The organism is Domibacillus mangrovi (assembly GCF_001906925.1).
Lineage (GTDB): Bacteria > Bacillota > Bacilli > Bacillales > Domibacillaceae > Domibacillus > Domibacillus mangrovi.
This window is the reverse complement of record NZ_MRWQ01000006.1, coordinates 345,164-451,514: the sequence shown is the minus strand read 5'-3', so window position 1 is coordinate 451,514 and position 106,351 is coordinate 345,164. Positions and strand designations below refer to the sequence as shown.

Sequence of the window (106,351 nt, the reverse complement as noted above, 5' to 3'; positions counted from 1 at the left end):
TGAGAAAGCAAATCGCAATAAAAAACTACACCTATTCAAGTGTAAAAATTGCCAATAGCAATCAATCTATGACGGTATTGGTGCTATGAATCTACACCGAAAAGGAATTGAACACATTGGTGTAGTTGCCACAGGAGCATGACTCTTGCGGCAGGGGCGAAGTCAACCGTCCTTATGTTCCACCACACTGAGGTAGGAGAGCCTTGCTCGTTAGCACTACTGGGTAGGAATAAGCGTAATTGCTAATCTATGAGGGTAGATGCACTGTCGAACTCTGACAGACGCAAGCCCCCACTTCAATCAGACCGAAGGTCGATAAGTGGCGGGTTGTTGACATAAAACTTATAATCAGAAAGTTCAACGAAGAAGGGTTTACCTTTTTGATTGTTGATAAAAAACGAGAAAGCAATGGGGTGTTTAAAGCAAATAAAAGGATCGCGCAAGTTGAAGAATGTCGTACGAAATGATCAAATTTTCTTATAAAAGAATCATTGGATTAAATATTATAAAAGCATGTTTTGATCAAACTTCTTTCAAAACATGCTCTTTCTATATGTTTATTTATCAAAGGGAAATCGCTTTATTTTGATCAAACTTTATTCTAAAGCTACTCATCATCAGGCTCATGCGTATCCATCCCCATTATATAACTTACAACAAAACACTCTGTTGCTTCTTTTTATTAATCTGTCGACCTTTTCCATGCGGAATACACATCGGAGTGCCAAATAAAGGGTCTTCTGTGATGTCGCAATTCATTTGAAATACATCTCTTACCATATCCGTGTTTACGATATCTTCTGGTTTCCCTTGTGCGTATATTTTTTTATCACGAATTGCCACAATATGATGCGCATATCGACAAGCCAGATTTAAATCATGCAAAACCATAACAACCGTGCGATTTTCCTGTTCATTCAGATCAAACAAAAGGTCCAAAATCTCTATTTGATGGGTCATGTCTAAATATGTGGTCGGTTCATCCAGCAAAATAATATTGGTTTTCTGTGCCAGTGTCATCGCAATCCATGCTCTTTGTCTTTGTCCACCAGATAATGAGTCAACCGCTCTTTCTGGAAATTCCTGCATACGTGTCGCTTCAAGGGCTTGTTGAACAATTTTTTCATCCTCTTTCGACCATTGTTTTAACCAGCTTTGATGGGGATATCTTCCTTGCTTAATTAGCTGCAAAACGGTAAGACCCTCTGGTGCGATCGGGCCTTGAGGAAGAATGGCAAGACGTTTTGCGACCTCTTTGGTTGATAGACTACCTACCAGGTCACCCTCCAATAAAATACCCCCTGACTTTGGCTTTAAAAGACGGGCGAGTGATCGCAATAAAGTTGATTTTCCGCAGCCGTTCGCCCCGACTAAAACCGTTATTTTCCCTTCAGGTATTTTCAGGTCAAGATTCTCGATAATATAATGTTCTCCATAACTCAGAGTTAAAGACTGTGCTTCTAACACACTCATTGTCTCAGTCCTTTCTTTACAATCTTATGTCATTTCTTCACTTATATCGGTTTCTGTACAACAAATAAATAAAAAATGGCGCCCCTATCCCCGCTGTAAAAACACCTGCTGGGATATCGAGTGGTAGAAAGGCTGTCCTCGCTGCCATATCAGCCAGCATGACAATGCTTCCACCTATTAGGGCAGATATAGGGACTAATCCGCCAAACGAACGCCCGGCAATCATTCTCCCAATGTGAGGTGCGATTAACCCGACAAACTCGATTCCACCTGCAAATGCTACCGCAGACCCGGCCAGCACAACACTGATAAAAAGAAGCAAAAGACGCTGCAATTCCACTTTTACACCAAGCCCCATAGCTACATTGTCACCTAATTCGGCTGCATTAACAGTCCTCGAAAATAAAAGTGTAATAGGAATAAAGAGAAGAAACCATGGCAGCATCGAATAAACATCTATCCAATTCGCCCCATACAAGCTGCCTGTCAACCAAAGATAAGATTTAGTCGTTACAGCTGCTTCACTTAATACAAGCATCATCGTGACAAAAGCTTTCATGATGGCGGCGATGCCAATTCCCATCAGTACAAGGCGGATCGGCGTGACGCCTTTTTTCCATGACAGCCCATAAATAACGATGGCTGAAATAGCTGCCCCTCCGATTGCGGCTGCAGGAAGCCAGGTCAGGCTTACTGCCCCCATTAAATAAACAATAAAGACGATGGCGCCAACGGACGCCCCGCTTGTAATCCCGATAATATCCGGGGAAGCGAGGGGGTTTCTGATCACTCCCTGCAAAATTAATCCGGATACGGCAAGCGCCGCTCCAACCATAAAAGCAAGCAACACTCTAGGCAGCCTCAATGTATTCAAGACAAAATCATACTCTCCATTCCCATAGCCGAGTATCTGTTTGATCACCGCGTTGGGAGCGATAAAACTGCTTCCAACTGATAAACTGAGCATGAAAATCCCCAATGATAATAAAATGAGAAGCAGAATGATCCTCCATGTTTTTTTATACGTTTGGAATGAAAGTGAGCCCGATTTTGTTCGTACCGTGAGAAAATTAGTCATTTTTCGATAACCCCCTGCGTGCAATATAAACAAAAAATGGAGCCCCTATTACAGCAGTCATCACGCCAATGGGCATTTCCTGTGGCATAATCACAAACCTTGCTGCTATATCAGCTAATAACAATAGAATGGCTCCAATTAAAGCACTAAAAGGAATGACCCATCGGTAATCAGGACCTACGAGACCCCGAACCATATGCGGTACAATTAAGCCAATAAATCCGATTGAGCCAGCTACAGCTACTGAGCCGCCAGCTAGCAACACAACAATGACCCCAATCATGACCTTCACGAAAACCGTCCGCTGCCCAAGGCCTTTTGCTACGTCATCCCCAGACATCAAAATGTTAATAGGCCGTCCTAAAAAAAAGGTAAGAAAACTAGCACCCAGCATAAATGGTAATACAGGTAGCAACATATCCATACTGCGTCCCGCAACCGATCCTGCTAGCCAAAATAAAATACTTTGTATGGCCTGCTCATCAATCACTAGTAAGCCTTGCGTAAACGAAACAAAAAGAGCCGTTATCGCCGACCCAGCCAATACGATTTTAATAGGGGTTAATCCATCTCTTCCGACGGAACCAAGGAAGAAAACGAGTACTCCAGCAACGGCTGCTCCTAAAAAAGCGATCCACATATAACTAACTAATGAGTTAATGGAAAAAAAAGTGGCAGAAAAAACGATAAAAAAGAGTGCACCGGCATTAATGCCAAAAATATCAGGAGCTGCCAATGGATTTTTCGTTAACGCTTGCATAAGAGCACCTGCTATGGCAAGGTTGGCACCAATGACAGACGCTATAATGGCTCTCGTTGTTCGCGATGTTGTAATAATAATATGTTCCGTGTTCGACTCGTCATAGTTGAATAAGGCATCGAAGGTTGTCTGTAGTGGAATCGTTGTCTGGCCAAGCGCTATGCTCAGCATAAAGGAGACAACAAATAAAGAAACGCAAACAAATAATCCTCCTATTTTCAAAGATGGACGAGAAAGTAAATGCTCCATATGAATCCTTCTTTCAATCTTTGTGTGATCTCATACTCTTTATAAAACGAACATAAAAAAGGTAGACAAAAATAGGAGAAAGAATATTCTCCTCCTATCCGTGTGCTTACATGATTATTTTTCTAATTCAAATCTGTCATAAATATCATCCAGCATTAAGTTAGCCGATCTGATTCCGCCGCCCATATTCCAAATGATTTCATCCACTGTATACACTTGATTAGCTTTTACAGCATCGAGATTTTTCCATAATGGATGGTTCGTCCATTCATCATGTGTTTTCTTCACAGCTTCATTGTCTTCCATAAACATATAAAAAACGTCTGCGTTCATTTGAGTAATGCTTTCTTTGTCCGTCAGCTTCACAACATCCAGACTTTTATCCGTAATATTTTTAGGGCCGGCAAAACCAAGTTCACTTAAAATAGAACCGGCAAAACCTGTCACATAAATGCGGGCATGGTCTTCTCTAAAGTTGAGAACAGATACGTGAAGAGGCCACTGGTCGCCCATTTTTTCTTCGATTTTCCCTTGAAAGTCAGCAACGCGGCTGTCCCATGCAGAAAGAAGCTCATTTGCTTTTTCTTCCTGGTTCATCGCTTCGCCCATCATTTCAACGGTTCCTTTAAAATCAAATACCGTTTCATGTACAACAGTCGGCGCAATTTGAGACAATTGCTCGTAAATTTCTTCGTGCCGTAATTTAGACGCAATAATTAAATCCGGCTTCAACTTTGCGATTTCTTCTAAATTTGGCTGTGTTTCCTGTCCCACAATTTGGACGCCCTCTAAATCTTCTTTCAGGTAGTTATAAATCGGCTGCTCCAGCCATGATTCAACGACACCTACGGGCTTAAAGCCCATTTCCACAGCGGCATCTGTTGCTCCTTGATATAAAGTAACAATGTTCTTTGGCGTTCCTTCAATGGTTGTCGTTCCCATCGCATGGGTGATTTCCCGGGAACTTTCTGTTTCTGCTTCTTCGCCACCCTCATTTGATGTTCCTTTTGATGACTGGCTTCCACAGCCAGCTAAAAACATCAACATGGATAACATAAGTACTAGTAAAGAAAATGAAGATTTTTTTGCAAATGAATACGTAAGTACAGACATATTGATCCTCCTTTTTTTAAACGATAATGATAATCGTTATCATTTGTTATTATATTCTATTAATTAACTTATATCAATACTTAAATCACTTTTAAATTAGACTTTATAATGTCTTATAAGATTTGCATCAAAATACTTATCGTTGTAAATCCGCATTTTCCCGATGCTATCCCGTAGTTAAATATCAACGGTTATTTATTACTATGGTTCAATAACATCAATTTCAGTGCTTTATCTGTACATTTATCCCGCATTAACGGGCAGTAAGACCCCCGCTTCAAGACGTCGAAAAGAAAAGAAGGATAAGCGAGGGATCAACTATCCGTAAAAGCCCGATTGGTTCGGGCCGGCTGAACCCAGTCACTCACGTATTGTCGCAGGACGCGGTGCTCTTTACCTGAGTTCTTTTTTATTTAATAGGAGATAGCGAACACAGATTAAGATCGTCACGTCCTGTGACAACGTCTGCATGATTCACATTCTGTGAACCTAGCCCCCAATGAATGAAGTTTCACTTTATATGCTAAGAGCTGCTGAAAGCGTTCGCATTTTGCGAGATTGAAAGAAAAGGACAGATGACGACAAATACAGGAATGAAGCATTCCGACAATATGGAATTGGAGATGAAGAAAGGGATAAAGGGGTCTTATTCGTTTTAGCTACGGAAGATCGAAAGGTTCGTATTGAAGTGGGCTATGGCTTAGAAGGACAAATTCCAGATGGAGTAGCAGGACGGATTCTCGACGACCATACTATTCCAGCTTTAAAAGCAGATGAGCCAAATAAAGCGGTAATGGATACATTTGAAGTATTGATTCAAACTGTGAAAGGCGAATATGAAGGGCTAGATGCGGCAACGGATGAAGAGTGGGGTTGGCTTGATTGGGTGATTCTCCTTATCTTTTTAGGAGTGGGACTACTCATCATTCTATTTATTATTTTAGTCATTATGGGAATATTTAAAGGTAGCGATAATTCATCTCAAGGTGGAGGAACCTTTAATACTAATGATGACTACTCAAGCAGTGATAGTTATTCGAACAGCGACGATTATTCTTCCGGTGGCGGCGGCTCGTCTGGAGGTGGTGGTGCAGATAGAGATTGGTAGCTCAATTTTTAAAAGAGTCAATCTTATTTTTAGCAAATATGGACCTTCATGGGTAGATATTAAAAACTATTATTACTAAAGATCAAAGAAATAGATAAAGAAGTACATTATAATTCGACTGTAAACAAATAAAATACACTATAAAACCGAAAATTGTAACACCTCATTTAGATATAAAGCGGTGAACTGTATCATAAATAACTTTAAACTAAAACAAAAAATCTCACTGGAGGAATAACGAATCCAGCGAGATTTTTTGTTGCTTTCTTTAGAGGGTAATCGAATTTATACATAACGCACATCACAATTTTTGCCTTCTCATCCATTGTGTTGCAACCCACTTTTCACCAGCTATAACAGGTGCTCCACTATGTAAAGTTAGGTCGTTTACGTTTTTATCGTTATAGAAATATTCGAAATACACCGCCATTCCCTTTTGTGGAGATACTGAAAAATTTAGTTTAGGAAAAAAGGTTTCTCCACCTTGTTCTACATCATTTAAGTACATGACGAGTGTACTAATTCTATTATTTTTTGCTGATTTACTTGTTGGTGAAAAAAAATCAACATGAGCTTTATACTCCTGACCAGGAGTATATTTAAGAATTTGAATACCATCCCCATGTTCAATGGGTATATTCATAATAGATGATACTCTTTTTTCAACTTTGATAATGATATCGTTTTCATTTTTTTGAAAAAACATACCACTACTTGTTCTTATTTCATTTACTTCGTGTTCAGCTCCAACTTTTGAACGCTGCATTTTGTCTTTTGACAATGTAATGAGCTCATCACATTCTTCGTCACTCAAAACATTTCCTAAAATGACTATTAGTGGTTCTTCTAATCGAGCGATGATATTAATTTTTCTATCTTCAGTTTGAAAATTATTTCCTATATGACCAAAAATAGTTTGTTCTTTAACAGTTGATTGTTTACTATCCATTATCAACTTTCACCAGCCCCTTAAAAGATTTAATTTTCTGAATAATTAATTTGTTTTATTTATGTAAGCGGCTATCTACGATAATTATATCATAGATTTAGTTCAAGTTTTCAAATTGTTGTTACATGAATAAAAACTAATACTCCCTTGTTAAAGGGGGGCATATAAGTGCCCAACCCACACAGCTATAAAATGATGCCGCATTTTCAAGTTGCCGTTTGGTATATGCAAGTATTGGTGCGATAATGAAGCAACTTATACCGGTTGCCCTTTTGATGTTCAATGAAATGTTATATGAGAATAAAGTTAGTTCATTTTAAATCGTCATTAGTCAGCTACATAATTTTTTAGTTGCCGAAGGATATGATTGATCTAATTCAACCGTAACGAGTAAGTAAAAAGCTGTATCAGTGAGTATATCTTTACTATGTAAATAAGTGTTTTGGGGGAGTTTTGATACTTTAAATTAAGGCTCTATTAGCAGATAGTATTCATTTCCTTAAATAATGGAACATTTAATTTAAAACTCTTTTGTTGAACTTGAACTAGCTAAAAATGCAGTATCCATTAACTTTATTATCGACTTTCAGGCAAGAAGACCCCCATCTCCAAATATGCGAAAGGCGTAGCCCAGTAGTAAGTGGGGGATGAATTGCCTTCGGACAAGGGTTCGCTTTAGCGGTCTCGATTGTCCGACTGTTCGAGCATTATTTGCAATAGATGAAAAATAGCTTGTGTGCGAGTACCAAAACCCTTTTGTTCTTTGTATGTGTCCACTCTATTTAAAAGAGTTTTGGGGAATCGTAGCACCACTGATTGTTTTTCCATGTATTCACTCCTACAATGAATATCGAATATGGTGTAATATGTATAAATTAACACATAAGGAGGTGAACGTCATGGTCACCAACAAAGCATATAAATTTCGTATCTATCCAAACAAAGAACAAGAAATTCTTATTGCCAAAACTATTGGATGCAGCCGTTTTGTATTCAACCATTTTCTTGCAAAATGGCATGAAGCCTACAAAGAGACAGGGAAGGGGCTGACCTATGCGTCATGTTCAGCCAAACTCCCGTCTCTTAAAAAAGAACTCGTGTGGCTGAAAGAAGTGGACAGTATTGCCATTCAGTCATCCGTGAAACATCTTGCCGACGCGTATGAGCGTTTCTTCAAGAAACAGAACAAAGCGCCACGATTCAAATCGAAAAATAATCAAGTGCAGTCTTACACAACGAAGCAAACAAACGGCAATATCACTGTTTTCGATAAGCAGATGAAATTACCCAAACTTGGACTTGTCCGTTTTGCAAAAAGCAAAGAAGTAGAAGGGCGTATCTTAAACGCTACGGTGAGACGAAATCCAAGTGGGAAATATTTTGTGTCCATTCTTGTTGAAACAGACGTACAGTCCTTAGAAAAAACAGGTTCTTCCGGAGGCGTTGACGTTGGATTAAAAGATTTCGCTAATTTATCAAATGGAACCGTGTATACGAATCCGAAGTTTTTCCGTTCACTTGAAAAGAAATTGGCAAAAGAGCAACGTATTCTTTCAAGAAGAAAAGAAATCGCCATCAGACAAACGCGTAAACTGTCCGAATCAAAAAATTATCAAAAACAGCGCATAAAAGTCGCTCGTCTTCACGAACGTATAGCAAATGCACGTACCGACTACCTGCATAAAGTTTCAACCGACATCATCAAAAACCACGATGTGATCGGGATGGAAGATTTGCAGGTAACGAATATGTTGAAAAATCATAAATTAGCGAAGTAAGTTGGACGCAATTCCGCTCTATGCTTGAATATAAAGCAAAATGGTATGGTAAGCAGGTCATTGTGGTGGCGAAAAACTTCCCTTCCAGCCAGCTTTGCTCTTGTTGTGGCTATAAAAACAAAGACGTTAAAAATCTCGCATTACGTGAATGGGCATGTCCAGAATGTCACACTCATCATGATTGAGATATAAACGCAGGACAAAATCTTAAAAACGAAGCGATCCGACTTCTAACCGCAGGGACTGCGGGGTTAGCCTACTAAATAACTGGCGGTTACGCTGGTGATCTTAGGAATCCCCCACTTCAAGCAACTCATCAGAGTGTTAATTGGTGGGTAGTTCAATATGTTACATAGTATCGATAAAAAAATGGATACTAAATATGAAAGCTAAAAGGAGTGATACTTATGGCAATGTGTCCGCTATGTAACTCATTAAAAGTATTCGAAATGTATTGTCCAAAATGTACTTCTCGATTAGATGATTCAGGTAAGGTATCGGATTTTTTAGACCCTTATGGTCATTATGATGATGAAGAGACTGTAAAAATGGGTGATGGGTATCCCAATACAGCTAAAAATCAAATTTGCCCTCATTTAATGGTCTGTAATAATTGTGGATATGATGTGGTGAAGTTCGTACAAGAAGAATAGCTGATTAAAATTACTGGCATCAACCAATACGTAAGTATTTATGCCTTCTCGATAGAAGTAAAATAATTTTTCTGCAACTAACGGAGACATAAGTTAAAAAAAGTAAAAAAAGACGAGTGATATCGTCTTTTTTCACCTTTATAGCTGTCTAGCTCTTTTATTTAAGCGTCCTACGAGTGGTACTACAATTATACCGGCTATTACGACTTGCAAAACGTTTCCGGGGATAGAGCCGATTGGCTGTATCCAGTTACCGTAAAGGATAGATTCGGCAAAATAGTAGCCTACGATTTTTATAATCAGTGCAACGGCCACTGCCAGTGTGTTTACAAATATTCTTTTGCCAGGTACTTTTTCGGATATGAGGCCGGCTAAAAAGCCCATTGTACCTACAATGATGAATGTAAACGGTGCCCATATAGCCCAACCAGAGATAAGATCGAACAAGCCCATCCCGAAGGCGCCTGCTATGGCTCCTGTTTTTTTGCCATAAATGAAGGCTGCTATAAAAAGAGGCACGTTACCTAGATGGATTAGGCCTCCGTTACCCATTATTGGGAGTTTTATGTTGATGAACATTGTGGCTACAACAGTTAACGCGATGAAAAGGGCATTGATGACTAGAGCTTTTGTTTTAGTTGTTTCTGTCGATAATAATGTTGAATGCATATGATAACCTCTTTCTTTTTTTAGAATATTATCTTACTACTAATTGGATAAATAATAAATACGTACTTAATTTATCCCGCATTAACGGGCAGTAAGACCCCCGCTTCAAGCCATCGAAAAGAAAAAAGGAGGATCAGCGGGGGATCAACTGCCCGTAAAAGCCCGATTGGTTCGGGCCGGCTGAAACCGGTCACTCAGGTATTGCCGCAGGATGCGGTGCTCTTTACCTGAGTTCCTTTTTATTCAGTGGGGCTAAGAGGAAGGCAGACTAAGATCGTCACGTCCTGTGACAACGTCTGCCTGATTCACATCCTGTGAACCTAACCCCCACTGAATGAAGTTTCACTTTATTTAGACCTCGTTTTTTATAACATCCCCAATCTGCTGCATTTCCTTCAGTTACTCCCTGGGTACTTGTTTCATTTACCTGAAGAAAAAGAAGGCTGCTCTGGTTGTGTAGGAGGGATAGGCGCTTCTACTGGTTGTTCCTTAATAACCTCTTTCTTTGATTGGTTTTCAATTGTTTTCTTTGTTTCTTCTTGATTAGGCATATCATTTTCAGAAGAAGCAGGAACTTCCTCAATTTCCAGCGAATCGGACTGTTTGAACCAATCGGCTACATACCCATCCTGATTTTCGTCAGTCTCGTTTTTTTCTTCAGATTCTATTTCACTTTCTTTTTGAGTTTGACTGGCCGGCTTTTTTGCTTCCTCAGGTACGGCTTCTTTCTGTTCTGTGGTAACTGGTTGTTTTACTTCCGTAGGGACAGGGCCCTTTGTCAAAAATTGATTTAGAAGGACTGTGAAGAAGATAATGGCTAAAAGGAGCGATGCGGTGAGGTAGATAGTAACCGCATTATGTTTTTTTATCATCAGTCATACCTCGCATTTCAAATTTAATAAAAATAAATACACGCCGCAGGATGTTAATAAAATCAGAAAGACGTTTCATTACATTTTCCTGCAACAAAAGATTTAATCCAACCATTTTCCATCTTAATATGTTAGTTACTTACTAGTTCACTAACATCAGAAGATCATTGGATAAAATCTCCTCAAGGTCTTCTAAATATTGTTTAAACAGTAATAGGTCATAATAAGTGAAGGAATCCCTATTTAAATTTTAGCATGATAAGTAAGGAGTAGAATACAATTGTATTCTTCCAAACAGAGAAAATGGTAACAGTCGTTTCTTTGAATAAGTATGTTTCTATTTATGAACAAATATGCTGTAATAGTGATAGAACAATATTTCATCCCGTTCTAAGTAGTCAAAGAAGTGAGGAATTGATCGTGAAACAGTTTAAGAAATTTTATTTAGAGATTACAAGTGTATGTAATCTCGCATGCAGCTTTTGTCCGCCAACAGAACGGCAGAAGCAATTCATTTCTGTGGAGGATTTTTCTAAGAGATTAGACCAAATTAAACCTCACACAGACTACATTTATTTACATGTAAAAGGTGAGCCACTGCTCCATCCTAAAATAGACCAGTTGTTAGACTTAAGTCATGAAAAAGGGTTTAAAGTTAATATTACAACCAATGGAACATTAATTAATAAAAACAAGCACAAATTATTAAATAAACCTGCACTAAGACAAATGAATTTTTCACTTCATAGCTTTGATGGCCATGTTGGCTCGAAAGATAAGGAAGGATATGTGAAGAGTATACTTTCTTTTATTAAAGAGGCAACGAGCCAATCAGAAATGATTGTTTCGCTAAGACTATGGAATCTCACACAAGACAATGCGACGAATCTTGAAAGAGAACGAAACAGACAATTACTAGAAATTATTGAGAAAGAGTTTGGTTTAAAGTACAAAATTGAAGAGAAGGTCGTACCAGGAAGTGGCGTGAAAATTGCGGACCGCATCTTCATCAATCAAGATTACGAGTTTCAGTGGCCTGCGTTACATGAAGAAGAGGACGATGGGAAAGGCTTCTGCCATGGCCTTCGAAATCAAGCAGGTATTTTAGCAAACGGAACTGTTATCCCTTGTTGTCTAGATGGTGAGGGAGTTATCAACCTTGGAAATATTAATGATGCGTCATTTTCTGATATTATTGAGATGGATCGAGCAAAAAACCTTGTAGATGGTTTTTCACGAAGAGTGGCGGTAGAGGAACTATGCAGAAAATGCGGATATCGCAAAAGGTTTGGGAAATAGATAGGCAAATGGCCAGTAGTGAGTAAGTTAGATTCTTTCCAGCCCACTATCACATTTAGATATAACACGGTGAACCTTACCATAAATAACTTTAAACTAAAACAAAAATGAGCTGCATCCCAATTGTTAGACACAATCTAATAATAGGGGTGCAGTTTATCTATGCTTACATTCACTTTAGAAGACAAGCTAGAGGCTATTACTACATATTTATAGGGGCATAAAAGTTTTACCACAATAGCGAATGAGCTCAATATATGCACATCTGTCGTAAGAAACTGGATGAAATAATATGAACATCATGGTATAAAGGCTTTTGTTTAATTTGTTACAAATATTTCATACTTATTTCACAACTCTTTTATACAATGAAACTATTAAAGTTTTGGGGGATGAATGATGATGAAAAAATTACTATTTGGTGCTATTCCATTATTTCTGATGCTCACAGCTTGTGGCAGTACAGAAGAAGAGGGGACTGGAAAGGTAGAAGAAACAGAAAACGTACAACCTGATGAAAAAACGATGTCTACAGAAGTTACAGCGAATGCTGAACGTGAATGGATAGTAGATGAACGCCTGCAAGAGCCAACGGAAGATACGATTTGTGAAATGTGTAACATGAAAGTATATATGAAAGATGACAAAATGGGTGTCTTTTCAGCACAAGCTGTGAAAGCAGATGGCTCGATTGCGTTTTATGACGATATTGGTTGTTTATTAAATGCAGAGTTTGCGCATGAAGAAGTAAATGAAAAATTTGTACGTGATTATCATACATTAAATTGGTTCAATGTAGACGATGCCTATATTGTTAAAACGGCATTAAAGTCACCAATGAATTGGGGATATATTTTCTTTAAATATGAAGAAGATGCAACGACTTATGTTACTGAAAACGAAGGTGCAAAATTAACACCATTACATGATATTCGTAAGGAAGCCCTTGAGCGCCGTAAGAAAAAAATGGCACAACGTGAAGCTGAACAAGGCGAGAATTCGCATCATGAAGAACAACATGAAGAAGGTCATGGCCACGGCATGTAAATAAAAAATTCAAACGAGCTGCTCTAAACTTTAGAGCAGCTTTCTGTAATGAGGCGTAATATGAAACGATTCCTATACTTGAGTTGCTTTTTGTTATTTTTAGGATTTGGTCAAACAGCATTTGCATCGAATGATCTGCAATCATTAATTGATGAAAGTCCAGCGGGGGCAACAATTTATTTAGAAAATAAAAGTTACGATGGTCCTATCATGATCACAAAGCCAATCACGCTAATTGGTAAGGAGAAAACGTCGATTCAATCTGAATCAATAGGGGTTCAGGTTGTAGAAGCAGCTAACGTACACTTACAATCGTTGCAATTTGATGTGTTGAAAACGGCAATTGAACTAAAAAATGTGAAAAAGAGTACAATCACTAATGTTGCCATTGATAATTCAAATGAAGGCATCCGTATGTTTAACGCAGAAAATATACACGTGAATGGGATTATGATTAAGGGAAAAAGCGGCCATTTTGCTACTAAAAAAAATGGGATTGGCGTCTATGATTCGCGTGATATTGAAATTACTGGTACCAACATTGAAAATGTACAAGACGGACTTTATATTGAAAATACAATGGATATATTTGCACAAAAAAACATCATTAAAAGCGGCCGTTATGGTATTCATTTAATGTACTCTGATGACATCACGTTGACTGAAAATGAGATTTCAAAAAATGTCACAGGGTTGATGGTTATGATGGTAGATGGAATAACGATTACACATAATCAGATTCAAAAACAAAATGAACTTAACAGTAACGGTCTTTTTCTATATGATGTGAAAAATGCGACCGTTGCTAAAAATGAGTTAGCAGAAAATACGGTGGCAAGTATTTTACAAAATGTACAAATATCGAAAATAACGAACAATCTTTTTTGTATCAACGGTACCGCCATTCAAGCGACGAAAGCATCGGAAGTGGTCGTAACGAATAATACATTTATGGGGAATATTTTAACAGCTCGTTCGGACTCAACTGGATTTCACCTAACGGGCAATTCGTATGATGATTATGACGGTAAAGATTATGATGGCGATGGTATAGGCGATACACCGTATACGGCCGTAAAAAGTTTTGGGCAGTGGATGGTTAGAAAGCCCGTTTATCAATATTTTATTGAGTCACCTAGTGTTGTTATGTTGAATTTAATGGATCAGCAAGGGAATAATTCAGCACCAGTAGTACTTGTGGATACGAAACCAAAATTATTTCAAAGCAGTATTAAATTAAAGTTCAAATTACATGTGCCACAGCTTATTTTAGGGCTAATCTGCCTTATCTTCATTGTAGTTGTAGGGAGGAAATTATCGTGAAAAATAAAATATTAGCACTCGTGACACTCGCTATTGTACTTGTTGGTTGCAGCGAACAATCGTATGAGCCAAAAGAGATAAATCCAGAAACCGCCATTTGCAAAATTTGCAATATGAGCATTACGGAGATGGACTTTGCGGGACAAATCATATTTAAAAACGGTGATCATGATGTATATGATGATTTAGGTTGTTTAGTGGAATATATTCTTGAAAGTGGAGAAGACAAAATTGGAGCAGCTTATATTAAAGATGCTCAAGACCACACATGGATTGATGTGAAAGAGGCAACGTATGTGTATGCATCTGATATTTGGACACCGATGAATTACGGTGTGCTTGCATTTGCTTCAAAGGAGCAGGCCAATCAATACTTGGCTGACCAGGGCACAGGAAAGTTACTAGCATATGAAGATTTATTAACATTTGAATGGGGAATCCACACGCACTAATGGATAAGCAAATGATACGTTTAGAATGCAAACAGCTTGTACGCAGTAAATGGGTACAAATCGTAACGGTACTATTTGTCGTTATTTTTATCTCTATATTAATGATTCAACACCTTGCTATGCCAGATGTGACTGGATTTACAAGACAATCCGCATCACTGCTAAATATTTTATTATTTTTATTACCACTATTTATGTTGACGATAGGCAGTATGAATATCGCAAGTGACGTCGAAACGGGCTGGTTCGGCTTGTTGAAAACTTATCCACTAAAGGTGCGGCATTATACAATGACGAAGTATATAGCATTATGCAGTGTGTTTTCAGGTATTGTTATCCTTGCGATCAGTATGGCTTTATTAATCGGCGGTTTTCTAGGGGGCATTCGTCTACCTCTTTATTTTGTGTTACTTACGGTCATGATGATTATGATTTTTAATGCGATTAGCTTATTAATAGGGAGTTTAGCAAAAAATAGATTACACGCATTAGCAATCGGACTGGGTATATGGTCACTATTCACATTGCTCTATTCATATATTGTGATGGCGATTGGCACCGTCGTGGCGGAGCATATTCTTCGAAAATTAGTCATGGTCTTGATGCATCTGAATCCACTGGAGTGGATTCGATTTAGTTATTTCCTATGGTCGAAACAAACAGCTGTACTCGGACCAGCATTTTATGACATCTCAACATTTTATCAAACGCTAGTTGGAATTGGCGTCTATATGCTTGTGACGGCGGTATGGATTGTGTTACCGCTTAGTATGACATCGATTGTATTAAAGAATAGGGGACAAAAATAATGGTCGTCCAAGTAAATAATGTAACGAAACGATATAAGCAGAATCGTGGTGTCAATCAGGCAAGCTTCACATTACATAATGGTGAAATTATTGCATTGGTTGGCGCAAATGGAGCAGGGAAAAGTACGTTAATACAGCTTTTGATTAAACAAATTAAACCAGATACTGGTGAAATCGTATGGCAAGATAACGAAGAACTACGCTATATGCCAGATGATTTGGCATTCCCAGAAGCGCTAACGGCTGAAGAAATCCTCCATTTACTAGGGAATTTAAAAAAAGTAAGTAAAGAACGACAGCACATCATATTAAAAGAAGTTGGTCTATTTGAAGCAAAGGAATTAAAAGTTGGACAATTTTCAAAAGGGATGCGACAACGTCTAAATTTAGCGCAAAGCATGATGGGTGAAGGTTCTCTTTTTATCTTAGATGAACCAACAAATGGGTTGGATCCGTATTGGATTGCGCAGTTAAAGAAGGTACTTTTACATGAAAAACAAAACGGGCAAATTGTACTTTTTTCAACACATTTATTAAGTTTAGCAGAGGAAATCGCAGATAGTGTTATTCTATTAAATGACGGTGAAATACTCGCAACAGGTACAATTTCATCCTTATTAGAACGAGAAAACTGTACGAATTTAGAACAAGTTTGGTTGAAGTTAACGAAGAAGGAGGGGCTCTGATGAAACGTTTTGTCGGACTAGTTGTTGTCTGTATTCTTCTAGGGTTTTTAGGAAAGGAAATATATACAAGCTCTCAACAACACGTAAATAAAGAAGAGCTTGTTGTGAATGAGGATAATAAAAAGGTCATGCAAGCAACCAATTTTGAATTACCGACGATTGATGGGCAAATGATGGATTTACACAGTCAGCGAGGGAAAGTAGTCATTTTAAATTTTTGGGCAACATGGTGTCAGCCTTGCCAAAAAGAAGTACCACATCTACAAGCTTTTTATGAGAATTTTAAGGATAAAGATGTCGAAATATTAGCTGTTAACTTATCACATAAAGATAATAGGGTAAAGGTAATCCAATCATTTGCAAAGAAATACAATGTTACTTTTCCTATTCTGTTAGACAAAAAAGGTGAAGTGAGTACGATGTATGGCGTGTTTACAGTTCCTACAACGATTATTTTAAATCGTGAAGGTGAAATTTTGCATGAAATTGCAGGACCGCTTGATGAAAATATGCTAGAAGAACTGATTCAACCGGCATTATAAGTAAATTACAGATAGATTTCTTGTGATTCAATCGGTCCTTGCCAGCTTATCATACCTTCTGACACAGGACGACGTTTTTTCATGGTTCTCTCACTTACTGAAGAATTACACCGCTTTCTATCTCCAACGATTCTACAAGAAACTGCCAGACAAGTTGGTTTTGTGCAGTCGATTAGAAGCTACTACTGAAGTACTGATGAGCCCTGAAGGATTGAATCAATGCTTTAATCCTTCAGCTGTCGCATTTCTTCGACAAGTCTTTCCCTCTCTTCTCAAGCAAAAACTATGTTCAAATCAATCGCTTTCTGCACACATGCTTTCTACTTTCAATCGTATTCGTATTTTAGATGTGACAGTGTTTCAACTACCTGATCATTTCGCTTGTAAAGCAGGTCATACGGTCATTCGCAGAACACAATAAGGAAAGAAAAGATGTAATGATTATTTACCTTATTAATAATGCAGGTGTGGAGAACAGCAAATAATATATGGAATATGATATAGAGAAGGAGGCTAATAGAAATGAATAAACATATTAAATATGATCCTAATTCATTTAAATAGTAACGGTTTAAATTTTAAAAAATTCCAAATATTATGTTGTAAAAGAGTAGCAGAGAAATCAATTGAATTTCAATTGATTAAAGAGGGGGGATGATTGATGGACTTAACACAATTGCCAGTTGAATTGTGGGTACAAGGGGTTTTTTGCGTGTTGTTTGTATGGCTGTTACGCATTCAAATGGCTGAGTCAAAAGAACGTGAAAATAAATTGATGGCGCAGATCGAGCGACAGAATGAAACGCAAGATAAAATTGTTTGTTCATTAGAAAGATTAGAAAAAGACATTAATGAAATTAAAAATAACGAGCGAGAGTGAGTTATATGCAAGGCATTAAAAGTATTGATACAGGGACCATTGTTCGCGCAGTGGTTCTTTTTGTTGCGCTTATTAATCAGGGACTTGCCTCCTTTAGATACAGCTCGATGCCGTTTAATAATGAACAGGTTGAATTCGCTTTTTTAAAACAACAACTATCATTTATTCAGATATTCTCATATGACCAATGGCAACTAGCTGTTCATATTTGGTTAATTTGCCCGTCAGTTTTTGCCCTTGGTTTGTCATCTGCTCGCTTGTATATACATCATTCAAAAAGAAATTATTTTCAAAAAAAGGGACGTTCATTTCGGTGGCTACTGACGCCACTTATCTTGTCGTCTTGCTATCGAGATAAAAAAGCCCATATTCTTTACGCAGCTGTAGAAGAAACATGATATTCCTCCAAATTAAAGGTTATCCCCCCTGATTATTGAAATGATGATCACTTTCGTTTATCCCGCATTAACGGGCAGTAAGACCCTCGCTTCAAGACGTCGAAAAGACAAGAAGGATAAGCGGGGGATCAACTGCCCGTAAAAGCCCGATTGGTTCGGGCCGGCTGAAGCCGGTCACTCAAGTATTGCCGCAGGACGCGGTGCTCTTTACTTGAGTTCCTGTTTCATTTTTCATTCAGTAGGGGATAGTGGAACGCAGACTAAGATCGTCACGTCCTGTGACAACGTCTGCATGATTCACAATCTGTGAACCTAACCCCCCCTGAATGAAGTTTCACTTTATAAAGTAGGGACGACCATATGTATATAAAAATGTTATTGATATTTTCTCAAAGTAACGGGTGCGATGCTTAAATAAGGTATGGCCTTTTTGGTTTGATTAACGTAGAATATTGTGAAGTATTGTACTTAAAGTAACGGGTGCGTTAATATAAGAAAGTTCGGTAGAAAATTTTTTCCGTTTGATTGTGAAAAAAGAACATCTTTAATGATTTAAAATTAGACAGCAAAAAACCTTAAGGAGAAAAGATAATGTTAAATTCTGATTTGGATATACGCTTAGAACCGCGCATTAAAGAATTATATCAATTGCATAAGGAACGTTCTGCAAATGTTGACTGGAGCTATCACGAATTTATTCCATGGGACAAGGCTATGTCCTTTAAACGAGTTCCTTGGGATGAGAGTCAAGTAACTCTTCCAGAAGGTATCATTGTAGCGATAGAAACAGCACTACTTACAGAAGTAAATTTACCTTGGTATACTTCGCATTTGGATTATACATTTAAAAATTCAATGGAAGTAATAAATGATTTCGTACGCACTTGGACGGCTGAAGAAGACCAGCACTCTAACTTACTTGAAACGTATTTATTGGTGACACGAAACGTAAATCCTACAAGGTTGCATGAGTTAAGAAGACGAGTAGTTGAAAGCGGTTGGTTTCCAGACTTCACGAACCCTCTAGCAACAATGGCCTATACTTCATTGCAAGAGTTAGCCACACTCGTTTTTTATAATAATATAGCTAAAATAGCGAGTCCACACGACAAAGAGTTAGCAACATTACTTCGACGTTTAGCGAAAGACGAAGCACTTCATTATGCATTTTATCGTGACACAGTGAAAGCACATCTTGAACTTGATCCGAATTTCATTGTTTATTTTGAAAATGTAATTATTAATTTCTCTATGCCGGGCGCCGTTATGCCAGACTTTAACGATAGAATGAAAACCATTGCAATAGATGCGAATTATGGCCCACTACAATACTTTGACCAAGTATTAGATGTAATTGTGACTTATTGGGATATTGCTAACTTACAACCTACTAGCGAAGATGCCAAACAATCACAAGCGAATATATTGAAATATCATGGTCGTTTAAAAAGAATTAGGGATCGCCACCTAGTAAAAAAATAAAAGGTAGGTGTAAGAAAGGATTTTTTACAATGAACACAACTTGTGAATTATGTGAAAAAGAAACGAAAGATAAAGTAAGTTATTTAGAACTTGAAACGTGGGAATTTGATTTTCTAAAGAAAGAGAAAAAAGATTTTTACTCTATGTGTTTCGATTGTTTTGATAAACATACCAATCATTTTATTGACAAAGAAATAGATCTTGAATTAAGAAAAAAACGTTCTCTTTCGGTAAATAGAGAGATCCAAGAAGAAATCGAGGCTATTCTTGAAATCGAAAGTTAATTCTAGTTGACAATTACTGAACTTGGAAAAATATGAAATAATAATTGGACTGGTTTCCAAGGAGGAAATTGTTTTTTGTCCTCTAAGAGTAAGTATACAAAGAGCTAGACCAATTATAATTCAGTTCTTCATTTTTCATAACTTGCCATGGATTAACCGGTGAATACCGTGGTTACTTAACTCCATTTCAGCAGCTATCTGGATTCCATAGCACAATAACAAAAAGCCAGTTTTTCTAGTTTACGGAAAGCTGGCTTTTTATTTATTATTTATTGAACTAATCGTTTGTGAGGAAATGTATTTAAACTAACGGGGGCGTTAGTTCAAGAAGACCTGTAAAAAAGAGCGATTTGTTTCGGTCTTTTTTCTTTGGTTAAAAATTAACAGAGCCTGTTTATTAAATGTACATATTTAAGCTATGCTATAAACCCATATTAGGCTGTTCTGCCTATTTACAAATAATGGCATACAAAAGCGGGTATTTTAGAAGCTTAAAGGGGAGCGGATTCGATTCAAGTAATGGCGAATTTCTAGTGAAACTTCATGATGGGACGGAAAAACAATTAAACGTATTCTAACCAGAGTTTAAATAGATTGATTTTTAAGACAAAGATGATGAAGCGGGTAGACTATGGCGAATAAGCATTCAGAAGCGCGTGTAGCCTATGTTATGAATTAGAAGATGAAAAGTAGAAAAACGCTTATAGAGGAGACAAGCTGCCGCCAGATGATCACTTTGTTTTATAAAGCAGGGACGATCATATGTATATAAAGACTGGTGTTGATTTTCTTATTGAGCTAACGGAGCAGGTTAGTTGAACAAGTATAAATTGAAAAGTTTAAAGTTATAGAGCATTTCTTTGTAATGAGGAATGCTTTTTTATCTTTGTCTAAAATTTAAAGAATATTTATATAACAATAATAATATAATTAAAAATAACAAATTTTTATTGTAAAACGATAAATTTTGTTTTAAAATCAAGTTGAAAATAATGAAGTGAGGTGCTTTTTATGAAACAAGGAACAACACTCTTTTTAAAGATAGCTGTTATTATTATTGGAATTCCTGTTCTTGCTTTATGCATATTTTTGGTGCCTGAGATAGCGAATTATGCAACAAAATTGTATCCAGATATTACTTACTTGAAATATCTCGTTTTAATCGGTTTGTATGCAGCCGCGATCCCTTTTTACTTCGCTTTGTATCAGGCTTTTAAACTTTTAAGCTATATTGACAAGGACAAAGCTTTCTCGGAATTATCTGTAAGAGCTTTAAGAAATATAAAATACTGTGCAAGCACAATCAGTATCTTGTATGTGATAGACATGCCACTCTTATATCTCATAGCAGAGAAAGACGATGCTCCAGGTATCATATTAATCGGATTGGTCATAATCTTTGCTTCAATGGTGATTGCAGTCTTTGCTGCTGTTCTTCAACAGCTATTAAAAAATGCCATAGACATAAAAACAGAAAATGATTTAACGGTCTAAGGTGAATAACATGGCAATTTCAAGTAAGGTGCTTTTTATGAAACATACACAAGGTTCAACCATTTTCTTGAAAGTAGTTGTTTCTCTTATTAGAATTACGGCATTTGCTTTGTGTATATTTTGGTTACCTGGGATAGCCAGTAGAGATGCAGAAGTGAATCCAGAGACTACTTACTTGCGATATCCCTTTTTAGTATGTACGTATGTACTGTCTATTCCATTTTTTGTTGCGCTGTATTAAACATTTAAATTTTTAAGCTACATAGAGAGGAGCAAGGCTTTCTCCGAATTATCTGTTAGGGCTTTGAGGCATATAAAGTACTGTGTAATCACAATCAGCATCTTAATTGTATTAGGAACAATATTCGTAGGTATATTTATTGAAGGTGACAGAGCAGGTGTTACAAGTCTGGGATTAATGTGCACTTTTGCTTCAAGCGTAATTGCATCCTTTATGGCTCTTCTTCAAAGGCTTTTAAAAGAGGCGATTGATATAAAATCAGAGAACGATATAACCGTGTGAGGTGAAAACAATGGCAATTATAATCAATATTGATGTGATGCTGGCTAAAAGGAAAATGAGCGTAACAGAACTTTCGGAAAGGGTTGGAATAACAATGGCTAACCTTTCTATATTGAAAAATGGAAAGGCAAAAGCAATTAGGCTTTCAACTTTAGAGGCAATTTGTAAAGCATTAGCATGTCAACCCGGAGATATTTTAGAATACCAAAGTGATGAAGACACCCAAGATTAATAAAGTGGGGATATTTAACATTGAAAGGAGGAGAAGGATTTCTATTCCTTTCAATGAATCAAATTCATAAAAGGGAAGTTGCTCATGAATTTAATCATTCAAAATGATTCCAGGTTTTCTTCCTTTATTCTAATCAGTAAAGCTTTTAGGTTATATTGAGAGTAAAAATGCATTTTCAGACCTATCTGTTCATTCGTTGAATCAAATTCAACGCTATGCTCTATCTATTGTTATCTTATACATAATAGGAATGTTTTTGCTTCTAGCCTTTTAAAATAAAAGAAATTATTCGACGATGAACTTATGTACATAACCCTAAATCTATTTAGTTACTATATTAAGCAGGGCTTACATAGATTCAGAAAAAACCTTTGGAGGCACAAATCATGAGAGCACTAAAACAACTCGTTCGTTTTGGTTGGGAGCAGGCCCTATCATGTTTGTTTCCTGTCGTTATTTTTGTCTCTTTGGCATTTACACAAATCATGTCACTTCCCTTCCTACCACGGTATGACGGGCTGCTCATCATCTGTCTTCTGATGCAGTGGTGGATGGTGCGTTCTGGGCTTGAAACACGGGATGAGTTAAAGGTTATCACATTGTTCCACCTTATTGGACTTGCTCTTGAACTTTTCAAGGTACATATGGGCTCCTGGTCTTATCCAGAGGAAGGATATTTCAAAATTTTTGGAGTGCCTTTGTATAGCGGATTCATGTACGCAAGTGTAGCGAGTTATCTTTGCCAGGCGTGGAGGAGGCTTAAGGTTGAACTGGTTAAGTGGCCACCGTTTTTGGTAGTTGTACCTCTTGCAGCTGCGATTTATTTGAATTTTTTCACTCACCATTATTGGATTGATGTCCGCTTTTGGTTATCTGGACTTGTCATTATCGTCTTTTGGCAATCATGGGTCACATACGAGGTTGATGGTACTCGTTATCGTATGCCACTTGCACTTTCTTTTGTGCTCATCGGATTTTTTATATGGATAGCCGAAAATATCGCAACGTTCTTTGGAGCCTGGGAATATCCAAATCAAACTGAGGCATGGAGTCTCGTTCATCTAGGAAAGGTGAGTTCATGGCTCTTATTAGTGATTGTTAGCTTTCTTATAGTAGCGACGTTAAAGCAGGTTAAGGGAAAAAGTTCTACTAGGATAGATACTAGTCAATTATTATAACTGTTAAGAACTATCTCAAAAAGGATTATATGTAAATGAAGACTATTGTTGATTTTCTTTAGGATGAAAGGTGATTTTATTTAAAAAAAGTCTACACCAATGTAGGCTTTTTTTTATACTATATTTTGGGGGTGAAAAAATGCCAAGAGTAAGTTACCGAAGTTCGGACGTTGACTTAATGGCGAGGATGATGAGAGCAGAAGCAGAAGGTGAAGGAAAACAGGGGATGTTATATGTTGGGAATGTAATTGTTAATCGTCTTAAAGCAAATTGTTTAGACTTTAACAATTTAAGAACAATTCCCCATGTTATTTATCAAATACAAGGCAGTAATTATGCCTTTGAAGCTGTTCAAAAAGGTACTTTATTTTATCAGAGAGCGAGAACTGCTGAAAAAAGATTAGCAAAACAGAATTTGGATTATTGGAGACAACAACCAGCTAAATATTCTCTTTGGTACTTTAATCCATATGCGCCATGCCCTCCAACATGGTACGATCAACCTTTTGCTGGTCAATTTAAAAATCATTGTTTTTATGAACCAAAAGCCGGAACATGTGATAATGTTTATACTTATTGAATTAACAGGTGCGTTAGTTCAATAAGACCTATAAAAAAGACCGATTTTTTCGGTCTTTTTTCTTTGATTAAAATTTAACAAAGCGTTTTTATTAAACATACTTATTTGAGTTAAGTCATAAATTCTTGTTTGGCTGTTTCGCTTATTTACATATAAACACATACAAAAGCAGGTACTATAGAAGCCAAGATAGGAACGCGTTCAAGCAAAGGCGAAGTTCCAGCGAAATTTCATGATGTGACTGAAAAACAATTAAACGTATTTTAACCAGAGTTTAAATAGATTGGTTTTTACGATAAAGATAATGAAACGGATAGACTAGGATAAGAAAGCCTTTAGAAGCACCTATAGCTTATTTTCTGAAAGAAGACAGTGTTAGAAGAGATGAAAAGTAGAAAAACGTCTGTAGTGAGCACAAGAGGTCCCCAGATGATCTCTTTGTTTTATAAAGCAGGGACGATCATATGTACATAAAGACTGGTGTTGATTTTCTTATTGAGCTAACGGGGCAGGTTAGTTTAACAAGTATAAATTGAAAAGTTTAAAGTTATAGAGCATTTCTTTGTAATGAGGAATGCTTTTTATCTTTGTCTAAAATTAAAAGAATATTTATATAACAATAAAAATATAATTAAAATCAATAATAATTTATTGTAAAACAATAAATTATGTGTTAAAGTCATTTTATTATTAAATCAGTGAGGTGCTTTAAATGAATGTTAAACAACGTTCAACCACTTTCTTAAAGGTAATTATTTTTCTGATTGGAATTGCGATGCTTGTTTTATGTATCCATTGGTTGCCTGAGATAGCCATTAAAGATGCAAAGGTACATCCAGATACGGCTTATTTCCTAATCCCCTTTTTAGTATGTGCATATGGATTCTGTATTACGTTTTCTGTTGCGTTGTATCAAGCATTTAAACTACTAACCTATATCGAAAAAAACAATGCTTTCTCTGAATTATCCCTTAAGTCTTTGAAGGTTATAAAAAAATGTGCTTTTACAGTTATTTTCCTCATTCTGTTAGGAATAGTAAGCTTAAAGGTGCTTGCTAAAATCACAGGAGATGACCCAGCAGGTCCTATATCACTAAGTCTAATGGGTATTTTAGCAACAAGTATCATCGCAGCCATTGTGGATGCACTTCAAAAGCCATTAAATAATGTCCCAGATATTAAGTCAAAAAATGATTAACGGTTTGAGAAAATTTAATTAACGAGGTACTTTTTATGAAACAAGTTACGACACTCTTTTTAAAGCTAGCTGTTATTTTTATAGGAATCTCAGTTCTTGCATTGTGCATATTTTTAGTGCCCCATATGGCGAATTTCGCAGCAAAATTGTATCCAAATATTGCCCCAATGAAATATCTCGTTTTCATCGTGATGTATGGAGCGGCTGTGCCTTTTTACTTTGCTCTCTATCAGGCTTTCAATCTTTTACAGTATATTGACGAGAACACAGCGTTCTCGGAATTATCTGTAAAGGCGTTAAAGAACATAAAGTGCTGTGCGATTACAATCAGTGGTTTGTATGTATTAGGTTTGCCACTCTTTCATTTTATAGCGAAGAAAGTTGACCCTCCTATTGTATTAATGGGACTCATCATCATTTTTGCTTCGTTGGTTATCGCCGTTTTTGCTGCTATCCTCCAACGGCTTCTACAAGAAGCGATTAACATAAAATCAGAAAATGATTTAACGGTCTGAGGTGGAGGATATGGCAATTATTATTAATATTGATGTGATGTTAGCAAAACGAAAAATGAGCGTAACGGAGCTTTCTGAGAGGGTTGGAATTACTATGGCGAATCTTTCCATTCTGAAAAATGGGAAAGCAAAAGCGGTTCGTTTTTCAACATTAGAAGCGATATGTAAGACTTTGGATTGTCAGCCGGGTGATGTTTTGGAGTACAAAAGGGATGAGGACACTTAATAAAAACAGACAACAAATTTATTTAACTAACGGGAGTCGATAGAGAATTTAAGGGATAGCCATTAAGCTATCCCTTCTTTACGTTTATTGATGTTATTTACTTAGAGAATTTCATTGATATTAGTGACAAAAAACATGATGTGATTTGCAATATATGCACCTCAAAAGGGAACCCGTTACGAATATAGATGTCCCTTTCATTTATTTTAATTCTCCTACTTACTCATGGTGTTATACATCGTACTATGAATAATTTCAATCGTCCGCTTGCTGTAGCGGGCATATTGCTAGTATGTCCGGTCTTGTTGATGACGACGGCTTTTCAGATCGGGAGGTCTTTCAGCCGTTTGAAGAGATTAAGAGAGAAACATACCATGCCTTATTGGAAATGTAATAAGAAAGGGGGAAGGGCATGACACCAATCACAGACTACGAGCATTTAACAGACGCTGAAGGGGATCACAAGCATTTATCGTCACTACAGAGTAGTGATGATCGTGACCAGTACCGTTTGGGAAATGTTGTTGAAGTGAAGTCCAATCCGCAGTTGATGTGTATTGTATCAAAGGCCAACAGCGGCAATATGCAGCGAAAGGAGTGCAGTATTGATAAGTGATATTGAACATCTTTATTATTTCGAAAATGTGCATAAAGATATTATTCTGTCGTATAAATGATTAGAGTGGCGAATATTGTCGAGATTAAAGTAGCAACAAATAGAAAGGAAGAGGGTAAAATGAAATCTTTTACGATGTATATTGAAAAGCCCATGAGTTATCACGAACGGGTATTTCACACAGAAGGATATACAACGGACGACATTGACGCACTGGTGACACAGATGGTCAATAAGGGCTTTATTGAAGCGGATAATCCATATGCAAGGGAAATAGCGTGTGTGGCTGAAATGGCGAAAGCAAGGGCACGGTAGTACACAAGAGTGGGGGATAAAGTGGAATGAAAGTGAAAAAACAGCAGTGGGGGAAGACGATCAATGTCGATCTTGTGAAGGAGTTTGAAAAAAACGAATCAAGATAGATGAAGTGAGTGATATACCGGAAATGGCAGCACATGGTTCGTAATTGGAATGTGAAGAAAATATATGTGTACGGCGTTCTTTATGACAGCAAATCCGAAGCCGGTTACTACATGCGTCTTCTAGCAGATCAGACGGTTGAAAAAGTAGAAGTGCAACCGGTATTCGAAGTAATTCCTTCATACCCAGTTAAGTGCTATCGCTGTAACGGATCAGGCAAGCAGACAAGTCCGAAAACGGGCGGGCTATCAATTGTACTCTATGCTTCTGAAAAGGATTAAAAACGAAGGCAATGAAATACATAGCCGATTTTAAAGTGTATTACAAGGATAGTCTGCTAGAAATTGTTGATGTCAAAGGCAGACCTATTTCGCAGGATTTTTCAATGCAGCGTAAGTTATTAGAAAAGGCAATCGGACAGGAAGTAGCAGTCATGGAATATAGTCACGGTGAGTGGAGAGAAAACGCTGAAATCGTTCTTTAACTAAAAAGAAGCCGTAAAAAACGGCTTCCCAATAAAATTAATAGAATAGAAACTGTCCAGGCATCACTTGCAGAGTAGCATAGTTATACCCTCTAGGCATCATTTGCGGAGCAGCATAGTTATATCCTCTAGGCATCGTTTGTGGAGCGTTGTTCTCTCTTCTAGGCATTGTTTGTGGAGCGTTGTTCTCTCTTCTAGGCATCGTTTGTGGAGTGTTGTTTTCTCTCCTAGGCATCATTTGTGGAGCATTGTTCTCTTTTTCAGGCATCGTTTTGGGGGCACTGTTATGCCCTTCAAGCATCATGTAATGTTGTTCAAGCTTCGTTACGTAATAAAAGTGCTGTTGATAATAATGCATGTGCTTTTGAGGATCCACGTATTCGTATTTTTTTGCCAGCAGTCCATATAAGTTTGCTTTTGCTAAAAGGTCTTTTAACGTTTGATCCAATTTCATTAAAAATCCCCCTTTTTAAAGTTAATTCAATGAAGTATATGTTGCAAAGCTTATATGGTGCCGGGATGCGTCAAAAGCTCGGGGTGATAAAGAATATTGCGTCATTGCTCGAGGATCTGGTAGCTATGTAGATTACTATCCTAATCCGAAACTAGAAGGATTACTCAGTGCATTGGTTTGAGAATGTTCGACATGCTGAAAATTTACAGGCTACCGAATCGGGGAAATCGAAACGAAAGGCAGGAGAAAACCTCAGCAAACAGTAAATTGGAGAGAGGAGCCCCTTATCTATTTTCAGAATATGCGACAAAGATTCTGTGGCGTAATACACAGCCAATTTTAAAGTTTATTACAAGGGTGGCCGAACAGATATCTTAATAATGGAGTCGTTTTTCAGAAATCTTCATTCCGCTAAAGAACCTATTAGCACAATAAGAAAGATTCAATCGTATATCACATTTCTTTTCAAAATAGAGATTATCTTAATCCCTTTAAGAAAGATGTTTCAAAGCTTCTCGCTTGCTAAGCGGTTTTAATTGGTGTTGAGAGACAAAAGATTTTACGTTCACAGGGCGAGTTTTTGCATATTCACGTAATACCCAACCGATTGCCTTTTGGACAAAGAATTCATCGCTATTCGCTCTTTTTAAGATGTATCGGAATAGGCGTTCTTCATCTGTTTCATCTTTGTAATAAAGTTGATACAATATCGCGGCTCGTTGTAACCAAATATTCTCATCATCTATCCACTGTTCGGAATATTGAGGAATGAGTTTAGGGTACGTGGAAAACATATACCCCATGACATGAGGGGAGAGTACATCTACTGTATCCCACCATGACTTATTTATAATCAAATTGCCTAACCAAGGCATATCATCAGGACCAAGTTGCTTTTTTGTCTTTTCGAGAATGTCAAGTGCTGCTTTTTGGTATTCCCGTTCTGGGAGATCCCAAAGAATAAGAATGACATCTTTAAGTTTATCTTTTGGCGGTAATCCCTGATCTTTCAGAAACTGTTTAGTTAATGATCGTCGAATCGGAGTTCGTATACCCAAAAAATCAAATTGGTTTCTCAAATAATTTTTAGACCACTCAGCATATTTTATATCAGTGTGTTGGAGATACAGGTTAATTAGTTCTTGAATATAAAAATTCATAAAGTTCCTCCATAAATAAAGTAATAGGTGCTTTAACATGATAAGTAAATAAGCAACATCGTACTTTAAAGATGGCCAGGGATATGAGGGAGATCACAGTCATGGAATGGGATGGAGGCGACAGCAGGAAAATAGAAATGGGATTCTGATAGTGGGATAAAAAGGAAAAACACAATAGGTATTGCCAATTAAAAACTCGATGCGCTATTGTCATTATAATACAGAGATGAGTTGATTCAAAATTGGAAAAAGAGTAGGAAGCATTTGAAGTATAAATAGGACGATCAATATAAGAATAATTAAGCCTAAACAACCACAACCATATTCTGGGATAATGAAAAATAAAATTGCTAGAAGTATGAGACTAATAATTAAGTACAGCACAATGGATACTCCTTTTGAATTTCAAAGTGGATAGAATTAAATACGGTCGGTTTCCTTGTTTGGATACAAAAGTGGGAAGAGAAAAGATAGTTAGGGAAACCGACTTATAAACAAAGTCTAACCAATTCAGAAAAATATATACAAAAAAGCTGAGATTACTTCCAGCTATTTAGATGTATGAAATAAGGAGTATGAATCAAAAAAAGACTGAAAGTGCGAAAGGTAGGAATACCTGCTTTAATTGATTTACAAAAGAAAATCCCATTTAAGGAATTCGTACCAATCTATTAAGACTTTTGATTGTAAAATTCCATTAATTCATGAATAGAACTTACTATTCCTTCGAATTGAAATGTAAACAATGACAAAGTGGATAAAGAGAAAAAAATAACAGGAATTAGACGAAACCAATGCATTTTAGCCCCTCCGTTTCTAGGTGATGATAAAAATATAAACCTAAATTAGATGCTTATCAAGTTTAAAGCTAGCGACATCCAGTCTAGAAATTAATTTTAATTAACAGTCGACACAAACTGTTTATGGGGAATTGAAAATTAAAACATTATCTCACCAGTAAGCAGACCAAAGAAAAAGAATGCTGAAACAAAAGCTAAGAAAGAAAGTAATAGTTTGTTTCTTAATCGGATTGACTCTAGGCGGTTTTTAAGTTTATCCATCCAGCCAAAAGCTGACATAGCGAGCAAAATAGTTATTAACGTTTTAAGTATGCCGATAAGGCTAAACGGTTTATGAATGGATTCATCAAAGTAAAAATTGAGAGCAATAAGTGCATTGAATAATAGAAATTGATAAGCAAAAAACTTCAGGTAACGCATGTATAAATTACTCCTATTCTACAGATATCTTGTGTTTAAATTATAGTTTTTCTTGAAAAATAGCAAGTAGCTTATTGGTCAACAGTACGACAATGTTGAATATCAAAGGTTTTGTGTCTTTTCTTTGAGATGATGGTAAAATAAAAAAGATTGAAGTAACGAAAAAGATTTGTTGAAAAGGGATTAATAGCGGTACTGTTAAAAACCAATCCTAACATGGTAAAATGTATATAAATACCTTTGGAGGTGACTCAAATGAAATGGGAAGATGTATGCCAAGCGTTCCCAGAGCAATGGGTGTTGATTGAAGCTGTACAAGCTTATACGAATGAGAAAAGTGAACGCATTTTAGAAGAAATTACTCCTTTAAAGAAATTTTCCAATTCTCCCGATGCAATGAAAGCTTATCAAGAACTTCATCGTGGAAATCCCACTCGTGAACTATATGTTCTTCATACCAATCGTAAGAACCCCAATATCATTGAGAAAAAATGGGTAGGTGTAAGGCGGTAGTGAAAAGGTTAATAATTGAAGCTGGGCTATTACTTACTGATATGGAATTAACATTTAGAGGACAATCATTAGGGCTTAAGCGTGTTTTGGTTGACACAGGTTCAGGAGGCACAATTATTTCAACAGATTTAGCTGAATCGATAGGGATTATTGCTGAAGAAGATGACATGATATATCGCATTAGTGGAGTTGGAGGTTCAGAATTTGTCTTTTCTAAAAGGGTTGATTCAATCAAAATTGGAGAAACAGAGACAAAAGATTTTCCGTTAGAAGTTGGGGCAATGAATTATGGTTTTGATTTAGACGGGATTATTGGACTGGATTTTTTACAGCAAACGAAAGCAATAATTAACATAGACAAACTAACAATAGAATTCAATTGAAAGACAAGTATAGATGATTATTCTGTACTTGTCTTTTATTTTACATGTGCCCACTAACTTAAATGGTAACTAAGTGGAGTTAATATCCTTTTCTGAACACGACCAATTCTGAAAGGAAAAGGATGTTTGCTACTTTTTGCGTTATTTTGCACCATAGAAAGAGGCTCATGTTGATCTCGTCGATCATCACAAGCCTCTTTCTTGTTTATTTATTGTACAATAGTTGACCGAAACTGTTAGGGGGTGAAAAAGATGTAGGTTGTTTGAAAAAATGTAAACAATGAATATTGGCCGTTTGAAAAAGAAAAAACCGTTCGGAATTTCCGTACGGTAAGAAAAAACGATGGATTGATAGTAAACTCAAAAAATTCAAAGTGCTGTTTTCACGCCAAAACCTACTAAAATTATGCTAGTTAACTTTTGAAAAGCCTTAAGGAATTCAGAATTTTGTAACCACTTTTTTGCATAATCTATTAAATAAATAAGGATTAGAAACCAGCTTACTGCGAGTATGGTAGCAATTAATCCTAATACAATCAGTTGCTGATTTACATTTCCGTTTAAATCGATAAATTGAGGCATTATAGTGATATAAACCAAACCAGCCTTCGGATTAAGAATATTATTAAATAACGCTTGCATAAAGGAATCTTTATTATACTGATTTGAAGATTTCGTTAAGGAAGGAGGTGTATTTGCTTGAATTTGCTCTAAAGAAAGCACACTTTTAGCAAAAAAACCTCTTACACCTAAATAAATCAAGTATGCGGCTCCCAAATATTTGATTGTACTGAAAAGAACCGCTGATTGTGCGATGACAATTGATAATCCAAGAAGAGAAATAAGTGTCCAAAAAGAAAGTCCTACTGCCATACCGAGTATCGTATAACGTCCAGCTGTTGTTCCGTGAGCAAGAGTATTCTTCACAAGAAGTATTGTATCTGCTCCAGGCAAGAGAGCCATCATCATGATTATTGTAATGTATGCACCAAGGTTATCCATAATATTACTTCCTTTAAAAATGACTTTATTGTATTAGTCTATACTGTTTTAGTCAAAATTGGAATGCCTAATTGATACGCAGTACGACAATAATGCTGAAGATGGTGATTTGATTACAGATTTAATAGGTACAATGTTCCCAAGGAAAGCCTTTTTGATTATAGTAGATATTTTAATCTATCAATAATTGTGATATACTTATCAATAATTGTGATATACTTATAAAAAGTTTGATACACTTATAAATAATTTGGTACACTGAGATAAGGTTATAGTACATTAAGATAAGTTTATAATTGATACAGAAAAGGTGTGTTCCTAGGTCGCGTCTTGGCTTGGTGTGATGCCTAAGCAGGAGCGCCTACATCCTCTTTCTGCAAATTCTACGGTATAAGGATGGTAAATATGAGCAACAGAGAAACTAAAACAGACGTCATCTTAATTGGTGCCGGAATCATGAGTGCGACTTTAGGGACACTTCTGAAAGAATTAGTACCGGACTGGAATATTACAGTATTGGAGAAGCTCTCAAACGCAGGAGAGGAAAGCTCTAACGAATGGAATAATGCGGGCACGGGGCATGCGGCACTGTGCGAGCTGAACTATACGGTCGAAAAACCGGATGGATCGGTAGACATTAGTAAAGCGATCAATATTAATGAACAGTTTCAGATTTCAATGCAATTTTGGTCTTATCTTGTAAACAACAAGCTGATACACAATCCACAAGACTTTATCATGCCGTTGCCTCATATGAGTTTAGTAGAAGGGGAACAAAATGTAACGTTTTTAAAGAAACGTTTTGAAGCACTGTCAAACAATCCCCTATTCCAAGGGATGGAATTTTCCGGTGATCCAAAAAAATTGATGGAATGGATGCCGCTTATTATGCAAGGCCGCACATCGAATGAACCGATAGCAGCAACAAAAATCGACTCTGGAACGGATGTCAATTTTGGCGCTTTAACGCGCATGTTGTTTGACCACTTAGAGAACCAAAATGTCGATATAAACTACAACCATAGTGTTAATGATATTAAACGTACTAGCGACGGCTTGTGGGAATTGAAAGTGCGGAATCTCGATAGCGGCACTGTCGAACGCCATACTGCAAAATTCGTCTTTATCGGGGGCGGGGGAGGAAGCCTGCATTTACTGCAAAAATCCGGTATACCTGAAGGGAAACATATTGGCGGATTCCCGGTAAGTGGAATATTTATGGTGTGTAATAATCCGGATGTTGTAGCGCAGCATCATGCAAAAGTATACGGAAAAGCAAAGGTTGGTGCTCCTCCAATGTCTGTTCCGCATCTTGACACACGATTTATCGACAATAAAAAATCGTTGCTATTTGGACCGTTTGCAGGCTTCTCACCAAAGTTTTTAAAAACTGGTTCAATGTTTGATTTGGTCACGTCCGTAAAACCAGATAATCTCTTAACGATGTTGTCGGCAGGTGCAAAAAACATGTCATTGACAGACTACTTGGTCCGACAAGTGATGCTATCAAAAGAACAGCGCATGGAAGAGTTACGAGAGTTTATCCCGAACGCCAAAGCTGAGGATTGGGATTTTGTCGTAGCGGGCCAACGTGTGCAAGTGATCAAAGATACTGAAGCTGGCGGTAAAGGAACGCTTCAATTTGGTACGGAAGTTGTTAGTGCCGCTGATGGCTCCATTGCAGCATTACTAGGTGCTTCTCCAGGTGCTTCTACTGCTGTTCATGTTATGCTTGAGGTACTTGAAAAATGCTTCCCGCAACATATGAAAGAGTGGGAGCCGAAAATTAAAGAAATGATTCCTTCTAATGGCATGTCACTAATGGAAAATCCAGAGCTTCTGTACGAAATTCATACATCAACAGCAGAGACGCTTTGTCTAAGCGAAAAAGAGCTAGTTTATAGTTAATTCTTTGGATATAGAAACAAAGGTATTTAATGAAAAAGTTTAAGCAACATTTTTTAACAATGGACAATCGTTTCTATCATGAAGAGGTTGGGAATAATAGGATGTCATGAAAAATGAAACATAGAATCTTTGATCTATCTATAGATTGAAGGTTCTTTTTTTGGGGAAATTTTCATTTAAAGAGGCTGCGGAGAACCTTATTATCGGAGAGCATTAAAGAAAAAATCAGAGCAATAAAAGGGCCGCTGCTCAAGTGTAACAAAAAGAGCTAGACGGTGAACCTTTAGAATAGGTATAATTAGTGGATAAATAATCTGAAAAAGGCAAACTTCTCCGAAAGGGAAGGACGCAAAGCCGTGAGCCTAACCGCTGTTTAAAGCGCATGGTTGTCAGGTTGCCAGGTGCTTGTTCTGTGCGCCATGGCTTACAGAATGGGGGGACTTTGTAGAATGAGAAATTTGTTGATGACGGTCATTTTGCTTATCACATTTGTTTCAGGGGAGGCCGATTTTAAGGTGGAAGCATCTACAACTCAAGATCGGGCAACGTGGCTTTGGAATCCATGGATGATTGTCAGTGACGAAGCGGGTACGATAGATTTTCTTGAAAGCAAACAATTAAACAAGGTATACGTACAGATTGATTACGACATTTCTTTAAATGTGTATCGGAGCTTTATTGAGAAAGCTTCTGTAAGAGGAATAGAAGTTTATGCTTTGGATGGTGCGCCTGACTGGGTAGCGCCAAAAGGATATAAGAGCCAGAATCAATTGATGAACTGGCTGTATAACTATCAAAAGGGATCGACAGTTATACAAAAGTTTGCCGGTGTGCATTTGGACATAGAACCCTATTTATATAGCGGATGGAAAACGAAGCAAGCAGAAACGATCAAATCCTATCAAGCACTGTTAGTCAAAGCAAAAAACAGTACAACTGCTTTAAATCTTTCGCTTGAGGTAGACTTGCCATTTTGGTTTGATGAAATCTCATTTAAAAATACTTATGGCAATGGTCTACTTGCTGAGTGGGTGATTGCGAAAACAAACAGTGTAACCATTATGGCGTACCGAGATTCTGCATCAATGATTATTGATCTTGTCAGAGAGGAAGTAGCTTGGGCTGGGCAATATGGGAAGTCGCTAGTGGTTGGGGTAGAAACAGGACAGACAAGTGAAGGAAATAGCATCTCCTTTTTTGAAGAAGGCGAGTCTTACATGAATCAGCAGCTTACAACCTTACAGACATACTATGCTAATACTCCAGGATTTAATGGGACGGCGGTTCACCATGTCGGAAGCTGGATGACATTGAAACCTTAAAAAGAGAATAAATTTTCTAGCAGTAATGACCATATTATTGGGATCTACTGCTATTTTATATGTTTTTTTGTCGTTTAATTCAAATGATTACAGGTTTACCGTAAAAAGGGAATACTTTATTTTTAACGCAGATAGCCCTTAAGTATTCTTTTTTGCTTATTATCAAGCAAATATCTGGAAAAATTGATTTTTGTAAAAAAATACTTAATACAAGAGCTCCCTCGATTGAAAGTTGATTAACTGTAAACAACCTTCAATCGAGGGAGCTTTGTTCTCATAGTTCATGCCTATTAATAAAGTAGTTTTGTCTGAAGAATATCTAGAGCGCGGTCAATATCCTCTAAATCTTCTTTTGAAGCATTTTGTATTCGGTTTAGGAAGCGACATTCTATAGAGGAAAAGGCTTCGTTCATCATGGTTTCACCTTCTTTGGAGAGACGAATATATTGTTTTCGTCGATCTTCGGTATCATTTAATTTTTCGATTAAATTTTTTTCACTTAATTTTTTTAACTCACGACTCGTATTCGGCATAGATATATGCTGACAATCACTAATTTCACTAGGGGTAACAGGCTGACTAACGGTTATATACTCCAGAATGCTATATTGAACTGGCGTTATCGAATCTGATTTGACGTTTTGTGTTAATTCGTGTGTCGTACGATGTACAGATGTTGTAAATGACACAAATTTATCAAAAAGAGCTTTTTTGTCCATAACTCTCACCTCTTAGTGACAAGATAACAAAATTATTATCAGAATACAATTATCATTTGACAATAAAAAGCCGGGAGTGCTATTGTTTACTTATCAAATGATAAGTAATGGGGTGCGTTATGAAAATGCTAGTTATTTACACATATCCTAATCACAAAAGTTTAAGTTATGCATTTTTACAAAAAGTGATCAAAGGAAGTAAGGAAAATCCTAACATAAAGGAGTTACAGGTCTTAGATTTATATGGTGAAGACTTTAATCCACTCCTAGTGTTTAATGAGCATAAACGAAGACGTGATATGCATCAAGATCCTCACTTTGAAAAATATAGAAAACAAATCACTTGGGCTGACAAGATTGTTTTTGTCTATCCAATCTGGTGGGGAAGACCTCCCGCAATGCTTATGGGATACATTGATCAATTATTTGCTGCAAATTTTGCCTATAGGGATAACAAGGGACTTCTACCAGAAGGGCTTTTGAAAGGAAAGTCTGTTGTATGTGTGTCCACCATGAAAGGGCCTACAAATTATCCTCTTCTCTGGTTGAATAATGCGCATAAAATATTGATGAAAAGAGCCTTATTTCATTTTGTAGGAATCAAAAAAGTGAAGTTTTTTGAATTTGGTAATATGGAAAGTCCAAAGGGAAAACAAATAAAAAAATTAGAAAAAGTTTATCGTTATTTCAAAAAAGTAGACCGTTAAGAAAAACATTTTCATCTTATTCAGATTAAACTTTGGGTTTCTTCTCTATTTTAGGTCAAGTGTACGTAACCTTAGTTTTTCTGTCTATATAAGTGTAGAAGGTCTAGGGATAAGTTCCATAAATATTAATTGAAGTAAAACTATAAAATATATCATCAAAGTGTTAAAGTATTAAATTAATGGGCATTTGCTTAAAAAAGGCTGGTTTGTTGTATTGCTGGAGATACGATTGTAAGGACTATTCTCGGTGATACTGTTATATTTAACATTAAGGATTGAAATTTGAAGGGCTTTAGAGAATGTACTTTGACTGCTATGCAAATCGTCAATATTTTAGGAGGTTTCACGATGAGTATGAGTAATGATGATGTATTAATCAGATTAAGATATGCTTTGGATATAAAAAATACAGATATGGTAGAGATATTTAAACTTGGTGGCATTGAAGTAACAAAAGAAGAAGTGCTCAAGATGCTTACAAAATCAAAAAACAGTTACGGAAATGAAGCGGATAATGATAGTGATTTAGCAGAAAATGAAGATGAAGTAAAATGTAGCAAGACGATGTTAGAGTCGTTTTTAAATGGCTTTATTACGTTTAAAAGAGGGAAACAAGAGCCAAAACCAGGGCAGCTTGATAAACAACCAATGGCTTCAAAGAGTCAAGAAAGTGTAAATAACCTCATTTTAAAGAAATTAAAAATAGCATTAGCGTTAACAAGTGAGGATATGCTTGATATATTGGAAGAAGTAGGAGTCATTGTAACAAAAGGTGAATTAAGTGCGTTATTAAGAAAAGAAGGCCATAAAAATTACAAAGAGTGCGGGGATAGATACGCAAGGAATTTCTTAAAAGGGTTAGCTGTAAAATATAGAGGATAAAAGATTATTAACTACCCATATATATGGATTATAAATGGTGAAATATGCCGAGCAAACTTTGTCATTTCTAGTTTTGAAACAATGTATTTTTTCTTAGCCAAACATTATGTATAGTCGTAATGCAAAAATAACATTAACGGATACTCTAGGTGATTAAATGATACATACATACTCAGGCGAGACAATTAGTTTTAATATAAATTACAAAAAGCGGACATCCATAGGCATTTATATAGATCTTTATGGCCATGTTGAAGTCCAGGCTCCTAAAGGGACACCTGTTGAATGCATGCTTCCATTATTAGAGGAAAAATGGGAATGGATTCAGCAAAACTCAAAAGAAATGAAAGATAGAATGCTCGGGCCAAAGGAAAAGGTCTATGATCATGGTGAAAGCTTTCTTTATTTAGGAGATGAATATCCTATACAGATTTCTCAAGATATAAATATCAAGAAAGATCATGTCGTGTTTGAAGGGGATAAGTTGCATATATACGTGAAACAATTTGAGGATGAAAAAATAAAAAAAGCCTTAAAACGATTTTATTCTCGGCAGTGTAAAGCGTTAGTAGAGAAGCGAATTCAGATCTATCAAAGCAACTTTAAAATAAAACCACGGTCTATCCGTATTTCTGATAGTAACCGTACCTGGGGAACCTGTGATTCAAATCTGCAGTTAACATTTAATTGGAAGTTGGCAATGGCCCCACTGAAGGTGATCGACTACGTAGTCGTTCATGAAATGTGTCATATGGTCCATCTAAATCACGATCGCTCTTTTTGGCGCCTTGTTGGAAAAATAATGCCCGATTATAAGGAACTGGAAAACTGGTTAGCATTATCAAGTTGGAAAATGACTGTTTAACAGTTGGCATCATTGTAAACATTGCTATTGCACTACATAAGTAAGCTTAAATCTTTATTAAATTAAAATGACATTGTAAAGGCTCAATACCGACGCCTGCGCCCCCTATATTAGGAAGCCGAATAGAGGGCTTTAACAAGATTGTGAAGAAAGAGTGTTGAGTTATAGAAAAGAGCTCGTACCTGCTAAAAGCTCATGCATAGTATGCTATAATTCAGTTGGATGAAAACCAATTAAAAACTTTTTGGTGCTGACTAAAGCAGGTGGACACATGATGAAGAAATATATTAGGACATATTGTTGTCCGGTAACTTTGACGAATAAGGCGAGGGACAAAATGCGGGAGCTCGGGCTGGATGAGCGCTCGTTTTTTTCGTTGGAGAAATCGTTTCACGTTTATATAGAAAAGTATCCGCAGGCGGCGGATCGCCTTCTTTCGGTCGCATTATTCTTTGACAATAAGGCGAATGCGCACATGGCCGATAAGTACAATGGGCTTGTGATCGTTATGCATTGTGTGGTGGAGAAGGACCGGTTCATTGCAACGAATGTGACGACGAGAGTGGCGCATACATCAGTGCAGACGAATTGGCGCCGTCCGGTGGATCTAACGTTTGATTTGAACGTAAAGCGGGGGATGCCGGTCCCGCTTGATGTACTGAGCTTGATTCACGAAATGCCGGTTGCGCAGGAAAGTTCAGTGTATGTGAAAAAGCGTATTGCGAGCTGGGAAGGCTATTTGAAAATCCAGGAGCGGCATGCGGATATTCCAGACATGGCGTCGCGCTATTCGGGGCTTACATTCAATGGTGATTTCAGCCGGGTGACGATTACGGGCTGCCAGCTAGGTGAAAAGGAATGGAAGTCACTCAAAGATTTGAGCGTCAAACTCAAGGGGATTGATAAAGATATCGGGAAGGTACTGAAAGCGAATCGTTCCGCTCGCACGGTTGAAGTGGAACTCCACGGTTATATGGAGGAAGAGGCCAGGCAGCAGCGGCTCCATATGAATCAAAAAGAAGTCGTCTTCAGCAATTTTGCGACAGTGAGCCAGGTGAAAAGACTGCGGCAAGGGTTTAAGCATTTAGAAAACGGCCTGGCTGCGAATCCGGAGCTTGAACGCCTTTTATTTGAAAACAAGCCGCCGGTCCGAGCGCCAAAAAGGCAAGCTAGATTACAATTTCACAATCACTTGAACGAGTTCCAGCAGGAAGCGGTCATAGGTGCTATGTCTGCGGAAGACTTATACGTCATTCAAGGACCGCCTGGAACTGGAAAAACAACGGTCATTTCTGAAATTTGCCTGCAAAATGCGAAGGTGGGGCTGCGTACATTGGTCGCTTCGCAGTCGAATTTGGCGGTCGACAATGCCCTTGGACGATTGTTAGCGAATAAAGACATTCGCATTCTTCGGGTAGGGCGCACAGAAAGCATTGAAGAAGAAGGCAAGAAATTCATTGAAGAAAATGTGGGACAGTATTGGAAAGACCAGACGCAGCAAGAAGTCTTTGCTCAGTTTGAAGCGTGCAAAAAACGGAAAACAGAACTGGAAGCAGAATGGGCTTTGAATGAAAAAGAGCAGGAGCAACTTCAGCCAGTGCTTGCTCAAGCAGAAAGGGCACTGGAAGTTAAAAAAGTAGCGCAAAAAGAGTTTGATGAAGGCCAATCGTTTATTGAGGAACAGAAAAAGGATGTGCCGGTAGCTGAACAGAAACAGAGGGCTGCTAGGCAACAAGTACAGGAAGCAGAGCAGGCGCTTCGCTCACTGGAAACGTCTATTGAACAGGATGAAACGTTTCTTCGTGATGAGTCGGATAAAGGGGCTCTGCAAAAAGAATGGGAGTCTGCCCAGCAATTGATGCAACGGCTGCACCGTGTGATAGCCTGCGATGAACTTCAAGAAGAAATCAATCGAAAAAAACAAAACATCGATCAAGCGGCGGGCGAATGTGAGAAGCGGGCTACTGAGATCAATCAGACGGACGTTGCTTCTGCAAAAATAGCGGCTGTTAAACGAATCGACGGCCTGAAATGGATCTTGCTTGAACATTATATAGAACGATCTCTACGAGCCGAGCAGCTGCTGGCTGAGCTGGACTGCATTCGCGGAGAATTGAATCAGTTCACGAAATTAAAAGCGTATAATGACCAATTAAACCGCGCAATTTCATACGTCGAGCAGCTTTTCATTCGGCAACGTGTATCAATTGATCAGTTGAAGCAGCGTGCCGGGAATGGGGCGTCATCTTATAGGGCTGATGAAATCGATCATTTTTTGGATGAATTGAGGAAGGCAGTAAAGCAAAATCCCAATATAGATGTGAGGACGCTAGGGGACTATCTTGAAGGGTTATACCGCCGGCGGCACTTCGTGTGGCAGAAGGCGAAAAGGTTAAAATCGTATGATCATTATAAAGAAACCGCGATTGAAACATTTCGCTTGCTGAAGCAGGAAATGATTCACCTGCTGCAGCAAAAGCAGCAGATGAATAAAGTGTCATGCCAAAAATTCTTGCAAGTGCTGGAAGAGCAGCGTGCTGAGCTCCGTTCGCTTCAAAGTAAGCATCAGCAGATGGCGGCGTTACAGGAATGGATCGCTAACGCAAAAGAGGCTCTCCAGCAAAACGAGAAAAAAGCTCTTCATTTGCAAAAAAAGAAAGAACAGTACGAACAAGTGGAGCGGCGCATTGAAACAAATCGTATTGAACGATTAGAAAAAGCTGCTCAGCTGAAGGGGGCTGAACAAAAGCTTGCTCAATTGGAGACTCATCTAAAGGAACTGCGTGACACAATAAGCCGAAAAGAAGAAGAACTGGCACCTTTACATGTAATCCTCTCTACACAAGCGGAACGAGAACATGAAAGGGTGTTAAAGCACCTGGCGAGTCTATCCTTTACACGGGAGTCGTTAAAGCAGGAAAAGCAGAAACTCCCACTGTTCCAGTCGGTTCAAGAAAAGTGGCTGTCACTGCTGGAAAAAGCAAGTGATCACGACTTGGATGAAATCCGAAAATTATATGTGAAGCATGCGAATGTGATCGGAACGACGTGCGTGGCATCTGCGCGAAAAGATTTTCTCGACAATTATCCTGTTTTTGATGTGGTGATCATCGATGAAGTGTCAAAAGCGACCCCACCGGAGCTGCTTTTGCCGATGTTGAAAGGGAAAAAAATCATTTTAGTCGGCGACCACCACCAGCTGCCGCCTCTTATAGGAAATGATACGCTGGAAGAGACGCTGCAGGAAATGGCGGACGAAAGTGAAGACTTTGAAGGAAAAGTGGAATTAAAGAAGCTGTTAAAAGAATCGCTGTTTGAACGGTTGTTTAAAAACTTGCCGAAAAGCAATAAAACGATGCTTGCGATCCAGTATCGGATGCATGAAAACATTATGGCAGCCATTACGCCGTTTTATGAGCAGGAAAGTGACCGACTCCAATGCGGCTTGACCGATTCTGATTTGGAACGGGATCACTTGCTGGAATCACCGCTCATACAGCGGGACAATCATCTATTATGGGTGGATATGCCGAACGAGCCCGCGTTTTTCGAAGAAAGAATGAAAGGTGGAAAAAGCCTGTATAACCCGGCTGAATTGAGGAGGACGGGTGCTTTGCTGAAGGAATTGGATGAAGCGGCCGCACAGGCGAAGCAAGCTGGAAGAATGAAAGCTGATGAGAAAAAAAGCATTGGTGTAATCAGTTTTTACGGGGAACAAGTGAAAAGGATTGACCGCTTGATTCATCAGGAGCTTCGCTTGCGTCACTTGACTATTCGCACCGGGACAGTGGACCGGTTTCAAGGTATGGAAATGGATGTCATTCTGTTAAGCATGGTGCGCAATCACCATAATAAACAGGATGACATCGGCTTCGCCAAAGACTACCGCCGGCTGAATGTCGCCCTATCGAGAGCGAGAGAGCTACTCGTTTTAATCGGCAGTACAAAGATGTTTACTGAGCGGACGAAACAAGCGGACACAAGAAACATGTATACGCACGTATTAGAAGCAGCCAAAAAACAACATGGGCTGCGAACGCTTGAAGAGGTGACGCAGCATGAATAAGTTGAAAAAACGTTTACGTGCCACTTTGCTTGAGAACCCAGCTGTCCAAATCAAGGAGTCAGTTATGTGGAATTTGCCAGTCGTGACATTTGATGTGGCATTCAAGCGGGTAAAGCGGTCTAAAATGGATATTCTCATGAAAATGTTGCTGCTCGCTTTTGAGCAGGCCAATATCCGGCGGGCGGCCAATTTGTCCGAAATGCTGCTAGTAGAGGAGCTGTTCATTGTAGATTTAATCGAAAAAATGCAGCGAATGGGCTTAATCCATCTGGAGAAAGAAGGATATAAGTTAACGCAGAAAGGACATGAGCAGCTGAAGACAGGCATCATTGACGAAGAAATGGAAGAAGAGTGGACAGTGCTTTTTTACAGCCCAAGTCATGATAAATTTTGGCCGGCGATGACCGAACCTGTGCCCGTAACGGAAGAAGAACTGTCGCTTTATCGGTATGTGAATAATCAGGATCTTATCAATGTGGATCGAATGTTAAAGATTCTTGCTGAGAGAGAAAATCGGATGGAGGAAAACGGCTTTCAAACGGTAGTGGATGATGTAAAGAGCTTCAATCAACGGATGGTCCAACATGCTCCATGTTTGGAGTTTCGAATGTACAACAAAGAACAGGACATTTTCTACGCGCGCGTCTGGAATACGTGGCTCGAACGCTGGGATGATGCGCTCGAAAAACAAATAGAAGAGCAAGAACGGTTGGAATGGCGAGAAAAATGGACGGCAACAGCCGAATTTTCTGAGTAAATATGCAAGGTTCATTCTTTGATTTGCGGCTCGCCTTTTTTTATCCCGCATTAACGGGCAGTAAGACCCCCGCTTCAAGCCGTCGAAAAGAAAAGGAGGACAAGCGGGGGATCAACTGCCCGTAAAAGCCCGATTGGTTCAACTAACATTCAGTGGGGGATGAAGAAAACCCCCACTGAATGAAGTTTCACTTTATCGAAAATAGGCGAGAATCCCCCATCTTCAAATACGAGAAGGCTGTAGCCCAGTAGTAAGTGGGGGATGAATCGTCTTCGAACAAAGGATCGCTTTAGCGGTCTCGATTGTCCGACTGTTCGAGCGCATAATGAATAAGGTAGTGAATCCCTTCTTTTCTTTAAACTCATCAATCCATTTCAATTTAATAAACTTAAAGGTCAAGTTGAATACGTTGACTCAATCATTAATGGTGGTGCTTTATTGTTTCACATCCGGACAATAATGCGCCGCTGCATACGCAGGTCTCTTTTTTCTACAAAAAATCCGAAAGCAACCCAATACAAACACGTCATACACATCCGTTTTAGGCGGCAGCATATCAGCTGTCGCTTATTTTGTCGGGGAGTGAACCATTTGATTAAGGTGTTTGCAATCATGATGATGAGATTGGCTTTCGTGAGCTGATGAAAAAACAGCGATCATTTTTGCCGTCGTCGTGACCGTGCAGCTGGACAATATAAGCGGTACAGGTGGCCAGTTTATGTGTAACATAATGATTATGTTTTTAATCGGAGGGCATACATTTATAGAAAACGTTGGCCACCTCGGCTTGAAAGTACTGAAGCAACTTAGTTCTTTTTTTATGCAATAGAAAGAGGAGAATGAAATAAAAGTAGAACCAGTCCTGAAGGTCACGAAGGAAACTAAAATTAAGCAGAAAGTGGACGGTGAAGAGAAGTGAGCTGGATACCAACTTATCATGAGCGTAATCTTAATCATCTAAAAGATTTAGGACCGAATACAAAAGTAAAAGCGAACCAGTGGTATCAGTGGTGCATTGATAATAAAGTGGATGTATTAATTTATGAAACAATTCGCACGGTTGCGACTCAAAAAACAAATGTGGATCAAGGCATCAGTCAAACAATGAAGTCTTATCACCTTGTTGGACAAGCACTCGATTTCGTGCCGATCGTGAACGGAAAAGCAGACTGGAACGGCTACAAAAAACATCCATTTCTGACGGCGATTGAGCAGGCTGAACAGCTCGGATTTGAAAGTGGACACAGATGGGGATGGGATAGTCCGCATCTTCAATATAACTATAAAGGTTACGGAACGGACAAAACGCTTGATGCTATACAAGCAAAAATAAATGTCGTGAGTACACCGAAAAACTATCTTGAAAAAGACGACAGTGGCACGTCTGTAAAAGAGCTACAAGTATTGTTGCGATCAGCAGGATATAACATTATGGCAGACGGTGATTTTGGACCGGCAACGGAGGCAGCGGTTAAGTCATATCAAAAAGCAAATGGACTTACTGTGGACGGCATTGCCGGAACAAAGACGTTAACAAAATTAAAATCTGAAGAATCAAAAAAGGGGGAAGCAGAATTGAATGCAGACTATAAAAAGGATGCAGCACCTTCACCGCGATTCGCGGAAGCGCAGAAGTGGGTGAAAGAAAACGGTATTAGCGATGGAACATATCCGCAACGGCCTGTGACAAGAGAAGAAGTGTGGTCTATGCTGTATCGAATGAGCAAAGCGAAATAAAAATGAAAAAACCCCAACGCAAATGAATTGTACCTCCAATTGTTAGTTGTGTGTCTAACAATTGGGGTGCAGCAGTTCATTTGAGGGGTTTTTATGTATATCAAAAAAACATATTTTTAGCTTGCCCATCTAATTTCGAAAAAAATTTTTAATTAGAAAATCTTTCGAATGGCGCGGGGAATGGATTGGCAGGGAAGTCCGGCACGAGTTAAAATACGAGAGAACGAATTGAACAAGGTTAACATTGGCATAAAGTTGCTATCATTCCAACATAAAACTAAAATTTATGGTTCGATAGTATAAATAATGATGATGAGATAATTTATCCCACATTAACGGGCAGTAAGACACCCGCTTCAAGACTTCGAAAAGAAAAGAAGGATAAGCGGGGAATCCACTGCCCATAAAAGCCTGATTGGTTCGGGCCGGCTGAAGCCGGTCACTCACATATTGCCGCAGGACGCGGTGCTCTTTATCTGAGTTCTTTTTTATTTTGGGGGATGAGCGGAAGGCAGACTAAGATCGTCACGTCCTGTGACAACGTCTGCCTGATTCACATCCTGTGAACCTAACCCCCACTGAATGAAGTTTCACTTTATTTTAAGTTTTCTAAAACTTGATTAATTATTTCACTGGGTTTGCTGTTATTTAGGTTCTTGTAAATGCAGCTTGCCGGCTTTTCTCGTAAGGTTTCAGCAAAAGCGATTGCTAACTCGGTTTCACCCGCTACGTGGATCTCTATCCATCCTCTTTCTTTCTTTAATCGTTCTACGTTCGTACCCATGCCTTTAAAGAACCTTTTCAAATTTTCTTTAAGCCGGGACTCTAAAAAGTCTACTTTACTGCTCCCTATTACATGTCGGCCATCGGCATCCATGTTTTTCTTTTCTCCCCATTCTTCAAGGTTCGGATCGAATCTGTAAAAAAAATCTTCTTTGACCAATCCCATTGCTGTATCCAATATTCGAACTTCCCCGAAGCTTGGTAAAATGATTCCTGCTTCTGGATATGCTTTGTGCATATATTCTAATTCTTCTAGCACCGGATGATCTTCCCAATGGAAGCTTGATTTAACAGGAACTTGCACATAGTGAACGGACCATAATTCCGGGTTCTTTGAAGCGAAAATGACGACTCCTTTGTGCAAATCATCCTTATTATTATCGATTTCATTTAATACTTTTTTCTTCATTTCTTTAAATAATTTTAATTCATTTTCATTTTTTGAATCTGTTAAATATTTATCTAAATCCTTTAGACCGTTCTTTAAATGAATTTGCCATGCACCGTTTAGCTGATCTGGATCACCTGGGTTGGTGTTTAAATAAACACTCAATACGCCACGTTCGCCACTGTGATATTGTTTTAAGACTTGGAGTTCTTTGCTTAGAGTCATCAATTTAGTTTACCTCCTCAAATTTTTCTGCGTTATTAGCATGCCCTTCGAGTGCCGAGTATAAAACTAAATCTTAGTCAATGGGAATCTGTATTTTTAAGGTATTAATTGTAATAAAAGTGATTATTTAACTAAATAAATGAATGGATTCTAGAAGTGGGAATGCTACAGGGACCTTTTTAAAAAAACGGAGGCTAGTTAAATTTGTGGAACTCTCTTTTTCAATGAATAGTATGTCTTAAATATAGAAATGATATTCATTGAAAGGTGGGATATGAATTGGACGTTACAGAAGTAATTATTAGAATTTTATTATCATTCATTCTCTTATTATGTCTAACTAGACTTATGGAAAGAAAAGAAATTGCACAAATGACTTTTTTCAACTTTGCATCTGCTATTACCATCGGTTCTATAGCTGGAAACCTTGTATTCAATTCACAATTAAGCATTCGTAATGGTGTCATTTCACTAATTGGATGGGGATTACTTACCTTTTTCACGGGATGGGTTGTGATTAAATCTAAAAAAGCACGAAAAGTCATTGATGGAGAGCCATTAATCATCATAAAAAACGGTAAGATTATGGAAAAATCACTTCGTAAAGCTAGTTTAGATTTAGATACTCTAAATGCTTTGCTAAGAGAAAAAAATATATTTTCAATCAGAGATGTGGAGTATGCTATTTTCGAAATAAATGGAAAAATTTCGGTTGTGAAAAAAGATCAAAAACAGTTTGTAACAAAAGGTGATTTGAATATTGAAAATATTCATAAGGCTATTCTCCCTACAATAACTGAAGTTGTATCAGATGGCATTATTAATACACGCAACTTACTGAAACTGAACCTAGACACAGCCTGGCTGAAACGGCAATTACAACAGGATGGAGTAAAAACGGTTTCAGATATCTTTTATGCAGAATTTCAATCAGATGGTACTCTTTTTATAGACTATAAAGATGATCATCGTAAATAAAGAAAATGAGCTGTACTCCGAATCATGAAGAGTTAAAAAAGTCTCTATTTGGGGTATAGTTCACATTTAAAAATAGAGTAGAGTAAATACTTATTTCTCCCTGTCAAAAATCGAATAAAGCGAGTACATAAAAAGTGCCTTCATAAATACAGTCATGTGCATATAGAGTAGAACAATGGAAGCTTGCTTCGAATTGCTCTTTTTTAAAGGTAGTTATCCGCCACCTAAATTTAAGCGGGATTCGTTGCAATTTATTTTAGAGTTTGCTAATATTTAGATATAAAACATTTAGATATCTAAATATATGGTTAGAAAGAGGTGGTTTGTACGAGATGACAAGGGAAAGTTGGAATTGATGGATAAGTGATGCAAACTTCTTATGCCGTTGCTAAAGAAGCAATTAGAGGGATTTCCCCTGATTCAGCGAAAGAATTAGGGGCTGGACGGAATTAAAGTAATGTGAACTTGATTTCGACAATTACACTAACACCTGTCGTAGAACAATGGCGTCAGAATGATCCAAAATTATATGAAGCAATGATTAGTAAAATTCCACTTCGTTGTCTAGGTGATCCAGAACAGGATATTGGTAAAGAAGCTGTCATCTTAAGTGAGCAGTGATTCTGATTATATTACTGGGCAAACAATGATGGTTGATGGTGAAACAATTAAATTACGTTAAGGAGGTATTCTACATGGGGAGAATACATAATAAAGTTGCTATTATTACAGGCGGAGCATCAGGTATCGGTGAACGCATGGTTGATCTATTCAGCAAAGAAGGAGCAATCGTCATTGCTGCCGATATTAACGAAGAAGCACTTGAAAAGGCCAGCCAAAAAGAAAATGTATACGGGATGAAGTTAAATGTTGCTTCAGAGGAAGAGTGGAAAGAATTAGTCAAAGAAGTAAAAGATCGCTTCGGAAGAATTGATATTCTCGTAAATAACGCAGGGATTTCATCAGAAAAACCATATCAGGAAATTAATATTGATGACTGGGGCAAAATGTTGTCTATTAATGGGTTTGGTCCATTTGCTGGTATGAAACATGTTGCTCCTTATATGACAGAACAAAAGAAAGGTTCTATCATTAACATCTCTTCTTATACTGCTCAAATCGGTCAAGGCTTTAATCATTATTCAGCGTCTAAAGGTGCTGTTCGTGCTGTATCTAAAGCAGCCGCAACAACTTTTGGCCGTCAGGGCGTACGTGTAAACACATTATTCCCTGGAATTATCGAAACGCCAATGACAAAATCATTAGAAGATTCAAAAGAACTTCTTGGTCGTTTAGTTCAAGCAACACCACTTCAGCGATTAGGTCAACCTGAAGATATTGCAAATGCGGCGTTATTCTTAGCCTCTGATGAATCGTCATTTATCACGGGTGCAGAATTAGTTATTGACGGCGGATTTTCTGCTCAATAAAATAGTCTATACACAGTGAGAGCCCCTAAGCACTAAGGGGCTTTTTTATTAGAGAAAGCAGGTATGTTGACATATGAAAGAAAAAACGATCTTTGAACTTATTCATTCTATGGACCAGGTCACCAATCATTTAATTATTCAATGGAATAAAATGTTCAATGAAAGCCTAGGGATCTCCCATATACTTGTTCTTGCCCACCTCAAGGAAAACGGAAAAAGCCGCCCATCAGATATAGCGAGGGCTTTAGGATTAACACCTCCTACTTTAACTCATTTATCAGAAAAACTCGTACAGAAAAAGTTAGCCACTCGGCTTGTCGACGATAACGATCGCAGAATTATTTATTTAACGATTACAGACAAAGGGCTCGATTTGATCAAGAAAGCACAAGAAGAAGGAAAGACACTCCGTAAAAATTTGTTTGAAAAGTTAACAGACGAGGAACGGCAACAATTATTATCCATTTATGGGAAGCTAAATGATTCCATTAGGAAGTAAGTTTTTTCTTTTCTCAATTTTTCAAATGCTATAGGATAAGCCGGATTCTTATCGAATGTCACGACACGATGCTCAGAATGATGAAAAGACTGCAAAGCTTTCTCGAAGAACCATTTTACAGACTTTTGCTTTCTTGTTTTACTTTTATATATGTTTCATCGATTCTCCATTTTTTAGAATAAAACCAAAGTAACATATTTGAAAACAGACTGTCTTGAAAATCAATTGGAAGGATATGATAGTCGTAAGATACATTAAATTAGGGAGCCGTGTATATGAGAAGACAAGATAAGCGGAAAAGAAAAAGAAGCAAAAGTAGCTTTTTATTAAGATTCTTTTTGATTGTGCTGTTGGTCGGGGCGGGTATTACATTTATGTTCTATCAGTTCGTCGAACATACGTTGAGCGGTGAAGACCTTTATTCAGACAAACGGATGGATGGTGTGTCATTCCAGGATAAAGAAGGGTTTACAGTTCTTTTGCTTGGCGTGGATGAGCAGGAAGGGGACATAGGCCGTTCCGATACGATGCTGTTTATGTCCGTGAACAGAGGAGACAACAAGACGAAAATACTAAGCATTCCCCGGGATACGCGTGTAGAGATTGCCGGAAAAGGCACGAAAGATAAAATTAATCATGCCTATGCATTTGGTGGTGTGAAAATGGCAGCGAAAACGGTTGAAAACTTTTTTGATGTTCCGGTAGATTGTTATGTAGAAATAAATATGAAAGGCCTGCAGGAAATTGTAGATGCTGTCGGTGGTGTGGAAGTACAAAATGATTTTGCTTTTTCATATGGCGGCGATGATTTTGCTGAAGGGCGCATTACATTAAGCGGATCTGAAGCATTGAACTACACGCGGATGAGGAAGGAAGATCCAAACGGCGACTTTGGCAGACAGGCTCGGCAGCGTCAAGTCATTGAAAGTATTTTAAATAAAGGGAATGACCTGGGAATGGTATTCAGATTTACAGATATGATGAAGGCGATTCGTGACAATGTACAAACGAACTTGTCATTCGGAGATGTGATCGCTATTTATGCATCAACGCGTAATAACATTGAATCCCTCACAATTGACGGCAATGATGAAAGAATCGATGGCGTTTACTACTATGTAGTGGATGATGAAGAAGTATCACGTGTATCAGATGAATTTAAAGAAGATTTGAATTTGAAATAAAGAATCAGGCTAAAAGAGCTGATTCTTTATTCGGTTACTTAGGTATTGCCGCAGGATGCGGCGCTCTTTACCTGAGTTCCTGTTTATTTAGTGGAGGACAAGCAAAACGAAGACTAAGATCGTCACGTCCTGTGACAACGTCTGCATGATTCACATCGTGTGAACCTTACCCCTACTGAATGAAGTATCACTTTAGCTTTAATGACATCAGTGTACAAATGTCTTTAAAACCAAGTTGTTCGTATAAAAGTTTTGCTGGATTACCGGTGAATACATGTAGCTGCACTTGTTGATAGCCTTGCTGTTTTAATTCAGTAAGGGCATAATTTATTAATTTCCTTCCAATCCCTGAAGACCGGTATTGAGGACTTACGTATAGGCTGAATATGCCTGCCGTTTGAACAGGTTTTAGCGTACTAAAATCCTGGCCAATTAAAATCCACCCTTTTATCAGGTTATGTTCCTGCGCAATAAGATAATATGCTCCGCTCTTTAATAAAAGATCAAACATATTTGCAGACGCCTGATTGTCATTTTGTGCAAAGCCTACTGTGCTTTCTTCCACGGTTTTCCCCATCTGTTGAAACAGTCGAGCTTCTTCCATTTCATTTGCTTTCCTAATAATAAGCAATAGACACACCTCGTTATCAAATTAAAGAAGTAAGATAGTATATGTGTAGTTGTAAATAAAGGTTTGATAAATGAATTTACCCCAGTCAATATATGGATTTTTTCATATAATAAAAATATAAGTAATATAAGTAGCAAAATGGTCACTTGCGAGATTTTACCTAATACCTTTTAAAAGAAGGGAGGTGATGAAGAATGCCGTTTTATCCTCCAAATCCCGGTCCTAGACCATACCGGCCTTATCCTGGACAAATGTCCCGCCGGCCTGGGTATTATTCGCCCGGTCTATATCCTAGACAGCGCCAAGCCGGGTATAACGGGCAACAATCTCCTAGTATGTGGAATAATCTAAATCAGGTTATGACACATGTAGGGCATGTATCAAATGGAATCAATATGTTAAGACAGGCGGGTTCTTTCATTTCATTCTTTAATAATGGTAGATGATATAAAACAAGGACATCCTTGACTCCAAGGAATGTCCTTGTTTAGTCTGTAGACAAATTCTTTATTTTGAAGGCGGTGTCTGGAGGATCACCAAAGTCAAATGGACGTTATCTGGCTGAATCAGCTCCTGCCGAACGATCTTTTTGAAAGTCTATTAGAAACTTGTAACACAAAAGGGATAATCAAATTATTATAGGAAGGAAGAGGTGCAAGGGGAAAATTAGTTAAGTACCGTTTTCTTTTATTTATCAATAAGTTAACGTTTTCAGCAGTACTTTGATAGAATGTGATTTTAAACCAACACTTTTGGATTGGTGATTACAAATAGGACACATATCGATCAAATGAAATCGAACTTTCGTTATGTTGAACGACGGCATCTTGATATTTATGAATCGAATAAACTTGTTGTGACATTGAAAGTTCTGCCAAATGTTTAAAAGATGGTCTTGTAATTAAATTTGTCAGATAAGCTGATTGATTTGTCTCCGGCTTTCTCCTTCGATTTAGAGCATGAATCATTTGTTCAGCTGTCTTTATTCCTGTCCCATGTCCAAAATACGTACCATCTCCCAGAACGACGGCATTTTCTCCTCTCCATTGAGGGGTTTGCGGATCGAAGTCCGGATTTTTAAAATATACGACATCCCCAGGCAAAAAGTGGCCTGTATAATTTGATGTTAATCCAAGGTCAGGATCAACATGCCAGCCGTATAAATAGATATTTTGAAATAATTGATTAAATAAGGATTCGCTAATAAGGTTTAGGAGCGCATGGTAATAGATAATGACTTTTGCCGTTGCGCATTCAAATCCATATTGTGAACTGTTCATGTAGATATCATAAATCGCGTCTGACGGTTTTACATCATGTCGCAACAGGAATCCGCCGGAACTTGTCAAATGCCAGTATCGAGGATTACAATAGGATTTTGCAAATACTTCAAACCGCATATTGCTTTGATTCATAGCTCTTGCACTTAATATGATATTTTTTCGTAACATAAGCTCAAATGATAATTCATCTATGGATTGATACGAGTAAACGATTGTATCTTCATTCATTTGTTGAATGATCATACTTTCAATGCTACCAGACGGCCACATGTTACTTTGCTGAAAGGGCATTCCCAATAGTTGAATCATAATATACCTCTTTCCGAGTTCGAGTATTAATTTATATTATTACCTAGCATATTCAAGTATCGTTTTAATGTGTAATTTTCGATCATGAAATATCTGAAGGGTTTAGAAATACATTTAAAGGTTGAAAAGATTTAAATCGCTATAATGAATCATAATGTTTTCTGCAAATCCGATGTAAGAACGGGTTACTTTACATAATCTGTAATGCAGTGCTTGTGTTACATGAAAGGCTATGGAACAGGTATGTAAAAAATTCAAGCAAATTTTTCACTTATGCCAGCAGCTCCGTTTTTCTCAATGATCTTTAATGAATTGAAAAGTTTGATCATAACGCATATAAAGTGAATAAAAAGTCTAAAAGGGAGGGCATAAATGTCTCGATTATCTTCATTTCAAGCATGGCTAAATAAACAATGTAAAAAAAACAGGAGAGTGTTGCTTGCGACCATTATAGAGACAGAGGAAACGGCTTTGTGAGAGGGAAAAGGACGTTTGTTTATATTCAAAAATAATTTACAGGTTGCTGATCCTAGCAATGATGAACTCAATTGAACTGTGAAAACGTTAGCATATAACAAATTAAAAGAAAAAACTTATAAGTTGGCTTAAAGTGTAACGCCCGTTTTAAAAAACATCTTGAGTGATGCTTAAGTTAAATGGTCAATACAAAGATACCCTATATCCAATAGGGCCTTTCCTTATTTACTTGTTTTTTAAGTTTTTCAACTTCAGTTGTTAAATAGTGGATTTGTTTTTGCATATTTTTATAATCGTCTTTATCACTTTGTGCTTGACGTTCTTCTTGTCTTTCTTCTTCTAATGCAAGCATCGCTGCCAGAGTGGCTAAGGCGTCACCAAATGTAGTGACTGCAGTCGCAATTACAGCAAGCTTAGCGGCTTGACTTTCTGTTTGGGGGTTTTGGCTACTTTGATCAAAGTTTTTATTATTATTCAAGTGCTTCGCCTCCAGTATTTAATACCATCTTCCATTTATTTTATGCTTCAAGCACTTTTGAATGAAAGAATATTATATGTTCACCTGCGCAGTTCGAAATTGCTGATCAGCAGACATATAATGACGAGTGACAGTGTTTATTTCTTTACTGTGTAATGTAATTCAATAAATTGATTAAAAGATCTAGCACCTTTCAAAGAAAGGTCTAATTGATAATGGCCTGCTTTAAATAATGGAATTCCATCTCCAATTATAGTTGGAGCAACCGTCAAAATAAGTTCATCGACTAATTTTTCTTTTAAGAATGTATGTAATAAGTCACCACCACCAACAATCCATATATTTTTACCATCCTCATTTTTCAGGCTAGTAGTAAAATGAACAATGTCTTCATTTACAAATGTAACATGGTCCTTATCTCCTATGGTTGATCTAGAAAATACGTAACAACCTTTATTTTGATAAGGGAATAGCCCTTTTTCGTGTTTCATTATCCAATCATACGTTCTTTTTCCGAGTAAGATTGTATCTATCGTTTCAAGAAATTCCGAATAGCCATTATCTCCTTCACCCTCAACTTTAAATAACCAATCTAAAGAGTCTTCTTTTGTTGCGATATATCCATCCAAGCTTTGGGCAATAAACAATACTATCTTTCGTTGGTTTCTCATGATATGCCTCCTTTTCGCAATACACATAAGATTGTGTGTTCTCTATCATTGTTACCTTTCCTCGTTAGTTTAAGTATATTACTTCACAGTCTCAATAAAGTAAAGCCTATTGAGGCACAATTATAGTCCTTTTCAAGAAGGGGTGAAGGGGTAGTTCATAGTCTTAAATAAAAAAGTTCAGCACCCCAAATCATTTTGTTAAATGGGATGGAAAATAGTCTTTTTCCAGATGAGCATCGTTTAGCTAAAGAATTTTACGACCCATCAGAATATTTTTAGATAGTCATGAAAAGTTAAAAAACAAGGGTGGAAATACGTTTCATGCTGACAAAGAATTTGATGTCAAACGGAAGCGATAGTAGGTTATCCGGCAGATGCTAAAATATATGAACAGGATAAACGTGTAGGTAGGACAAAGGTTAACTACATATCTGAATGAATTGTATTTCAAAATCCTTTAAATCTTAATACAACATAAATGTAATTATGTTGTATTGGAAATGCCTCAGATTTTAAAGATTCGGCGCGTTTTTTACAGACTTTGGTCTTGAACTAATGGGTGTATTAGTTCAAGAAACTATAAAAAAAGACTGCGATTAAAATCGGTCATTTTTTCGGATGAAAATCAATAATAAAATGTACAACAACTTTATAAATCATAAAAAAGGATATTAAATGTTTGTACAGAATACATAAAAAAATGAAAACAGAATAGTGAGGGAGAGCTCAGGAGAATACTTTTCATCGTAGAGAGTATATACAGAATAGGAATTTAAGTACGTATTTTCCAGTAAAGGGAGAAATCTCATGAATAAATTAGTAAATGACAATCTGCATGAAACGAGAAATAACCTAGTAAAAGAGATTACTTTATTAAGTGATGCTCAATTTAATAGTAAGCTTGATATGAATAAGTGGAGTATAGCACAAATTTGCCATCACTTAGTCTTAGTGGAAGAGGCCTCTATCAAGGCTATTGCATGGGGATTAAAAGAGATTGATCGTACTCAAAAAGAACGTAAAAAAGTTCAACTTGTATTATTGGATAGAACGAAAAAGATGAAAGCTCCAAAAATTGTTGAACCAGATATAGAACCATTTGAAGTTCAGCAAATAATTGATTTGTTAAACGATTCGAGACAAAAATTGATGATTTTTCTTAATACTATAGAAGATAAATCCATATTGGTAGAAAAATCAGTGAAGCATCCTGCTTTTGGTGAATTACCTCTTGATCAATGGATTGAACAGATATATGTGCATGAACAGCGACACATAGAACAAATAAAAGAGGTGAAATTACATTTAGATGCGAGGCACTAAACTGATGGTTACAAACGGATACTTATTTAAGTAAAGGGTCATTAGCATAACAAAAAAGAGATTTTAACATTGAGAAATATTATACTTAAAGTACCAGATGCTTATATCGAGTAACGAAAAAGCCCAATTTCTCATTATTAACATTGAGAAATTGGGCTTTTTATATTGTGAGATTTCCTTAACGTTGTAAATCCGCATTTTTCTGACGTTACCCCGTCACCACCGAGTTGAAATTTTATTGTAAAAGATTCTTCACTCGGTTAACATACGGTTTTTTATCATAGGAAAAATACAAATGACTCGAAAGTTTAATAGGATCACCAAAGAAAAACCGTTCATAGAGCGTTTCGCGTGTACCAAATGAGCTCATCGTTAAATCCCAGGCTAAACGGAAAAGTTTAACGCGATCCTCTGCATTTCTGGATTTAGCTTGCAAGTATTGATCTAAGTCTTTTCTAATACTGGATTGAAATGTCTTTTCTGTTGGAATCGTCATCAATCCACTTGCACTTAACAGCTGAATGATTTCAGTAAACCTAGGGTAAACTTGTGGAAATAAATTGATGGCGATTTGCAATGTTATTTGATCTGGTCGCATAAATCCCCATTCATCGATTTCGGCTTCAAACTCTGATTTAATTACCAAGGCTTTCATCGTTTCTAAAGCGACAATAATTTCAGAAGCTTTTTCCTGAACATGCTGGTATTCCGAGATATTAATTGTGTCGATGATGGACTGGACAATACCTAAAACAAACTCTGTTTTAATAATCTGTCTAGAGACAGCTTGATGCAATGTAAAAGGTAAAAACGAACTAGAAGTCATTAAGCTATTTGATACTTCTATGTTGTCATAATAAAAAACGCGTTCCCATGGAACCAATACACGGTCGAAAATAACAATTGTATCCATTTCCTCAAACCGCGAACTTAATGGATAGTTGAATGAAGAGTCTCCTTCAACAAATGAATCTCTACAAACAAATGTAAGGCCTTTACTATTACTAGGGATAGAAAAAGCAAAACCTTTCGCTTTATCCAGAATACCACCTGCTGAAAAAACCATTATTTCATCTGTTATTCCACCCTGTGTTGCCAGTAGCCGTGCACCTTTTACGATGATCCCCATTTCGTTCTTCTCTATCACTTTTGCTGCAATAGGTTCATCGGTATCTTCAAAATAAAATTTTGTTCGATTTACTTGTGGATCAATAAATGTATGTGTCATAGATACGTCATTTTCACGTGCATATTCATAGAACTTTGTTATATTTTCGGGAAAACAATTTTCTTTGCCCTTTAAAAAATTCACAGATGAAGCAAACGCCATTAACACTGTATTCATATAGTCTGGACTTCTTCCCATCATTCCATTGTTTGATATAGCCCATTGTTGGATCATGGCTCGTCTTTTTGCAAGATCATCTCTTGTTTTCGGCTGCAAATAAGACATACCGACGCAGTCTCCAGTTGATGGCGATGGATAGGTCATGGCATCTTTAAGTGATTTATTATGCTGCAAGTCATATAACGCTGCTTGACTTTTCATTACTCCTTTGAATGAAGGATGTTCGGAAATGTTGCCTGTTACAAGAGCTCCATCTATCCATACACTTGTTTTGAGCCGATCAATCCGTTCAATGTAATCATTACCAGTTATGGCGGGCATACGCACACTCCTAAAAGTTAGTTACTTGTTTTTATAATGGACGTATAGAAACAGTTCATTTATTTCTTTAGTCATATCATATTAGTATGTCTTTTTATTTATTACTATTAGTGTTTTGCTCCTGTTACATAGATAGTAATAAAGTGAAACTTCATTTTCCTTGAACAGATTAGTGTCCCAGAATCCTTTTTAAATTCACGCCTGAACCCTGAAAAAACACAGCTCGTGATCGGCTATGTAAAAGAGACGGGCCATTTAGATGAATCGATCATGATTAACCGAGAAACGAAGACTATAGACGCTATGTCGTGGCGTAACAATTGAAAATGGATGTTTTGTCCTTTGTCCCTGTGGCGTACGAAAAAATAAGCGTAGAAAGCATATAAAAAAGCGTGTAAAATCCCGATTTATCTCAGAAGTAAAGAGATAACATCGGGAGTTATTTTCTAGTAAAGAACCCACGTAGTTGAAGAAGAAATTCAACTCTTTTCCAACCATAATATAAAGACATCAGAAGATAGGCTGCGAAAATAGAAGAGAGTTCATATGCTTAAACTTTCATGATTATTTGTTACACAGGGGACATAATACAAAAAACATTTTCATTTAGAAAAGTTTTTTGTATACAATCGCGGCTTAGAAAGCTTATGATTTTTGTGAGATGTACGAGGTACTGCATTGTCTTGTTTTTCTACAAGAGATGAACAGTCATCCGGAAAATCGTACGGGATAAATTGCTTAAAGTTTTCAGCAAAGAAATTAGTATCTCGGTATTCTCTATAGGGGGTATCGATAGGTTTCCCATCTTTATTACGCTGTGATTTCAAGTGATTCACTATCACATTTCCAATATATCGTCCTAATTTGAGCCCTTCGTTATTATCGATTGGAAAATGAACACCCGCATATAAACGGCTGACGGCATCTTCTTCAGAAAATTTTTGTAGTTTATATTCCTCCTTTGGGAAGAAATAACTTAAAATAATTTCTGAACAGCCCGACATGCTGGCGTGACCTGAAGGATAGGTGGGAAATCGTGGAGTACATAGTATCGTTTTCATTTTGTGGTCGTATTGATTTGGTCTAGCTGCATCCCACTTGTATTTTAAATCCCAAACGACAATCATGGTGTCGTTTACAGCGGCTTGCACTGTTGCTATTATTCGCGCAGCATGAACTGGGCTGACTCCATATGAATCAATTAAACGGTCAATGACAGGAGTCCACTGTTTTGTGGGAACGCCTGTTCCATAAAATGTGCCGATTTTTTTTTGAATTGGAGTAAGGTTTCTGAGTGTACGTTGAACAATCTTTAATTCTTTATCAAAGTCAATATGATCTGGATGTGTAATTGGCAGCCGTAATTTCAGTCCATTCGGACCAATAAAGTCACCATCTTTGTCTCTTTTTAAATATGCTAAGGACCAACCTCCCGCAGAGGGTGTAACAGGATTAGTTGGTGGTGTCGATTCTCCTGCATACGCGACCTCGGACCATCGTAAATAATTATTATCCATTCTTTCACCTCCACACTTTTATCATTCATTTTATGAAAGCGATTGAGAATGTGACTTTGTTTTTCTAGATCAACGTATAATATTACAGGTTTCCGGAACGAATCATCCTACTTCGGTGCGACAGTTCTCCTCTTTTATCCGCTATTAAATCTGAAAGAAAGAGAATCTCAACCAAACATGTAAAAGAAGCAAAAAATAAAGTGAAACTTCATTCAGTGAGGATTAGGTTCACAGGATGTGAATCATGCAGACGTTGTCACAGGACGTGACGATCTTAGTCTGCGTTCCGCTATCCCCCACTGAATAAACAGGAACTCAGGTAAAGGGCGCCGCTTCCTGCGGCAATACGTGAGTGACCAGGCTCAGCCTGGCATGAACTAATCGGGCTTTTATGGACAGTTGCTCCCCCGTTTACCCTTCTTTTCTTTTCGAAGTCTTGAAACGGGGGTCTTACTGTCCGTTAATGCAGGATAAATGTGGATCTAAGTCAATATCATGGACACAAATAAGTTAACTTTTCATGCAGATTGATGGAATTAATCTTCAATTTCTTACAGTGTTTGAAACTTTAATTGGCCGTGAATACGCCGGTGATTATACCAACCTTCCATAAACTGAAACAAGGCTGCGTTCGCTAATTCGAAATGTAAGTAGCTTAGTGATTGGACGTAAATAATAAAGAAACCCAGTTAATCTTCTCATGTGAAGGTAGCTGGGTTTTAAAGTTGATTGTGCAAAATAGCACCTAAAATGAGCACGAATATCTTCTAAAGTGACACCATGTAAACATAATTGTAAGTAAAATAGAAAATCAACAACATACGCTAACAGGGCCAAAACGATAAAAGAAATAATAGAGAGACTTTTTTCAAGGCTTTATTAGATTTTAACCTATATACTCATACAGCATCTTTTTTTGAAGCTGTTATTGGTTTGACACGGATCTAAAAGTCTTGCTTCATTGCAAGTTGATGGAACAATTGTTTGTTCTGTACGTAAGCACTTTTATAAAGCTCGTACATTTCATTGTAAAATCCGGCCACTGCTGGATCTGGACGAACAGGTTCAGGGTTTATTCTAATAATCGTTTCACAAGCACTTTGAATGGAATCATATTTTCCAATGCCAACTCCCGCTGTAATAGCAGCACCCGTACAAGCCTGTTCTAACTGGTTTACTTTGTAAATTTCTTTATTTAAAATATTGGCTTGAATGTTCAGCCATATATCGCTTCTTGCACCTCCGCCTGAAGCAATAAATGTGTCCATTTTTATATTTAAAGAATGAAACATTTCTACTGAGTCCTTTAAAGCAAAAACAACACCTTCCATAACAGAACGAATAAGATGTGCTTTGCTATGATTTAACGTTAAGCCTAAAAAAGTGCCTCTTGCTGAATCATCCATGTGAGGCGTTCTTTCTCCGGATAGGTAAGGGAGAAACAGCAACCCTTCACTGCCGGGGGTAACTTGCTTGGCCAATTCGTTAATTTCCGCGTAAGAAAGGTTACTTAATATTTTTTTATTAAGCCAGCTGAGCGACAAACCAGCAGCTAAATTCGCTCCCATGATACTCCATGTCCCCGGCACTGCATGGCAAAATGTGTGAGTTCTCATTTCAGTCTCACAAATAGGTTCTGGAATAATAGAAAAGGTTTGACCGCCAGTGCCAATCGTCAAAGATACTTGGCCCGGTTTCACGATACCGTTGCCGATGGATTGCATAGACTGATCACCGCCGCCGTAAACAACAGGCGTCCCAGGCGCCAACCCTGTTTCTTCAGCGGCTTTTACGGTAACTTGACCGGCAATATCAATCGATTCATGTACCTCCGGATAAAAATCAGGATTCAATCCTACTTTTTTGATTAAATCAAAAGCCCACTTTCTATTTTGAATATCAAACGCTAATGTAGCTGAAGCGTCTGTAAAATCTGTGCCGCATTCTCCTGTCAGTTTTAAACGGATATAATCTTTCGGCAATAGCACTTTATTTATTTTTTCATAAACAAATGGTTCGTTCTTTTTAATCCATAACAACGATGGCAGTTGAAAGCCTGTGAATATAGAATTCATTACTATTTTTTTGACCGTTTCTCTTCCAATGATCGAATAGATTTCCGCTGCTTCTTTTCTAGAACGCTGATCCGACCAAATAATTGCTGGACGTATAGGAAGAAGATTTTGGTCTATCATGACCAACCCATGCATTTGACCTGAAAAACCGATTCCGTTAATTTTTTTAGAATGTATACCCGTTTCATTTAAGACCTGTTTAATCGTCCTTACAACTGCTTCCCACCAGAAGTTAGGGTCTTGTTCCGCATAACCGCTTTTTTCGATCATCATCTCATAGCTTTGTTGAGCAGTCCCTTTTATGGAGCCGTTTTCGTCCATAATAACCGTTTTTACACTTGAGGTTCCTAAATCAATGCCCATTAAATAACTCATTTCCCATTCCTCCAACCAATTAAAAAAGGGGCTCAGACACCGCCCTGATGATTATGAATAATTTTCCGTAAAAACGAAAAAAAGAGACGCCTTCTTGTAAAATGTAAGTACGACCAAACATTTACGAGAAGAGAGATCCCTTATGAAACAGAATACCATGTTCCCGAGCTTGATTCAAAAGTTTATCGCAGATTAACGGGCAGTAAGACCCGCACTTCAAGTCTTAGAGAAATCGAAAAAGGATAAGTGGGGGATCAACTGCCCGTAAAGGCCCGATTGGTTCGGGCCGGCCGAAGCCGGTCACTCAGGCATTGCCGCAGGACGCGGCGTTCTTTACCTGAGTTCCTGTTTATTCAGCGGGGGAAGCGGAACGCAGACTAAGATCGTCACGTCCTGTTACAACGTCTGCATGATTCACATCCTGTGAACCTAACCCTCACTGAATGAAGTTTCACTTTATTTCTGATGAAGAACTGTAGCTATTGAGTGCATTAGTGTCTGAATCATGAGAAAACGCAGCAAGTTATCGACTATATAAAAAGGACAAGTACTTTAGATGAACTGATCACGATTAGCCGGGAGACCAAGCTCGGTAAAAACGGTGACAGACGCTATATCGTGGCTGGAAAAATGAAAATGTTTGTTGTCCCTGTGGCGTACGAAAAAAATAAGCGTAGAAAGTGTATAAAATCCCGAATTATCTAGGAAACAAAGAGATGTAATTGGGATTTGTCTTTTAAAATAACGTATCCGTTAGTCATTCATACAGTACAAAATCAGTACAGCACTACAGAGTATGAAAAGAGGACCTATCTTCTTTTTTTGCTTATCTTCCCTTATAATTGGATAAAACCGCAGATAAGGTTGTTGCACAGATATGACGAACATTGTGATAAATCCATATTCGAAAGAAAGCCAGCTAGTAGGGATTGTTCCAAAAGCTATTTGCGATTATTACTCAATTAAGTGTTCCAGCTATGAAGTCTACATGGCTCCCGGTATGGTTAAACATTTAAAAAAGCGAAAACATTGGGATGACTTTTTAAAATATTATCAAGATATTCCTAGATCGATAGCTAATCCAGATTATGCGGGTCAAAATCCAAAAGAACTTAATACAGTAGAACTGTACAAAGTGATGAAGGATCGCGTATTGATTGCAATAAAAATGAATCCAGAGACGGGTTTATTTTTGGGTTCTTTTTATATATTAGATAATGGCGAAAAGAAAATTGAAGGTCGATTGCGGACCGGCCGTATTTATCCGTTTTCTTATTTTTTAACGAAATAGTCGCATATGTCGTAAAAGGCCGTATTAGGCACATTTGTCACAAATATGTTTACTTTTCATTAAAATAGCGGTATTATTCAAGAGAAGCAAGAGTATATTAAAGCTACAAAAGATTTTTGAGGTGGGAAAGGTTCCCCACGCGCTACCTTCAGGTAGTTACCAGAGATCAGGATTGCCGCCCTGCTAAAATCTTTTGTTTACGAAAAGCCCCCTTCATTATAGATGGGGGCTTTTTCATGTTTTTAAAATGGTTATATAATTCAAAAAGTGAAGAAAATCAATCTAAAATTGGCATCTCTTGTATAAATTCTGAAAGTTTGCTATAACTAGAGTTAATTAAATCGTGCGGAAAATAAAAAAGAAAAAGCGCGTTATAGTAGGATTGCCGTCCTCTATAATTGTCTACCGTGATAAGGCCACGGTAAACACTTGCTTCCACTTTTTTTACATTTATTCCTATATTGTAAGGGGGATTAAACATAAAATTCAAGGGAAAGTGTCTCTTTTATGGCCATCTAAAAGATGTATTTACCGTTTACACACGGTAAAGGCATCTTTTTCGTATGCTAAAAAGGAGAAAAAACATGGCTGAAAATGCTGAAACCTCTTGTGAGAGTAAATTTGCAATCAGTTTAGGTCGTTGCAGGAACAAAACAACCAGCCTTATTTACATAAAACTGTTGGCCAGGAACAGTATCCTGTTTTTTATGATGGGTAAAGAATTTATTCGTACAGAGCAACTTCAGGAATGGTATGTGCAGAAAAAGCAGGGTTGGCAGCCATTTTTCGTTGGAGACAACACAGTAAAGCAAGCTAAAACGTATAGAGACTTTCAGAGAAAAAGGCGGTTGTTTGCTATTTATCCCAGATTAACGGGCAGTAAGACCCTCACTTCAATTCTTATAGAAATCGAAAAAGGATAAGTGGGGGATCAACTGCCCGTAAAGGCCCGATTGGTTCGGGCCGGCCGAAGCCGGTCACTCAGGCATTGCCGCAGGACGCGGCGTTCTTTACCTGAGTTCCTGTTTATTCAGCAGGGGATGAAAGAAAACCCCTGCTGATGGCAGATTCACTTTATTTTCTAAAATGCTATCGGGTTATTCTATTCCTTATCGTTGTCTGGGGAATGCGTCGAATTATATCAAAGAACTAACTTAATAAAATTTAACCTATTCATTTTCAACGAATAGGCAATTTCATAAAAAACTCTACTATATCTAAGGAATAAAGAGCTATTGTGGAATGTTTAGGATAAGAAGTTCTTAACGTTGTAAATCCGTACTATCCAGATGTTAACCCTATAAGAAAAATAAATATTAAATGGAGAGATAAAATATGGAAACAGAGAAATATCAAAAAATGATATACGATCGCATGCAAGATAACTTACAAAAATGGGAAGAACGTGAATTCATTACAGAACAAGAGCTTTACTTTTTTCTTCATAGTTTAAAGGGAACGGCTGGATCTATTGGATTAAATGAACTAACTACTGTCGCTAGTGAGAAAATAGAACCTTTAAAAGAAACCGACGAAAAACACTGGAATAATTCAGAGTGGAAAAGCTATCTTGCCCCATTGATTGAAGGTATTGGTTTTTATCAAAAAAATTTTAATATGCATAAAGTAGAACAGGAAGAACTTTATTTGGTTAAAAATAAATCTGAAAAAGAATTTATCTTAGTCATTGATGATGATATTGTATTCATTACTTTTATAAAGGAGCTTCTTGAAGAAAAGGGGTATTCTGTTATAGTTGCTCACAATGGAAATCGCGGGTTGGAATTAATTTATGAGATGAAACCTGCTATTGTATTTTTAGATATTATGCTGCCAGATATAAATGGATTTGCAATATTGGAAAATATCATAAAAAAAGCAAAAAAAGAGCGTATGTTTATAGCCGTAATGAGTATGAATGATAGCAAACAGAATCGAATGCGTGCATATGATATTGGTGCTTTAGATTTTATTGCTAAACCAATTGATAGCGATATCTTGATATCTTACGTGACTAATCGTTTTGCCTATCAAACGGAGTTAGAACAATCTATCATTATAGATGAGTTAACACAGATGTATAATCGTAAATATATGAATGCTCAACTTCAAAACCTTATTCAGCAGTTTACTAGAAAAGAAGAGCCATTTGCTGTAGCAATAGTAGACTTAGATCATTTTAAAAAAGTAAATGATACATATGGTCATTTAATTGGAGATGACGTGTTACAAGGGTTTGCCAATTTAGTAAAGACGGTAAAACGTGAACAAGATATCGCTTGCCGATATGGCGGCGAGGAGTTTGTTATTTTAATGCCAAATACATCAGCTGAGGAAGCTTATGTGTTATTAGAGAGACTTCGTGAAACGATGGCGAAGAAGTATTTTACAGCTAATGAAATAAACTTTCAGGTGACCTTTTCTGCTGGAGTAGTAGATTCAACAACTGTAAATCTTCATCCGAAAAAATTGTTAGAAGAGGCTGATCAAGCACTTTATTATGCAAAACAATCTGGAAGAAATCAGACGATTATTTTTGATGAGCTTGTAGGTGATGTTAAAAAGTGTATTACGATTATCGTTGTTGATGATGTCTTTATCATCCGAAATATAATGACTAATCATTTTGCAACATGGCACCCAAGTGATAAATATGACATCAAAGTAATAGCGTATAGTGATGGATTAAGCTTTATGAATTCAAATTGGTATACACCTGATGGTAAATATATTATTTTATTAGATGGTATGATGCCGAAAATGGATGGTATCGAAGTACTCAAAAAATTAAGAGAAAACTATTCATCGAGTAATGTGATCGTTTCAATGTTAACTAGTCGCACAAGCGAAGAGTATGTTTTACATGCGCTAGAGAGTGGTGCGGATGACTATATTGTAAAACCCTTTGATATACGAGAGGTATCGGCACGGATCTTACGTCTAATTAATCGAGTATTTATATAATTAAGAGAAAAAGGAGCAACACCATGAAACGAATTCTAGTTGTAGATGACGAAGAAACATTACGAATGTTAATTTGTGATACGTTAGAGGACTTAGGCTACGAAATTGATGGAGCAGAAGATGGTGAAGAAGCATTAAAAAAAGTTAGTCAACAATCTTATGATTTAATGATATTAGATTATATGATGCCCAATTTAACGGGAATTGAAGTCATAGAACATCTGCCAAATGAAATGAAACAAACATTGTCTATACTAATGCTTACAGCTAGAGCACAAGAAGCTGATCGGCAAGTAATATTAGAAAAAGGGGCGGATTATTTTATGTCCAAGCCCTTTAGCCCTGTTGATTTAATCAAATTTGTGGAGGAGATCTTGAATGTTTAAGCCTTTTCCTTTACTAGAGAAAAGTATTCGTAATCAATTTTTAAAAACGTTGATGACATTGATAGTCGTTTTTTTGATTACAATGCTTACTTTCTTTATATATGTTAAATCGAGTAATCAAAGTCTACAAAAAGAGCGTGATTCAGTTCGTGAAAAAGCAGTATTAGTAGATGAATTAGAGGAAAGTATCAATGAAATTTTTTTTCGAGCAAGGGGATATTATGCCTTTCAAAATGATCAAGAGTTGAATTTACTCAATGAGAATTTAGAGGAATTTGAAATTCTCTTAGGGAAATATTCTGAATTACGACTAACCAAAGAAGAGAGAGAACTTTATAATGAATTAGTTGATTTTCACAAAAATTATAAAACAATAATACTTCCAAAAGCAATAAGTTTTGTGAAAGCAAATGACTATGCATCTTTACGAAAGCTTTCAAATAGTGGAACCAATGATCTTGTGAATAAATTTGTATCATATACAAAGGCTTACAAGAAAAAAACAGATGTTGATTTGAATCAAATATTCACAAAAACAATTGAACAAGCTCAACAATTTACACTGATTGCTTTAATATTGAGTGGTCTAATTTTGTTTTTAGTTACCGTCATTATGTGGCGAGTACTTTACAATCTGATTCGGCCGATTGAGCAATTGACAACAGCTACTAATGCAATAGCAACAGGACGTATTATCGATCTTGGAGGTCTTGTTCAACGAGAAGACGAACTGGGGATTTTGACTAATTCGTTCCAAAACATGACAAAGTCCATTCAGGAAAAAGAAGAAGTGTTGACAACCCAAAATGAAGAACTTATAGCACAGCAAGATGAATTACAAGAAAATCAAAGTCAATTGCAGCATTCACTGAATCAGTTACAAAAATATAACCAACTGAATCATGCATTAACATTTACATTAAATAAACAAAAATTGGTGGAAAACATTCACGAATATTTAAATTATATACATAAATTTGATACAAGTATTCTGTATTTGTTAGAAGGTAATGTATATGTTTCTAAAGGATTAACAAATAAATCGACCGAACATCTTGTTGGAAATCTTGATGAAAATAAACGTGTCCGGTTAGAAGAAGAACAATCGTTTGTCATTACACGTGAAGTAGTTCCTGAGGCACAAGGTATTGCCCAAGAGTCATACTATTGCTATGACCTCTACTCATCTGTATTAAATTCAGAGGGACAATTGGTTGCTGTCATGATGGCTACTCGAGAGGGGTATCCGTATTCAAATCAAGAGATCGAGGATTTAAACGGGTTAATGAATCGCATATCCATTGCTTTTGAACGCATACTAATGTATGAAGAAGTCGAGCGTTCACGCCAACTAAATCAAAATATTATTGACAATGTGAATGAAGGGATTCAGCTAGTATCCATCTCAGGAGATATCATCTTAATAAATAAAGCTTTATGCAGAATTATTCGATGTCAAAATCGTTTAGAAGGAAAGACCACCTCTCAACAAACTTGGCTTGAACATTTTCAAACACTTTCCGATCAGCCAGAAGAATTGACTAGCTTTTTCAAGAAAGCAATCATAGAGAATTTTAAGGATACTAGAAAGATCCGTTATTCAATTTCTCAGGATACGCCTGTTTTTATTGAAGTGTATGCAACTAGTGTATATGAAGACATGGAAAAAGTAGGTACGATATTTGTTCATCGTGATATTACAAGAGAGTATGAAGTTGATCAAATGAAATCTGAGTTAGTTAGTACAGTTAGTCATGAATTACGTACGCCATTATCGAGTGTGCTTGGATTTACAGAGCTTCTGTTGACAAAAAACTTGAAACCAGAACGTCAGAAAAAGTATATCGAAACGATTCATAAAGAAGCTATTCGTCTAACTAATCTTATCAATGATTTTCTTGATATACAGAGAATGGAATCAGGCAAGCAGCAGTATAATATGCAGTCATTAGCAATTGATGAATTAGCAATTGAAATTGTTAATCGCTTTCGTCATGAAAAGAATCATCATGTTCATTTAGTAGATAAGGCGAGACATATTAATGTTAAAGCCGATCAAGAAAGATTAGTACAGGTCTTCATAAACTTAGTCGGTAACGCCATTAAGTTTTCTCCTAACGGCGGAGATGTGATGATATCTCTTGAAAACGTCAATGAAATGCTTCAAGTAAGTATAAAAGATGAAGGAATTGGTATACCGAAAAATGACATTTCAAATCTATTTCAAAAGTTTAAGCGGATTGATAATAGTTCGAGACGAAAAATTGGTGGTACTGGATTAGGTCTTTCGATTAGTAGGGAAATTATATTGAAACATGGTGGCGAGATTTGGATAGAGTCAGAAGAAGGACAAGGAACAACAGTTTATTTTAATTTGCCACTTGGCAATAAGCCATTGTCTGGACAAACGATAAAGGTAGATGACTTAGACGATGGGCAAATAGGTTTAAATGTAATGATTGTAGAAGATGACTTAAGTTTAGCTTTACTTTTATCAGAAGAATTAAAGAGTAAAGGTTTTACAGTCATTCACCATAATGACCCTAAACGAGCTTTTGAAGATGCACTTCGTGTGCCGCTTGTGGGTGTAGTTATTGATCTTATGCTTGGAGATGAAATGAATGGTTGGGATTTGGTTCAACAATTAAAAGAAACAAGCCAAACTAGTAGAATTCCAATTGTTATTTCTTCCGCACTGGATGAAGCAAAAGAGGAAGTGGAGAAATTTAAGATTGAAAAGTATTTTACAAAACCTTATCCACCAGAAGAACTATCCAAAATACTTGTAACTTTTTTACTATCTAAATCAAGTAATGGTAATGTTATCTTTCCCGAAGAGAAAAGAGAGTAATAAAAAACATTGAAAAAAGCCGTGAAAATAACTTGGAACTGTCCCATAAAGTAAGACAAATAAAAACACTATTTTTCTAATGCTAGCTTAATAAGAATTCATGGGAAATCTAATAATGAATGCAACGAAATAATCATTTATCCCGCATTAACGGGCAGTAAGACCCCCGCTTCAAGCCGTCGAAAAGAAAAGGAGGATAAGCGGGGGATCAACTGCCCGTAAAAGCCCGATTGGTTCGGGCCGGCCGAAGCCGGTCACTCAGGTATTGCCGCAGGACGCGGCGCTCTTTACCTGAGTTCCTTTTTTATTCAGTGGGGGATAGCCGGAACGCAGACTAAGATCGTCACATCCTGTGACAACGTCTGCATGATTCACATCGTGTGAACCTAAACCCCCACTGAATGAAGTTTCACTTTATAGTGCATTCAATCAATGAACCAAAAACAAGCGTCAGCCCTTAAACTGAAAGGGATGGCGCTTGTTTTAGTTTGCCAAAAGGGGCAGATATAGTGCAGATGTGCTGGGTTATATGGAGAATGCTTTTAAATGGAACGGCCGAGAATTTGCCATTGACATGAAAAATGTGGCTATCTTTGATGGGGGTTTAAATTTTTCCGGAATTAAACAAAAAAAACAGTCAGGTTAATACCTGACTGTAAAGGAGTTAAATATGGCAAATAGGGTTTGGGGTATGACGGGAAATCATTGTACAAAAACAGTATGCCCCTTTTAGAAAAGTTTATACAAAAAAAGCCGAGGAAAACTCCCCGGCTATACATATTTGGAAGGTTCTTACTTATGAGAAAACGTAACACAGTAACAGGTTAACCAATTAAGAGAAAATTATGCAAAAAATTTAAATTTCTCTTAATTAGATTTTCTGCTTTGCAATTGATATTGGATAATTAAATCGTCCAACTCTTGACTATACTTAAGTGTTTCCATACTATCGAGCCCCTTTTCAATACCAGTGGCTATCAGTAACGTACGAATATCATTAATTCGAATGGCCAAGTTCTCCAAATTTAATTGAGTTGATAGCATCACATTTCTCCTATCGAATTTTGTTTACTGAAAGCAGAATAGGAAGAATCATAAGATATTTTTGAGAAGATTACTATACATTCGACAAAAGTTCTGAAAATATAACATCTATTTTAATCTTATCAGAAAAAATAAAAAGCTGAGGAAAGTCCCTGGCCATTAAAATATTACTCGTAATTCTATATTAACAGACTGGGAGCGTCCTTTGGTATGAAGATTGACCATAAAAAATGATAGCTAAAATAGATCTGATGAGCAACAAAACAATGTATGTAGTGAAAGACGGTCAGCTGACCCCGCATGAGCTGCCGGATTATGGCGAGACAGTCATTATTACGATGGGCGGTAAGGTAGATCGTTTGAAAACGAACATAAAAAGAAACGTTTAATCAAATAGAAGACAAAATATGTATAGGAAGAAGAAAGGGGATAACCGACCTCTCTTCTTCTCCTTTGCCATCTCCGCCTCTCTTTGTAACAAATTCATTTCTTCAATAATTTCATTCAACTGGTTGATACTTTGCATAAAAAGGAAAAAAGGAAGAGATAAGGATAATTATGGCTATCAATATACCAAACCCTGTCCCCCAAAAAGAAATTTGAGGGTTAGAGGACAAAAATAAACTTAGCATTAATATTGCAGCTATTACTATGAGTTCATGAATTAAGCGTGAGGAAGAAGAAACTTTATATTCTTGTCCGCAAGCATTGCACTTTATTAATGCGTGAAAAGCGAAAATAGATCCAAAAATCTGACTCCATTTGAATTGATGTCTACAATTTTCACATTTTTTTATGGCCATATTAACACGATCCTGTAAAAATCTATATTTGGAATTTCCATATCTACTATACAATAAATGTTATTTATTTGGAAGTATATTTGATGAAGGTTGATCAACAGTAAGATTATAATGTTAACTATTAAATAAGCAAACGAAACAGGAATATTAAGGGGAATTGAATACTTATGGAAATAATAGTATGGTGTTTGTGAAAGGTTTTACTTAAACTAACGAAGCAGTTTAGTCCTTAAACCAATATGAGTAAAAACAATAAGGGGGAAACTAATATGACAAAGAGAAATAAGGAGTTGTCACTAGAACAACGTGAAGAATTACTCAGAGCATTGAAAGCCCGTTTTGAGAAAAACATGCACCGCCATAAAGGTCTTGAATGGGTTAAAGTCCAGGCAAAGCTGGATGCTAATACTGAAAAACTGTGGTCGCTTAGTGAAATGGAAATAACCGGCGGTGAACCGGATGTTGTTGGTCATGATAAGAAGAAGGACGAATACATTTTTTATGATTGTTCAGCGGAAAGTCCTAAAGGTCGCAGAAGTGTTTGTTACGACCGTGAAGGGCTGGAGTCAAGGAAAAACCATAAACCAGAAAATAACGCGATTGATATGGCAACTGCCATGGGCATTGAACTTTTAACGGAAGAACAATATCGAGCGTTGCAGAAACTTGAAAATTTCGATATAAAAACGTCGAGCTGGGTGCAAACACCCTCTGATATTAGAGAACTCGGCGGAGCCCTTTTTTGCGATTTTCGCTTCGGACACGTCTTTGTGTATCACAACGGTGCGTCCTCTTACTATGCTGCCAGAGGGTTCCGTGGCTCGATAAGGGTCTAAATTTTTAAATTTGAATTTGAGAATGGATTACCTGGAGAAAGGATTTAATTTCCTTTTCCAACTATCTAAATCAACTTGAAGTGTAGTACCCTCTCCGGATTTCATCGCGGATTTCGGAAACAACAGCCACGTCATACTTTTCGTCCCTGCAATACTTAAATAAGATTAATGGTAAAATTAAGTATAGAAGACTTGATAAAGAATATAAACTAGTTGTTTACAAATAAATGGGTATTAAGGAAGGAAGTGCAGAACTATGGATTTAGAAACAGTTATGCAGGAGCTTGAAGCCCTCGGCAAAGAAAGAACTAAAAAAATGTACATATCTAATGGTGCGCACGAGCCACTTTTTGGCGTGGCTACAGGTTCTATGAAACCAATCGCAAAGAAAATAAAAATAAATCAACGTTTAGCTGAAGAGCTTTATGCCACAGGTAACTACGATGCAATGTACTTTGCAGGAATTATTGCAGACCCAAAAGCCATGACTGAGTCGGATTTTGATCGTTGGATGGATGCAGCGTATTTTTATATGCTGTCCGATTTTGTGGTGGCAGTAACTTTATCAGAGTCAAATATCGCACAAGACGTAGCTGATAAATGGATTGCAAGCGGTGATGAGCTGAGAATGTCAGCAGGCTGGAGTTGCTATTGCTGGCTTTTAGGGAATCGCCTAGACAATGAATTTTCCGAAAGCAAGATTTCCAATATGCTTGATATTGTAAAAAATACGATTTATCATTCGCCAGAACGAACGAAATCTGCTATGAATAATTTTCTATACACCGTAGGGATTTCCTATTTGCCGCTACATGAAAAGGCAGTCGAAACCGCAAAGGAAGTAGGTACAGTAGAAGTCAAACGGGACAAGAAAAAAAACAGTTTCCTAAACGCTTACGAAAGTATTCAAAAAAAAATTGATAAAGGGAAGCTTGGTTTCAAACGCAAATATGTAAGATGTTAAAAATTAGCTTCGCATTGGGGTGTGGTTCCAAGTAGGATTGACGCTCCTTAATTTATCCCGCATTAACGGGCAGTAAGACCCCCGCTTCAAGCCGTCGAAAAGAAAAGGAGGATAAGTGGGGGATCAACTGCCCGTAAAAGCCCGATTGGTTCGGGCCGGCTGAAGCCGGTCACTCAGGTATTGCCGCAGGATGCGGTGCTCTTTACCTGAGTTCTTTTTTTATTCAGTGGGGGATGAAGAAAACCCCGACTGAATGAAGTTTCACTTTATTTAGATGTATTATCCATTTTACTTTATCTGCTCTCTAATACAAATATTTTTTAAGCGATTAGTCCACAATAGATGTCCAACCATATTGTACATTATTTACCAATATACTGGGCTAATTCTTCATTGTTTTCTTTTATCACCATTATAATTCATTTATTTCCTTCCGCTAATTTTGTAATTAGCAAGGCATATAAAGCATTGCACAATATTGTAATTTGTTTGGGAAACAACCATTTATATCTGTTAACCAAATATTGTGAAAAAATGTACTTAAACTAAAGGGCGCATTTCACGAGTAGAAATGATCCTAAAAGGTATGTGAGACGGCTGGATGGATCCTGCCGTCTCAATCAATATTAACGTTTAAATTTAGGATGGTTTTGTAATAATTCTCCCACCGTTACAAATGTGTAACCTTTTTTTTGCAGTTCGGGCAGAATGATTTGTAGTGCCTGAACAGTTTGGGTACGATTACCACCTGAATCATGTAATAAAATAATATCCCCATTTTGAACGTTGGAAAGAACATGATTAGCAATTTTTTGGACCCCTTGGTTAGTCCAATCTTTTGTGTCTTGGTGCCATGACCATAAGATGATTGTGTAATTATCATTTGTTAGTGTATTAATAATCTGTTTATTTAGAGCGCCTCCAGGTGGTCGAAACAATTTCATTTTTCCGAGTTGAAAGGTGTCGATTAAGTTTTGGGTAGTCTGTATTTCATCGATTAATGAAGATTCAGATATATTATGAAAACTTGGATGGGAATAGGTGTGATTTCCAATTTCATGTCCTTCTGCTATTTCTCGATTGACGATTTCAGGATATTTCTTCATATGAGCGCCCAATAAAAAGAAAGTGGAATAAGCATCGTACTTTTTTAATACATCTAAAATTTGTGGTGTATAAATAGGGTGTGGCCCATCATCGAAGGTAATCGCCACCATTTTTTTCTTCATAGGAATGTCCCATATAATATCACCTTTACGCTCATAGTACGGTCGATCAAGCTGTTGACTATATACAGAATCAAGAGGATGAATCAAAGGTAGAAGTAAGGAAAGTAAAGAAAATGAAATGATCTTTTGTATACGCATCATATAACACCCCCATCTGAAGAATAAGCTGTTAAAATTAATTCCTTAAATAGGCATAATAAATGGCGCCTTTTATATATTAATTAGATTAACCATTACAGCCTTGCTCTATCAATTTTTTCGAAAATTTTAATAAACAAAAATGGATTTCACTGGAACAAAAGGTTGAAATCCGAAAGACAGCTGATATTACTCCATTTCCTTTTAATGAAACTGCACTTCCAGACTTATAAAGTGAAACTTCATTCAGTGGGGTTAGGTTCACAGGATGTGAATCATGCAGACGTTGTCACAGGACGTGACGATCTTAGTCTGCATTCCGCTATCCCCACTGAATAAACAGGAACTCAGGTAAAGAGCGCCGCGTCCTGCGGCAATACCTGAGTGACCGGCTTCAGCCGGCCCGAACCAATCGGGCTTTTACGGGCAGTTAATCCTCCCACTTATCCTTCTCTTCTTTTTAACGTCTTGAAGCGGGGGTCTTACTGCCCGTTACTGCGGGATAAATACGGCTTTAACTTTTTTATGAAAGGGTTTACAAGAAAACGTTAAGTATATATAATATAATCAATAATCAAATTGTCGACAATCAGACAAATAGACAATTTTGAAAGGGGGATATTGTTGAATAATAACTTATCCAAATTTTCATTAAAGCATCGAGTAGCATACGAAATTAGGAAATCTATTTTTGACGGAAAATTAGAGCAAGGTGAAAAAATTACAGAGTCTCAGGTTTCGCAAGATTTAGGTGTGAGCCGTACTTCTGTCCGCGAAGCGATGCTGCTCTTAGAACTAGAAGGACTACTTATATCGTCTCCTTATAAGGACACAAGAGTAGCAACAATCAATCAAGAAGAAGTGCTTGAGCTGCTGCTTCCGATGCGTGTCCATATTGAAACGTTTGCCCTAAAAAAAGGGTTTCCTACATGGGGGGAGAAAACGAAGGAAGAATTTGAACATATTCTTGAAAATATGAAAAAAGCGGTCCATTTTGAAGATTTATCAACATTTATGGAACTGGATATTCAATTTCATGAATTGATTGTCACGTCATCTGAAATGGATAATGTGATCCGCATATGGGAAAGTATCGTTCACCGTATTCGTCTTCATTTTTTGTACCAAAACAGGAAATCAGGCACGCTGCAAAAATGGCTTTCTGATCATGAAGAGTTGATCCATATTCTCGTACATGGAACGTCTGTCGATGAAGCGGTTGATGCGTTAGGGAAACATATTATGGACACCAATATTCCAGATGTTTATCTACTTGAATAAATGGCTGATTAATGAAAGGGGGTGATGTGCAAAACCAATGATCATTCGTAAAAACAGAGGAGGAACAAGGAAAATGAAAAAAATGGAAATAGCCAAGGTGGATGTCTATGTTGTAGCAGGGCCAGATGCCAAATATAGGACATCATCCCATTATTCGGAACTGACAATCACGAATACGATTGTACGAATTCAAACGAAAGAGGGCTATGAGGGGTATGGAAGTGCGATCTCTTGGACGGAAGAAGGTGTTGATCAAAGCCTAGCTGAATCCATTCGTCACCTTATCCCGTTCCTCATCGGAAAATCAGCTCTTCAACGGGAAGAAATTTTCGGGTTAATGGCAAGTCGGTGTGTACAAATGACACCACAGGCGCAATCGCCAATCGATATTGCTTTATGGGATCTTGTCGCCAAATATGCAAAGATGCCGTTATATCAATTGTTGGGCGGTGCACGAAATAAAATACTATCCTATGCAAGCACACCCTTTTTGCCAAGTATTGAGGACTATATAAACCATGTCCATGAATTGAAAGAGCAAGGGTATCGGGCGATTAAGTTCCATACATGGTGTACGATCGAGCAAGATCTGGCATTAGCTAGAGCCATACATGAAGTTTTCCATGACTCCGGTTTGACATTCATGATGGATGTGGAACAAGCGTATACGAGACAGGAAGCATTGAGAGCGGCAAAAGAGCTGGAAAAGCTGGATTATGTATGGTTGGAAGCTCCACTTCCAGATACGGATCTAGAAGGCTATAAGGAACTGAGGTCGCGCGTGAACATTCCAATTATTGCAGCTGGCAATACATTGCTCCATTTAAATCAAATCGAACAAGGGATTCAAAATGGCTGCTGGTCAAGCGCTCGAGTAGATGCGACACTTGCAGGAGGCATTACACAAACAAGAAAAATAATGGGGCTTGCTGAAGCAAATTCCATGACGGTCGAACTTCAATCATGGGGGTATACATTGTCCCAAGCGGCAAATTTACATTTGATGCTTGCCTATAACAACTGTTTGTATTTCGAACAAGCCGTCCCGATTGAACCGCTAGAGTTTGGTGTGAAAACAACGATTCGAACCGATCAGGATGGTTATGTGCACGCACCGATAGGTAATGGGCTTGGTATTGAAATGGATTGGCCGCTTATCGAAAAATCAGCAATCTATAAGTTGTCTTTTGATCAACATGGTTGGACAGAATAAAAAAACAGAATCGGCTTTAAAAATATGCGGCGGCAACCAAACATATTTAAAGAGATTCTGTCCAATGATAGTATATCAAATTTCAGAGATAAACTTAACTAAACTATTTTTTGAAAAAATAGATCAAAAAAGGACAAATGTATCTATAGGAGGGACGTATAATTGAAAATCACAGATGTTGAAGTAATCGGACTTAGGGTCCCTCTTGCAAATCAAAAATGTGAATGGGGAGAAGATGCTGTCATCGTTAAGATTTATACGGATGAAGGCATCATCGGAATCGGCGAAACGGATAGTTCTCCTTTTGTCATAAAAGCCATCATTGAAACGCCAAGTTCACATGATGCGTCAGTCGGTTTAAAAGAATTATTAATGGGGGAAAACCCGCTTGATATCGAAAGACTATGGAGTAAAATGTATAACGGTTCAAGCTATATGGGACGCCGTGGAGCTGGAATTCATGCGATCAGCGCCATAGATCTTGCGCTATGGGATATAGCAGGAAAATTTTACAATGTTCCTGTTTATCAGCTGCTTGGCGGCAAGTTTCGAGATGAAATTGCTGCTTATGGAACGTTTATACCCGTTGATCGACCAGAGGAAAACCGGACAATTGCAGCAAAAATGCTTGAAGACGGCTATAAAAGCGTAAAGTTTGGCGGCGGAAAATTTGGTTTTAATGAAAAGTATGACGTAGCTGTTGTTTCGGAAATCCGCGATGAAATCGGAGAGGATATTACGCTTCAAATTGATTTAGTCGGAAGATGGAAAACGTATCGTCATGCCCTTCATATGTGTCAACTTCTTGAGAAATACAATCTTAATTGGGTGGAGGAACCCGTACCTGCAGACGATATGATCAGTTATTCAAAGCTGGCTCGTACAGGTCACACAAAAATTGCGGGTGGAGAAGCGTTAACGACACGGTATGAATTCAGCCACTTCCTTGAAATCGGAAAACCAGATATTGTCCAGCCGGATATTACACGCTGCGGCGGCATTACGGAAATGAGGAAAATTAGCGAACTTGCAAAATTAAATGGGACGCAGCTTGTGCCTCACGGGTTTAGCACCGGTATTTTAAACGCGGCAACGGTTCAGTTTTTAGCTGCTTTTGAATCAGGCGATTTAATGGAGTTCTCGCAAAGTACAAGTCCTTTGTTTAAAGATTTAGTAGTAAACCCGATTCAGTGCATCAATGGCCATGTGAAAGTGCCGGATCTGCCCGGTCTTGGAATTGAATTAAATGAACGGGTCATTTCGAAATATCAGATTTTTTAGTATAAAGCGTGCATCCAAAAGGAGGGAATAACTATTATGAAAGAACGAAAATATGATTTAAAGCTCATAATTACGAGTTTAGCTCTAATCTTAGGTATTGTATTTTACCTAGCCGCTAAGCCTGAGCAAGGGACGGAAGCTGCAAACTGGCTATTTAATACATTCACTACTTTATTTGGTTCGTATACACTCATTTTCACCTTTCTTTCCTTTCTAACTCTTATATACCTATTTTTTAGCAAATTTGGAAATATTCGCTTAGATCATGTGAAGCCGGAGTATTCCAACTTTAGCTGGGTTGCCATGATGCTATCCGCTGGTTTAGGTTCAGCAACTGTATACTGGGGTTTTGTCGAGTGGGCCTATTATTATACAACACCTGCATTAGGCGTTACACCTGAGTCGAGTGGAGCGTATGAATGGGCCATGGCTTATAATTTATTTCATTGGGGATTCAGCGCATGGGGGCTCTATTGCATTGCAGCTCTCCCTGTAGCCTACCATTTTCATGTTCGTAAAAACAAAGGCTTGAGCCTAAGTGCCGTTTTCCTATCCATTACTGGCTGGCAGTCGAAAGCTTGGATTGGTAAAATCATTGATTTAATTTTTATCTTTACATGTTTCGGTGGTTTAAGCATCACTCTTGCCTTGAGTATCCCATTGATTTCTGAAGGTATTGCAAAAGTTTTAGGCATTGGCAGCAGCTTTACAATGAATATCATCATCGTCATCATTATTTCAATTATTTATTCCTTAAGCTCCTACATCGGTATTGAAAAAGGAATGAAACGAATTAGTGATTTGAACACTTATTTCGCTATCGGGTTTGCACTGCTTCTTTTCATTATGGGCCCAAGTATATTTATTCTTAAAAATACAACAAATGGCCTTGGATTAATGTTCCAAAACTTTATCCACATGAGTTTATGGACAGATCCAATTGACAATGGTGGCTTTCCTGAAGGATGGACTATTTTTTACTGGTTATATTGGATCACGTATACGCCTTTCATGGCGATATTTGTAACGAAGGTTTCAAAAGGCCGCAAAATAAAGGAACTCATTCTTAACATGGTCATAAGCGGAAGTCTGGGATGCTGGTTCTTCTTTGGGATTTTATCAAACTTTAGTATGAATAAAAACATTACAGGTGCCATTAATGTTCCAGGAGTCCTAGACAGCTTAGGTGGAAACGTTGTCATTATGCAAATTCTTGGAGAACTTCCGTGGAGTAGCCTATTTATCTTGATGTTCACCATTATATCTACATTGTTCCTCGCAACGACATTGGATTCAGCTTCTTATACATTGGCTGCCACAGTAACGCCGGGGCTTAAGAATAACCAAGATCCTTCAGCATTGCTAAGACTATTTTGGTGTGTCATGTTAGCCGTTGTACCATTGACGATGATCCTGATCAAAGCTCCATTAAACACGATTAAAACAGCAGCGATTATCACGGCTGTCCCATTAACATTTATTTTAATTGTCATGATCATTGGTTTCCTGAAATGGATGGTGAAAGACTACGGGCATATTCCAGTGCATGAAATTGTGAAAGAAAGTGAATTAAAATCTGGGGAAAAAGAAATCGTATAAAATACAGATGATCAGAGTATCATCGCGTACTTAAAAAGGAAATACAAAGAAGTGGTTCTTAGTAACTAAAAAATTTACTGAATATTGATTACATTTAATAAGTATGAAACTCGATAAGCAGCCGGGTTCAGTCTGTAGACAAATTCTTCATATAGAAGATAATGTCTACAGGCTTTTTTGTATAATAGAAACATCAAATATTAAAAAAACGTTTACAGACAAAAACAGATTTGGATTTTATTATAATATTCATATGGTATAATATGTTTTATTAATTAACAAAATGAATAGAAGGGCGGGACATCATGCGTATTATTAAGAAAAAATTAGATATTCAAGACTTTATTGAAAAGTTTGAATTAATAGCTTCATATGATGATGTTGGACAAAAGCATTACCTTGTGATTGAAGATAGAGAACGAGGGGGGAAGTGGACACTGATGAAGTACTCAGACAGCCAATGGTCCCTTCATGGCAAAGGCTTGAATTATTGTGATCATGAAGAATACAGTTTGCCTGAAAAAGATTTTGTTCAATTTATTTGGAAAAACCGGAGCTTGTTTAATAGGAAAATTAAAGAAGCAGTATTAAGTTAATTTTTGAAGATTCCTTTTATCAATTTTGAAAATAAAGGTTATAGAAGAATAAGAAAAATCTGCTCTGAACCGTTTAATAGACTAAACCTATTTTTGGCTGCTGGTCATTTGACTTATATAGACTACTTTTATTTCAAGAGAGAATTTCTATAGAGCTTGTTCTTCCGCTAATGAGGCAACAATCCTGTATTGAAAGAAAAAACAACTCAAAAAAGAGTGGGGTATATATGAAAAAAGTAATTTTAGCAGGTTGAACGGGATTTTTTAGTAAATATTTCGAAACTAAATTTAAGAAGCTCGGCAATCAGGTAAACATTATATCAAGGCAAACTCAACATATATCTTGGGAGAACAAACCGGGAATGATAGAAGCATTAGAAGGCGCTGAACTGCTTATCAATCTGGCGGGGGAGTCGGTGAATTGTCGATACAATGAAGCAAATAAAAATGAAATTATGAATTCAAGAAAGGCGGCGTAATGATCCCTTATCGAAATTTAGTAAAGTTTGGGCTTGGGGTGTTCAAGGAACTGGAAGCCAAAAGTTTAGCTAGATACATGTTGAGGTTTTATTTCAGATCGTTCTCTTTTTGAAAGATAGAGAAGAACTAAGCGGCGTTTTTAATTGCACTCACCTTATCCTGTTCGTAACCGTGAACTAATAAAAGAGCTGCGAAAATAGATGATTCTTTATGGATATATTAATGATGTTTTTCACAAGATCACCTCCATACAAAAAATTATAACTATAATTATTGTATGGAGTATTTGGATAGTTGCGAATAACTAGCTCTATCAAAAAAGACGGGGCTAAAATCTATTTTACAGTTATTAATATAAATTCTTTTTTTATTCCAATTTTGGCTTCTATGGCAGAACGAACAGGTTAACTCCAGCCATAGTATTAATTTTTTAAAAGGAAAAAGTTGACTTACAATGATAAGACTTTCCATAAAAGTTCTAGAGGATACAGAAAAGCCTTATTTTACGTATAAGCGCAATTGATACATAAAAGTGATGCATCTGAATTATTATTGTTTTTTAGATACTTCTCTCGTTAAATAATCGAGTTGTTTTTGTATAGTATTTAATTGCTGTTGAATGGGCTCCACACTTAATTGATCTTGAGAATTATCATTTGACAGTTCTTCTAAAGCTAACACATCCGCACATATTCCTATAACCTCACCGAGGGTTACGATTGCGGAACCAATGATTGCGAGCTGTGCAGCACTAATTTCAGAAGATGACGAAGAATTTTTTTTCTTAATACCTCTTAAATCACCCGATTTCATCACATTAACCTCCTGAAATGTAAGGATTAATAACATTTACATTTTATGTGGGAAAGTATTTAGTGTGATAAGGAAAAGGACTATGAAGATCTTATAATCGGCGTTAGGTTTAGATTAGAAAAAGCTGCAGTTTAATCAACAGTACATTCGTTAATTATTGACCAATTCATGTGAATTTTGATCAAAATTTCTTTCAAAATGGCTTTTTCGTTTTCATGAATTAAAAGGATTTTTAGTATTTGTATAATCAAGATGAATTTTAAATTGGCTATTGATTAGTGGCCTGACCCATTGTTCATTCCGATTATTTTTATACACATGTTTATTATACCCTTCTACTCTTTGTAGAAAACGGGGTAATCACAGTTCAATCTCTGTACTTATTCTTTTCTCGCTTCTTATATGAATACTTTCTTCGTTATAATCATATACCGATACTTCCGCCATCGCTTTGACTACTGTTTTTCTGTTTCTGACGACGCTGATAAAACCAAATTGCGATCGCAAGCCAAAAGCCACCTACTAAATAACCACTTATGATATCTGTTGGATAATGCACACCTAAATAAATACGGCTCGTTCCGATCATCATTATCATTGTGATACTTAGAAGAATTAAGAATGTCCGACCCCATTTAGCAGGTATATGACGCCAAAGTAGGTAGGCAAGAAGACCATAAAGAGTAATGGCGTTCGTCGCATGACCGCTTGGAAAACTGTATCCGCCTACTTCAATAAGCCGATGAAAATCTGGACGTGCTCTATGAAAGAATTGTTTTAATGACAAGAAAAGAACGTTTGAGCCTAGAAGAACAATCATAAATAAAATAAGTTCTGAACGGTGTTTGAATACGTTATAAAGGAAAAACAACGTGAGAAGGGAAAGCACCACAATAGAAGACGTGGAACCAATAAACGTGAAAAACGTCATAATCGCCGTCAACATCGGTGATTCCAGTCCTTGAATAAACGAGACTACGGTCTGATCAAATTGAATAATTTCGTGGCTACTCACTAAAAAAGCCATAGAGCTGAATCCAATTAACGAAACGAGACTGACAAAAAAAGCGATAGAAAACTGATACTTTAATTTCATGGGAACGAACACCTCGATATTATGAACGATTGATCCTTATAGTATTTCACTTTTCACTTTTTCAATGTATCACTTATTTTCTATACTTTTTTTAAAAAAATCTATTTTTAATGTTATACTCAGTGTCTTTTTAGATTTAAGTATTGGCCTTAGATTAATTTATAGTTGTGAGGAGAGAAAAAAGAATGAATAGGATTAACTTTGAAGGATTATAACGGATGGACGGAGCAATTTCGCTTGCTGGATACGGTGAAGACGGCTATCACACAGAGCGTTCCCTACGAGGTGATCGCATTGATGATGTTTCTTTGGTTTAGTGGAAAGAAAGATGAAATGATCAAAAAACGATCTACCGTTTTATATGCTTTTTTTCGTCTTTGATCAATGCTATTATTCACTTTTTTTATAATCATCTTCGCCCGTTTGTCGTTCACCATGTTCATCAATTAGTGCAGGAGAAGAAAAGAGAATGATTATTTCCGGTATTTCAAAATTGGCCAATGTACCTTGTTTTTTGACACTAATTTTTATACATGCTTAAAAGAGCTTCTTTTATCTTACCTATTTGTTTCTCATAGCTAAAGGGGAATGAATATGAAAACATTTAATAGGGAAAACAGCCACTCAATAATTGTTGGGAAAAAGCAAGCACCGTTTGATCACGATCACGGTGGAGGACACTTACTTGCGAATAGAGCAGATTGAAATTCATCAAACGGAGTGATCAATCTAGAAGAGTTGGGAGTGTTTTTATGAAACGACGATTTGGCTTCGTTGCTTTATACATTTTTGTTTTCAGTACTGCGATGACCTTTTTCCCTTCTTACGGGGAGGCCTGTTCTTGTGCTAAACCACCAGATGTAAAAGAAGAATTTTCCCTTTCTAAAGCGGTATTTAGGGGAAAAGTCACAGAAATTGACGAGAAAAAAAGTGTATCAGGCTTTCCTACAAAGTCTGTTCGTTTCGAGGTCAATGAGACATGGAAGGGTGTTAGTCAATCCCAAGTGAATGTTACAACAGGGAATGGCGGCGGGGATTGTGGATATGAGTTCAGAAAAGGCCAAGAGTATTTAGTGTATGCGAATGATTCTGACATGTATGGCTCGAGTGAACAGACTGTCATTATATGCAGCAGAACAAAGGAAATAAGTACTGCGCAAGAAGATTTAGCAATACTTGGCGAAGGGCAGACACCTACAGAGAAGGTTAAATTAAAAAGTATGGGGCAAGGCAAAGTGTTGTTTGTTTTAACAGCTGTTGCATTGTTCACATTCTTTAGCAGGTTTTATTTCATGAAAAAATCAAAAAAGCAGAACGGGGAAGAAAAAAATTGATTGAACGATAAAGTGAAACAAAATAAAGATCAGAATGTAGACAAACTCCTTTTTCACAAAAGGGGTTTTTATCTTTTTGTTTTAGCTTATCTAGTTGTTTTCTAATTGAAGCAATACAATATTTTGAAGACTAATGAAGTATTAAAAAAGGCTGTCGACAAAGTCGACAGCCTCAAAGCACTTCTGGTGGTAGCTGAGTTTTTTCATTACTATTAGCCTGTAAATACATTATTATATTTTTTGAATGAATATGGCTGGACAAGCATATTAGTTATGGCTGCACGCCAATTTTTGAAATGCTCTGTTTCTCGATGTTTTAACTGATCTGCCTGTGTATGATACATTTCAACTAATACGAACTGGCAAGGGACATCTGAGTCTTGTAACACGTCAAAGCGAATAACGCCAGATTCTTTTAAACTGTTTGAGGCATTCTCAATGGTTGCTGCCTTAAAAGAAGAAAGATATTCCTCCTTTACGAGAATTGAAACATGTACGATATACATTGATATCTCACCCACTTTATTGATTTGATCCCTCTTTTTATGTGTAAGTTAGATTTTATAGCGGTGCATTACATCGTTTAAAAGATAGGGGCTTATTTTTCAAGATTGTTTGTAATTTCTTTTGCAGAAGCGATAACAGTAGGTGCCTAACTTAATCCCTTTTTCTTTGAAAAATGGAAGCTTGGAACGCTTACACTAAGAAAGGAAACGAGGTTACCTTATTTGTCTAAAATAGGTGCTGAAATACCGTTCTCCTTTTCATTTGATTCTAAAAAGTTCGTTGCGAATCCGTGCTTTCGTATAAGCTCAATTTCTTCATGCAGTTTTTCACGGCCCGTAATGGCCTTGTCCTTCTAATATAGCAAGTAAACGCCATACTGTTGTGCGGTTCAAATTTGTTTTAAGCGCTAGGTCAGAGGCTAAAACGGGTGTATTACTGGCCACTATTAACGTAAGTAATATCAACATTATATCGTAATGCTATATCTTTGTCATTGCCTCAGTAGTTATTACTATCCATTGATAAGAACTTAGTATTTGAAAAAAGAGTAGAGCAAATACTTAATACAGCCTGTCAAAAATCGAATAAGCCAACTATCAAAATACTAAAAAGTGCATAGAAAAGCGGCGTGAGTATACAGCCTTTAATCGATCCCTTTTTTTCTTTGTTCGTTCATATCGTCAATTTTCTTCTCGATTCTATCGAGTTGACTTCTGCGGTTCTTGTTAGAACGAAAAAATGACACGATTAATACGATAATTAGTGCAAGAAACCCAAGAAAAAATAATTGAAATAATGCATCTCCGATATTGAAATTACTCACAATAAATCCCTCTCAAAATAGCATTTTTTAAGCAATCCACTATATATTTGTGAATAATTATATCAATTAGGTCATTAGAGTGTAAAATAGGCTAACGTAATGAACAGTTCAAGACGGATGACATACATTATCATTATAGTGTAAAATATACAATTTGAAGGAGAAATTAAATTGATAAACCAAAGTCTCGAACAAATGATATTATATCATTTGGCACAGGCCGAATATTTCGAGCGTTTAAAAATGACATATTTAAATAATCATGGATTATTTTATCAATATGGGGAACAGCAATTTTATAATAACGCACTTGCAAATCGATACAAAGCAATGATAACAGGTTCGACGAGACCAGACACAACAGTGTTTGGAACAGTAGGTAATACAAAACAAACCGGATCAATCAATAAACCTTTACTTCATTTACTACGTAAAGGAGGATATATTCTGTATGCTAAACACGGGGAAGCAACCGTAGGAGAAGATCAAGCGTATCTAAATTTTCAGTATTGTTCTACCCAAAGAAATCTTTCTGAGGCTGGGAGAAGACAAGCGATAACCTACGGGGAGGCACTTCGCCGTTTATACATTCCTGTTGAATATCCCGTCCTCGCCAGTCCTTTATGCAGAACTAAAGAAACTGCTGAATTAGCTTTTGGGAAAGATAATGTTCAAGTCGATCCTTTCTGGGCTGAAATATATAAGTTGAGCGGTAATTTAAGCGCAGCAGAACAGGAAAGGATCTTAAACGCCCTTCGATCAGTTTTAGAAATCCAACCACCACGGGGAAATAATAAGGTTATTATCGCTCACAGTTTTCCAAAAGCGATTGGTTTAGGGCAAATTCCAGACATGGGAACTGTGGTTGTGAAATCTCATGGACAAGGTAAAGGTTATGAAGTTGTTGCTCAGGTATCTTTAGCGGAGTTGACGAGTTTGCTTGAATAAATTCAAAAGGACAACGGGAATCAAAGCTGTCGATCCCCGTCTCTTGTTGTTTATTCTGTTTTACATATCACTCACCATTTGGATAGATACCATAAGATAAACATGACCGAACCGTATCATAAGTAAATAAAGTCTTTTTAAGATTCCTTAAAAAGCTAGCTGAAATACATAAATTTATAGAAATGAATTATGTGTATTTCAGCTAGAATCAGTTAAGAAATATCAAATTATCTATAATCTCATCTTTTGTGTCTATGTGCAAAAATATGGGATGAATAAATACTTAGCAATTCCATTAATCTGAATGAATAAAATGTTTTTCCATAACCTCTAACACCAAACTATAATTTTATAGGGGGCGGTTTGGGCAGGGATACTTTTTGTGGTAGGGCCATAAACAACAATTAGATTTCGGTTTGCTGGGTTTCTTGTAAAGGCTTGCCCATTTGTCAATACTATTTGAGTATATGGTGAAATAGTTAATCTTAGTTGACCATCGCTACTCTCCAACTGGCCGTTAAAGTAGTCTATTTTTACATTTTGATATGGACTATCTTTTACCATAACAAGTGCCTGATATTGTGGTGGGAAAATAAGAGGAACAGCTGCATTTCCATCATAGTATCCAGTTACCTTATCACCTACTGCTACCATTACATGATCTACAAAGTAAGTAGTGGGTGACACCACGAAATTTACTAAAGCTCCGTATCCGTTATCTACAGATATTAATTTATAACAACCTTCTCCTTGCCCATTTAGCTCTATCATAAAATCACTAATCATGGTGACGATCCCATGAAAAGATTTGAAATTTATCATACTCATACCTCCCTCGTTATTTAAACATATCCTTATATAAATTATGCATTCCTAAGACTTTTTGTTATCTTCCAAATCCGCCGCCCTCAACTAGGCAGAAAAATCTCAGACGTGTAGGTGGGTTTACTTGAGTTCCTGTTTCATTCAGTGGGGGATGAAGAAATCGATATGCCGGAAATGACGGCTCATGGCACGTAACTGGAACGCAAAGAAAACATTCGTATCCGTTATTCTTTTAATGGAATTAAAAAAAAGCGGCTGTATTTACCTTATACAGTCGCACAATATTGTATTGATGGCTACAACAGGGGGAGGAGTCAAAAGCTAATAAGTCTTACGAATAATGGGTTGCTTCCTATCAGTATCCGCCGCCCATGTAAGATGCGCCAATGATGATTAAAAGAATGAACAGGACAACAACTAGTGCAAAGCCAGAGCCGTATCCACCACCGTTTTCGGAACTCATAATTATCACCTCTTTATTGGATATAGTATGAAAAAATTCAATGGTATCTTGTACAATGGTCCCATAAAAATAAAAAATATTACCTGTAACGAGGGGGAGGACAAAATTTGTTGGATAACCAGGGTCTATAACGATATTTCTTGTCGTTGGCCGATAAATATGATGAGGAACATTGATAATATGTTGGTGATTGATATTTACAAATGGCTGAATGACAGGAACCTCACGTGTAGAGTAGGAATGATAAAATATACACTTTGGGGGACAGATGATCGGTTTAACAGGCCGATATATGTTAGATGCACCTCGTCGTAACTGAAAAATGGATAAACATCATGGATGAGATTTTAAATTACTTACAAATGATATACCCGATTAGAAAGTATTTTGGGGCTCGTTTGAAACAGAAAAATAGCCAGGCAGGGGCCTGGCTATAAAAAGTTTAAATTTTATCCCGCATTAACGGGCAGTAAGACTCCCGCTTCAAGACTTCGAAAAGAAAAGGAGGATAAGCGGGGGATCAACTGTCCGTAAAAGCCCGATTGGTTCGGGCCAGGCTGAGCCTGGTCACTCAGGTATTGCTGCAGGACGCGGTGCTCTTGTTTATTCAGTAGGGGATAGCGGAACGCAGACTAAGATCGTCACGTCCTGTGACAATGTCTGCATGATTCACATCGTGTGAACCTAACCCCCATTGAATGAAGTTTCACTTTATAAAATGGGGGTTGGATATGACGAGAAAGCATCGTGCAAAACAGTACATTCATTTTAGATAAGTTTATACAAAAAAGCCGGGGAAAGCTCCGGCCACAAATATTGGAAGGTTCTTACTCATGAGAAAGCCTCACGTAATAACAGTTTAACTAATTCAGAGAAAATTATACAAAAAAGCTAGAGAAAACCCCTGGTCTTTAAAATATTGTTTGCCACTCTATTTTAACAGACTAGGGGTATCTTATCGTATAGAGATTGACCAACACCAGTAGAAATAAACTTTTGAATCAAGCTCAGGAACATGGTATTCTGTATCATAAGAGATACAAACTTGTAAATGTTTGGTCACATTTACAATTTATTGTTCATGCAGGGAATGTAACTTATTATTAACACATGTGATTAAATATTAACTCTATAGAAGTAGGGGAACATAAGTGAGATTAAAAGCTGATAACGCATTGAGTTATAGAGGTAGGATTATAAGTGTAGTATTTATTGCCGTCATTTATTTGTTGATTAGGGGAATAGCGATAATTCACTTTGGACGAGCACTTTATCCATTTCTAATACCAGCGCTTATTCCATTACTTATAGCCTGGTATTTTGGAAAGCATTATGATAAATATGTGTATTTATCTACGAGAGACACTCTCACAGGATTATATAACAGACGCTATGTATTGGATAAGTTCCCTCGAGTCATGACATATGTTAATAAAAGAAAGTTAAATATTGCTATATTGCTGTTAGATGTTAATAATTTCAAAGAAATAAATGATAATTATGGACATGGTTACGGAGATCAAGTACTTGAGCATCTATCAAAAATTTTATGTAAATCTTTTGGACAAAACGACATTATCGCTAGATGGGGTGGTGATGAATTCTTCATTTTTTCCACATTTTCCGATGAAAAATTAGTAATAAAAAAAATAAATCAATTTAAAAATGAGATAAAAAGGGAGGATTGGCCGCATAAAAGCAACATCTCCGTTACAATAGGTAAAGCGATATATCCTTCAGATGCTGACAATTTAAAAGATCTAATGGCTAAAGCTGATTCTAATATGTATGAATTAAAAATGAATGATAGACAAATAAATGCAATAAAAAGGGAAGAATCCATGATCCACTAATTTGGAGATGAGTACTTTTGTGAAATAAGCTAAATACGAATTATTTCAAATTGCGAAGGCCCTTCAAAATCTTTTTAATAAATGATTCAAAGTCAGGAGTAATGATATCATGACTCGCGTTTTGTTAGTGGGCGATTTTTTAAAACATGTAGGACAAAGCCCGTAAAACTAAAAGACGGGGGAAGAGCATGAAGAGATGGTTTTGGGCAATAGTTGTTGTTGGAATGTTAAGTGCATGTACGCCTAATGAAGAGGAGTTTGTGCAAGAGTTTTTTCCGGAAGAAACATCAGCAAATATTGAAGAACCATCAGAAGAAGAGCTGGCTGAGCTAATGAGAGAAAAAGCTAAACCTGCCGTTTTTACTGCATTGAATGCTGATCAGCCGCAGGTAGATAAAAAGGTGACAGCAACGGGTGAAGTTATAAGAGTGGCAGAACCAGGTATGATGGGTACATTTTCTCTCCGGACGGATGAAGGAACGTATACGATCATGAACTTGACTAAAACAGAAGTGGAAGAAAGAAGTAAGGTGACTATTTATGCAGCACTAATATAAGCCAGTGAGCGGCTATCATAGTAGAAAACGAAAAAAGAACCAGCGGGGAATACCCCTGCAACGTTCTGTGGCGTGAGAAGAAGTGTGGCCTATGATGCACCAGTTATAATAAAACAAGATAGTAAAAAGCCCCGGTTTTTTACCGGGGGTTACTACTCATGAACAATTGATAAGGTTTATAGTCAGGCACTTGGGAATACTCTTCGAACAGCATCACCAAATTCATCGAAGAACCCTTCAACTGGTTCCCCGCCTCTTATCCGATCAGCATAATCCTTCATTTGAGTGCTGAAATCTGGATCTTCGGAAACATACACTTTTTCCACAGAAGTATCCGCTTCTTTTACTTTTTCTTCAATTTTACTTTTCAGTTCATCATTTACTTTCGTGCCGTTTTTTAAGTCAACGGCCGCATAAGCCTTATGATCTGTTACAAGTACTGTTGCGCCATTGACCTCATCTAGTTCTTCAACAAGGTCAGCAGTCTTTTCTGATACATCCAAATTGGCTTGATTGGTTTGATCAGTATGATCCATGCCATTGTCTGCTGTTTGATCATCATGTACAACATTTTCGGCGGAATCATTTTTGACATTATCCGAAGCGTTATCACGGTTATTCATACAAGCCGTGAGTGAAAACATGGTCATACAGGCTGCCACATAAATCGATATTTTTTTCATTAAAGACCCTCCCTTATAAATGTTAACAAGAGATAGAATCTCCAATGGATTAATTTATATTCAATAAGAGTGATAAAAAGCAGTCATTAAATAAATAATGACTGCTCCAATGTGCAAGGGGTAACAAATATTCTTCCCTGATAATCAAGGGATATACAGAAACGTATTATAGATGTTGTAGTGCATGGAATATTATCTTTCAGCTTAAAAAGCAGAGCATGAATAAAACTGTCGCTAAAACTCCATATCAACAAAACACATTTGAACTTTCCATTGTTATACCTCACAATTATATTGTCCAAATTAGAGAGGAACTTCTATAAAAAAGACCGGCCGTAGCCGACCTACACATTCCGCATAAAAGTGAGAATAACAAACAGCCTGCCTGGATATGACGAATGGGTGGGGGATTTTTATAATTTACCTTTCTTGAAAGCCCTTAAATAACCCATTGAAGCTGCATATGATGCTGTTCTCAGTGGAACCCCTTTTTTCTTTAATTCGTCTACAGTATTTTGAATCTTTTGTCCAGCATGCAGGTTTTTTGGGCTCAAATATCACATCTCCTTCCTTTGTGTTTTATTACCAGTCTTGTCTTTTGCGAGTGTATACTCACCTTGGTTTTATTTATCCAGATCATATTATTTTTCCGTGACAGAAATCTCCAATCACCGTGTTAAGCGGTGTTTGCAAGGTCAGGATTTAGTGACGAAATCTTGAAATCATTAATGTTCTCTTAAGGCAGCTAAAGGAACATTTTGTTCGTTCTGCGGTTCATCGAGAGGGTAAATTCTAGCGGTTTCGTTGCTTTCTTCTACACGTTGAATATAGACGGGTACTTCATTGAAAGTGACATTAGCCATCACTGGTGAAGCGGCAATTTCTTGTGCTCGTTGTTTATTCATGATCATGATCTCCTTTCGGTTTGTAACAGTTATAATGTTTACTTAAAAGCTTTAATTATTCTTAGCATTATGTTCTAAAACTGAGCTGAAAGGAAAAAAGTGGACGAATTTCACCTGAATGCGGGTTCGTCTTCTATTAAAGGCGGACACATCATTGACGGAGCAGGTTTAAAAGTAGAATCATTAGATAACCGTCTTGTCAGTGTAATTAAATGTATTTTGGCTGGCGCAATGGTGCAGCATTGGATGAACGGGATAATACGCATTTCAAATAAAAAGTGTATGGCGAGAAAGATTGCTAAAAGATGTACTTACAGGTGAGCAAGGTTTATTTATTGGAGAAAAATGAAGTAGCTAAAAACCCCCTTATCTAAATGAAAGGGGGTGATATTCAGTAAGAAAATATGGAAAGTTTAGTGTTGTTTTTTTGCGTATCGTTTTTTATTATCATCGTCGTTTTCCATGTCATCATCGCTACCATATCCATCTTCCATTGCCAGCTTTGTACCATTTGAAAATTTTACTTCCATTTTGATTTCTTCTAGATCCAGACTATTAAATGTAGCTAAAATTCCATCTTTTATTTCTTCTTTGGTCATTTCAGGACTAATATTCCACTTTGCTAAGTATTCTTCAAGACGTTTAATTGCTTCTTCGTCTTTATATTTTATCTTTCCGGTTTCAGATTCGACCTTCATTTCTACTTTTGTCTTACCTCTGTTGCTTTTATATTTTAACTTAACTTCTGTAGCATTTTTGAATTGGAGTTCTAATTTGAGCTTTTGAATACCAGTATTTAATTCAATATCCGATGCTTTTTCAAAAAGGGCTATCTCTAAAATAATATTGTTATTTATACTAAGTTCAATATTGTCGCCAACTAAAATTTGATCCGCAGACATAAAGAGGTTATGATACTGGACGAGTAAATTTACAGGGATTTGATAAGTCAACAATTCGCCGTTAAATGTTTTAACTGTTAAGCTACCTGTCTTAGTATCATTATTTACAGAAACATCAGTGACCACCCCGTTAACTGTAGATGCGCCATTTTCTTCAAGTAATTGACCATATGTACGATCTAACACTGCTGCCATTTGTGCACGCGTTATTGGTTTATTAGGTTGAAATAAGCCGGCTGTATTTCCTGCGAAAATTCCGTATTCATTTGCGATAAAGACATCACCTATGAAATTTTTGGGAATTTGTTTTGCATCTTTAAAATCCAGTGGCTCATTTTTCGACTGAGCTGCTTCATCTTGCAGTCCGAGTGTACGCACAAGCAAACTGGAAATCCATAAACGTTCCGCCGGTTTATTTGGTAAGAAATTTTCCGAAGTCGAATCAATTAGCTTTTGTTCTAATGCGACTGATATATAGCCTCGCACACGCTCATTCACTGAACTTGCATCTTTGAAAGGGAGTTCAACGTTCGTTCTCGATTTTGCTTCCTCTTCCAAATCAAGCAAACGAACTGCCGTAATAATAGACTGGATACGTGTTACTGGTTTATTTGGTTGAAACAAACCTTCCTCATCACCCTGAAAAATGCCCTTTACTTTCATCCGGCCAATATTTTCTGCAGCCCATTCCATGTTTTGTGTATCTTTAAATTCTACTTTAACCGATTTTCGTCCATGTTCTGTAGCAGCAACAGGACCTGCCAGGCTAAAAGCTAATAAAGCTGATGCAGTAACAATACCCGTCTTTTTCATTTTCTTCATACTAATGACCTCCTCTAAAAATATAAAAACCCCACCCTAAAAAGAGGTGGGGAATACTAACTAATGTTCTCCATCTTTTTCGGAAACCCGGCTGCCATAGTAAAAAAACACATTAGGCCCGTGGCTTTGCGTCCTTATTTTTCAATAAGTTTGCTAGTATCGAAAGAATTATAATTTACTTTACTTTAAAAAAAGATTTTTTGTAACAGTCAATAGACTTATATATTAACTTTATATGAATATTTTTAAATATTGACAAAATTTATCCATATGGGATGATGTGACAAAATTCTAGCACTTTTCCGTTCCCAGTAGACATTGGCAGACATTCATGCTGCGATTTGGAAAACAAAATTGAATTGAAAAATTAATATAGTTTCTAATTAAATAATGTGCAAAATTCAATGAAAGAGGATCCATTATACTCTGTAACAGAGATGACTGAAGCGATCGATATGCCAGAGTAGAAATTGAATTTAAAACAAAAAATAGTCAGGTTGATACCTGACTGTAAAAGAGTTGGAAAGTAGGGGTTGAAACAAAGCAGTAACAGTATGCCCGTTCAAGAAAAGTTTATACAGAAAACCGAGATTACTCACAGTTGTTTAGAGGTAGTAAGAAGAAGCACATTAATTTGAGTGAACATGTCATCTAAATTTGATTGAGACGGTAACGACGGTAACATTACATTTCTCCTGTAGAATTTTGTTTATCCCGCATTAACGGGCAGTAAGACCCCCGCTTCAAGACGTCGCAAAGACAAGAAGGATAAGCGGGGGATCAACTGCCCGTAAAATCCCGATTGGTTCGGGCCGGCCGAAGCCGGTCACTCAGGTATTGCCGCAGGACGCGGCGCTCTTTACCTGAGTTCCTTTTTATTCAGTGGGGGATGAAGAAAACCCCCACTGAATGAAGTTTCACTTTATTTAGTACATGAAAAGAAATCGATGATTGATAAACAGTAGAGCAAAATTGTTTAATAAAGAGTGGATATAATATGGTTAATAAAACAAAAAACCCCCTATTAAGGGATTTGTGTCTATCTGATTATTATTTCTGTTTATAGAATGTCATGTATTCCTGAACAGAATGGATGATCCCTTCGACTTGAAATAGAAGCAACGATAAAGCTGATAAAGAGAAAAAAGCAATTGGGATTAAGCGAAGCCAATGCATTCTATCACCTCCGTTTCTAGGTAATGATAAAATCATACTTTTGAACTTTAAAGTTATCTAAGTGTAAAGTATTAGCTCCAAACCAAAAACTAAGGAGGACTGGCTTCCTGATATTTTTCGATCATGCGTAACATACCGGAATGTGCGTTTCAATAGGTGAATGTGATAGAATGACCCGTATTAGAAGTTGTTGAAGATTTTTCTTTCTGAACAAAAATTTAAAATAATATCGGTTTATCATGTTAACCTTCTGAGATGCCATCACTAGTGGATTTTACATTTTACGCAGAAAATCATTTTGTGTGACAACAAAAAAGAGTTATTTGGATTTTATTATTTTATAAGGAAAATCATTCAATTTGAGAAGGGAATGGAACATGAAGGATTTACAGTGTGTGCGTCATGTCTAAATTGACAAAAGCTAAAGTTGAATCATACGTCAAAATAAACGAGGTATTCTTTTGTGATGAAACGTGCTATTGATCAGAGAAGAAAAAGAGACGAGAGGCATGAAGAAATATAAAAAGGTATATGGCTCATGAAAGGGTCCTTTTGCCAGTATTTTGCGCAGCGTTTAAGCGATAATTTGCACATAGAAAGAGGCTTAAGATGATCTCATTGACCACCTTAAGCCTCTTTGTCTGTTTATTTATTGCTTAACAGTAGACCCAAACTATGTAGTAAAGGGGGAGATTAACAAAGTCATTTATGAATAAAAACGCTAGTACCAATGGGAACTTTAGATGATAATTCTAGAACATCATGATTAAACATTCTAATACATCCATGTGAGACGTTCTTACCGATTGAAGCGGGGTTATTTGTTCCATGTATACCGTAATGAGGTTTTGACAACCCCATCCAAAGCACTCCAAATGGTCCGCCAGGATTACGTTGTTTATTGATAATCGTGTATGTCCCGGAAGGTGTTGGTGACAATATTTTACCAACTGCAATTGAGTAAGCTTTTATAAGCTTATTTCCATCGAAAAGTTTTAATTGATGTTGTGATGTTGATACGTCAATCCATTTTGCCATGAAGATCAACTCCATTTTTGATTATTGTATGAAGTAACTCGGGCATTTGTTCATTAACAGGTATTGATTGAATAGTTCGGTGAAACTATGCAGGAGTGAAAAGGATAAAAGGGACAAAGTGGACCGTTTGGAAACCACACAGAAACGGAAGGTGTAACATGGAAATCTTTACAGGCAGTCGAAAAGACGATTGATCAACAGTAGAGTAAAAAACGAAGCAAAATTGAGCACTAAATGGTATTAGTTCAGAATTAAAACATAAATTTAGTGTGAAATACAGACAGATGAGTAAGTGCTAAATAAAATACAGTAAAAGGAAAGAGGTGGAGTGCAATGCTGAGAAAGGTATACTGGTCTAAACTCAACGATTCATGCAATAAAATAACAGTAAAAGCTGGTTTTAGGAAGGAAAGTAACGAGCTTTATGAACCTTATGAACTATCAATTGAAACATGGGAAAAAGAATCGGCTAGTTGGATGTACAAAGGAGAGCAATCAAAACAAAGGCAGCAACAATTAGAGGAGCATCCATCTATACAATTGCTGTTAAAATTATCATAAAGACTCAACAGTTCGTACCTAAACGGACGAAAAGACTTATGATGATCAAGGAGATCGCTGTAAGCTTCTTTCTGAAGACAGCATGCTAATGATCAAACAAAAAACAGAGTAATTAAATAGAGAGAATGAACTTAATGGCTGTCTGAAGTTCAAAAATACCCTTTAACGAACCCATTAGGCCAACTATCTTTCTCTTTATCGAGCTAATAACTTAAAATAAAAAATGCTTATTCTGACATGTAGAATGGATACTCTTGCTGCTGCCATTTTCAGGTCAGAGGGCGGCTTAGGCAGAACGGATCGTACTAGGTCCTTATTATGATGTTTTCCATGGTTCATCCAATGAGGCGGGCACCAATGATATGATTGCGGGCATATATGATCAACAGTTTACGCCAAGTGATCAAAAGTACCCCTGTTTCCGGCATACAACAGGGGCTACATGGCTCCGGCTTGAGCTCCATGAAAAATCAATCATGAGAGTATAGAAGGATATGTCATTGAAGTCATTGACAAACAGGATGTCGTACGCACGTATTTTGTAAAAGAAGATGGATCTTATACGGTGCAGGAAGGCGGCATTGCAGGGCTCGGGAGCCAATCACCCCATTTACTGCAGAGGATGCGGATGTGACGAATGTGTATATTCAACTCTCAGCTGAACTGCCGCTCATGTTCAGCTCTTATTTGTATACAGCGAATGGATTTCTCGAAATTATCATTATTTATAACTCAACTATGGCAGAGAGAAATCAACAAATAAGCCTTGATATAATTGGACAAAAAAATAGTAGTGCGAACCAATGCCTTGGTTTGCACTACTATTTTTAGTTCAACCTACTCGCTATGCAAAGTTTATTTGTGTTTATTAAAAGTAATTAGATTGGAAAAGCCAGATGAAATTATTTACGTTTAATTAACAAGAGCTTAATAGTGGGTGAATAAAGGCGAGTTAGAATATTACTATAAGTTGCATGGGAACGATTCCATACAATTGTGAATTGTTTATGATCATATTTTTTGTTTACTAAAAATGACTAATCATTGTGAAAAAACGCATGAATTATCAACATTTAATTAACAAGAGTTTATAGAGGATGAATAAAGGCGAGTTAAAATAATGTTATGAAATATATGGGAACGATTCCATATTCCTGTGGAGCGTTTTTAAGTGTAAGGGGATTTTATGAATATTAATGATGTTGCACAAAAATCTGGTGTTAGTAAAACAACAGTTTCAAGAGTGCTAAATAATGAAAAATATGTATCTGATGAAAAAAGAGAAAAAGTTTTATCAGCTATAAAAGAATTAGGGTATGCACCTAATTGGGTTGCAAGAAGCCTAGTTACAAAGAAGACTAACTTGATTGGGGTGATTGTTCCTGAAGTTGATTTGAGTTTTTACTACTCGATCATATCAGAAATGGAAAGGATCGCTTTTGAAAGAGGCTACAAATTGTTTATATGTAATACTCTACATCGTCCGGAAAAAGAGATTGAATATCTCAGCCTATTAAAGGAAATGAGAGTAGACGGTTTGATTTTAATGCATGAAGAAATGTCGGAACAATCGATAAAGGAAATTAAAAAGTGGGGTATCACATCTCTATTTCTCAGTGGTGAAATTTTAAATTCAGACATTCCAAGTGTGTTAATAGATAATTATGCTGCTTCCAAAGCGATGACGGAGTACTTAATTCAACTAGGACATAAAAAAATCCAATTTATTGCGGGGAATGAGTCAGAACATGCTACATTGAATAGCCGTTTAGCTGGATTTTTAGAGGCAGTTCAACATTCAAGTGAAGAAATTACTTACAAAATTGCATATGGAGATTACACAATGGAAAGTGGTTACGAAATCATGAAAAAGACATTGGAAAATAAAAAATATCCTACAGCGGTCTTTGCCATTAGTGATGATCTTGCTGTGGGTGCAATGAATTGTCTACTAGATTATGGCTTTCAGATACCTAAAGATATTTCTGTGGTAGGGTTCGATGCGAGTAAAATATCAATAGTCTGCCGTCCTAGATTAACGACAGTGGAACAACCTATTGAATTATTAGCAAAAACGGGAATAGAAAAGTTAATTGCGAATATTGGTTCGAGCATCAAGGAAAAAAAGACATACGTTCCATACCAATTGTTAATTCGGGAAAGTTGTGCACGATTTAAAGGAGGTGAGGGTTTGAGTAACCTAGAACGTATCCGTCACTAAATAGGAACCTTATTGCCCGTCAATGCGGGATAAAATGGAGGATGTAAAAATCTATGTGGTATTTTAAGGCTTTACCGAGAGGGAAAATTATTGAGTTTTTCATTGTTGCAGTATTTTGTTTGTTCTTTTTTGGACCATTATTAAACCTTGTATTATTAGCATTTTCAGGAGAATGGAGATATCCGAGTAAATTACCATCTTCTTGGTCTTTAGATTGGTGGAAATATGTGTTTGGAAATGATCAAATCGTACATTCCATTCTTCTATCTTTCTCAATCGCAACGATTGTGACCATTGTATCTATTATTATTTGTATACCCGCAGCATATGCATTTGCACGACTGCAATTTCCATTAAGAAGAGTGTTTTTATTCTCCTTTTTGCTGACAAATGCATTTCCGAAAATGGGACTGTATGTAGCGGTTGGTGTAATGTTTTATAAATTTGGATTGATGAATACCTTTGTAGGGGTCGTATTGATTCACGTCATTAATACGCTTATGTATATGACATGGATTCCTTCAGCCGCATTTAAAAATGTGCAAAAGTCGCAAGAAGAAGCGGCGAGAGATTCAGGAGCCTCTCCTTTAAGGGTGTTTTGGCATATTACATTACCTATTGCTGCACCAGGGATTATTGTGGCATCAATTTTTACTTTTTTATCTTCTTTGGACGAAGCTCAAGGAACATTATTAGTGGGAATTCCAGATTTTCAAACGATGCCTGTCATAATGTATTCCATTATTGCAGATTATCCAGCAAACGCTGGAGCAGTATTTTCGATTATTTTAACACTACCAACTATTGTTCTTTTATTAGCAGCTAGAAAGTTTCTTGGAAGTGATGCCATAGCTGGTGGATTTCAGATGAAATAAGGAAAAGGTGAATAAAATGCATATGCAATTAGAAATTAAAGGTTTAACCAATATTTACAAAACAGGAGAAGGTATTAGAAATATTCATTTACAAGTTAAAAAAGGAGAATTACTAACGTTACTTGGTCCATCTGGTTGTGGGAAAACAACAATTTTAAGATCAGTTGGAGGTTTTGTAACACCTCAAGAAGGACAAATCATTATAGACAATGAAGATATCAGTAAATATTCACCGGAAAAAAGGCCAACAGCTATGGTATTTCAAAGCTATAATTTATGGCCACATATGGATATATATAACAATTTGGCGTTTAGTATGAAATTAAAAAAAATGAAAAAAGAAGCAATCAATGAGCGGGTACAGTGGGCATTGAAATTAGTACATTTAGATGGAATGGAAAAGAAATTTCCATCTGAACTCTCTGGTGGACAGCAACAAAGGATTGCTCTAGCTAGGGCACTACTCTTAGATCCTCAAGTCTTATTGTTAGATGAACCCTTTTCAGCGTTAGATGCAAAATTACGTCATGAACTAAGAGAACAATTGCGAGAAATTCAAGCCATTCAAAAGCTAACAATGATATTTGTTACGCATGACCAAGAAGAAGCATTGGCTATATCTGACCGAATTGCCGTTATGAATAAAGGAAAAATAGAACAACTAGATGCACCAAAGGAAATTTATAACTCACCAAAAACGTATTTTGTTGCCAATTTCATCGGAAAAATGAACTTTATTGAACTGCAAGCTCAAGATGGAATCGTTCAATTAGGGAATTCTTCGTTTGAAGTTGCAGATGTAGGAAATTCAAAGGTTCAAACAGCTATTCGACTAGAAGATATAGAGATTACCGATGTTGATCCAGACGTTAATGGAATCATAAAGAAAATTATGATGCTAGGTCATTATGCAGAAGTAACAATTCAAACTGAATTTGGCTTGCTCAAGACATTTATTGAAAAGCGAAAATTAGAGACATTATCTGTAGAGCAACATGTAGGCGTTTGTATTAAAGCTGCCAGATTTTATGGAAATAATGAACTAAAATCAAATATCAAAAGGAGCTCAACTCATGTTAAAGAATTTGAAGCAGCATACTAAGAAACTAACGATCACAGCACTTGCAGGTTTAACTGCATTATCACTAGTAGGTTGTAATGAAAATGAAAAAACTGGAGATAGCGTAACATCTGAAGAAAAAGTTAAAGTCTCACTTTATTCGACTGGCTCATTAAATGTACAAAATTTTTGGGAAGAAGTTATTCCACTGTTCGAACAAGAGAATGAAAACATTGATGTTGAATTAGTCTTTTTACCCGCAGGACAAGGTGGACAGTCTACAATGGATCGACTATTAGCAGCAAAAAAAGCGAATAAAGACTCTGGTGTAGATATTTATGAAGGTGGACTCGAAGATGCAATTCGCGGAGAAGAAGAGAATCTATTTGAGAAATTAGATGAGTCGAATATCGAAAATATTAAAAATATTGAAGAAAACAATATGAAAGGAACGCAAAATCTTGCCATTCCATACCGTGCGTCTGCAGTAGTCTTAGCGTACAACAGCGACAATGTCAAAGAAGTACCTGACACACCTGAGGATTTATATAAATGGATTGAAAATCACCCTGGTAAATTTGCATACAACGATCCAACTACAGGTGGTTCAGGAAGCTCGTTTGTAATATCGACAATCTATAACCAACTTCCAGCAGAAGCGATGAATATTCAAGATGAAAGTATTATGAAAGATTGGGATAAAGGATTTGAAATTCTAAATGATCTAGAGCCATATTTATATCAAGAAGGGGTTTATCCGAAAAAAAATCAAGGAACACTAGACCTATTAGCCAATGGAGAAGTTGACATGGTTCCTGCATGGTCGGATATGGCCTTGGAGCAAATGAACAACAAATTACTTCCAGAAAATACAAAACTAAAACAAATTAACCCTGGTTTTACTGGAGGTCCAGCCTATTTAATGGTACCAGCAGACAATGATGAACAAGAAAAAGAGGCAGCACAAGAATTTGTTAACTATGCGTTAACACCTGAAGTTCAAAAAGTAGTCATCGAAAAAATGTACGGTTTCCCAGGTATTAAATGGGGTTTACTAGATGAAGAACTACAATTAGAATTTGAAAGTGTTTCTGGGAAATACAGACTATTTAACGGTGGTACTTTAGGGGAAGAACTAAATAAGAGATGGCAAAAGGAGATTGCTAATTAATGATTGCGAAAAAGCAAAAACTTTTGGGGATAGCGATGGTTTTGCCATCGTTTCTCTCTTTAATCATATTAGTTGTTTGGCCAGTTTTTATATCTATTAAACAAAGTTTTCAAAATGAAGAAAATCAATTTACTTGGGACAATTATAAGTATGTTTTAACGGATCCTATGATGGTGAATAACTTTAAATATACGATGCTTGTTACATTGATTTCCTGTGTTTTAGTGTTAATAATCAGCTATGCACTTGCAGCTTATTTAAGATTTTCTAACAGTTGGTTTTCTAAGGTTATTAGCAGACTTTATTTTATTCCTATGTTTATTCCAGGGATTATCGCTATTTATGGATTTATTAATATGTATCGCGATAATGGATGGATTGCTAGATTTATCGGATCGGAAAATATGCCTTCTTTTGTGTATGATATCAAAGGTCTTGTATTAATGAATTTGTGGTTTAACATCCCATTTACTACAATGCTACTCCTGTCTGCACTATCAGCGATTCCTGGCTCAGTTATTGAAAGCGCGAGAGATGTTGGGGCTAAAAAGCTGACTATATTTTTCAAATTCATTTTACCGCTGTCATATAATACGCTACTTGTGGCATTAACATTTGCTTTTATGGGCATTGTTGGGAGTTTTACCGCGCCGTATTTAATTGACAAAAATGCGCCGCAAATGCTAGGTGTATCCATGCAGCAACATTTTTCTGTATATCATGAATTAGGACAATCAAGTAGTATTGCGGTTATATTATTTCTTATGTGTGCCGTGGTAGGTTTTATATACATCAAAAATATGATGAAAAATGAAAGCCATTCATAAGGAGTGCTAAAGATGAAGTTATCAGGAGTAGAAAAAGCACACGCATTGTTTAACCATAAAGTTGAATATTCTTTCCGAGTTGAAGCGAATGGTTTTTATGATTTACATATTGAAGCCTCCTCTGATTCTGATTGGGGTAAAAAAGGAAATGAATCAAATTTATTATTAGTGGAGGTTATAGGGGAGCAGGATATAGCTTTCAAGTACACAATCGTAACTTATATGGGAGATAATCCTTATATTTATAGCCTATATTTAGGTTTTCTACATGAAGGAAATTATAAAGTGAAGATTAGTAATAAAGAAGTAGCTGTTTATAAACGAACAGTAGTGACCATACATAATGTCACATGCTCGGAATCGAAATTATCTACACGTGAAACATTGGTATATGAACACGCACCTGTTTTGTATGGTAGAAATCACTTCTCACACTATGACAACTGTTATACGGATACACCATTAGCCTTACTTTATTCAATTACTGAAGTACAAAATGAGACAATCACAATTGATTATCACTATATTTTCAGTCACGAAGATGAAGGAACACCAGGGCAATTGTTAATGGCGAAATGGGGAAGAACATTAGACATTGAGTGGTGTTATGGTGTTACATTAAATAGTAAAACGTCTGAAATAATTGAGGCGAAATACCAAGGTCCTCATCATGAAGTTCGGACATTTACAGGTCAATACGCACTCAATAGCAAAAGACCAATACTACAAACTAGAACGACAAACGGAAACTTCGATCATGTGATAAATTCTGAGTATTGTTTTTCGATTGCACCTGAAATAGAGTGGAACCCTCATACAGATTCACGCGAATGGTTTATGAAGGAACGTCCAGATATCAATTTAATAATGATTAAAGAAGCGGAAAGACAACTGGTTGAAAACAGTGCCCCAATGAATCAAATCGTATCCCCTACTAACTATCTATACGCTTATTGCTATACAAGTAGCGAAGCGACTAACAATGTTATTGATTTTACTTATCAATTAAGAGGAAAGAATGTTAGTTCTTCCTTCGACTTTCATGATCCTGTCTATGGGTTCGGATCGTATAGTGATACATATCCAAATTTCACAATAGCTTTTGAAGTCGATGAGGTACAAAAATGTCTTCCTACTATGCATGTTCGATTGCTGCAAGGAGAAAAAATGATCATTAATAAAATCGAGTTTTTCAGTTTGCGTGAGGATGGAGTGTTGGATTTAGTTTATAAAATAGAGAGTCCATTCATGCTTACTAAAGAAAACTCTATTATTCCTATAGGAGGAATTAGCAATGAGTAACATTTTAAAGGGAAGAATGGAGTTATTGAACAGTCAGATGATTGTCAAACAAAGCTCTGATCAAAGTCATATATCTCATCGCTTCTATCTACCTGAAGGGGTTGAATCTATAGAAATCATGTTTTCATATTCACCTAAATTAGTTGAATATGGTCCGGAAAATCAAGAATTGATTGGTAAAGCATTTGAGTTTTACGATGAAAAGTTACTGAAAAATAGAAAGGTAGTAAAGGATTTTGCTCCTTTCAAAAATTTATTAACGATTTCTATTGAGGATCCAATTGGATTTCGTGGGAATTGCCACCGCTTTAGTCCAGAAAATACTATAATAAACGTTGCAGAAAAGAATTCTACCCCCGGTGTCTTAAATAGAGATATGAACAGTGGCATGTGGACTATAACAGTGAATTGTCATTGTATTTTATCAGAGAAATGTGACATACAATTAGCTGTTTACGGTGTCCATTCTATCGTACAAAGCAAAAGGTGGTTCAATAAACCACTGCAAGATGTACAAAAGATAAAATTTATCGCTCCTGAAGATGACAGATTGACATCCAGTAAACAGGATACATACACTTGGAAAAAAAGTGAAATTCATTGTCATACGAATCATAGTGATGGCTTTCAAACTGTAGACGAACTAGTGAATAAAGCAAAAGAATTGGGTATTTCTTATTTAGCGATTACAGATCACAATACGATGAGTGCAACGGAAAGAATACAAGAACTAGAGGATACGTATGGCGTCCACCTTATTAGAGGAATTGAGTGGACTACTTTTTACGGTCATATGTTAACACTTGGTTATGACCATTTAACAGCAATAAACTGGAGTAATGTAGGGCCTACTTCCATTGAAGATAGCATAAGAGAAGTAAAAAATGAAGGAGCCATTGTCGGGATTGCACATCCATTTCAGATTGGATCCCCCTTTTGTACAGGATGTTATTGGGAATATGAGACGTTAGATTTTGATCATTATGATTTTATAGAAGTATGGAATGGAGAAAATCCACACAGGAGCAAAATAAACAAACTTGCATTTGAAAAATGGACAGAATTGCTAAATAATGGATCTAGAATTTCTGCAACTTGTGGTCGAGATTGGCATGTAACTGAAACAACTAAGCAACTAGCTTCCTTATATCTCTATCTACCGGAAAATGCTACAACCGATGATGTAAAACGAGCGATTAAAAAAGGTAACTCATATATTAGCATGGGTCCTAAAATTGAATTTTACGCTGAGGACAAATGCATTTCTGGTGACGCTATCCAGGTATGCGACGACTATTCGATTAAAGTTCAACTTGGGATTTCCGAATATAATACACACTATACGATTGTACTTGACTCGAACTTAGGTGAGATCTATAGAAAAGAATGTGAAGGTAATCTTCAGCAGGAAGTGGATGTTCTACCAGTACTGGATTCACAACAAGTTTCTTGGATTAGATTACTTATTTATTCCACTCACAAAGATTTGATTACTTTTACGAATCCAATATATTTTGAAGTAGAAAGTTATGGAAAATAATGGTAAAGTTACGCTATTTTCTTTAGCATCGATCATATTTATTGAACAAATTTTTAGAGTTTTACAAGGTAGTATTGATATTTTAGTGTTGGGGAAAGTATCGAATGATGCGGTAGCTACCGTAGGTCTAATCAATCAAATCATGGCGCTAAGTATCGTCTTTGTCGGTATAGCTATTTTAGGAACAAATATTTTATTTTCCTACTATTATGGAGAAAAAAATTTTTTGAAAATGTCGGGAACAATGACTAGTGGAATTGTGGTAGTTCTATTTGCAGCTACTGTTCTATCTAGTGTTTTAATAGTATTCTCGAAAAATATTTTGTTATTGATGGGCTTGGAGGATTCATTAGTAGAGTTAGCTATTCCATTTTTTATAATCCTATCACTGTCTATTCCAATCCAGGGGATAAACTCTATTTTCTTAGTATATTTACGAAATGTACAAAAGAGAAGATTAATCATTCTAGCACTGATGATTGGTACAACGTTAAATTTTTGTGGTAATATAGCTAGTTTATTTTTGTTTGATTCTGTGCAAAAAATAATGTTTGCTATAGCAATTATGACGGTTGTTTCACATCTCATTCCATTTTGTATGTATGGATATTTCATTACAAAATCAAAAATTGTCCAACTGAAAATAAAACACATTAGTAAAGCAAATATAAAAGAAATTGTTCTTTTAGGAGCTCCTACTGCAGCTGAGCAGTTTTCATATATGATTTTTCAATTATTTTTAAGTTGGGTTGTCCTATCATGGGGGATAGAACAATTACAAGCAAAAACATATGTTCAAACATGGTCTGAGTTTATCTTTATTTTCACAATTACGATAGGACAAGCTACTCAAATCTTGTTAGGCCAACGATTAGGTGCACATAAAATCGAAGAAGTTGTACCAATCGTCTCAAGAAGTATAAAGGTAAATTGCACACTATCCTTGCTGCTAGGTATACTCTTATATTCAGTTCACAAGCAACTTATTCTCTTTTATGATATTAATGACTCGATTGCTATGTTGATTGCAAGTATGCTATTCATTACAATACTCTTAGAGCCATTTAGAGCGATCAATGTCAATTTAATTAGTTCGTTATATGCAATGAAAGATAGCAAATTTGTATTTATTAGCATATTCTCTTTATGGGGCATAGTTGTACCGATACTCTTTATTTTTAAAAATGAATTAACGGTTGTGGATGTTTGGATTCTCATGGTTGGTGATGAGTTATTCCGCTCCATATTATTCTTCATAAGATGGAAACAACAACTTAAAAAGAGATTAAGAATACGGGTAACAAAAAAGCCATCAACTGAATCTATTTCATAATGCATAGCAGACTTAAAAATAGCAATAGGTAAGGTTTTGATATTATCTCAACCTTACCTATTGCTATCTTAATATGTCCATTTTAGAATGATTCTACTGTCGGTAAAGTAATAAAAACAAAATCTATCACCCCATTAGCAATCCACTTTTCAATATCTTGATCGCTTCCTTGAAAAACCTTAATTTTTACAAATGGATAATCTTGTTTAAAATGCTTCATACATTCAGGAAGCCATTGAACACAAACACTTGTAAATGCATCTATCCGAACTGTACCAGCCTCAAGCCCATTGGTGGAGGCAGCTTCTTGCCTTAGTTTATCGTTCCAGATTAAAATCGTTCGTACATATTTTAATACACTCTGCCCATTGCTCGTTAAAGTGATACCAGACCGACTTCT

The 106,351-nt window shown here is 36.9% G+C and carries 108 protein-coding genes, 6 pseudogenes and 2 riboswitches (1 of these 116 only partly in view); of the genes and pseudogenes, 74 read left to right on the top strand and 40 right to left on the bottom strand.

The features are described 5' to 3' along the window. Positions 1–651: 651 nt before the first annotated feature. The 4 genes from BLL40_RS09505 to BLL40_RS09490 all read right to left on the bottom strand — a co-directional run bounded on the left by BLL40_RS09505 (position 652) and on the right by BLL40_RS09490 (position 4,673). The gene (locus BLL40_RS09505; protein ID WP_073711658.1) at positions 652–1,473 is read right to left on the bottom strand and encodes an ABC transporter ATP-binding protein; all 822 of its coding nucleotides are present in this window, start codon (positions 1,471–1,473) and stop codon (positions 652–654) included. A gap of 37 nt (positions 1,474–1,510) precedes the next feature. After that, positions 1,511–2,551 carry a FecCD family ABC transporter permease gene (locus BLL40_RS09500; protein ID WP_073711657.1) on the bottom strand — a complete coding sequence of 347 codons (1,041 nt, stop codon included), beginning with the start codon at positions 2,549–2,551 and terminating at the stop codon, positions 1,511–1,513. Beyond that, positions 2,544–3,560, bottom strand: a complete 1,017-nt coding sequence (locus BLL40_RS09495) for a FecCD family ABC transporter permease (RefSeq protein ID WP_073711656.1) — start codon at positions 3,558–3,560, stop codon at positions 2,544–2,546. The genes BLL40_RS09500 and BLL40_RS09495 overlap by 8 nt, the downstream gene beginning before the upstream one ends. 114 nt (positions 3,561–3,674) lie before the next feature. Beyond that, positions 3,675–4,673, bottom strand: a complete 999-nt coding sequence (locus BLL40_RS09490) for an ABC transporter substrate-binding protein (RefSeq protein WP_073711655.1) — start codon at positions 4,671–4,673, stop codon at positions 3,675–3,677. A gap of 616 nt (positions 4,674–5,289) precedes the next feature. Here BLL40_RS09490 and BLL40_RS09485 point away from each other — a divergent pair. Further along, positions 5,290–5,781: a TPM domain-containing protein gene (locus tag BLL40_RS09485; protein WP_083566469.1), complete on the top strand. Its 492-nt coding sequence runs from the start codon at positions 5,290–5,292 to the stop codon at positions 5,779–5,781. 301 nt (positions 5,782–6,082) lie between these two features. On the opposite strand, the gene BLL40_RS09480 is transcribed toward BLL40_RS09485, so the two are convergent. Beyond that, positions 6,083–6,730: a 2OG-Fe(II) oxygenase gene (locus BLL40_RS09480; RefSeq protein ID WP_095532839.1), complete on the bottom strand. Its 648-nt coding sequence runs from the start codon at positions 6,728–6,730 to the stop codon at positions 6,083–6,085. A gap of 675 nt (positions 6,731–7,405) precedes the next feature. Then, positions 7,406–7,558 carry a hypothetical protein gene (locus BLL40_RS17565; protein WP_173799915.1) on the bottom strand — a complete coding sequence of 51 codons (153 nt, stop codon included), beginning with the start codon at positions 7,556–7,558 and terminating at the stop codon, positions 7,406–7,408. Between the two features lie 71 nt (positions 7,559–7,629). Between BLL40_RS17565 and tnpB the strand changes: the two are divergent. Further along, positions 7,630–8,771 (top strand): annotated as a pseudogene (tnpB, locus tag BLL40_RS09475) (IS200/IS605 family element RNA-guided endonuclease TnpB). Between the two features lie 144 nt (positions 8,772–8,915). Beyond that, positions 8,916–9,161 carry a hypothetical protein gene (locus BLL40_RS09470; RefSeq protein ID WP_073711652.1) on the top strand — a complete coding sequence of 82 codons (246 nt, stop codon included), beginning with the start codon at positions 8,916–8,918 and terminating at the stop codon, positions 9,159–9,161. A gap of 138 nt (positions 9,162–9,299) precedes the next feature. Here the strand turns inward: BLL40_RS09470 and BLL40_RS09465 are convergent, their stop codons facing one another. Continuing rightward, positions 9,300–9,830: an ECF transporter S component gene (locus tag BLL40_RS09465; protein ID WP_073711651.1), complete on the bottom strand. Its 531-nt coding sequence runs from the start codon at positions 9,828–9,830 to the stop codon at positions 9,300–9,302. A 419-nt stretch (positions 9,831–10,249) separates the two neighbouring features. Continuing rightward, positions 10,250–10,702 (bottom strand): hypothetical protein, encoded by a 453-nt coding sequence (locus tag BLL40_RS09460; RefSeq protein ID WP_073711650.1) that lies wholly within the window; start codon positions 10,700–10,702, stop codon positions 10,250–10,252. Between the two features lie 420 nt (positions 10,703–11,122). Between BLL40_RS09460 and BLL40_RS09455 the strand changes: the two genes are divergently transcribed. The 25 genes and pseudogenes from BLL40_RS09455 to BLL40_RS18020 all read left to right on the top strand — a co-directional run bounded on the left by BLL40_RS09455 (position 11,123) and on the right by BLL40_RS18020 (position 27,370). Then, a complete protein-coding gene (locus tag BLL40_RS09455) occupies positions 11,123–12,001 on the top strand; it encodes a radical SAM/SPASM domain-containing protein (RefSeq protein ID WP_073711686.1) in 879 nt (292 codons plus the stop codon). Between the two features lie 396 nt (positions 12,002–12,397). Further along, a complete protein-coding gene (locus tag BLL40_RS09450) occupies positions 12,398–13,048 on the top strand; it encodes a nitrous oxide reductase accessory protein NosL (RefSeq protein WP_245797924.1) in 651 nt (216 codons plus the stop codon). A gap of 60 nt (positions 13,049–13,108) precedes the next feature. Continuing rightward, entirely contained in the window at positions 13,109–14,371 is a 1,263-nt protein-coding gene (locus BLL40_RS09445) for a right-handed parallel beta-helix repeat-containing protein (protein WP_073711649.1), read from the top strand. Next, on the top strand, positions 14,368–14,823 hold the full coding sequence (locus BLL40_RS09440; protein WP_083566467.1) for a nitrous oxide reductase accessory protein NosL: 456 nt from the start codon (positions 14,368–14,370) through the stop codon (positions 14,821–14,823). The genes BLL40_RS09445 and BLL40_RS09440 overlap by 4 nt, the downstream gene beginning before the upstream one ends. Before the next feature lie 11 nt (positions 14,824–14,834). After that, the gene (locus tag BLL40_RS09435; RefSeq protein WP_073711684.1) at positions 14,835–15,632 is read left to right on the top strand and encodes an ABC transporter permease; all 798 of its coding nucleotides are present in this window, start codon (positions 14,835–14,837) and stop codon (positions 15,630–15,632) included. Then, positions 15,632–16,318 (top strand): ABC transporter ATP-binding protein, encoded by a 687-nt coding sequence (locus BLL40_RS09430; protein WP_073711647.1) that lies wholly within the window; start codon positions 15,632–15,634, stop codon positions 16,316–16,318. Before BLL40_RS09435 ends, BLL40_RS09430 begins: the two co-directional genes overlap by 1 nt. Then, complete coding sequence (locus BLL40_RS09425; protein WP_073711646.1) at positions 16,318–16,860, top strand: peroxiredoxin family protein; 543 nt, start codon at positions 16,318–16,320, stop codon at positions 16,858–16,860. The genes BLL40_RS09430 and BLL40_RS09425 overlap by 1 nt, the downstream gene beginning before the upstream one ends. An 81-nt stretch (positions 16,861–16,941) precedes the next feature. Beyond that, positions 16,942–17,242 (top strand): annotated as a pseudogene (locus tag BLL40_RS16810) (IS4 family transposase); the annotation flags it as partial. A gap of 279 nt (positions 17,243–17,521) precedes the next feature. Next, complete coding sequence (locus BLL40_RS09420) at positions 17,522–17,740, top strand: BhlA/UviB family holin-like peptide (RefSeq protein ID WP_073711645.1); 219 nt, start codon at positions 17,522–17,524, stop codon at positions 17,738–17,740. Between the two features lie 5 nt (positions 17,741–17,745). Next, positions 17,746–18,138, top strand: a complete 393-nt coding sequence (locus BLL40_RS09415; protein ID WP_073711644.1) for a phage holin — start codon at positions 17,746–17,748, stop codon at positions 18,136–18,138. 591 nt (positions 18,139–18,729) lie between these two features. Beyond that, on the top strand, positions 18,730–19,620 hold the full coding sequence (locus BLL40_RS09410; protein WP_073711643.1) for an acyl-ACP desaturase: 891 nt from the start codon (positions 18,730–18,732) through the stop codon (positions 19,618–19,620). Positions 19,621–19,649: 29 nt separating this feature from the next. After that, the gene (locus BLL40_RS09405; RefSeq protein ID WP_073711642.1) at positions 19,650–19,904 is read left to right on the top strand and encodes a hypothetical protein; all 255 of its coding nucleotides are present in this window, start codon (positions 19,650–19,652) and stop codon (positions 19,902–19,904) included. Between the two features lie 1,011 nt (positions 19,905–20,915). Continuing rightward, the gene (locus tag BLL40_RS09400) at positions 20,916–21,398 is read left to right on the top strand and encodes a DUF2975 domain-containing protein (protein ID WP_073711641.1); all 483 of its coding nucleotides are present in this window, start codon (positions 20,916–20,918) and stop codon (positions 21,396–21,398) included. Positions 21,399–21,435: 37 nt separating this feature from the next. Continuing rightward, positions 21,436–21,921: pseudogene (locus tag BLL40_RS09395) on the top strand (DUF2975 domain-containing protein). Between the two features lie 10 nt (positions 21,922–21,931). Beyond that, on the top strand, positions 21,932–22,153 hold the full coding sequence (locus tag BLL40_RS09390; protein ID WP_073711640.1) for a helix-turn-helix domain-containing protein: 222 nt from the start codon (positions 21,932–21,934) through the stop codon (positions 22,151–22,153). Positions 22,154–22,301: 148 nt separating this feature from the next. After that, positions 22,302–22,427: pseudogene (locus BLL40_RS18225) on the top strand (DUF2975 domain-containing protein); the annotation flags it as partial. Positions 22,428–22,539: 112 nt separating this feature from the next. Beyond that, positions 22,540–23,331, top strand: a complete 792-nt coding sequence (locus tag BLL40_RS09385) for a DUF817 domain-containing protein (RefSeq protein ID WP_073711639.1) — start codon at positions 22,540–22,542, stop codon at positions 23,329–23,331. Positions 23,332–23,470: 139 nt separating this feature from the next. Beyond that, complete coding sequence (locus tag BLL40_RS09380) at positions 23,471–23,911, top strand: cell wall hydrolase (RefSeq protein ID WP_073711638.1); 441 nt, start codon at positions 23,471–23,473, stop codon at positions 23,909–23,911. Positions 23,912–24,623: 712 nt separating this feature from the next. Continuing rightward, positions 24,624–25,109: a DUF2975 domain-containing protein gene (locus BLL40_RS09375; RefSeq protein WP_073711637.1), complete on the top strand. Its 486-nt coding sequence runs from the start codon at positions 24,624–24,626 to the stop codon at positions 25,107–25,109. Positions 25,110–25,144: 35 nt separating this feature from the next. Then, on the top strand, positions 25,145–25,624 hold the full coding sequence (locus BLL40_RS09370; RefSeq protein WP_073711636.1) for a DUF2975 domain-containing protein: 480 nt from the start codon (positions 25,145–25,147) through the stop codon (positions 25,622–25,624). 10 nt (positions 25,625–25,634) lie between these two features. After that, positions 25,635–25,850 carry a helix-turn-helix domain-containing protein gene (locus tag BLL40_RS09365; RefSeq protein WP_073711635.1) on the top strand — a complete coding sequence of 72 codons (216 nt, stop codon included), beginning with the start codon at positions 25,635–25,637 and terminating at the stop codon, positions 25,848–25,850. A 412-nt stretch (positions 25,851–26,262) separates the two neighbouring features. Further along, the gene (locus tag BLL40_RS09360; protein WP_073711634.1) at positions 26,263–26,466 is read left to right on the top strand and encodes a hypothetical protein; all 204 of its coding nucleotides are present in this window, start codon (positions 26,263–26,265) and stop codon (positions 26,464–26,466) included. 120 nt (positions 26,467–26,586) lie between these two features. Continuing rightward, positions 26,587–26,781, top strand: coding sequence for a hypothetical protein (locus tag BLL40_RS09355; protein ID WP_073711633.1), 195 nt, complete (start codon positions 26,587–26,589; stop codon positions 26,779–26,781). 140 nt (positions 26,782–26,921) lie between these two features. Then, positions 26,922–27,167: a DUF1064 domain-containing protein gene (locus BLL40_RS18025; protein ID WP_281247250.1), complete on the top strand. Its 246-nt coding sequence runs from the start codon at positions 26,922–26,924 to the stop codon at positions 27,165–27,167. 11 nt (positions 27,168–27,178) lie between these two features. Then, positions 27,179–27,370, top strand: a complete 192-nt coding sequence (locus BLL40_RS18020; protein WP_281247249.1) for a DUF1064 domain-containing protein — start codon at positions 27,179–27,181, stop codon at positions 27,368–27,370. 37 nt (positions 27,371–27,407) lie between these two features. Here the strand turns inward: BLL40_RS18020 and BLL40_RS09345 are convergent, their stop codons facing one another. The 4 genes from BLL40_RS09345 to BLL40_RS09335 all read right to left on the bottom strand — a co-directional run bounded on the left by BLL40_RS09345 (position 27,408) and on the right by BLL40_RS09335 (position 30,204). Further along, positions 27,408–27,824: a hypothetical protein gene (locus BLL40_RS09345; RefSeq protein WP_073711632.1), complete on the bottom strand. Its 417-nt coding sequence runs from the start codon at positions 27,822–27,824 to the stop codon at positions 27,408–27,410. A 491-nt stretch (positions 27,825–28,315) separates the two neighbouring features. Then, positions 28,316–28,984 (bottom strand): DNA alkylation repair protein, encoded by a 669-nt coding sequence (locus BLL40_RS09340; RefSeq protein WP_073711631.1) that lies wholly within the window; start codon positions 28,982–28,984, stop codon positions 28,316–28,318. A gap of 671 nt (positions 28,985–29,655) precedes the next feature. Then, positions 29,656–29,784 (bottom strand): hypothetical protein, encoded by a 129-nt coding sequence (locus tag BLL40_RS18015; protein ID WP_281247248.1) that lies wholly within the window; start codon positions 29,782–29,784, stop codon positions 29,656–29,658. A 138-nt stretch (positions 29,785–29,922) separates the two neighbouring features. Further along, positions 29,923–30,204, bottom strand: a complete 282-nt coding sequence (locus tag BLL40_RS09335; protein WP_073711630.1) for a hypothetical protein — start codon at positions 30,202–30,204, stop codon at positions 29,923–29,925. A 255-nt stretch (positions 30,205–30,459) separates the two neighbouring features. Between BLL40_RS09335 and BLL40_RS09330 the strand changes: the two genes are divergently transcribed. Then, positions 30,460–30,717, top strand: a complete 258-nt coding sequence (locus tag BLL40_RS09330) for a hypothetical protein (protein ID WP_073711629.1) — start codon at positions 30,460–30,462, stop codon at positions 30,715–30,717. Continuing rightward, positions 30,717–31,100 (top strand): retropepsin-like aspartic protease, encoded by a 384-nt coding sequence (locus BLL40_RS09325; protein ID WP_159434216.1) that lies wholly within the window; start codon positions 30,717–30,719, stop codon positions 31,098–31,100. The genes BLL40_RS09330 and BLL40_RS09325 overlap by 1 nt, the downstream gene beginning before the upstream one ends. 369 nt (positions 31,101–31,469) lie before the next feature. On the opposite strand, the gene BLL40_RS09320 is transcribed toward BLL40_RS09325, so the two are convergent. Continuing rightward, positions 31,470–32,102: a LysE family transporter gene (locus BLL40_RS09320; protein ID WP_073711628.1), complete on the bottom strand. Its 633-nt coding sequence runs from the start codon at positions 32,100–32,102 to the stop codon at positions 31,470–31,472. A 405-nt stretch (positions 32,103–32,507) separates the two neighbouring features. Between BLL40_RS09320 and BLL40_RS09315 the strand changes: the two genes are divergently transcribed. Next, positions 32,508–34,010: a malate:quinone oxidoreductase gene (locus BLL40_RS09315; RefSeq protein WP_073711627.1), complete on the top strand. Its 1,503-nt coding sequence runs from the start codon at positions 32,508–32,510 to the stop codon at positions 34,008–34,010. A 312-nt stretch (positions 34,011–34,322) separates the two neighbouring features. Next, a riboswitch (cyclic di-GMP riboswitch) is annotated at positions 34,323–34,412 on the top strand. A 47-nt stretch (positions 34,413–34,459) separates the two neighbouring features. Then, positions 34,460–35,332 (top strand): amidase, encoded by an 873-nt coding sequence (locus BLL40_RS09310; protein WP_073711626.1) that lies wholly within the window; start codon positions 34,460–34,462, stop codon positions 35,330–35,332. 290 nt (positions 35,333–35,622) lie between these two features. On the opposite strand, the gene BLL40_RS09305 is transcribed toward BLL40_RS09310, so the two are convergent. Continuing rightward, positions 35,623–36,051 carry a MarR family winged helix-turn-helix transcriptional regulator gene (locus BLL40_RS09305; protein ID WP_073711625.1) on the bottom strand — a complete coding sequence of 143 codons (429 nt, stop codon included), beginning with the start codon at positions 36,049–36,051 and terminating at the stop codon, positions 35,623–35,625. A gap of 119 nt (positions 36,052–36,170) precedes the next feature. Between BLL40_RS09305 and BLL40_RS09300 the strand changes: the two genes are divergently transcribed. From BLL40_RS09300 to BLL40_RS17625, 7 genes are all read left to right on the top strand, one after another. Further along, positions 36,171–36,758: an NAD(P)H-dependent oxidoreductase gene (locus BLL40_RS09300; protein WP_073711624.1), complete on the top strand. Its 588-nt coding sequence runs from the start codon at positions 36,171–36,173 to the stop codon at positions 36,756–36,758. A gap of 348 nt (positions 36,759–37,106) precedes the next feature. Further along, positions 37,107–37,640, top strand: coding sequence for a YehS family protein (locus tag BLL40_RS09295; protein ID WP_073711623.1), 534 nt, complete (start codon positions 37,107–37,109; stop codon positions 37,638–37,640). A 157-nt stretch (positions 37,641–37,797) separates the two neighbouring features. Further along, complete coding sequence (locus BLL40_RS09290) at positions 37,798–38,505, top strand: M48 family metallopeptidase (RefSeq protein WP_073711622.1); 708 nt, start codon at positions 37,798–37,800, stop codon at positions 38,503–38,505. A gap of 271 nt (positions 38,506–38,776) precedes the next feature. Continuing rightward, positions 38,777–42,571 carry a DEAD/DEAH box helicase gene (locus BLL40_RS09285; RefSeq protein WP_245797923.1) on the top strand — a complete coding sequence of 1,265 codons (3,795 nt, stop codon included), beginning with the start codon at positions 38,777–38,779 and terminating at the stop codon, positions 42,569–42,571. Continuing rightward, the gene (locus BLL40_RS09280) at positions 42,564–43,328 is read left to right on the top strand and encodes a hypothetical protein (protein WP_073711620.1); all 765 of its coding nucleotides are present in this window, start codon (positions 42,564–42,566) and stop codon (positions 43,326–43,328) included. The genes BLL40_RS09285 and BLL40_RS09280 overlap by 8 nt, the downstream gene beginning before the upstream one ends. A 655-nt stretch (positions 43,329–43,983) precedes the next feature. Beyond that, positions 43,984–44,157: a phage holin family protein gene (locus BLL40_RS09275; protein ID WP_083566456.1), complete on the top strand. Its 174-nt coding sequence runs from the start codon at positions 43,984–43,986 to the stop codon at positions 44,155–44,157. Between the two features lie 86 nt (positions 44,158–44,243). Further along, positions 44,244–45,065 carry a peptidoglycan-binding protein gene (locus tag BLL40_RS17625; RefSeq protein ID WP_073711619.1) on the top strand — a complete coding sequence of 274 codons (822 nt, stop codon included), beginning with the start codon at positions 44,244–44,246 and terminating at the stop codon, positions 45,063–45,065. Between the two features lie 595 nt (positions 45,066–45,660). On the opposite strand, the gene BLL40_RS09265 is transcribed toward BLL40_RS17625, so the two are convergent. After that, entirely contained in the window at positions 45,661–46,461 is an 801-nt protein-coding gene (locus BLL40_RS09265) for a VLRF1 family aeRF1-type release factor (RefSeq protein WP_073711682.1), read from the bottom strand. Positions 46,462–46,740: 279 nt separating this feature from the next. Here BLL40_RS09265 and BLL40_RS09260 point away from each other — a divergent pair, with 279 nt between their 5' ends. The 4 genes from BLL40_RS09260 (at position 46,741) to BLL40_RS09250 (ending at position 49,368) form a co-directional block, all read left to right on the top strand. Beyond that, positions 46,741–47,439: a DUF421 domain-containing protein gene (locus BLL40_RS09260; RefSeq protein WP_073711618.1), complete on the top strand. Its 699-nt coding sequence runs from the start codon at positions 46,741–46,743 to the stop codon at positions 47,437–47,439. Positions 47,440–47,898: 459 nt separating this feature from the next. Further along, positions 47,899–48,060: a hypothetical protein gene (locus BLL40_RS17405; protein ID WP_159434215.1), complete on the top strand. Its 162-nt coding sequence runs from the start codon at positions 47,899–47,901 to the stop codon at positions 48,058–48,060. A gap of 74 nt (positions 48,061–48,134) precedes the next feature. Next, on the top strand, positions 48,135–48,869 hold the full coding sequence (locus BLL40_RS09255; protein ID WP_073711617.1) for an SDR family NAD(P)-dependent oxidoreductase: 735 nt from the start codon (positions 48,135–48,137) through the stop codon (positions 48,867–48,869). A 73-nt stretch (positions 48,870–48,942) separates the two neighbouring features. Beyond that, positions 48,943–49,368, top strand: a complete 426-nt coding sequence (locus BLL40_RS09250; protein ID WP_073711616.1) for a MarR family winged helix-turn-helix transcriptional regulator — start codon at positions 48,943–48,945, stop codon at positions 49,366–49,368. On the opposite strand, the pseudogene BLL40_RS17790 reads toward BLL40_RS09250, so the two are convergent. After that, a pseudogene (locus tag BLL40_RS17790) lies at positions 49,368–49,523 on the bottom strand (IS6 family transposase); the annotation flags it as partial. The gene BLL40_RS09250 and the pseudogene BLL40_RS17790 sit on opposite strands and share 1 nt — an antisense overlap. A 120-nt stretch (positions 49,524–49,643) precedes the next feature. Here BLL40_RS17790 and BLL40_RS09245 point away from each other — a divergent pair. Beyond that, entirely contained in the window at positions 49,644–50,552 is a 909-nt protein-coding gene (locus tag BLL40_RS09245) for an LCP family glycopolymer transferase (protein WP_073711615.1), read from the top strand. Between the two features lie 187 nt (positions 50,553–50,739). Here BLL40_RS09245 and BLL40_RS09240 read toward each other — a convergent pair whose 3' ends face one another. From BLL40_RS09240 to BLL40_RS09220, 4 genes are all read right to left on the bottom strand, one after another. After that, positions 50,740–51,183, bottom strand: a complete 444-nt coding sequence (locus BLL40_RS09240; protein ID WP_083566454.1) for a GNAT family N-acetyltransferase — start codon at positions 51,181–51,183, stop codon at positions 50,740–50,742. 764 nt (positions 51,184–51,947) lie between these two features. Then, positions 51,948–52,775: a protein-glutamine gamma-glutamyltransferase gene (locus tag BLL40_RS09230; protein ID WP_073711613.1), complete on the bottom strand. Its 828-nt coding sequence runs from the start codon at positions 52,773–52,775 to the stop codon at positions 51,948–51,950. Between the two features lie 676 nt (positions 52,776–53,451). Continuing rightward, entirely contained in the window at positions 53,452–53,730 is a 279-nt protein-coding gene (locus BLL40_RS09225) for a hypothetical protein (protein WP_073711612.1), read from the bottom strand. A 137-nt stretch (positions 53,731–53,867) separates the two neighbouring features. Further along, complete coding sequence (locus BLL40_RS09220) at positions 53,868–54,401, bottom strand: dihydrofolate reductase family protein (protein WP_073711611.1); 534 nt, start codon at positions 54,399–54,401, stop codon at positions 53,868–53,870. An 807-nt stretch (positions 54,402–55,208) separates the two neighbouring features. Between BLL40_RS09220 and BLL40_RS09215 the strand changes: the two genes are divergently transcribed. Further along, on the top strand, positions 55,209–55,724 hold the full coding sequence (locus tag BLL40_RS09215) for a DinB family protein (RefSeq protein WP_073711610.1): 516 nt from the start codon (positions 55,209–55,211) through the stop codon (positions 55,722–55,724). A gap of 235 nt (positions 55,725–55,959) precedes the next feature. Here BLL40_RS09215 and hpaB read toward each other — a convergent pair whose 3' ends face one another. The 3 genes from hpaB to xylB form a co-directional block, all read right to left on the bottom strand. Further along, a complete protein-coding gene (gene hpaB, locus BLL40_RS09210; protein ID WP_073711609.1) occupies positions 55,960–57,393 on the bottom strand; it encodes a 4-hydroxyphenylacetate 3-monooxygenase, oxygenase component in 1,434 nt (477 codons plus the stop codon). Positions 57,394–57,995: 602 nt separating this feature from the next. Next, entirely contained in the window at positions 57,996–58,910 is a 915-nt protein-coding gene (locus tag BLL40_RS09205; RefSeq protein WP_073711608.1) for a vanadium-dependent haloperoxidase, read from the bottom strand. 944 nt (positions 58,911–59,854) lie between these two features. Continuing rightward, positions 59,855–61,360 (bottom strand): xylulokinase, encoded by a 1,506-nt coding sequence (gene xylB, locus BLL40_RS09200; protein WP_073711607.1) that lies wholly within the window; start codon positions 61,358–61,360, stop codon positions 59,855–59,857. An 877-nt stretch (positions 61,361–62,237) separates the two neighbouring features. On the opposite strand from xylB, the gene BLL40_RS09195 reads away from it, so the two are divergent. The 5 genes from BLL40_RS09195 (at position 62,238) to BLL40_RS09175 (ending at position 68,852) form a co-directional block, all read left to right on the top strand. Then, the gene (locus BLL40_RS09195) at positions 62,238–62,651 is read left to right on the top strand and encodes a PBECR3 domain-containing polyvalent protein (protein ID WP_073711606.1); all 414 of its coding nucleotides are present in this window, start codon (positions 62,238–62,240) and stop codon (positions 62,649–62,651) included. A gap of 584 nt (positions 62,652–63,235) precedes the next feature. Further along, the gene (locus tag BLL40_RS09190) at positions 63,236–63,574 is read left to right on the top strand and encodes a hypothetical protein (protein ID WP_073711605.1); all 339 of its coding nucleotides are present in this window, start codon (positions 63,236–63,238) and stop codon (positions 63,572–63,574) included. 412 nt (positions 63,575–63,986) lie between these two features. Next, positions 63,987–65,615: a diguanylate cyclase gene (locus BLL40_RS09185; protein WP_073711604.1), complete on the top strand. Its 1,629-nt coding sequence runs from the start codon at positions 63,987–63,989 to the stop codon at positions 65,613–65,615. Between the two features lie 23 nt (positions 65,616–65,638). Beyond that, positions 65,639–66,001, top strand: coding sequence for a response regulator transcription factor (locus tag BLL40_RS09180; protein ID WP_073711603.1), 363 nt, complete (start codon positions 65,639–65,641; stop codon positions 65,999–66,001). After that, positions 65,994–68,852 (top strand): ATP-binding protein, encoded by a 2,859-nt coding sequence (locus BLL40_RS09175; RefSeq protein WP_073711602.1) that lies wholly within the window; start codon positions 65,994–65,996, stop codon positions 68,850–68,852. Before BLL40_RS09180 ends, BLL40_RS09175 begins: the two co-directional genes overlap by 8 nt. A gap of 867 nt (positions 68,853–69,719) precedes the next feature. Here BLL40_RS09175 and BLL40_RS09170 read toward each other — a convergent pair. Continuing rightward, positions 69,720–69,896 carry an aspartyl-phosphate phosphatase Spo0E family protein gene (locus tag BLL40_RS09170; protein ID WP_073711601.1) on the bottom strand — a complete coding sequence of 59 codons (177 nt, stop codon included), beginning with the start codon at positions 69,894–69,896 and terminating at the stop codon, positions 69,720–69,722. A 230-nt stretch (positions 69,897–70,126) separates the two neighbouring features. Here BLL40_RS09170 and BLL40_RS09165 point away from each other — a divergent pair, with 230 nt between their 5' ends. Further along, the gene (locus tag BLL40_RS09165; RefSeq protein ID WP_073711600.1) at positions 70,127–70,285 is read left to right on the top strand and encodes an XtrA/YqaO family protein; all 159 of its coding nucleotides are present in this window, start codon (positions 70,127–70,129) and stop codon (positions 70,283–70,285) included. A 111-nt stretch (positions 70,286–70,396) separates the two neighbouring features. Here the strand turns inward: BLL40_RS09165 and BLL40_RS18220 are convergent, their stop codons facing one another. Further along, on the bottom strand, positions 70,397–70,699 hold the full coding sequence (locus BLL40_RS18220; protein WP_073711599.1) for a TIGR04104 family putative zinc finger protein: 303 nt from the start codon (positions 70,697–70,699) through the stop codon (positions 70,397–70,399). 269 nt (positions 70,700–70,968) lie between these two features. On the opposite strand from BLL40_RS18220, the gene BLL40_RS09155 reads away from it, so the two are divergent. After that, positions 70,969–71,535 (top strand): DUF4256 domain-containing protein, encoded by a 567-nt coding sequence (locus BLL40_RS09155; RefSeq protein ID WP_073711598.1) that lies wholly within the window; start codon positions 70,969–70,971, stop codon positions 71,533–71,535. A gap of 256 nt (positions 71,536–71,791) precedes the next feature. Beyond that, positions 71,792–72,499: a DNA alkylation repair protein gene (locus tag BLL40_RS09150; RefSeq protein ID WP_073711597.1), complete on the top strand. Its 708-nt coding sequence runs from the start codon at positions 71,792–71,794 to the stop codon at positions 72,497–72,499. Positions 72,500–73,125: 626 nt separating this feature from the next. Here BLL40_RS09150 and BLL40_RS09145 read toward each other — a convergent pair. Beyond that, positions 73,126–73,869 carry a polysaccharide deacetylase family protein gene (locus BLL40_RS09145; RefSeq protein ID WP_245797922.1) on the bottom strand — a complete coding sequence of 248 codons (744 nt, stop codon included), beginning with the start codon at positions 73,867–73,869 and terminating at the stop codon, positions 73,126–73,128. Between the two features lie 621 nt (positions 73,870–74,490). Between BLL40_RS09145 and BLL40_RS09140 the strand changes: the two genes are divergently transcribed. The 6 genes and pseudogenes from BLL40_RS09140 to BLL40_RS17785 all read left to right on the top strand — a co-directional run. Next, positions 74,491–75,147 carry a GntR family transcriptional regulator gene (locus tag BLL40_RS09140; protein WP_073711596.1) on the top strand — a complete coding sequence of 219 codons (657 nt, stop codon included), beginning with the start codon at positions 74,491–74,493 and terminating at the stop codon, positions 75,145–75,147. A gap of 73 nt (positions 75,148–75,220) precedes the next feature. Continuing rightward, on the top strand, positions 75,221–76,360 hold the full coding sequence (locus tag BLL40_RS09135) for a mandelate racemase/muconate lactonizing enzyme family protein (RefSeq protein ID WP_073711595.1): 1,140 nt from the start codon (positions 75,221–75,223) through the stop codon (positions 76,358–76,360). A 162-nt stretch (positions 76,361–76,522) separates the two neighbouring features. Beyond that, a complete protein-coding gene (locus BLL40_RS09130; RefSeq protein WP_073711594.1) occupies positions 76,523–77,641 on the top strand; it encodes a mandelate racemase/muconate lactonizing enzyme family protein in 1,119 nt (372 codons plus the stop codon). A 36-nt stretch (positions 77,642–77,677) separates the two neighbouring features. Continuing rightward, positions 77,678–79,240 carry a BCCT family transporter gene (locus tag BLL40_RS09125; protein ID WP_073711593.1) on the top strand — a complete coding sequence of 521 codons (1,563 nt, stop codon included), beginning with the start codon at positions 77,678–77,680 and terminating at the stop codon, positions 79,238–79,240. Between the two features lie 305 nt (positions 79,241–79,545). After that, positions 79,546–79,836, top strand: coding sequence for a hypothetical protein (locus BLL40_RS09120; protein WP_073711592.1), 291 nt, complete (start codon positions 79,546–79,548; stop codon positions 79,834–79,836). A 227-nt stretch (positions 79,837–80,063) separates the two neighbouring features. Next, positions 80,064–80,510: pseudogene (locus BLL40_RS17785) on the top strand (epimerase); the annotation flags it as partial. A gap of 355 nt (positions 80,511–80,865) precedes the next feature. On the opposite strand, the gene BLL40_RS09115 reads toward BLL40_RS17785, so the two are convergent. After that, positions 80,866–81,129, bottom strand: coding sequence for a hypothetical protein (locus tag BLL40_RS09115; protein ID WP_073711591.1), 264 nt, complete (start codon positions 81,127–81,129; stop codon positions 80,866–80,868). A 424-nt stretch (positions 81,130–81,553) separates the two neighbouring features. Continuing rightward, positions 81,554–82,225 carry a phosphatase PAP2 family protein gene (locus BLL40_RS09110; protein ID WP_073711590.1) on the bottom strand — a complete coding sequence of 224 codons (672 nt, stop codon included), beginning with the start codon at positions 82,223–82,225 and terminating at the stop codon, positions 81,554–81,556. Between the two features lie 752 nt (positions 82,226–82,977). On the opposite strand from BLL40_RS09110, the gene BLL40_RS09100 reads away from it, so the two are divergent. Next, positions 82,978–83,559 carry a hypothetical protein gene (locus tag BLL40_RS09100; RefSeq protein WP_073711588.1) on the top strand — a complete coding sequence of 194 codons (582 nt, stop codon included), beginning with the start codon at positions 82,978–82,980 and terminating at the stop codon, positions 83,557–83,559. Between the two features lie 212 nt (positions 83,560–83,771). On the opposite strand, the gene BLL40_RS09095 is transcribed toward BLL40_RS09100, so the two are convergent. The 3 genes from BLL40_RS09095 to BLL40_RS09085 form a co-directional block, all read right to left on the bottom strand. Next, positions 83,772–84,065 (bottom strand): putative quinol monooxygenase, encoded by a 294-nt coding sequence (locus BLL40_RS09095; protein WP_073711587.1) that lies wholly within the window; start codon positions 84,063–84,065, stop codon positions 83,772–83,774. A 327-nt stretch (positions 84,066–84,392) separates the two neighbouring features. After that, positions 84,393–84,533, bottom strand: coding sequence for an HTH domain-containing protein (locus BLL40_RS18215; RefSeq protein WP_083566448.1), 141 nt, complete (start codon positions 84,531–84,533; stop codon positions 84,393–84,395). A 176-nt stretch (positions 84,534–84,709) separates the two neighbouring features. Continuing rightward, positions 84,710–84,889: a DUF4083 domain-containing protein gene (locus BLL40_RS09085; protein ID WP_073711586.1), complete on the bottom strand. Its 180-nt coding sequence runs from the start codon at positions 84,887–84,889 to the stop codon at positions 84,710–84,712. Positions 84,890–85,060: 171 nt separating this feature from the next. Here BLL40_RS09085 and BLL40_RS09080 point away from each other — a divergent pair, with 171 nt between their 5' ends. Beyond that, a complete protein-coding gene (locus BLL40_RS09080; RefSeq protein ID WP_342743118.1) occupies positions 85,061–85,837 on the top strand; it encodes a histidine phosphatase family protein in 777 nt (258 codons plus the stop codon). Positions 85,838–86,167: 330 nt separating this feature from the next. On the opposite strand, the gene BLL40_RS09075 is transcribed toward BLL40_RS09080, so the two are convergent. After that, positions 86,168–86,659 (bottom strand): hypothetical protein, encoded by a 492-nt coding sequence (locus BLL40_RS09075; RefSeq protein WP_073711585.1) that lies wholly within the window; start codon positions 86,657–86,659, stop codon positions 86,168–86,170. Positions 86,660–87,017: 358 nt separating this feature from the next. Further along, positions 87,018–87,125 carry a YjcZ family sporulation protein gene (locus BLL40_RS09070; RefSeq protein WP_083566446.1) on the bottom strand — a complete coding sequence of 36 codons (108 nt, stop codon included), beginning with the start codon at positions 87,123–87,125 and terminating at the stop codon, positions 87,018–87,020. A 1,151-nt stretch (positions 87,126–88,276) separates the two neighbouring features. Between BLL40_RS09070 and BLL40_RS09065 the strand changes: the two genes are divergently transcribed. Beyond that, the gene (locus tag BLL40_RS09065) at positions 88,277–88,978 is read left to right on the top strand and encodes a GGDEF domain-containing protein (protein WP_073711584.1); all 702 of its coding nucleotides are present in this window, start codon (positions 88,277–88,279) and stop codon (positions 88,976–88,978) included. A gap of 188 nt (positions 88,979–89,166) precedes the next feature. Then, the gene (locus BLL40_RS09060) at positions 89,167–89,535 is read left to right on the top strand and encodes a hypothetical protein (protein ID WP_073711583.1); all 369 of its coding nucleotides are present in this window, start codon (positions 89,167–89,169) and stop codon (positions 89,533–89,535) included. A gap of 182 nt (positions 89,536–89,717) precedes the next feature. Here the strand turns inward: BLL40_RS09060 and BLL40_RS09055 are convergent, their stop codons facing one another. The 3 genes from BLL40_RS09055 to BLL40_RS09050 form a co-directional block, all read right to left on the bottom strand. Beyond that, complete coding sequence (locus BLL40_RS09055; RefSeq protein WP_073711582.1) at positions 89,718–90,218, bottom strand: YhcN/YlaJ family sporulation lipoprotein; 501 nt, start codon at positions 90,216–90,218, stop codon at positions 89,718–89,720. 413 nt (positions 90,219–90,631) lie between these two features. Further along, entirely contained in the window at positions 90,632–90,772 is a 141-nt protein-coding gene (locus BLL40_RS17555) for a hypothetical protein (RefSeq protein WP_173799914.1), read from the bottom strand. A gap of 171 nt (positions 90,773–90,943) precedes the next feature. Beyond that, positions 90,944–91,123, bottom strand: a complete 180-nt coding sequence (locus BLL40_RS09050) for a small acid-soluble spore protein H (protein WP_073711581.1) — start codon at positions 91,121–91,123, stop codon at positions 90,944–90,946. Positions 91,124–91,222: 99 nt separating this feature from the next. Here BLL40_RS09050 and BLL40_RS17165 point away from each other — a divergent pair, with 99 nt between their 5' ends. Continuing rightward, entirely contained in the window at positions 91,223–91,444 is a 222-nt protein-coding gene (locus BLL40_RS17165) for a hypothetical protein (protein ID WP_143180107.1), read from the top strand. 92 nt (positions 91,445–91,536) lie between these two features. On the opposite strand, the gene BLL40_RS09045 is transcribed toward BLL40_RS17165, so the two are convergent. The 3 genes from BLL40_RS09045 to BLL40_RS09040 all read right to left on the bottom strand — a co-directional run bounded on the left by BLL40_RS09045 (position 91,537) and on the right by BLL40_RS09040 (position 95,061). Continuing rightward, positions 91,537–92,847, bottom strand: coding sequence for an S-layer homology domain-containing protein (locus tag BLL40_RS09045; protein WP_073711580.1), 1,311 nt, complete (start codon positions 92,845–92,847; stop codon positions 91,537–91,539). Positions 92,848–92,925: 78 nt separating this feature from the next. Further along, positions 92,926–93,012: riboswitch (cyclic di-GMP riboswitch) on the bottom strand. 885 nt (positions 93,013–93,897) lie between these two features. Then, positions 93,898–94,023, bottom strand: a complete 126-nt coding sequence (locus tag BLL40_RS18010; protein WP_281247246.1) for a hypothetical protein — start codon at positions 94,021–94,023, stop codon at positions 93,898–93,900. A gap of 702 nt (positions 94,024–94,725) precedes the next feature. Continuing rightward, entirely contained in the window at positions 94,726–95,061 is a 336-nt protein-coding gene (locus tag BLL40_RS09040; RefSeq protein ID WP_073711579.1) for a L,D-transpeptidase, read from the bottom strand. Positions 95,062–95,394: 333 nt separating this feature from the next. On the opposite strand from BLL40_RS09040, the gene BLL40_RS09035 reads away from it, so the two are divergent. From BLL40_RS09035 to BLL40_RS08990, 10 genes are all read left to right on the top strand, one after another. Beyond that, entirely contained in the window at positions 95,395–95,622 is a 228-nt protein-coding gene (locus BLL40_RS09035) for a hypothetical protein (RefSeq protein WP_073711578.1), read from the top strand. Between the two features lie 630 nt (positions 95,623–96,252). After that, the gene (locus BLL40_RS09030; RefSeq protein ID WP_073711577.1) at positions 96,253–96,453 is read left to right on the top strand and encodes a hypothetical protein; all 201 of its coding nucleotides are present in this window, start codon (positions 96,253–96,255) and stop codon (positions 96,451–96,453) included. A 355-nt stretch (positions 96,454–96,808) separates the two neighbouring features. Then, positions 96,809–97,843 (top strand): LacI family DNA-binding transcriptional regulator, encoded by a 1,035-nt coding sequence (locus BLL40_RS09025; RefSeq protein WP_073711576.1) that lies wholly within the window; start codon positions 96,809–96,811, stop codon positions 97,841–97,843. A 53-nt stretch (positions 97,844–97,896) separates the two neighbouring features. Continuing rightward, the gene (locus tag BLL40_RS09020; RefSeq protein WP_073711575.1) at positions 97,897–98,718 is read left to right on the top strand and encodes an ABC transporter permease; all 822 of its coding nucleotides are present in this window, start codon (positions 97,897–97,899) and stop codon (positions 98,716–98,718) included. Positions 98,719–98,740: 22 nt separating this feature from the next. After that, entirely contained in the window at positions 98,741–99,820 is a 1,080-nt protein-coding gene (locus tag BLL40_RS09015; RefSeq protein WP_073711678.1) for an ABC transporter ATP-binding protein, read from the top strand. Continuing rightward, positions 99,792–100,949, top strand: coding sequence for an extracellular solute-binding protein (locus BLL40_RS09010; protein ID WP_073711574.1), 1,158 nt, complete (start codon positions 99,792–99,794; stop codon positions 100,947–100,949). The genes BLL40_RS09015 and BLL40_RS09010 overlap by 29 nt, the downstream gene beginning before the upstream one ends. Then, positions 100,949–101,776, top strand: a complete 828-nt coding sequence (locus tag BLL40_RS09005) for an ABC transporter permease (RefSeq protein WP_173799913.1) — start codon at positions 100,949–100,951, stop codon at positions 101,774–101,776. Before BLL40_RS09010 ends, BLL40_RS09005 begins: the two co-directional genes overlap by 1 nt. Positions 101,777–101,788: 12 nt before the next feature. Further along, positions 101,789–103,078 carry a hypothetical protein gene (locus BLL40_RS09000; protein ID WP_073711573.1) on the top strand — a complete coding sequence of 430 codons (1,290 nt, stop codon included), beginning with the start codon at positions 101,789–101,791 and terminating at the stop codon, positions 103,076–103,078. Further along, positions 103,071–104,618, top strand: a complete 1,548-nt coding sequence (locus BLL40_RS16800) for a CehA/McbA family metallohydrolase (RefSeq protein ID WP_083566444.1) — start codon at positions 103,071–103,073, stop codon at positions 104,616–104,618. The genes BLL40_RS09000 and BLL40_RS16800 overlap by 8 nt, the downstream gene beginning before the upstream one ends. Then, positions 104,608–105,951: an MATE family efflux transporter gene (locus BLL40_RS08990; RefSeq protein WP_073711572.1), complete on the top strand. Its 1,344-nt coding sequence runs from the start codon at positions 104,608–104,610 to the stop codon at positions 105,949–105,951. Before BLL40_RS16800 ends, BLL40_RS08990 begins: the two co-directional genes overlap by 11 nt. An 82-nt stretch (positions 105,952–106,033) precedes the next feature. Here BLL40_RS08990 and BLL40_RS08985 read toward each other — a convergent pair whose 3' ends face one another. Continuing rightward, positions 106,034–106,351: the 3' portion of a LysR family transcriptional regulator gene (locus BLL40_RS08985; RefSeq protein ID WP_073711571.1), read on the bottom strand. It continues 9 nt past the right edge of the window; the window shows 318 of its 327 coding nt (coding positions 10–327); its start codon lies beyond the right edge, outside the window; it ends in the stop codon at positions 106,034–106,036.

Excerpts from the sequence above, each read along its gene's own strand:
- BLL40_RS09505 (WP_073711658.1), bottom strand. The coding sequence starts at position 1,473 with ATGAGTGTGTTAGAAGCACAGTCTTTAACTCTGAGTTATGGAGAACAT.
- BLL40_RS09500 (WP_073711657.1), bottom strand. The coding sequence starts at position 2,551 with ATGACTAATTTTCTCACGGTACGAACAAAATCGGGCTCACTTTCATTC.
- BLL40_RS09495 (WP_073711656.1), bottom strand. The coding sequence starts at position 3,560 with ATGGAGCATTTACTTTCTCGTCCATCTTTGAAAATAGGAGGATTATTT.
- BLL40_RS09490 (WP_073711655.1), bottom strand. The coding sequence starts at position 4,673 with ATGTCTGTACTTACGTATTCATTTGCAAAAAAATCTTCATTTTCTTTA.
- BLL40_RS09480 (WP_095532839.1), bottom strand. The coding sequence starts at position 6,730 with ATGGATAGTAAACAATCAACTGTTAAAGAACAAACTATTTTTGGTCAT.
- BLL40_RS17565 (WP_173799915.1), bottom strand. The coding sequence starts at position 7,558 with ATGGAAAAACAATCAGTGGTGCTACGATTCCCCAAAACTCTTTTAAAT.
- BLL40_RS09470 (WP_073711652.1), top strand. The coding sequence starts at position 8,916 with ATGGCAATGTGTCCGCTATGTAACTCATTAAAAGTATTCGAAATGTAT.
- BLL40_RS09465 (WP_073711651.1), bottom strand. The coding sequence starts at position 9,830 with ATGCATTCAACATTATTATCGACAGAAACAACTAAAACAAAAGCTCTA.
- BLL40_RS09460 (WP_073711650.1), bottom strand. The coding sequence starts at position 10,702 with ATGATAAAAAAACATAATGCGGTTACTATCTACCTCACCGCATCGCTC.
- BLL40_RS09450 (WP_245797924.1), top strand. The coding sequence starts at position 12,398 with ATGATGATGAAAAAATTACTATTTGGTGCTATTCCATTATTTCTGATG.
- BLL40_RS09445 (WP_073711649.1), top strand. The coding sequence starts at position 13,109 with ATGAAACGATTCCTATACTTGAGTTGCTTTTTGTTATTTTTAGGATTT.
- BLL40_RS09435 (WP_073711684.1), top strand. The coding sequence starts at position 14,835 with ATGATACGTTTAGAATGCAAACAGCTTGTACGCAGTAAATGGGTACAA.
- BLL40_RS09430 (WP_073711647.1), top strand. The coding sequence starts at position 15,632 with ATGGTCGTCCAAGTAAATAATGTAACGAAACGATATAAGCAGAATCGT.
- BLL40_RS09425 (WP_073711646.1), top strand. The coding sequence starts at position 16,318 with ATGAAACGTTTTGTCGGACTAGTTGTTGTCTGTATTCTTCTAGGGTTT.
- BLL40_RS09420 (WP_073711645.1), top strand. The coding sequence starts at position 17,522 with ATGGACTTAACACAATTGCCAGTTGAATTGTGGGTACAAGGGGTTTTT.
- BLL40_RS09415 (WP_073711644.1), top strand. The coding sequence starts at position 17,746 with ATGCAAGGCATTAAAAGTATTGATACAGGGACCATTGTTCGCGCAGTG.
- BLL40_RS09410 (WP_073711643.1), top strand. The coding sequence starts at position 18,730 with ATGTTAAATTCTGATTTGGATATACGCTTAGAACCGCGCATTAAAGAA.
- BLL40_RS09405 (WP_073711642.1), top strand. The coding sequence starts at position 19,650 with ATGAACACAACTTGTGAATTATGTGAAAAAGAAACGAAAGATAAAGTA.
- BLL40_RS09400 (WP_073711641.1), top strand. The coding sequence starts at position 20,916 with ATGAAACAAGGAACAACACTCTTTTTAAAGATAGCTGTTATTATTATT.
- BLL40_RS09390 (WP_073711640.1), top strand. The coding sequence starts at position 21,932 with ATGGCAATTATAATCAATATTGATGTGATGCTGGCTAAAAGGAAAATG.
- BLL40_RS09385 (WP_073711639.1), top strand. The coding sequence starts at position 22,540 with ATGAGAGCACTAAAACAACTCGTTCGTTTTGGTTGGGAGCAGGCCCTA.
- BLL40_RS09380 (WP_073711638.1), top strand. The coding sequence starts at position 23,471 with ATGCCAAGAGTAAGTTACCGAAGTTCGGACGTTGACTTAATGGCGAGG.
- BLL40_RS09375 (WP_073711637.1), top strand. The coding sequence starts at position 24,624 with ATGAATGTTAAACAACGTTCAACCACTTTCTTAAAGGTAATTATTTTT.
- BLL40_RS09370 (WP_073711636.1), top strand. The coding sequence starts at position 25,145 with ATGAAACAAGTTACGACACTCTTTTTAAAGCTAGCTGTTATTTTTATA.
- BLL40_RS09365 (WP_073711635.1), top strand. The coding sequence starts at position 25,635 with ATGGCAATTATTATTAATATTGATGTGATGTTAGCAAAACGAAAAATG.
- BLL40_RS09360 (WP_073711634.1), top strand. The coding sequence starts at position 26,263 with ATGACACCAATCACAGACTACGAGCATTTAACAGACGCTGAAGGGGAT.
- BLL40_RS09355 (WP_073711633.1), top strand. The coding sequence starts at position 26,587 with ATGAAATCTTTTACGATGTATATTGAAAAGCCCATGAGTTATCACGAA.
- BLL40_RS18025 (WP_281247250.1), top strand. The coding sequence starts at position 26,922 with ATGGTTCGTAATTGGAATGTGAAGAAAATATATGTGTACGGCGTTCTT.
- BLL40_RS18020 (WP_281247249.1), top strand. The coding sequence starts at position 27,179 with ATGAAATACATAGCCGATTTTAAAGTGTATTACAAGGATAGTCTGCTA.
- BLL40_RS09345 (WP_073711632.1), bottom strand. The coding sequence starts at position 27,824 with ATGAAATTGGATCAAACGTTAAAAGACCTTTTAGCAAAAGCAAACTTA.
- BLL40_RS09340 (WP_073711631.1), bottom strand. The coding sequence starts at position 28,984 with ATGAATTTTTATATTCAAGAACTAATTAACCTGTATCTCCAACACACT.
- BLL40_RS18015 (WP_281247248.1), bottom strand. The coding sequence starts at position 29,784 with ATGCATTGGTTTCGTCTAATTCCTGTTATTTTTTTCTCTTTATCCACT.
- BLL40_RS09335 (WP_073711630.1), bottom strand. The coding sequence starts at position 30,204 with ATGCGTTACCTGAAGTTTTTTGCTTATCAATTTCTATTATTCAATGCA.
- BLL40_RS09330 (WP_073711629.1), top strand. The coding sequence starts at position 30,460 with ATGAAATGGGAAGATGTATGCCAAGCGTTCCCAGAGCAATGGGTGTTG.
- BLL40_RS09320 (WP_073711628.1), bottom strand. The coding sequence starts at position 32,102 with ATGGATAACCTTGGTGCATACATTACAATAATCATGATGATGGCTCTC.
- BLL40_RS09315 (WP_073711627.1), top strand. The coding sequence starts at position 32,508 with ATGAGCAACAGAGAAACTAAAACAGACGTCATCTTAATTGGTGCCGGA.
- BLL40_RS09310 (WP_073711626.1), top strand. The coding sequence starts at position 34,460 with ATGAGAAATTTGTTGATGACGGTCATTTTGCTTATCACATTTGTTTCA.
- BLL40_RS09305 (WP_073711625.1), bottom strand. The coding sequence starts at position 36,051 with ATGGACAAAAAAGCTCTTTTTGATAAATTTGTGTCATTTACAACATCT.
- BLL40_RS09300 (WP_073711624.1), top strand. The coding sequence starts at position 36,171 with ATGAAAATGCTAGTTATTTACACATATCCTAATCACAAAAGTTTAAGT.
- BLL40_RS09295 (WP_073711623.1), top strand. The coding sequence starts at position 37,107 with ATGAGTATGAGTAATGATGATGTATTAATCAGATTAAGATATGCTTTG.
- BLL40_RS09290 (WP_073711622.1), top strand. The coding sequence starts at position 37,798 with ATGATACATACATACTCAGGCGAGACAATTAGTTTTAATATAAATTAC.
- BLL40_RS09285 (WP_245797923.1), top strand. The coding sequence starts at position 38,777 with ATGATGAAGAAATATATTAGGACATATTGTTGTCCGGTAACTTTGACG.
- BLL40_RS09280 (WP_073711620.1), top strand. The coding sequence starts at position 42,564 with ATGAATAAGTTGAAAAAACGTTTACGTGCCACTTTGCTTGAGAACCCA.
- BLL40_RS09265 (WP_073711682.1), bottom strand. The coding sequence starts at position 46,461 with ATGACTCTAAGCAAAGAACTCCAAGTCTTAAAACAATATCACAGTGGC.
- BLL40_RS09255 (WP_073711617.1), top strand. The coding sequence starts at position 48,135 with ATGGGGAGAATACATAATAAAGTTGCTATTATTACAGGCGGAGCATCA.
- BLL40_RS09250 (WP_073711616.1), top strand. The coding sequence starts at position 48,943 with ATGAAAGAAAAAACGATCTTTGAACTTATTCATTCTATGGACCAGGTC.
- BLL40_RS09245 (WP_073711615.1), top strand. The coding sequence starts at position 49,644 with ATGAGAAGACAAGATAAGCGGAAAAGAAAAAGAAGCAAAAGTAGCTTT.
- BLL40_RS09230 (WP_073711613.1), bottom strand. The coding sequence starts at position 52,775 with ATGATTCAACTATTGGGAATGCCCTTTCAGCAAAGTAACATGTGGCCG.
- BLL40_RS09220 (WP_073711611.1), bottom strand. The coding sequence starts at position 54,401 with ATGAGAAACCAACGAAAGATAGTATTGTTTATTGCCCAAAGCTTGGAT.
- BLL40_RS09215 (WP_073711610.1), top strand. The coding sequence starts at position 55,209 with ATGAATAAATTAGTAAATGACAATCTGCATGAAACGAGAAATAACCTA.
- hpaB (WP_073711609.1), bottom strand. The coding sequence starts at position 57,393 with ATGCCCGCCATAACTGGTAATGATTACATTGAACGGATTGATCGGCTC.
- BLL40_RS09205 (WP_073711608.1), bottom strand. The coding sequence starts at position 58,910 with ATGGATAATAATTATTTACGATGGTCCGAGGTCGCGTATGCAGGAGAA.
- xylB (WP_073711607.1), bottom strand. The coding sequence starts at position 61,360 with ATGAGTTATTTAATGGGCATTGATTTAGGAACCTCAAGTGTAAAAACG.
- BLL40_RS09195 (WP_073711606.1), top strand. The coding sequence starts at position 62,238 with ATGACGAACATTGTGATAAATCCATATTCGAAAGAAAGCCAGCTAGTA.
- BLL40_RS09190 (WP_073711605.1), top strand. The coding sequence starts at position 63,236 with ATGGCTGAAAATGCTGAAACCTCTTGTGAGAGTAAATTTGCAATCAGT.
- BLL40_RS09185 (WP_073711604.1), top strand. The coding sequence starts at position 63,987 with ATGGAAACAGAGAAATATCAAAAAATGATATACGATCGCATGCAAGAT.
- BLL40_RS09180 (WP_073711603.1), top strand. The coding sequence starts at position 65,639 with ATGAAACGAATTCTAGTTGTAGATGACGAAGAAACATTACGAATGTTA.
- BLL40_RS09175 (WP_073711602.1), top strand. The coding sequence starts at position 65,994 with ATGTTTAAGCCTTTTCCTTTACTAGAGAAAAGTATTCGTAATCAATTT.
- BLL40_RS09170 (WP_073711601.1), bottom strand. The coding sequence starts at position 69,896 with ATGCTATCAACTCAATTAAATTTGGAGAACTTGGCCATTCGAATTAAT.
- BLL40_RS09165 (WP_073711600.1), top strand. The coding sequence starts at position 70,127 with ATGATAGCTAAAATAGATCTGATGAGCAACAAAACAATGTATGTAGTG.
- BLL40_RS18220 (WP_073711599.1), bottom strand. The coding sequence starts at position 70,699 with ATGGCCATAAAAAAATGTGAAAATTGTAGACATCAATTCAAATGGAGT.
- BLL40_RS09155 (WP_073711598.1), top strand. The coding sequence starts at position 70,969 with ATGACAAAGAGAAATAAGGAGTTGTCACTAGAACAACGTGAAGAATTA.
- BLL40_RS09150 (WP_073711597.1), top strand. The coding sequence starts at position 71,792 with ATGGATTTAGAAACAGTTATGCAGGAGCTTGAAGCCCTCGGCAAAGAA.
- BLL40_RS09145 (WP_245797922.1), bottom strand. The coding sequence starts at position 73,869 with ATGATGCGTATACAAAAGATCATTTCATTTTCTTTACTTTCCTTACTT.
- BLL40_RS09135 (WP_073711595.1), top strand. The coding sequence starts at position 75,221 with ATGAAAAAAATGGAAATAGCCAAGGTGGATGTCTATGTTGTAGCAGGG.
- BLL40_RS09125 (WP_073711593.1), top strand. The coding sequence starts at position 77,678 with ATGAAAGAACGAAAATATGATTTAAAGCTCATAATTACGAGTTTAGCT.
- BLL40_RS09120 (WP_073711592.1), top strand. The coding sequence starts at position 79,546 with ATGCGTATTATTAAGAAAAAATTAGATATTCAAGACTTTATTGAAAAG.
- BLL40_RS09115 (WP_073711591.1), bottom strand. The coding sequence starts at position 81,129 with ATGAAATCGGGTGATTTAAGAGGTATTAAGAAAAAAAATTCTTCGTCA.
- BLL40_RS09110 (WP_073711590.1), bottom strand. The coding sequence starts at position 82,225 with ATGAAATTAAAGTATCAGTTTTCTATCGCTTTTTTTGTCAGTCTCGTT.
- BLL40_RS09100 (WP_073711588.1), top strand. The coding sequence starts at position 82,978 with ATGAAACGACGATTTGGCTTCGTTGCTTTATACATTTTTGTTTTCAGT.
- BLL40_RS09095 (WP_073711587.1), bottom strand. The coding sequence starts at position 84,065 with ATGTATATCGTACATGTTTCAATTCTCGTAAAGGAGGAATATCTTTCT.
- BLL40_RS18215 (WP_083566448.1), bottom strand. The coding sequence starts at position 84,533 with ATGTTGATATTACTTACGTTAATAGTGGCCAGTAATACACCCGTTTTA.
- BLL40_RS09075 (WP_073711585.1), bottom strand. The coding sequence starts at position 86,659 with ATGATAAATTTCAAATCTTTTCATGGGATCGTCACCATGATTAGTGAT.
- BLL40_RS09070 (WP_083566446.1), bottom strand. The coding sequence starts at position 87,125 with ATGAGTTCCGAAAACGGTGGTGGATACGGCTCTGGCTTTGCACTAGTT.
- BLL40_RS09060 (WP_073711583.1), top strand. The coding sequence starts at position 89,167 with ATGAAGAGATGGTTTTGGGCAATAGTTGTTGTTGGAATGTTAAGTGCA.
- BLL40_RS09055 (WP_073711582.1), bottom strand. The coding sequence starts at position 90,218 with ATGAAAAAAATATCGATTTATGTGGCAGCCTGTATGACCATGTTTTCA.
- BLL40_RS09050 (WP_073711581.1), bottom strand. The coding sequence starts at position 91,123 with ATGAATAAACAACGAGCACAAGAAATTGCCGCTTCACCAGTGATGGCT.
- BLL40_RS09045 (WP_073711580.1), bottom strand. The coding sequence starts at position 92,847 with ATGAAGAAAATGAAAAAGACGGGTATTGTTACTGCATCAGCTTTATTA.
- BLL40_RS18010 (WP_281247246.1), bottom strand. The coding sequence starts at position 94,023 with ATGCATTGGCTTCGCTTAATCCCAATTGCTTTTTTCTCTTTATCAGCT.
- BLL40_RS09040 (WP_073711579.1), bottom strand. The coding sequence starts at position 95,061 with ATGGCAAAATGGATTGACGTATCAACATCACAACATCAATTAAAACTT.
- BLL40_RS09035 (WP_073711578.1), top strand. The coding sequence starts at position 95,395 with ATGCTGAGAAAGGTATACTGGTCTAAACTCAACGATTCATGCAATAAA.
- BLL40_RS09025 (WP_073711576.1), top strand. The coding sequence starts at position 96,809 with ATGAATATTAATGATGTTGCACAAAAATCTGGTGTTAGTAAAACAACA.
- BLL40_RS09020 (WP_073711575.1), top strand. The coding sequence starts at position 97,897 with ATGTGGTATTTTAAGGCTTTACCGAGAGGGAAAATTATTGAGTTTTTC.
- BLL40_RS09015 (WP_073711678.1), top strand. The coding sequence starts at position 98,741 with ATGCAATTAGAAATTAAAGGTTTAACCAATATTTACAAAACAGGAGAA.
- BLL40_RS09010 (WP_073711574.1), top strand. The coding sequence starts at position 99,792 with ATGTTAAAGAATTTGAAGCAGCATACTAAGAAACTAACGATCACAGCA.
- BLL40_RS09005 (WP_173799913.1), top strand. The coding sequence starts at position 100,949 with ATGATTGCGAAAAAGCAAAAACTTTTGGGGATAGCGATGGTTTTGCCA.
- BLL40_RS09000 (WP_073711573.1), top strand. The coding sequence starts at position 101,789 with ATGAAGTTATCAGGAGTAGAAAAAGCACACGCATTGTTTAACCATAAA.
- BLL40_RS16800 (WP_083566444.1), top strand. The coding sequence starts at position 103,071 with ATGAGTAACATTTTAAAGGGAAGAATGGAGTTATTGAACAGTCAGATG.
- BLL40_RS08990 (WP_073711572.1), top strand. The coding sequence starts at position 104,608 with ATGGAAAATAATGGTAAAGTTACGCTATTTTCTTTAGCATCGATCATA.